The 112,263-nt window shown below is 58.9% G+C and carries 114 protein-coding genes, 2 tRNA genes and 1 pseudogene (2 of these 117 only partly in view); 75 read left to right on the top strand and 42 right to left on the bottom strand.

The window, feature by feature from the left end; genetic code table 11:
- From QM694_RS10460 to QM694_RS10445, 4 genes are all read left to right on the top strand, one after another.
- Positions 1-419, top strand: partial view of a peptidylprolyl isomerase gene (locus tag QM694_RS10460; RefSeq protein WP_415006876.1) — the final stretch only. Its footprint begins 577 nt before the window's first position; 419 of the gene's 996 nt are visible here — the last part of the coding sequence; its start codon lies beyond the left edge, outside the window; its stop codon occupies positions 417-419.
- 30 nt (positions 420-449) lie between these two features.
- Positions 450-1,688, top strand: a complete 1,239-nt coding sequence (argJ, locus tag QM694_RS10455; protein ID WP_415006875.1) for a bifunctional glutamate N-acetyltransferase/amino-acid acetyltransferase ArgJ — start codon at positions 450-452, stop codon at positions 1,686-1,688.
- Positions 1,688-2,086, top strand: coding sequence for a (deoxy)nucleoside triphosphate pyrophosphohydrolase (locus QM694_RS10450; RefSeq protein ID WP_415006874.1), 399 nt, complete (start codon positions 1,688-1,690; stop codon positions 2,084-2,086). The genes argJ and QM694_RS10450 overlap by 1 nt, the downstream gene beginning before the upstream one ends.
- 246 nt (positions 2,087-2,332) lie before the next feature.
- Positions 2,333-2,722 (top strand): hypothetical protein, encoded by a 390-nt coding sequence (locus tag QM694_RS10445; protein WP_415006873.1) that lies wholly within the window; start codon positions 2,333-2,335, stop codon positions 2,720-2,722.
- 276 nt (positions 2,723-2,998) lie between these two features.
- Here QM694_RS10445 and QM694_RS10440 read toward each other — a convergent pair whose 3' ends face one another.
- The 4 genes from QM694_RS10440 to QM694_RS10425 all read right to left on the bottom strand — a co-directional run bounded on the left by QM694_RS10440 (position 2,999) and on the right by QM694_RS10425 (position 5,675).
- Entirely contained in the window at positions 2,999-3,490 is a 492-nt protein-coding gene (locus QM694_RS10440) for an SRPBCC family protein (protein ID WP_415006872.1), read from the bottom strand.
- The gene (locus QM694_RS10435; RefSeq protein ID WP_415006871.1) at positions 3,474-3,833 is read right to left on the bottom strand and encodes an ArsR/SmtB family transcription factor; all 360 of its coding nucleotides are present in this window, start codon (positions 3,831-3,833) and stop codon (positions 3,474-3,476) included. Before QM694_RS10435 ends, QM694_RS10440 begins: the two co-directional genes overlap by 17 nt.
- A 181-nt stretch (positions 3,834-4,014) precedes the next feature.
- Positions 4,015-4,854 carry a methyltransferase domain-containing protein gene (locus tag QM694_RS10430; protein ID WP_415006870.1) on the bottom strand — a complete coding sequence of 280 codons (840 nt, stop codon included), beginning with the start codon at positions 4,852-4,854 and terminating at the stop codon, positions 4,015-4,017.
- On the bottom strand, positions 4,851-5,675 hold the full coding sequence (locus QM694_RS10425) for an inositol monophosphatase family protein (protein ID WP_415006869.1): 825 nt from the start codon (positions 5,673-5,675) through the stop codon (positions 4,851-4,853). Before QM694_RS10425 ends, QM694_RS10430 begins: the two co-directional genes overlap by 4 nt.
- A gap of 58 nt (positions 5,676-5,733) precedes the next feature.
- Here QM694_RS10425 and QM694_RS10420 point away from each other — a divergent pair, with 58 nt between their 5' ends.
- The 4 genes from QM694_RS10420 to QM694_RS10405 are packed head-to-tail and all read left to right on the top strand — an operon-like array spanning position 5,734 to position 8,035.
- Entirely contained in the window at positions 5,734-6,492 is a 759-nt protein-coding gene (locus tag QM694_RS10420) for a ComF family protein (protein ID WP_415008608.1), read from the top strand.
- A gap of 3 nt (positions 6,493-6,495) precedes the next feature.
- A complete protein-coding gene (grxC, locus tag QM694_RS10415; RefSeq protein WP_415008607.1) occupies positions 6,496-6,756 on the top strand; it encodes a glutaredoxin 3 in 261 nt (86 codons plus the stop codon).
- Complete coding sequence (locus tag QM694_RS10410) at positions 6,753-7,601, top strand: carbon-nitrogen hydrolase family protein (RefSeq protein WP_415006868.1); 849 nt, start codon at positions 6,753-6,755, stop codon at positions 7,599-7,601. The genes grxC and QM694_RS10410 overlap by 4 nt, the downstream gene beginning before the upstream one ends.
- Positions 7,598-8,035 carry a DUF1178 family protein gene (locus QM694_RS10405; RefSeq protein ID WP_415006867.1) on the top strand — a complete coding sequence of 146 codons (438 nt, stop codon included), beginning with the start codon at positions 7,598-7,600 and terminating at the stop codon, positions 8,033-8,035. The genes QM694_RS10410 and QM694_RS10405 overlap by 4 nt, the downstream gene beginning before the upstream one ends.
- A 6-nt stretch (positions 8,036-8,041) precedes the next feature.
- Here the strand turns inward: QM694_RS10405 and QM694_RS10400 are convergent, their stop codons facing one another.
- The 6 genes from QM694_RS10400 to QM694_RS10375 are packed head-to-tail and all read right to left on the bottom strand — an operon-like array spanning position 8,042 to position 13,301.
- A complete protein-coding gene (locus tag QM694_RS10400; protein ID WP_415006866.1) occupies positions 8,042-8,782 on the bottom strand; it encodes an SDR family oxidoreductase in 741 nt (246 codons plus the stop codon).
- Positions 8,779-9,414 carry a 2-dehydro-3-deoxy-6-phosphogalactonate aldolase gene (locus QM694_RS10395; protein WP_415006865.1) on the bottom strand — a complete coding sequence of 212 codons (636 nt, stop codon included), beginning with the start codon at positions 9,412-9,414 and terminating at the stop codon, positions 8,779-8,781. Before QM694_RS10395 ends, QM694_RS10400 begins: the two co-directional genes overlap by 4 nt.
- The gene (locus QM694_RS10390) at positions 9,414-10,307 is read right to left on the bottom strand and encodes a 2-dehydro-3-deoxygalactonokinase (protein ID WP_415006864.1); all 894 of its coding nucleotides are present in this window, start codon (positions 10,305-10,307) and stop codon (positions 9,414-9,416) included. Before QM694_RS10390 ends, QM694_RS10395 begins: the two co-directional genes overlap by 1 nt.
- Positions 10,304-11,299 (bottom strand): AraD1 family protein, encoded by a 996-nt coding sequence (gene araD1 / locus QM694_RS10385; protein WP_415006863.1) that lies wholly within the window; start codon positions 11,297-11,299, stop codon positions 10,304-10,306. The genes QM694_RS10390 and araD1 overlap by 4 nt, the downstream gene beginning before the upstream one ends.
- Before the next feature lie 59 nt (positions 11,300-11,358).
- Positions 11,359-12,270, bottom strand: coding sequence for an SMP-30/gluconolactonase/LRE family protein (locus tag QM694_RS10380; protein WP_415006862.1), 912 nt, complete (start codon positions 12,268-12,270; stop codon positions 11,359-11,361).
- Positions 12,267-13,301, bottom strand: a complete 1,035-nt coding sequence (locus QM694_RS10375) for a trans-3-hydroxy-L-proline dehydratase (protein WP_415006861.1) — start codon at positions 13,299-13,301, stop codon at positions 12,267-12,269. Before QM694_RS10375 ends, QM694_RS10380 begins: the two co-directional genes overlap by 4 nt.
- Positions 13,302-13,403: 102 nt before the next feature.
- Here QM694_RS10375 and QM694_RS10370 point away from each other — a divergent pair, with 102 nt between their 5' ends.
- Positions 13,404-13,922, top strand: a complete 519-nt coding sequence (locus QM694_RS10370; RefSeq protein WP_415006860.1) for a TIGR00645 family protein — start codon at positions 13,404-13,406, stop codon at positions 13,920-13,922.
- Here QM694_RS10370 and QM694_RS10365 read toward each other — a convergent pair.
- Positions 13,919-14,941, bottom strand: a complete 1,023-nt coding sequence (locus tag QM694_RS10365; protein WP_415006859.1) for a LacI family DNA-binding transcriptional regulator — start codon at positions 14,939-14,941, stop codon at positions 13,919-13,921. The genes QM694_RS10370 and QM694_RS10365 overlap by 4 nt on opposite strands.
- A 220-nt stretch (positions 14,942-15,161) precedes the next feature.
- On the opposite strand from QM694_RS10365, the gene QM694_RS10360 reads away from it, so the two are divergent.
- The 6 genes from QM694_RS10360 to QM694_RS10335 all read left to right on the top strand — a co-directional run bounded on the left by QM694_RS10360 (position 15,162) and on the right by QM694_RS10335 (position 22,508).
- Positions 15,162-16,244 (top strand): sugar ABC transporter substrate-binding protein, encoded by a 1,083-nt coding sequence (locus tag QM694_RS10360; protein ID WP_415008606.1) that lies wholly within the window; start codon positions 15,162-15,164, stop codon positions 16,242-16,244.
- Between the two features lie 74 nt (positions 16,245-16,318).
- Complete coding sequence (locus QM694_RS10355; protein WP_415008605.1) at positions 16,319-17,842, top strand: sugar ABC transporter ATP-binding protein; 1,524 nt, start codon at positions 16,319-16,321, stop codon at positions 17,840-17,842.
- The gene (locus tag QM694_RS10350) at positions 17,839-18,816 is read left to right on the top strand and encodes an ABC transporter permease (RefSeq protein ID WP_415006858.1); all 978 of its coding nucleotides are present in this window, start codon (positions 17,839-17,841) and stop codon (positions 18,814-18,816) included. The genes QM694_RS10355 and QM694_RS10350 overlap by 4 nt, the downstream gene beginning before the upstream one ends.
- On the top strand, positions 18,816-19,796 hold the full coding sequence (locus QM694_RS10345) for an ABC transporter permease (protein WP_415006857.1): 981 nt from the start codon (positions 18,816-18,818) through the stop codon (positions 19,794-19,796). The genes QM694_RS10350 and QM694_RS10345 overlap by 1 nt, the downstream gene beginning before the upstream one ends.
- A 100-nt stretch (positions 19,797-19,896) precedes the next feature.
- Positions 19,897-21,471: a glucan biosynthesis protein gene (locus QM694_RS10340; RefSeq protein ID WP_415006856.1), complete on the top strand. Its 1,575-nt coding sequence runs from the start codon at positions 19,897-19,899 to the stop codon at positions 21,469-21,471.
- 110 nt (positions 21,472-21,581) lie between these two features.
- A complete protein-coding gene (locus QM694_RS10335) occupies positions 21,582-22,508 on the top strand; it encodes a DMT family transporter (RefSeq protein WP_415006855.1) in 927 nt (308 codons plus the stop codon).
- A 54-nt stretch (positions 22,509-22,562) separates the two neighbouring features.
- Here the strand turns inward: QM694_RS10335 and QM694_RS10330 are convergent, their stop codons facing one another.
- Complete coding sequence (locus tag QM694_RS10330) at positions 22,563-23,774, bottom strand: NAD(P)/FAD-dependent oxidoreductase (RefSeq protein WP_415006854.1); 1,212 nt, start codon at positions 23,772-23,774, stop codon at positions 22,563-22,565.
- 141 nt (positions 23,775-23,915) lie between these two features.
- Between QM694_RS10330 and QM694_RS10325 the strand changes: the two genes are divergently transcribed.
- From QM694_RS10325 to QM694_RS10310, 4 genes are all read left to right on the top strand, one after another.
- Entirely contained in the window at positions 23,916-24,416 is a 501-nt protein-coding gene (locus tag QM694_RS10325) for a ferritin-like domain-containing protein (RefSeq protein WP_415006853.1), read from the top strand.
- 149 nt (positions 24,417-24,565) lie between these two features.
- Positions 24,566-25,438, top strand: coding sequence for an L-threonate dehydrogenase (ltnD, locus tag QM694_RS10320; RefSeq protein WP_415006852.1), 873 nt, complete (start codon positions 24,566-24,568; stop codon positions 25,436-25,438).
- Between the two features lie 701 nt (positions 25,439-26,139).
- Positions 26,140-27,090 (top strand): HD domain-containing protein, encoded by a 951-nt coding sequence (locus tag QM694_RS10315; RefSeq protein ID WP_415006851.1) that lies wholly within the window; start codon positions 26,140-26,142, stop codon positions 27,088-27,090.
- Between the two features lie 30 nt (positions 27,091-27,120).
- Entirely contained in the window at positions 27,121-28,134 is a 1,014-nt protein-coding gene (locus tag QM694_RS10310; protein WP_415006850.1) for a hypothetical protein, read from the top strand.
- A gap of 520 nt (positions 28,135-28,654) precedes the next feature.
- Here QM694_RS10310 and QM694_RS10305 read toward each other — a convergent pair.
- Complete coding sequence (locus QM694_RS10305) at positions 28,655-29,269, bottom strand: hypothetical protein (RefSeq protein WP_415006849.1); 615 nt, start codon at positions 29,267-29,269, stop codon at positions 28,655-28,657.
- Between the two features lie 948 nt (positions 29,270-30,217).
- Here QM694_RS10305 and QM694_RS10300 point away from each other — a divergent pair.
- Genes QM694_RS10300 through QM694_RS10290 form a run of 3 tightly spaced genes read left to right on the top strand, consistent with a single transcriptional unit; the run spans position 30,218 to position 33,647 of the window.
- Positions 30,218-31,828, top strand: a complete 1,611-nt coding sequence (locus tag QM694_RS10300) for a recombinase family protein (RefSeq protein WP_415006848.1) — start codon at positions 30,218-30,220, stop codon at positions 31,826-31,828.
- Complete coding sequence (locus QM694_RS10295; protein ID WP_415006847.1) at positions 31,825-32,721, top strand: plasmid partitioning protein RepB C-terminal domain-containing protein; 897 nt, start codon at positions 31,825-31,827, stop codon at positions 32,719-32,721. The genes QM694_RS10300 and QM694_RS10295 overlap by 4 nt, the downstream gene beginning before the upstream one ends.
- On the top strand, positions 32,718-33,647 hold the full coding sequence (locus QM694_RS10290; protein WP_415006846.1) for a plasmid partitioning protein RepB C-terminal domain-containing protein: 930 nt from the start codon (positions 32,718-32,720) through the stop codon (positions 33,645-33,647). The genes QM694_RS10295 and QM694_RS10290 overlap by 4 nt, the downstream gene beginning before the upstream one ends.
- Positions 33,648-33,794: 147 nt before the next feature.
- On the opposite strand, the gene QM694_RS10285 is transcribed toward QM694_RS10290, so the two are convergent.
- Both QM694_RS10285 and QM694_RS10280 read right to left on the bottom strand, forming a co-directional pair.
- Positions 33,795-34,400, bottom strand: coding sequence for a mobile mystery protein B (locus tag QM694_RS10285; RefSeq protein WP_415006845.1), 606 nt, complete (start codon positions 34,398-34,400; stop codon positions 33,795-33,797).
- Positions 34,397-34,861, bottom strand: coding sequence for a mobile mystery protein A (locus tag QM694_RS10280; protein WP_415006844.1), 465 nt, complete (start codon positions 34,859-34,861; stop codon positions 34,397-34,399). The genes QM694_RS10285 and QM694_RS10280 overlap by 4 nt, the downstream gene beginning before the upstream one ends.
- Before the next feature lie 641 nt (positions 34,862-35,502).
- Here QM694_RS10280 and QM694_RS10275 point away from each other — a divergent pair.
- From QM694_RS10275 to QM694_RS10260, 4 genes are all read left to right on the top strand, one after another.
- Entirely contained in the window at positions 35,503-36,351 is an 849-nt protein-coding gene (locus QM694_RS10275; RefSeq protein WP_415006843.1) for a hypothetical protein, read from the top strand.
- 52 nt (positions 36,352-36,403) lie between these two features.
- Positions 36,404-36,622 carry a helix-turn-helix domain-containing protein gene (locus QM694_RS10270; RefSeq protein ID WP_415006842.1) on the top strand — a complete coding sequence of 73 codons (219 nt, stop codon included), beginning with the start codon at positions 36,404-36,406 and terminating at the stop codon, positions 36,620-36,622.
- A 110-nt stretch (positions 36,623-36,732) separates the two neighbouring features.
- Positions 36,733-38,811 carry a VapE domain-containing protein gene (locus tag QM694_RS10265; protein ID WP_415006841.1) on the top strand — a complete coding sequence of 693 codons (2,079 nt, stop codon included), beginning with the start codon at positions 36,733-36,735 and terminating at the stop codon, positions 38,809-38,811.
- A 379-nt stretch (positions 38,812-39,190) separates the two neighbouring features.
- Complete coding sequence (locus tag QM694_RS10260; RefSeq protein ID WP_415006840.1) at positions 39,191-40,426, top strand: tyrosine-type recombinase/integrase; 1,236 nt, start codon at positions 39,191-39,193, stop codon at positions 40,424-40,426.
- A gap of 219 nt (positions 40,427-40,645) precedes the next feature.
- Here the strand turns inward: QM694_RS10260 and QM694_RS10255 are convergent, their stop codons facing one another.
- Positions 40,646-41,335 carry a hypothetical protein gene (locus QM694_RS10255; protein WP_415006839.1) on the bottom strand — a complete coding sequence of 230 codons (690 nt, stop codon included), beginning with the start codon at positions 41,333-41,335 and terminating at the stop codon, positions 40,646-40,648.
- 52 nt (positions 41,336-41,387) lie between these two features.
- Between QM694_RS10255 and QM694_RS10250 the strand changes: the two genes are divergently transcribed.
- The 8 genes from QM694_RS10250 to QM694_RS10215 all read left to right on the top strand — a co-directional run bounded on the left by QM694_RS10250 (position 41,388) and on the right by QM694_RS10215 (position 51,611).
- Positions 41,388-41,702, top strand: a complete 315-nt coding sequence (locus tag QM694_RS10250) for a helix-turn-helix domain-containing protein (RefSeq protein WP_415006838.1) — start codon at positions 41,388-41,390, stop codon at positions 41,700-41,702.
- Positions 41,703-42,395: 693 nt separating this feature from the next.
- Entirely contained in the window at positions 42,396-42,878 is a 483-nt protein-coding gene (locus tag QM694_RS10245) for a very short patch repair endonuclease (protein WP_415006837.1), read from the top strand.
- Complete coding sequence (locus QM694_RS10240) at positions 42,799-44,292, top strand: DNA cytosine methyltransferase (RefSeq protein ID WP_415006836.1); 1,494 nt, start codon at positions 42,799-42,801, stop codon at positions 44,290-44,292. The genes QM694_RS10245 and QM694_RS10240 overlap by 80 nt, the downstream gene beginning before the upstream one ends.
- Positions 44,293-44,296: 4 nt before the next feature.
- A complete protein-coding gene (locus QM694_RS10235; protein ID WP_415006835.1) occupies positions 44,297-45,784 on the top strand; it encodes an ATP-binding protein in 1,488 nt (495 codons plus the stop codon).
- Positions 45,781-46,170: a hypothetical protein gene (locus tag QM694_RS10230; protein WP_415006834.1), complete on the top strand. Its 390-nt coding sequence runs from the start codon at positions 45,781-45,783 to the stop codon at positions 46,168-46,170. The genes QM694_RS10235 and QM694_RS10230 overlap by 4 nt, the downstream gene beginning before the upstream one ends.
- Positions 46,163-48,556: a Z1 domain-containing protein gene (locus QM694_RS10225; RefSeq protein ID WP_415006833.1), complete on the top strand. Its 2,394-nt coding sequence runs from the start codon at positions 46,163-46,165 to the stop codon at positions 48,554-48,556. Before QM694_RS10230 ends, QM694_RS10225 begins: the two co-directional genes overlap by 8 nt.
- The gene (locus tag QM694_RS10220) at positions 48,553-49,530 is read left to right on the top strand and encodes a PD-(D/E)XK motif protein (protein ID WP_415006832.1); all 978 of its coding nucleotides are present in this window, start codon (positions 48,553-48,555) and stop codon (positions 49,528-49,530) included. Before QM694_RS10225 ends, QM694_RS10220 begins: the two co-directional genes overlap by 4 nt.
- A complete protein-coding gene (locus QM694_RS10215; RefSeq protein WP_415006831.1) occupies positions 49,527-51,611 on the top strand; it encodes an AIPR family protein in 2,085 nt (694 codons plus the stop codon). The genes QM694_RS10220 and QM694_RS10215 overlap by 4 nt, the downstream gene beginning before the upstream one ends.
- Here QM694_RS10215 and QM694_RS10210 read toward each other — a convergent pair.
- A complete protein-coding gene (locus QM694_RS10210) occupies positions 51,584-52,786 on the bottom strand; it encodes a restriction endonuclease (RefSeq protein ID WP_415006830.1) in 1,203 nt (400 codons plus the stop codon). The two genes, QM694_RS10215 and QM694_RS10210, sit on opposite strands and share 28 nt — an antisense overlap.
- 574 nt (positions 52,787-53,360) lie before the next feature.
- Here QM694_RS10210 and QM694_RS10205 point away from each other — a divergent pair.
- Positions 53,361-53,720 carry a hypothetical protein gene (locus tag QM694_RS10205; RefSeq protein WP_415006829.1) on the top strand — a complete coding sequence of 120 codons (360 nt, stop codon included), beginning with the start codon at positions 53,361-53,363 and terminating at the stop codon, positions 53,718-53,720.
- Positions 53,721-53,734: 14 nt separating this feature from the next.
- Here the strand turns inward: QM694_RS10205 and QM694_RS10200 are convergent, their stop codons facing one another.
- The 6 genes from QM694_RS10200 to hemC all read right to left on the bottom strand — a co-directional run bounded on the left by QM694_RS10200 (position 53,735) and on the right by hemC (position 59,074).
- Complete coding sequence (locus QM694_RS10200) at positions 53,735-54,412, bottom strand: helix-turn-helix domain-containing protein (protein ID WP_415006828.1); 678 nt, start codon at positions 54,410-54,412, stop codon at positions 53,735-53,737.
- Between the two features lie 109 nt (positions 54,413-54,521).
- Positions 54,522-54,598: transfer RNA gene (locus tag QM694_RS10195), tRNA-Thr, on the bottom strand.
- Between the two features lie 263 nt (positions 54,599-54,861).
- Entirely contained in the window at positions 54,862-56,328 is a 1,467-nt protein-coding gene (locus QM694_RS10190) for a heme biosynthesis protein HemY (protein ID WP_415006827.1), read from the bottom strand.
- Positions 56,325-57,446 carry a COG4223 family protein gene (locus tag QM694_RS10185; RefSeq protein WP_415006826.1) on the bottom strand — a complete coding sequence of 374 codons (1,122 nt, stop codon included), beginning with the start codon at positions 57,444-57,446 and terminating at the stop codon, positions 56,325-56,327. Before QM694_RS10185 ends, QM694_RS10190 begins: the two co-directional genes overlap by 4 nt.
- Positions 57,447-57,470: 24 nt before the next feature.
- Positions 57,471-58,154: a uroporphyrinogen-III synthase gene (locus QM694_RS10180; RefSeq protein WP_415006825.1), complete on the bottom strand. Its 684-nt coding sequence runs from the start codon at positions 58,152-58,154 to the stop codon at positions 57,471-57,473.
- Positions 58,154-59,074 (bottom strand): hydroxymethylbilane synthase, encoded by a 921-nt coding sequence (hemC, locus tag QM694_RS10175; RefSeq protein WP_415006824.1) that lies wholly within the window; start codon positions 59,072-59,074, stop codon positions 58,154-58,156. Before hemC ends, QM694_RS10180 begins: the two co-directional genes overlap by 1 nt.
- 66 nt (positions 59,075-59,140) lie before the next feature.
- On the opposite strand from hemC, the gene tsaD reads away from it, so the two are divergent.
- From tsaD to QM694_RS10150, 5 genes are read left to right on the top strand one after another with little or no spacing between them, the layout of a single operon-like run.
- Positions 59,141-60,235 (top strand): tRNA (adenosine(37)-N6)-threonylcarbamoyltransferase complex transferase subunit TsaD, encoded by a 1,095-nt coding sequence (gene tsaD / locus QM694_RS10170; RefSeq protein ID WP_415006823.1) that lies wholly within the window; start codon positions 59,141-59,143, stop codon positions 60,233-60,235.
- Positions 60,232-61,137 carry an NAD(P)H-dependent glycerol-3-phosphate dehydrogenase gene (locus tag QM694_RS10165; protein WP_415006822.1) on the top strand — a complete coding sequence of 302 codons (906 nt, stop codon included), beginning with the start codon at positions 60,232-60,234 and terminating at the stop codon, positions 61,135-61,137. The genes tsaD and QM694_RS10165 overlap by 4 nt, the downstream gene beginning before the upstream one ends.
- Before the next feature lie 2 nt (positions 61,138-61,139).
- On the top strand, positions 61,140-61,430 hold the full coding sequence (locus QM694_RS10160; RefSeq protein ID WP_415006821.1) for a YciI family protein: 291 nt from the start codon (positions 61,140-61,142) through the stop codon (positions 61,428-61,430).
- Complete coding sequence (locus tag QM694_RS10155; protein WP_415006820.1) at positions 61,430-61,849, top strand: EVE domain-containing protein; 420 nt, start codon at positions 61,430-61,432, stop codon at positions 61,847-61,849. Before QM694_RS10160 ends, QM694_RS10155 begins: the two co-directional genes overlap by 1 nt.
- Positions 61,810-62,496: a class I SAM-dependent methyltransferase gene (locus QM694_RS10150; RefSeq protein ID WP_415006819.1), complete on the top strand. Its 687-nt coding sequence runs from the start codon at positions 61,810-61,812 to the stop codon at positions 62,494-62,496. The genes QM694_RS10155 and QM694_RS10150 overlap by 40 nt, the downstream gene beginning before the upstream one ends.
- Here the strand turns inward: QM694_RS10150 and QM694_RS10145 are convergent.
- Positions 62,459-63,343, bottom strand: coding sequence for a DMT family transporter (locus QM694_RS10145; RefSeq protein WP_415006818.1), 885 nt, complete (start codon positions 63,341-63,343; stop codon positions 62,459-62,461). The genes QM694_RS10150 and QM694_RS10145 overlap by 38 nt on opposite strands.
- Before the next feature lie 91 nt (positions 63,344-63,434).
- On the opposite strand from QM694_RS10145, the gene acs reads away from it, so the two are divergent.
- Positions 63,435-65,378, top strand: a complete 1,944-nt coding sequence (acs, locus tag QM694_RS10140) for an acetate--CoA ligase (RefSeq protein WP_415006817.1) — start codon at positions 63,435-63,437, stop codon at positions 65,376-65,378.
- Between the two features lie 35 nt (positions 65,379-65,413).
- Here the strand turns inward: acs and QM694_RS10135 are convergent, their stop codons facing one another.
- A complete protein-coding gene (locus QM694_RS10135; RefSeq protein WP_415006816.1) occupies positions 65,414-65,680 on the bottom strand; it encodes an EF-hand domain-containing protein in 267 nt (88 codons plus the stop codon).
- Between the two features lie 129 nt (positions 65,681-65,809).
- Here QM694_RS10135 and QM694_RS10130 point away from each other — a divergent pair, with 129 nt between their 5' ends.
- The 8 genes from QM694_RS10130 to QM694_RS10095 all read left to right on the top strand — a co-directional run bounded on the left by QM694_RS10130 (position 65,810) and on the right by QM694_RS10095 (position 73,848).
- On the top strand, positions 65,810-66,292 hold the full coding sequence (locus tag QM694_RS10130; RefSeq protein WP_415006815.1) for a DUF2127 domain-containing protein: 483 nt from the start codon (positions 65,810-65,812) through the stop codon (positions 66,290-66,292).
- 119 nt (positions 66,293-66,411) lie between these two features.
- A complete protein-coding gene (sdhC, locus tag QM694_RS10125; protein ID WP_415006814.1) occupies positions 66,412-66,810 on the top strand; it encodes a succinate dehydrogenase, cytochrome b556 subunit in 399 nt (132 codons plus the stop codon).
- A 20-nt stretch (positions 66,811-66,830) separates the two neighbouring features.
- A complete protein-coding gene (sdhD, locus tag QM694_RS10120; protein WP_415006813.1) occupies positions 66,831-67,205 on the top strand; it encodes a succinate dehydrogenase, hydrophobic membrane anchor protein in 375 nt (124 codons plus the stop codon).
- Positions 67,205-69,046, top strand: coding sequence for a succinate dehydrogenase flavoprotein subunit (sdhA, locus tag QM694_RS10115; protein WP_415006812.1), 1,842 nt, complete (start codon positions 67,205-67,207; stop codon positions 69,044-69,046). The genes sdhD and sdhA overlap by 1 nt, the downstream gene beginning before the upstream one ends.
- 11 nt (positions 69,047-69,057) lie before the next feature.
- A complete protein-coding gene (locus QM694_RS10110; RefSeq protein WP_415006811.1) occupies positions 69,058-69,834 on the top strand; it encodes a succinate dehydrogenase iron-sulfur subunit in 777 nt (258 codons plus the stop codon).
- Positions 69,835-69,898: 64 nt separating this feature from the next.
- The gene (locus QM694_RS10105; protein ID WP_415006810.1) at positions 69,899-70,231 is read left to right on the top strand and encodes a hypothetical protein; all 333 of its coding nucleotides are present in this window, start codon (positions 69,899-69,901) and stop codon (positions 70,229-70,231) included.
- Between the two features lie 81 nt (positions 70,232-70,312).
- Positions 70,313-73,018, top strand: a complete 2,706-nt coding sequence (gene acnA, locus QM694_RS10100; protein ID WP_415006809.1) for an aconitate hydratase AcnA — start codon at positions 70,313-70,315, stop codon at positions 73,016-73,018.
- Positions 73,019-73,170: 152 nt separating this feature from the next.
- Positions 73,171-73,848, top strand: coding sequence for a DUF1223 domain-containing protein (locus QM694_RS10095; RefSeq protein WP_415006808.1), 678 nt, complete (start codon positions 73,171-73,173; stop codon positions 73,846-73,848).
- Here QM694_RS10095 and QM694_RS10090 read toward each other — a convergent pair.
- Entirely contained in the window at positions 73,845-74,819 is a 975-nt protein-coding gene (locus tag QM694_RS10090) for a M23 family metallopeptidase (RefSeq protein ID WP_415006807.1), read from the bottom strand. The genes QM694_RS10095 and QM694_RS10090 overlap by 4 nt on opposite strands.
- Positions 74,820-74,843: 24 nt before the next feature.
- Entirely contained in the window at positions 74,844-75,881 is a 1,038-nt protein-coding gene (locus QM694_RS10085) for an aspartate-semialdehyde dehydrogenase (RefSeq protein WP_415006806.1), read from the bottom strand.
- A gap of 345 nt (positions 75,882-76,226) precedes the next feature.
- On the opposite strand from QM694_RS10085, the gene QM694_RS10080 reads away from it, so the two are divergent.
- Positions 76,227-76,316, top strand: a tRNA-Ser gene (locus QM694_RS10080).
- A gap of 409 nt (positions 76,317-76,725) precedes the next feature.
- On the opposite strand, the gene QM694_RS10075 is transcribed toward QM694_RS10080, so the two are convergent.
- The 7 genes and pseudogenes from QM694_RS10075 to QM694_RS10045 all read right to left on the bottom strand — a co-directional run bounded on the left by QM694_RS10075 (position 76,726) and on the right by QM694_RS10045 (position 81,872).
- The gene (locus tag QM694_RS10075; RefSeq protein ID WP_415006805.1) at positions 76,726-77,361 is read right to left on the bottom strand and encodes a hypothetical protein; all 636 of its coding nucleotides are present in this window, start codon (positions 77,359-77,361) and stop codon (positions 76,726-76,728) included.
- Between the two features lie 33 nt (positions 77,362-77,394).
- Positions 77,395-78,441 (bottom strand): recombinase family protein, encoded by a 1,047-nt coding sequence (locus QM694_RS10070; RefSeq protein ID WP_415006804.1) that lies wholly within the window; start codon positions 78,439-78,441, stop codon positions 77,395-77,397.
- Between the two features lie 64 nt (positions 78,442-78,505).
- Positions 78,506-79,012, bottom strand: coding sequence for a DUF2924 domain-containing protein (locus QM694_RS10065; protein ID WP_415006803.1), 507 nt, complete (start codon positions 79,010-79,012; stop codon positions 78,506-78,508).
- A gap of 97 nt (positions 79,013-79,109) precedes the next feature.
- Positions 79,110-79,250, bottom strand: a pseudogene (locus QM694_RS10060) (DUF3489 domain-containing protein); the annotation flags it as partial.
- Positions 79,251-80,047: 797 nt separating this feature from the next.
- Positions 80,048-81,082, bottom strand: a complete 1,035-nt coding sequence (locus QM694_RS10055) for a CBASS cGAMP-activated phospholipase (protein WP_415006802.1) — start codon at positions 81,080-81,082, stop codon at positions 80,048-80,050.
- On the bottom strand, positions 81,079-81,531 hold the full coding sequence (locus tag QM694_RS10050) for a hypothetical protein (RefSeq protein ID WP_415006801.1): 453 nt from the start codon (positions 81,529-81,531) through the stop codon (positions 81,079-81,081). Before QM694_RS10050 ends, QM694_RS10055 begins: the two co-directional genes overlap by 4 nt.
- Positions 81,531-81,872: a hypothetical protein gene (locus tag QM694_RS10045; RefSeq protein ID WP_415006800.1), complete on the bottom strand. Its 342-nt coding sequence runs from the start codon at positions 81,870-81,872 to the stop codon at positions 81,531-81,533. The genes QM694_RS10050 and QM694_RS10045 overlap by 1 nt, the downstream gene beginning before the upstream one ends.
- On the opposite strand from QM694_RS10045, the gene QM694_RS10040 reads away from it, so the two are divergent.
- Positions 81,859-82,479, top strand: coding sequence for a hypothetical protein (locus QM694_RS10040; RefSeq protein ID WP_415006799.1), 621 nt, complete (start codon positions 81,859-81,861; stop codon positions 82,477-82,479). The two genes, QM694_RS10045 and QM694_RS10040, sit on opposite strands and share 14 nt — an antisense overlap.
- A 122-nt stretch (positions 82,480-82,601) precedes the next feature.
- Here the strand turns inward: QM694_RS10040 and QM694_RS10035 are convergent, their stop codons facing one another.
- From QM694_RS10035 to QM694_RS10015, 5 genes are read right to left on the bottom strand one after another with little or no spacing between them, the layout of a single operon-like run.
- Positions 82,602-83,702, bottom strand: a complete 1,101-nt coding sequence (locus QM694_RS10035; RefSeq protein WP_415006798.1) for a zinc-binding dehydrogenase — start codon at positions 83,700-83,702, stop codon at positions 82,602-82,604.
- 13 nt (positions 83,703-83,715) lie between these two features.
- The gene (locus QM694_RS10030) at positions 83,716-84,486 is read right to left on the bottom strand and encodes an SDR family NAD(P)-dependent oxidoreductase (protein WP_415006797.1); all 771 of its coding nucleotides are present in this window, start codon (positions 84,484-84,486) and stop codon (positions 83,716-83,718) included.
- Positions 84,487-84,506: 20 nt separating this feature from the next.
- Positions 84,507-84,989 (bottom strand): FadR/GntR family transcriptional regulator, encoded by a 483-nt coding sequence (locus QM694_RS10025; RefSeq protein WP_415006796.1) that lies wholly within the window; start codon positions 84,987-84,989, stop codon positions 84,507-84,509.
- On the bottom strand, positions 84,931-85,242 hold the full coding sequence (locus tag QM694_RS10020; protein ID WP_415006795.1) for a FadR/GntR family transcriptional regulator: 312 nt from the start codon (positions 85,240-85,242) through the stop codon (positions 84,931-84,933). Before QM694_RS10020 ends, QM694_RS10025 begins: the two co-directional genes overlap by 59 nt.
- A complete protein-coding gene (locus QM694_RS10015; protein WP_415006794.1) occupies positions 85,232-86,683 on the bottom strand; it encodes an FAD-binding oxidoreductase in 1,452 nt (483 codons plus the stop codon). The genes QM694_RS10020 and QM694_RS10015 overlap by 11 nt, the downstream gene beginning before the upstream one ends.
- 145 nt (positions 86,684-86,828) lie before the next feature.
- Here QM694_RS10015 and QM694_RS10010 point away from each other — a divergent pair, with 145 nt between their 5' ends.
- The 9 genes from QM694_RS10010 to QM694_RS09970 all read left to right on the top strand — a co-directional run bounded on the left by QM694_RS10010 (position 86,829) and on the right by QM694_RS09970 (position 94,869).
- Positions 86,829-87,830 carry an amidohydrolase family protein gene (locus QM694_RS10010; RefSeq protein WP_415006793.1) on the top strand — a complete coding sequence of 334 codons (1,002 nt, stop codon included), beginning with the start codon at positions 86,829-86,831 and terminating at the stop codon, positions 87,828-87,830.
- 1 nt (position 87,831) lies between these two features.
- Positions 87,832-88,611, top strand: a complete 780-nt coding sequence (locus QM694_RS10005) for an iron-sulfur cluster assembly protein (RefSeq protein ID WP_415006792.1) — start codon at positions 87,832-87,834, stop codon at positions 88,609-88,611.
- On the top strand, positions 88,604-89,020 hold the full coding sequence (gene gloA, locus QM694_RS10000; protein WP_415006791.1) for a lactoylglutathione lyase: 417 nt from the start codon (positions 88,604-88,606) through the stop codon (positions 89,018-89,020). The genes QM694_RS10005 and gloA overlap by 8 nt, the downstream gene beginning before the upstream one ends.
- Positions 89,021-89,138: 118 nt before the next feature.
- Positions 89,139-90,662, top strand: coding sequence for an ABC transporter substrate-binding protein (locus QM694_RS09995; protein WP_415006790.1), 1,524 nt, complete (start codon positions 89,139-89,141; stop codon positions 90,660-90,662).
- A 68-nt stretch (positions 90,663-90,730) separates the two neighbouring features.
- Positions 90,731-91,150 carry a hypothetical protein gene (locus tag QM694_RS09990; RefSeq protein ID WP_415006789.1) on the top strand — a complete coding sequence of 140 codons (420 nt, stop codon included), beginning with the start codon at positions 90,731-90,733 and terminating at the stop codon, positions 91,148-91,150.
- On the top strand, positions 91,038-91,640 hold the full coding sequence (locus QM694_RS09985) for a carbohydrate ABC transporter permease (RefSeq protein WP_415008604.1): 603 nt from the start codon (positions 91,038-91,040) through the stop codon (positions 91,638-91,640). Before QM694_RS09990 ends, QM694_RS09985 begins: the two co-directional genes overlap by 113 nt.
- A 2-nt stretch (positions 91,641-91,642) precedes the next feature.
- On the top strand, positions 91,643-92,476 hold the full coding sequence (locus tag QM694_RS09980) for a carbohydrate ABC transporter permease (RefSeq protein ID WP_415006788.1): 834 nt from the start codon (positions 91,643-91,645) through the stop codon (positions 92,474-92,476).
- A 9-nt stretch (positions 92,477-92,485) separates the two neighbouring features.
- Positions 92,486-93,535: an ABC transporter ATP-binding protein gene (locus tag QM694_RS09975; protein WP_415006787.1), complete on the top strand. Its 1,050-nt coding sequence runs from the start codon at positions 92,486-92,488 to the stop codon at positions 93,533-93,535.
- A gap of 222 nt (positions 93,536-93,757) precedes the next feature.
- Positions 93,758-94,869, top strand: a protein-coding gene (locus QM694_RS09970; RefSeq protein ID WP_415006786.1) for an IS3 family transposase whose coding sequence is annotated in 2 segments (ribosomal slippage) — positions 93,758-94,010 and positions 94,010-94,869 — 1,113 coding nt in all. Because the reading frame shifts where the segments join, the coding sequence is not laid out codon by codon here.
- Positions 94,870-94,986: 117 nt separating this feature from the next.
- On the opposite strand, the gene QM694_RS09965 is transcribed toward QM694_RS09970, so the two are convergent.
- The 3 genes from QM694_RS09965 to QM694_RS09955 are packed head-to-tail and all read right to left on the bottom strand — an operon-like array spanning position 94,987 to position 97,516.
- On the bottom strand, positions 94,987-95,784 hold the full coding sequence (locus tag QM694_RS09965) for an ATP-binding cassette domain-containing protein (RefSeq protein ID WP_415006785.1): 798 nt from the start codon (positions 95,782-95,784) through the stop codon (positions 94,987-94,989).
- Positions 95,751-96,560: an ABC transporter permease subunit gene (locus QM694_RS09960; protein WP_415006784.1), complete on the bottom strand. Its 810-nt coding sequence runs from the start codon at positions 96,558-96,560 to the stop codon at positions 95,751-95,753. Before QM694_RS09960 ends, QM694_RS09965 begins: the two co-directional genes overlap by 34 nt.
- A gap of 8 nt (positions 96,561-96,568) precedes the next feature.
- Positions 96,569-97,516 (bottom strand): aliphatic sulfonate ABC transporter substrate-binding protein, encoded by a 948-nt coding sequence (locus tag QM694_RS09955; RefSeq protein WP_415006783.1) that lies wholly within the window; start codon positions 97,514-97,516, stop codon positions 96,569-96,571.
- A gap of 195 nt (positions 97,517-97,711) precedes the next feature.
- Between QM694_RS09955 and QM694_RS09950 the strand changes: the two genes are divergently transcribed.
- The 15 genes from QM694_RS09950 to kdpB all read left to right on the top strand — a co-directional run.
- Positions 97,712-98,764 carry an isopenicillin N synthase family dioxygenase gene (locus QM694_RS09950; RefSeq protein WP_415006782.1) on the top strand — a complete coding sequence of 351 codons (1,053 nt, stop codon included), beginning with the start codon at positions 97,712-97,714 and terminating at the stop codon, positions 98,762-98,764.
- 27 nt (positions 98,765-98,791) lie between these two features.
- Positions 98,792-100,120, top strand: a complete 1,329-nt coding sequence (locus QM694_RS09945; protein ID WP_415006781.1) for an O-acetylhomoserine aminocarboxypropyltransferase/cysteine synthase family protein — start codon at positions 98,792-98,794, stop codon at positions 100,118-100,120.
- A gap of 29 nt (positions 100,121-100,149) precedes the next feature.
- Positions 100,150-101,172, top strand: a complete 1,023-nt coding sequence (locus QM694_RS09940; RefSeq protein ID WP_415006780.1) for an ABC transporter substrate-binding protein — start codon at positions 100,150-100,152, stop codon at positions 101,170-101,172.
- A gap of 19 nt (positions 101,173-101,191) precedes the next feature.
- Entirely contained in the window at positions 101,192-102,193 is a 1,002-nt protein-coding gene (locus tag QM694_RS09935) for an ABC transporter permease (RefSeq protein WP_415006779.1), read from the top strand.
- A complete protein-coding gene (locus QM694_RS09930; RefSeq protein ID WP_415006778.1) occupies positions 102,190-102,975 on the top strand; it encodes an ABC transporter ATP-binding protein in 786 nt (261 codons plus the stop codon). Before QM694_RS09935 ends, QM694_RS09930 begins: the two co-directional genes overlap by 4 nt.
- The gene (locus QM694_RS09925; RefSeq protein ID WP_415006777.1) at positions 102,972-103,301 is read left to right on the top strand and encodes a hypothetical protein; all 330 of its coding nucleotides are present in this window, start codon (positions 102,972-102,974) and stop codon (positions 103,299-103,301) included. Before QM694_RS09930 ends, QM694_RS09925 begins: the two co-directional genes overlap by 4 nt.
- Before the next feature lie 159 nt (positions 103,302-103,460).
- On the top strand, positions 103,461-104,057 hold the full coding sequence (locus tag QM694_RS09920) for a thioredoxin family protein (protein WP_415006776.1): 597 nt from the start codon (positions 103,461-103,463) through the stop codon (positions 104,055-104,057).
- A 29-nt stretch (positions 104,058-104,086) separates the two neighbouring features.
- Positions 104,087-105,667 (top strand): FAD-dependent oxidoreductase, encoded by a 1,581-nt coding sequence (locus tag QM694_RS09915; RefSeq protein ID WP_415006775.1) that lies wholly within the window; start codon positions 104,087-104,089, stop codon positions 105,665-105,667.
- Positions 105,664-106,035 (top strand): 4Fe-4S dicluster domain-containing protein, encoded by a 372-nt coding sequence (locus QM694_RS09910; RefSeq protein ID WP_415006774.1) that lies wholly within the window; start codon positions 105,664-105,666, stop codon positions 106,033-106,035. The genes QM694_RS09915 and QM694_RS09910 overlap by 4 nt, the downstream gene beginning before the upstream one ends.
- Positions 106,028-106,870 carry an ABC transporter ATP-binding protein gene (locus QM694_RS09905; protein ID WP_415006773.1) on the top strand — a complete coding sequence of 281 codons (843 nt, stop codon included), beginning with the start codon at positions 106,028-106,030 and terminating at the stop codon, positions 106,868-106,870. The genes QM694_RS09910 and QM694_RS09905 overlap by 8 nt, the downstream gene beginning before the upstream one ends.
- A 9-nt stretch (positions 106,871-106,879) precedes the next feature.
- The gene (locus QM694_RS09900) at positions 106,880-107,743 is read left to right on the top strand and encodes an ABC transporter permease (protein WP_415006772.1); all 864 of its coding nucleotides are present in this window, start codon (positions 106,880-106,882) and stop codon (positions 107,741-107,743) included.
- A 40-nt stretch (positions 107,744-107,783) separates the two neighbouring features.
- Positions 107,784-108,803: an aliphatic sulfonate ABC transporter substrate-binding protein gene (locus QM694_RS09895; RefSeq protein WP_415006771.1), complete on the top strand. Its 1,020-nt coding sequence runs from the start codon at positions 107,784-107,786 to the stop codon at positions 108,801-108,803.
- A gap of 731 nt (positions 108,804-109,534) precedes the next feature.
- A complete protein-coding gene (gene kdpF / locus QM694_RS09890; RefSeq protein WP_415006770.1) occupies positions 109,535-109,654 on the top strand; it encodes a K(+)-transporting ATPase subunit F in 120 nt (39 codons plus the stop codon).
- Between the two features lie 18 nt (positions 109,655-109,672).
- Entirely contained in the window at positions 109,673-111,382 is a 1,710-nt protein-coding gene (gene kdpA / locus QM694_RS09885) for a potassium-transporting ATPase subunit KdpA (RefSeq protein WP_415006769.1), read from the top strand.
- Positions 111,383-111,394: 12 nt separating this feature from the next.
- Positions 111,395-112,263, top strand: the beginning of a protein-coding gene (kdpB, locus tag QM694_RS09880; protein WP_415006768.1) for a potassium-transporting ATPase subunit KdpB. 1,186 nt of this gene lie beyond the right edge of the window; 869 of the gene's 2,055 nt are visible here — the first part of the coding sequence; its start codon is at positions 111,395-111,397; its stop codon lies off the right edge, out of view.

Here is a 112,263-nt window from a genome sequence, read left to right as displayed (position 1 = left end):
ATCTCGGCTATTTCACAGCGCCCGAAATGGTGCCGGCCTTCTCCAAGGCCGCTTTCGCGCTCAAGGTCGGCGAGATTTCGGAGCCCATCAAGACCGACTTCGGCTGGCACATCATCAAGCTGGAAGACCGCAAGATGGGCGCCGCCCAGCCTTACGACCAGGTGAAGGGTGCCATCCGCAACGTGCTGCTGCGCCAGAAGGTGCAGGATGTCATGGACAAGCTGCGTGCCTCCTCGAAGATCGAAATCCTCGATGAGGATCTCAAGAAATACGCCGAGGAAGCCGCCAAGGCCGCCAAGAATTTCAAGGACAACCAGGGCAACCAGGTGGTGACGCCGCCATCCGCCACCGACGGCAGCGACCCGCTGTCGGGCGATGATTCGGCCGGCAAGGGCGACCTGCAGATTCCGCAGCAATAACCAGCCACAGAAACCGGGGGGCTTCTCACCATGGCGCATGCTGTTTCACCGCTGGCACCGGCGGGCTTTCCCGCCATGCCGGAAATCGGCGGCGTCCGGCTTGCCGCCGCCGCCACCGGCATCCGCTACAAGGGGCGGCCGGATGTGCTGCTCGCCGTCATGGATCAGGGCGCCACGGTGGCGGGCTGCCTCACGCGCTCCAAATCACGCTCGGCCCCTGTTGACTGGTGCGCCGAGGCGCTGAAAGGCGGCAGCGCGCGCGCCTGCGTCATCAATGCCGGCAATGCCAATGCCTTCACCGGCAAGGCGGGCGTCGCCACGGTGAAAGCCGTCGCCGCCGCCGCAGCGAAACTTCTCAATTGCAAGCCGCATGAGATTTTCCAGGCCTCGACGGGGGTGATCGGCGAACCGCTCAATCCCGCGCCCATCACAGGTGCGCTCGAAAGCCTGAACGCCGATGCAAAGCCTGGCGCGTGGGATGAGGCGGCGCGCGCCATCATGACCACCGACACCTTCGCCAAGGCGGCCACCGCCACGGTGAAGCTCGGCGGTAAGTCGGTCAGGATCAACGGCATCGCCAAGGGGTCCGGCATGATCGCCCCCGACATGGCGACGATGCTCGTTTTTATTTTCACCGATGCGGCGCTGCCCAGCAAACTTTTGCAGAAGCTTCTCTCGAAGGCGGTGGACAAGAGCTTCAACTGCATCACCGTCGATGGCGATACCTCCACCTCCGACACGGTGCTGCTCTTCGCCACCGGTACGGCGGGCAATTCCACCAAGGGCCTCAAGTCAGCCGATGACGCGGCGCTCAAAGGCTTTGCGAAAGCGCTCGATGGCCTGTGCCTCGATCTCGCCCAGCAGGTGGCGCGCGATGGCGAGGGGGCCGAAAAGCTCATCGAGATTTCGATCACCGGGGCCGAAAATGACAAGGCGGCGCACCGCATCGCCATGTCGGTCGCCAATTCACCGCTCGTCAAGACGGCGATTGCCGGTGAAGACGCAAACTGGGGCCGCATCGTCATGGCCATCGGCAAGGCTGGCGAGAAGGCCATCCGCGACAAGCTGCGCATCCGCATCGGCGGCGTGCAGGTGGCGAAGTCCGGCATGCGCGATCCCGCCTACAAGGAAGAAGAGATCATGCCGCACATGAAAGGCCGTTCGATCCTGATCGAGGCCGATGTGGGCGTGGGCAAGGGCCGCGCCACGGTGTGGACCTGCGATCTTACCCACCGCTACATTGACATCAACGGCTCCTACCGCAGCTGATGCGCATCGTCCTCGTGGCCGCCGTGGCGCTTGTCGATAAAGACGGGCGGGTGCTGCTGTCCAAGCGCCCGGAGGGTAAGCAGCTCGGGGGTTTATGGGAATTTCCCGGCGGCAAGGTGGAACAGGGTGAGCGCCCCGAAGCCGCATTGATCCGTGAACTGAAGGAAGAGCTCGCCATCGACGTGGCGGAGTCGTGTCTCGCGCCGCTCACCTTCGCCAGCCATCCTTACGAGGACTTCCATCTCCTCATGCCCCTCTACATCTGCCGCCGCTGGAAAGGCTTGGCGCGCGGCGCCGAGGGACAGGAGCTCAAATGGGTCTACCCCAAACAGCTCCGCGATTACCCCATGCCGCCAGCGGACGTGCCCTTGATCCCGCATCTCTTAGATTTGTTGTAAGCTGTGTTATGTCTTCGCCCCGCGAAAGCGGGGAGAAGAAGGGGACCCATCGCTCTTGCGATGGGGGAGATGAGGGGCACCCGGACTTTGCAAAAACATCCGTTTGCCCCTCTCCTATCCCACCGCTTGCGCGGCGGGCCCCGTCCCGGCCGCTGCGCGGCGCTCGCAAGGGCTCGCCCTCTCCCCGCTCACGCGGTGCGAGGGCGTTCATCGCGTATTCCGCCGCAAACCAGAGATGGATTTACGATGTGTAACGTCAAAATGTTCAGGAAATCCTATCCGGCACTATCAGTCGTAGTTGCTGCTGCGCTTTGTGTTTCATGGGGCAATTGTTCCACCGCTGCTGAACTTGAAAATCCTGTTGTAGGTGTACTCGAAAGGCCGCTGCAGATTGGCGCTGAACAAGCCCGCGCCATCGAGCTGGCCTTAAACGCCGCAAGGCAGAGCGGGAAAAGGATCGATCAATATTCTGTTCTTCAACTGCGGCAGGATAAGCAGCGGGTCTCGATCACGTTCATTCCAAAGATGTCAGGAAATCTTGAGCAAGACAAAAATATATTGATTGGCCCATTTGTTGTCACCATCGACACCAAAGCCATGAAAGTCATTTCCGTTCGAGACGTGGGCCTCGATTGAACGGGCCGGATATTTTCCATACGGCGAGAAAGACGTAAACGCATCATGTCTTCGCCCCGCGCAAGCGGGGAGAAGAAGGGGACCCATCGCGCAAGCGATGGGGGAGATGAGGGGCACCCGGATATTGCAAAAACATCCGTTGGCCCCTCTCCTATCCCATCGCGTTGCGATGGGCCCCGTCCCGGCCGCTGCGCGGCGCTCGCAAGGGCTCGCCCTCTCCCCTCTGCCGAGGGGCGAGGACATTTTATTCATGTCAAATAAAAAATATTCTCCCGCCTACTCCAACTTCCCGCCCAATGCCTCCAGCAGCTCATCCAGCTGCGCGAATTGTTCGGGCATGCCGCCTTCCATGCCTTCGATGGAGAGGTCGAGCGCTTCCTTCGAGGGGTAGGCCTCGCGCAGCACCAGAAGCGTTTGGCCGTCCTGTTCGGTGAAGGTCACCGTCGTCACGGCGCCTTCCGCGCTTTCCTCATTCGTCCACACGATGCGGGCGGGCGGCGTCACCTCGATGTAGCGGCCGAAGAAGGCCATGGACTGCGCGGCATCGCGGCCGAACACGAGGCGGTAGCTGCCGCCCGTGCGCACATCCATCTCGCAGGAGAGAAGCGGCACGCCCGACGATCTGGGCGCCCACCAGCGCTGGAACAATTCCGGCCTTGACCATGCCGCGAAGACGATCCGCGCCGGCGCGTTGAAGCGCCGCGTCACCGTCATCTCGCGGTCCGAGGTGCGTTCCACTTTGGTCGTGTCATCAGCGCGTCCGGCCATCGGCGGTCTCCTCTGCTTTCAACTCTTCGACGATCTGGTCCAGTTCCGCGAAACGGGCGCTCCACAGCTGGCGCTGCGTTTCGATCCAAGCCGCCTCGTCCGCGAGTCCGCTCCGGCCCAGCCTGCAGGTGCGCACGCGCCCCGCCTTCTCGGTGGTGACGAGGCCCGCCTGTTCCAGCACGCCCACATGCTTCTTCATGCCGGTGAGCGTCATGTGGAATTTGCTGGCGAGTTCGGAGATCGAGGCGTTGCCGAGCGTCAGCTGTTCCAGCACGCCGCGCCGGGTCTGGTCCGAGAGAGCGGCGAAGGAGGCATCGAGGCGGGCGTGCTGATACTGAACCATTTGGTTCAGTATCTAATTCAAGTCATCGCGGCTGGCAAGGGGCGGCTTCTTGCGGAAATTGACAGAGTCAATCTGGCAGGCCCCATTTTGGCATCCCAAACGCATCAAAAATGCATCAAAAATGCATTGTGCAGCAACAATTCTGGCGCGCAAATGCATCCAACCGCATGCCCAAGAGCGGTCAGAGCTTCTGCTCCGGCACCTTCAGCGCATCGGCGAGGCGGGCCTTGGCGCTGCCGGGTTTCAAGGGCTGCTGCTGGCTTTCATGCGGGGCCCAGCCGGTGGCCCAGGCCAGTTCCAGCGTCGCGCGGACGCGGCCATCGTCGTCGGCGAAATGCTGGTGGTAGTAATTCACCACGGCCCCCAGGAGCCGCTTGTTCACCGGCTTTTTCTCCCGCCCGATCAAGGCGTTGGAGAGGCCCAGCTCGCCGATCTCATGGATGAGGGAGAGCGCGTCGGCATAGCGCACGATGGTGCGGTCCATATCCGCCACCGGCAGCGCAAAGCCGGCCCGCTGCAGCAGCGCCCCCAGTTCGCGCACGCCGATCATCGGCGCCACGCGGGGCGTCGCACCGCCTGAGATCTCCGCTTCCGCCGCCAGCCAGGATTGCCGAAGCTCCGTCAGCGTCTCGCCTGCGAACAGGCAGGCGAGGAACAGCCCATCGGGTTTGAGTGCCCGGCGGATCTGCGCCAGCGTGCCCGGCACATCGTTCACGGCGTGAAGATCGAGAATATGGAACACCGCATCATATTGATCAGACAAGAGATTCAGGTTCTCTTCGACGGCAGGCGTGCGCATCTCAAGGGCCGCCACCTTGCCGGAAAGGCGCAGCATGTCGGCAATGGGCTCAGGGTCGGGCGCGATCAAAAGGGCGCGGGCAAAATTCCGCGTCACCAGCGACAGCCGCTCGTCAAGCTCCGCCGCCGCGGTGCGGGCCAGAATGTCCGGCCCATGCTGGCGCGCATGGGCGATGCGCCTTACATAGAGCGCGCGGTCGAAGAGGGCCGGGGCCTCGCTCACGTCAGCAGCGCCTGCTGCAACACATGCCACGAGTCCTTGTCGGGGGCCGAGAGCAGTCCGCCCTTGTGGCGCGTGGCATCATAGGGCGTGCCGTCGTGACAGGCGGAATAGCCGCCAGCCTCCGCGTGGATCAGCACGCCCGCCGCATGGTCCCACGGCATCAGCTTGTAATGTAAGGCAAAATGCACCACGCCATCAGCGATGATGCGGTATTCATAAGCCGCACAGCGATAGGCGAAAGAGGCATGCACCTTGGCCAGATTGGCGGCGGTGCGGCTCCGCTGTGGTTCGGGCATCAGGTACCACGAGCCGGTGCCGGTCATCTCTGAAAGGGCCGCAGGCTTCGCCACCTTCAGATCCCAGCTCTTGCCATCCACCGTCTCGCCCCAGGCGCCTTCGCCTTTCAAGGCCTTTCGCCAGTCGCGGCAGACGGGATCAAAGATCAGACCGCCGATGGCCTCGCCCTTGCGGGTCACGGCGGCCAGCACGCCAAACAGCGGCAGGCCCCAGGCATAATTGCTGGTGCCGTCCACGGGGTCGATGATGATAGCGAGGTCGGCATCGGCGATCTTCGCCATCAGCGCCGGATCGCGCTCGACCGATTCTTCCCCGACAAACAAGGCCTTGGGAAAGGCTCTCGCGCAGGCGTCGCGGATTTTCCATTCCGCCGCCTCATCGGCATCGGTCACCAGATCAAGGGCCGAGGTCTTCTCCCGGATTCCGCCCGCAGGCAGGCTGCGGAAGCGCGGCATGATTTCGGTCGCCGCCGCATCGGCGAGAATGGCGGCAAGACGGTCCAGATCGGTGCGTTTGAAGCTCATCAAAATCTCCTTTGGCTGCCGTTAGACCAGATTGCCGGGGGATGCTAGCGTGACTGGCATGCAAACGGGTCAGGCCTTGGCGGAGCGCCTCTGGCGCGGTTTTGTGGATGTGGTCACGCCACCGCGCTGCCTCGCGTGCCACACGCTGGTGCGAGAGCCCTCAAGCCTGTGCGCTATCTGCTGGCCCGCTCTCAAGCAGATCGATGAGCCCGTCTGCGCCGTGCTGGGTACGCCCTTTGCCTATGATGAGGGCGAAGGCACCGTCAGCCCCGCGGCCATCGCCAATCCTCCTGCGTGGGACCGTTCGCGCTCCGCTGTCGTGTTCGATGACGCATCGCGGAAGCTGGTGCATGGCCTCAAATATCACGACACGCAGGAGGCAGGCATCCTGATGGCCCGCATGATGGCGCGGGCCGGCCGGAAGCTGCTGGAGGAGACGGAACTGATCCTGCCGGTGCCGCTGCACCGGTTCCGCCTCTGGCAGCGGCGCTTCAACCAGTCCGCCTATCTGGCGCAGCGGCTTTCGCTGTCATCAGGAAAGCCATGGAAAGGCGACATGCTTCTGCGCAGCAAGGCCACCAAGGCGCAGGTCGGGCTCGATGGCGCTGAACGGCGCAAGAACCTCAAAGGCGCTTTCAGCGTGCCGCTCGAAAAACAGCCGGGCATCGCCGGGCGGCATATCTTGCTGGTCGATGACGTTCTGACGACCGGCGCCACCGCCTCCGCCTGTGCCAAGGTGTTGAAAACCCACGGCGCGCGGCAGGTTGACGTGCTGACCTTCGCCCTTGTGCTGATGCCTGCCCAGCTTCATATTTAGACGATCATGCCTGTCACCATCTACACGACGCCCTGGTGCCCCTATTGCCATGCCGCCAAGGCGCTTTTGACCCGCAAGGGCGTTTCCTTCGAGGAAATCGATGTCAGCGGCGATCCGGCGCTCCGTGAGGCGATGACGACGCGCGCTCATGGCCGCCGCACGGTGCCGCAGATTTTCATTGGTGATCAGCATGTTGGCGGTTCGGACGATCTCCATGCGCTGGAGCGGCAGGGCAGGCTCGATCCCCTTCTGGCGGCGCTGTGATCCTGAAGACCGCTCTCATCCAGATGCGGAGCGGGCGCGACATGGCCCGCAATGTGGCCGAGGCGTCCGCCATGATCCGGCAGGCGGCGGGAGCGGGCGCCAGCTTCGTCACCACGCCCGAAATGACCAACATCCTCGAACCCGACCGTCCGCGCCTGCGCAGCCTCGCGCGCCCGGAAAATGAGGACGAATCCGTCAAGGCCTTCGCCGAACTGGCCCGCCAACTCGGCATCTGGCTCAATATCGGCTCTCTGGCGCTCAAGGGGGATGGTGAGAAGCTACTGAACCGCTCCTTGCTGTTCGCGCCCGATGGCGCAATCGCGGCGCGCTATGACAAGATTCACCTCTTCGACGTCGACCTGCCAACCGGTGAGCGCCTGCGCGAGTCCGATGCCTATGCGGCGGGAAATACGGCAGTTATTGCATCTATGGGTGATGCGCTGCTGGGCATGACGATCTGCTATGATCTGCGGTTTCCGGCGCTTTACCGCGAACTGGCATTAGCAGGGGCGCAGATCCTCAACATCCCCTCCGCCTTCACCGTGCCGACAGGCGAGGCGCATTGGCATGTGCTGCTGCGGGCGCGGGCGATCGAGACGGGTTCTTTCGTGCTGGCCGCAGCACAGGGCGGCGCGCATGAGAGCGGGCGCAAGACTTATGGCCACAGCCTCGCCGTGAACCCATGGGGGAAGATCATCGCGGAAGGCGGCATCGAACCCGGAATTATCCCATGCGATCTTGATCTTGCGGAGGTGGCCGAGGCCCGAGGGCGCATCCCGGCACTCAACCATGCGCGGCCCTTTGTCTTGAATCGCGCCGCGCCCGTTGCTACCTCACGCCCATGATCCGCTATGACCTCATCTGCGAGCAGGGCCATGCCTTCGATGGCTGGTTTCGCGACAGTGCTGCTTTCGATACGCAGGCGGCGGAAGGTCTTGTGGTGTGCGCCGCCTGCGGTTCGGCAAAGGTCGGGAAGCAGTTGATGGCGCCCGGCATCCCCGCCAAGTCCAACCGCAAGGCCGAGGTGAAGGTAGCAGGCGGTGGGCTTGATCCGCGCGCCCAGCAGCTCATGCAGATGATGCGCGAAATGCGCCGGCATGTGGAGCAGAATTCCGAATATGTCGGCACGAATTTCGCCGAGGAAGCCCGCAAGATTCACTATGATGAGGCCGAGAAGCGCGGCATCTATGGCGAGGCGACCTCGGATGATGCCAAGGCCCTGATGGAGGAGGGGATCGACGTCCATCCCCTGCCGCGCCTGCCCGAAGACGGAAACTGAACCCGCTCAGCCGCGCCCGATATAGGGCATCTTGGTGGCCATCACCGTGACGAACTGCACATTCGCATCCAAGGGAAGCGAGGCCATGTAGGATACGGTGCGGGCGACGTTCTCCACATCCATGGTCGGCTCGGGCGCGGTGGTGCCATTGGCCTGCGGCATGCCGGATTTCATCTTTTCAGTCATATCTGTCCCGGCGTTGCCGATATCGATCTGCCCCACGGCGATATCGTATTTGCGGCCATCGAGGGAGGCGGATTTGGTGAGGCCGGTGACCGCGTGCTTGGTGGACGTGTAGGGCGCTGAATTGGGCCGCGGTGCGTGGGCGGAAATCGAGCCATTGTTGATGATGCGCCCACCGCGCGGTGTTTGCGCCTTCATCACCCGGAAGGCCTCCTGGATGCAGTAAAAAACGCCGGAAAGATTGGTATCAACCACCGATTTCCACTGCGCGATGGTGAGGTCTTCCAGATTGATGGTGCCCGGCGCGCCGGTTCCGGCATTGTTGAACACAACGTCGACACGGCCGAATTTTTTGACAGCTGCCGCGAACAATGCCGAGACAGATGCCGGGTCTGTGACATCCGTGGGCATCGGCAGCGTGTCCGGCTTCATGCCTTTTGCCGTTTCGGCCAGCGCATCGGCGCGGCGGCCGGCCAGCACGACACTGTAGCCGTCTTTATCGAGCGCGCGCGCCACGGCGCGGCCAATGCCTGACCCAGCACCCGTTACGATTGCGACCTTCATGCTCCCATCCCTTTCAAATTCTTCCAGCCCGCCATGAAGGCTTTGGCTGATTTTTCAACATCATCGGCGGTCATGCCGGGTTTGTAAATATTGGAGCCAATCCCGAAACCGGCGCAGCCCGCGTCAATCCAGCCCTGCATGTTGGCGGGGGTGATGCCGCCCACCGCAAAGACCTGCACGTGCTTCGGCAGCACCGCGCGCCATGCCTTGACTGTCACGGGGCTTGCGGCCTCGGCTGGAAACAGTTTCAGGTTTCTCGCTCCGGCGCGAATGGCTGAAAAGGCTTCGGTTGGCGTGAATACGCCGGGCAGGGCCTCAAGACCAGCATTCACGGCGCGGGCGATCACCAGGGGATTACAGTCCGGAGACACACAGATTTCGCCGCCTGCATCTTTCACGCGCTGCACATCGTCACGGTCAAGCACGGTGCCCGCACCGCAGATCATGCGGCCGGAAAAAGCCTTGGCAATCCGGGAGATCGAGATGAAAGGGTCCGGCGAATTCAGCGGTACTTCGACGATCCGCAGGCCCGCCTGGTAGAGCGCTTCAGTAACTGCGATCACCTCGTCTGGCGTGATGCGGCGCAAGATGGCGACAAGCCCGCAGGCTTTCGCGGCGTTATCGAATGTCATCAGATCACTCCCGCATGCTGGCCAATGTTGCGCAAGCCCTTGACGATGGACAATGGGTCGCCATAGCGCGCGCTCAACCCGGCAATCTCCATCGCCTTCATGTAGCGGCTGCCGATGCCCTGCGAAGCCAGCACCACATATTGAGCGGCTTTGGAACGTGAGGCCATGGCGTGGGCCACTTCCGTCCCCACGACCTGACCCGACAGGAAAGACGCGAGATGCTCGGCAGGCATTTCGTGAAACAGCCCCAGCGTGCGGGTGGCGAAAATGCGATGCAGGAAGCCTGCAGGGTCATCGAGCGCTGCGCGTACGCCTTTTTCAAAGGCATCCTCGCTCGCCGGGCCTTCCGTCATCAGGCGGCCAAGGATGGTGTGGTCCTTGAGAGCGGAGAACACTTCGCCCGTGACATAGGTCGTATAATTTGTGATGCGCCCACCGCTGGTGTCGATCCACTTGGAATGGGTGCCGGGCGTCACGAAATGGCTGGCCGTGCCATCAAGGCTGCCAAACACCTGCGTTTCCTCGCTCCGCATCACCTCCGGCATGCCATTTTCATGGCGATAGGAGAGGCCGGTGGCGAATGCGATACGGCGCCCGCGCCGGCTGGCGTGATGATGTAGCGCCGCCGCAAGATCAGCCGGGCCGGCGGGGCAGGGAACATAGGGAAGCTCGATCCACCCCTGCCTGCTGGTGATCATGCCGGAAGCGAGGACGGGCAGCGCCACGTCCCACGCGCCAATGTGTTTTTCCAGCGCAGCGTCGAAATCGCCATCACTGACCGAGAGAATGCCTTCAGGGGCGGAAACCGTATCGGTCACAGCCCCCTGTGCATCAATCTGATAGGCGCGGAAAGAGGTGGTTCCCCAATCCAGCGCGATGAAGGGCTTCGTCACAGGGCCTTCACCGCGCCCGGCTTGTAGCGTTCCTTCACGGCCTTGAGCCTGTTGCGCAGCGCCATGCCGAAGGGGGCCGCCTCCACCTCAAATTCGTCGCCATCCTTCGTCTCCACGCCATCGGCAATGGAAAGCGTGCCGGTGCCGAAGAAGTGCACGTGAAGATCGCCGGGGCGCCGGAAATGATCGTATTTGAAGTGATGGAATTCAAGATTGGCGAGCGTATGGGACATATTGCCTTCACCGGTGAGGAATGGCTTTTCCCAGATGATCTGGCCGTTCCGGCGGATGCGGCTCATGCCTTCGATGTGATCGGGAATTTTGCCCGCCACCAGTTCAGGGCCGAAGGAACATTGCCGGAGCTTGGAATGAGCAAGATAGAGATAGTTCTGCCGCTCCATGATGTGGTCGGAATATTCATTGCCAAGCGCGAAGCCCAGGCGATGCGGCTTGCCTGTCGGGCCGATCAGATAAATGGCGGCCATTTCCGGCTCCTCGCCGCCGTCAAGCGCGAAGGCGGGGCGCTCCAGCGGCTGGCCGGGTGCAACGAGCCATGAGCCGTCGCCCTTGTAGAACCATTCCGGCTGGACGCCCGCCTTGCCTTTTTCCGGCTTGCCACCCTCAAGACCCATCTTGAACATCTTGAGGCTGTCGGTGAGCTGCTCGGCTTCTCCTGCCAGTTTCTGGTGCATCTTGTCACGTGCTGAGGCTGACCCAAGGTGCGTAAGCCCCGTGCCAGTGACGAGGCAATGCGCGGGATCAGGATGATCGACGGGGACGTGAACGCGGCGGTCCTTCAGCGCCTTCGCATAGCTTTCTGTGCCGCCGCCGCTGAGCGACTTTGCCGCCACCCCCAGCTTGTTGCCACCCTTTATGGCGAGCGCGGCCAGATCAATGGTGCGGGAGACTTTCTTCAAAAGGGCGATGTCGTTTCCTTCGACCACGCCGACGCGGCGCTTGCCTTTCTGGTCGGTGATCTGGACGATGTGCATGGTTTCTGCTCCGGTTGCCGATGCGGCGTTATATTGTGTGACAAATGAAACGGGAAGGGTCAGCCGGCAAAGCCGGGTTTTTCAAATCCCCTTACGTGCGGATTGAAACAAAAGACGCCGCCCTGCAGAGGGTTTCGAGCCAATTCCTCCTCCGGCACATGGAGGCGCGCCGAGGTGACGTAGAGCGTATCGAGCCGCGCACCGCCGAAACAGACATTGGTGGGCCGCTTTGCGGGGATTGGCACCACGCGGTCGATGCGGCCCTTGGGATCGATGCGCAGTACGCAGGAACCTTCCCATCGCGCGCTCCATATACAGCCATCGGCATCGATGGTGGCGCCGTCGGGATAGCCGTAGTCCTTGCTGTCATTGAGGATTCGCCTGTTTGACAGCGCTCCCGCTTCCAGATCGAAATCATAGGCCCAGATAGCCTGGGCGCGACTGTCGCTGAAATAGAATATCCTGTTGTCGGGTGACCAGCAGGGGCCGTTGGATACACCAATGCCGGAGGCCACTTCCGTGGCCGCGCCGTGGGCGTCAATCCGGAAGAGCGCGCCGGTGGCATCGGTGATCGGAAGGTCAGCGCCGCTTTCACCGACATTGTTCATCATGGTGCCGAACCAGAAACGGCCCTTCGCATCGCACGCGCCATCATTGCCTCGATTGAAGGGACGATGCGGTTCGAGCGTTGTCCAATGGGTCATGGCGCCGGTCGTGGGATCAAAGATATTCAACCCCCGATGCGCGCCCACCAACAGCGTGCCGTCACGCCGTTTCGCCATGGCGCCAATCATTTCATTGAAATGCCAGGTGCGGAGCGCGCCCGTCTCGACATGCAAGCGGTGAATACGGGAGGGGACGATGATATCGAGCCACCAGAGAAATCCGCCCATGGCATCCCACAGGCAGCCTTCTCCCAACTTGTCGCGCGTATCGGCAATGCAGGTGACGGGAATGTTGTAGATGGTCATGCGGGCTCCACGGGCCATGTATCGGAAATGCGATAGCCATTGGGGTAAGGATCATCGGGATCGAGCAGAAGGGTGGAATTGCCGGTGATCCAGGCGCGGCCGGTGATCAGGGGGACGATGGCAGGTTTGCCACCAACAGTGGTTTCGGCCTCGATCTGCCCGAAGAAGCGGCTTTCGATGACGGAGCGGCCTATGAAGCGGTCACCTGTTTTCATCAATCCTTTCGCGTGCAGCACCGCCATCAGCGCCGAACAGCCCGTGCCGGTGGGAGACCGGTCCAGCTTGCCCGGCCTGATCACGCAGGCATTGCGGCTGGATAGCAGGCCATCCACAGTTTCAAGCGGGCCGGTGATGAAGGCAAAGGAATAATGGCTCCAGTCAGGGAGGGTGGGGTGGCTGAAGCCCAACTGCTCGTTTCCGGCCTTCACCAACCGGCGGCCCATGAGTGCTATGTCGCGCGCCTCGTCCGGCGTCATGGCGAAGCCGAGCGATTTTCCATCGGCCATCACAAAGCTGTCACCGCCGAATGCCGTATCCACCGTGACGGTGCCCATACCTTCAACCTCAAGTGGCACCTGAAGCCGGTCCGCGAAGGCGGGCACATTGCGCAGCGTGATTGACTGCGCCTTGCCGTTTTCACAACGCGCGGTGATTTCGACGAGGCCCGCGGGCGCTTCAAGAACTATTTGGGTCTCAGGCTCCTGCATGGGAATGATGCCGCTATCGAGCAAAACGGTTGCCACGCAGATGGTGTTGGAGCCGGACATGGGCGGCGTGTCCTCCGGCTCCATGATGATGAACGCCATCTGAGCTTTCGGATTCTTCGGCGGCACAAGAAGATTGACATGCCGAAACACGCCGCCACGCGGCTCATTCAGCACGAAGGCACGCAACGTTCCGTCTCGCGCGATGAAGCGCGACTGCTCCCAGATTGTATCTCCAGGAGGCGGTGTCACGCCGCCGATGATCACGTCACCCACCTCACCTTCGGCATGACAACCGACAATCTGAATTGCTTTGCTGCTGCGCATTTGACCCCCTCAAGCGTGGTCACTTTTGCCGTGCCGAACCGAGGCCCGCAAGGGGTGCCAGACTGTTGCGCTGCCTCGTGTCATTGCATATTCTTGATTGCCATGAAAAAGCTCGAACAATTTATCGAATCAATCATTCTCGCCTCGCGCTGGCTTCTCGTGGTGTTTTATCTGGGCCTCGCTGTGGCGCTGGCGCTCTATGCCGTATCGTTCGTGAAGAAGCTCTACCTGTTCATGAATGATCTTTTCGCGCTGGAAGATACAGACACCATTCTCCGCATGCTGGCGCTGATCGACGCGGGTCTCGTGGCGTCGCTCGTCGTCATGGTCATCATTTCAGGCTATGAAAATTTTGTCAGCCGCTTCGACAATGCCGAGAATGAACTGTCATGGCTCGGCAAGATCGATGCGTCGTCGCTCAAGATCAAGGTTGCCTCGACAATCGTGGCGATATCATCGATCCATCTTCTGCAGGTGTTTCTCAACGTGGCGCAATACACCACGCAGCAGCTGATGTGGCTGACGCTAATGCATCTGACCTTCGTGGTTTCTGCCCTGTTCCTTGCCTACATCGATAGGATCATGGCGCAGACGAAAAAAGACAAGGGCGACGAGCACTAGGCAGGCGTACTCTCGCGCGTGACGATGCGATAGCCAACATTAATCACGTCAGGATTGCCGCGTTTGTTCGATGCGATGAGCCCGAGCGCAACTTCCGCCGCGCGTTTCCCCATTTCATAGCGGTTGGTGTAAACCGTGGAAAGGGATGGGGACGCATAGGCAGCGAATTCCAGATCGTGAAAGCCAAGAATGGAAATGTCATCCGGCACCCGCATGCCGACGCGCCGGCATTCCTGCATGGCGCCCAGCGCCAGATTGTCATCGATGCAAAACACAGCCTCTGGCGGCTTTCCGATGGCAAGAAATGATGACATGATGCGCGCGCCCAGCGTGATGGAACTTGTTTGCGGAATGGACATCACAAGGCCATCGGCTGGCAAATCCGCATCCGACATTGCTTCGCGATAGCCGGCAAGTCTTTCTACGGCGCGCATGTCGTGCTGGCCCAACAGGAAGCCCACGCGGCGAAACCCGCAAGCGATCAGGCAATGGGTGGCATCTGCGCCGGCACGCCTGTGATCGAGTCCAATGTTGATGCCGATAGGATCGGGGCTGATCTGGAATGTCTCGATGACAGGAACGTGCGATTGTTGCAGGAGTCTGCGGGCGAGGGGCGAGTGATCGACGCCAACGACGATTACGGCTTCCACACGCTGGCCGAGAAGCGCGCGTACGGCATTTTCTTCTTCTTCCGTTGAATAGCGGCTGTTGACGACGATCACCTGAAATCCGGCCGGGAGAAAAATTTCGTGCAGCGCCTGCAGGTACTCGGCGAAAATGACATTGTAGAGCGTCGGCACGATCACGCCGATTGAATGCGAACGATTTGACGCAAGACGGCTCGCCGCGGCATTCGGCACATAGCCGAGTTTCATCACCGCGCCATCAATGCGTTTTCGCAATCCGTCTGATACGGATTCGGGGGTGCGGAGCGCGCGCGATACCGTGATGGGGCTGACTTTCGCCAGTCTCGCCACATCTTCAAGCGTGATGCGTCTTGCCGGTGCTTTTCTTGCCATTGCGACTGCCAATTTCTTGCCGCGCCGCAACATGTTAAGTGAAACCGGGGCTGATTGACAGCGCAATCATTTCTGATAACGTTCCGCTGCTCGCGTCAATAACCGGAGAAACCGGGAGCGCGGCTTTCTGCCTGGAATGATCCGGCAGACACTGGGAGGAATTTCGATGAAATCTATGCGCCGGATGACCTATGCCCTGTCCGCAGGGATCGCCCTTTCCATGTATGCCGGGCTATCGACAACCGCTTCGGCGGTGGATGTCGTTGCCGGACCTGCCACGGACGCCACCTGCATGGTGCCGTGGTCCGCTGACACCAAATTCCTGCAATATCCGAAAAAGGAAGGCCCTTACCGGATCGCACTCGCCAATGGCTATATCGCCAACACCTGGCGCATTCAGATGATCCAGACGGCGAAAGCCTATGCCGCGCAGCCGGATGTTGCCGCCAAGCTGAAGGAATTCAAGGTCGTTTCGACTGGCGAAGACGTCCCGGCGCAGATTTCCGCCATCAACAATTTCATCGACGCGGGCTATGACGCGATTGTTGTGAACGCCCAGAACCCGACGGCATTCGGCCCCGTCATCAAGCGCGCCAAGGAAGCGGGTGTGGTTCTGGTGGCTTTCGACAATATTCTCGATTCGACGGATGCCATCAACGTGAACGTGGACCAGAAGGGCCTCGGCGTGTTGTGGGGCAACTGGCTGGTGAGCCATCTGCCGAACGGCGGCAAGGTTTTGGAAGTGCGCGGCGTGGCCGGCACCTCGGTAGATACCGACCGCCACAACGGCATCCATGAAACGCTTGATGCGTCCGGCAAAAAGTTCGAAGTGACGGAAGTTGTGGGCAAGTGGGATGACGGCGTGGCGCAGAAGGTGACGGCCGATGCCATCGCCACAAATGGCCCGTTTGACGGCTTCACCGCGCAGGGCGGCGACACTGGCGTGGTACAGGCGATGATCGACGCCAAGCATCCTTTCGCGCCATTTGGCGGTGAAACAGAAAACGGCTTCCGGAAATTCTGCGCAGCCCATGCGGCGGAAGGCTTAAAGTGCTCGTCCGCGGGCACCGGCCCTGCCCAGGTTGCCGTGGCCATCAAGGTCGCCATCGCGGCACTGGAAGGCAATGTGGTGCCGCAGGCGGTGAAACTGCCGACGGCGATCGTCGAGGATCCCAACTTCAAGGCGGGACAGGATTACTATCCCGATCAGTCCGACAACTTCTTCGTGGGCAATTCCTTCCCCACCTGCGGCATCAATTTCACGGCGCAGGAAATCATGGGGCAGAACAAGGATAACCAGTAACCGTCGGTCCTCTGGCGTACCGCGGGCACATCCTGCCCGCGGTACGTTTGTCTGAACGCCCATACAAGGGGATGATGGTGCAAGGCCAGCCGATCCTGACAATGAAGGGTATCTCGAAGCGCTATGGCGGTGTGCTGGCGCTGAAAGATGCCGATCTGGAGATCATGCCCGGCAGCATTCATGCCGTGCTGGGAGAAAATGGTGCTGGCAAATCCACGCTCATCAAGGTCATGTCCGGCGTCGTGACGCCGGATGAGGGCACGATCACGCTGGATGGCAGGCAGGTTTCATTCGCCACGCCGGCTGCCGCCAATGCGGCGGGGATCGTCTGCGTGTTTCAGGAGTTATCCCTTATTCCCGATCTGCCAGTAGCGGACAATATCGGGATCTCCGATCCGCCAAAGCGGTTTGGCCTGATTGACCGCACGGCACAGCGCAAACTTGCTGAACATGCTCTTGCTGATGCCGGTGCCTCCGATATTCATCCATTGGCACTGGTGAAGGACCTTTCTCTCTCTCGCCGCCAGATGGTGGAAATTGCCAAGGCCTTGGCGCGGAAGCCGCGCGTGCTCATTTTTGACGAGGCGACATCGGCTTTGACGGCGGCTGATGTCGAAAAGGTCTTTTCGGTAATCAAGCGCCTTCGTGATAACGGAACGGCGCTCATTTATATCTCCCACCGCATGCATGAAATCGCCGAACTGGCTGATCATTGCACGGTGTTCCGCAACGGCCGCAAGATCGCCACCTACAAGGCAGGCACCAAGACCGATACGGAAGTCGTGGAACTGATGATCGGGCGGGAATACCGCAATGTGTTTCCGCCCAAGCCGCAAGCAGCCCCCGGCGGAACGCCGGCGCTTGCCTGCAAGAATTTGTCATGGGCCGGAACGCTCAATGACATTTCGCTTGCACTCCATCCCGGAGAGGTGATCGGGCTTGGCGGCCTGGACGGGCAGGGGCAGCGCGAATTGCTGCTGGCGCTGTTTGGCGTCTTGCGGGGGGTGACGGGCAGCGTCGAAATCAACGGCAAGCCGGAGACCCTGCGCGATCCTTCGAAAGCCAAGCAGGCAGGGATCGGCATGGCTCTGATCCCCGAGGATCGCAAGACGGAAGGGCTGATGCTGCCGATGAGCATTGGCGAGAACCTCTGTTTCTCGGCGCTTGGCACCGTGTCGTCGCGCGGCATCATCGACCGGCAGCGCGAGAGTGCGCGCATCAAGGAAATGATTGATCTGCTGTCGATCAAGGTGGCAAGCCCCGATCTTCCTGTGTCCTCTCTCTCGGGCGGCAATCAGCAGAAGGTGGTGATCGCCAAGTGGCTTATGAACGGTCCGCGCATCGTGCTGCTGAACGATCCAACGCGCGGCATCGATGTCGGCACCAAGCAGGAGATTTACACGCTGCTGCGCAGGCTGGCCGATTCAGGTGTCGCCATTCTTTTCTATTCCACCGACTATGATGAACTGATCGGCTGCTGCGATCGTGTCCTCGTCATGTATGACGGCTCCATCGTGCGGGAGCTCGAAGGCAGCGCCATCACGGAGCATGCGCTGATTTCGAGCGCGCTCAACATCGGCGAAGGAGCGCATGCATGAAGGACTGGCGCTTCTGGCTGGCGGAGAACAAGAGTACGCTGATGGCGGCCGCCACTTTTGTGTTCATGTTCATCATCTATGTGAGCAACCATCCCGCCGGTTTCACAGCCAATGTCGTGCAAACAGCCGCAAACAAGGCGACGCTGTTGGCCTTTGTGGCGATGGCGCAATCGCTCGTCATCATCACGGCGGGTATTGATCTTTCCGTCGGCATGATCCTCACGCTATGCAATTGCCTGGCGTCATGGATCGTTCTCGGAACAGGCCTTGAGACAACGCTGGGCATCGTCGGCGTGCTGCTTGCGGGGTCTGCCTGCGGCGCCTTGAATGGCCTCATCGTGATTTTCGGCCGGCTGCAACCCATCGTCACCACCATTGCCACGGGTGCCATGTTCTTCGGGATCGCGCTGTTTCTCCGGCCGTTCCCGGGCGGGTCGGTGAATGAAACACTGGCTGATTTCATGACCGGCAAGGCGTTTGGCGTCATTCCCATCAGTTTTATCACCTTGCTGGCGGTGATCCTGATCGTTTGGATTCCCTACAGCCGTTCGGTAATCGGGCGCGCGGCCTATGCGGCGGGTTCGTCTGAAAATGCCGCCTATATGTCCGGCATGCCGGTCAAGATGGCGAAGTTCACGGCCTATGTGCTGTCGGGCCTGCTCTCGGCAATCGGCGGCCTTTACCTCACCTTCTTCTCCTATACGGGCGAAGCGGCCTATGCGAGCGGCAACACCTATACGCTATTCTCGATCGCCGCTGTCGTTTTGGGCGGGGTGTCGCTGATGGGAGGACGCGGCAGCGCCATTGGCGCTGTGTTTGGCGCGCTGGCCTTCCGCACCATCGGTGATCTTCTGTTCGTGTTCGATTTTGACCCGCTGTGGCAACCGCTGTTCCAGGGTGTGGTGCTGATGTTTGCGGTGTCGATCGGGGCGTTTGGCCTGCTGCGGGTGCGCAACAAACTGGATTGGTTCTGATGAGCAGCGAAACATCGGTGATTGAGCGTGTGCTGCCAAAACGCCTGCAGAAGATCGATCCGGCGGTGCTGATTGCTTTTGGCTGCATCATTTTGCTGCTCTTGGTGGGCGCTCTTTATTCACGGAACTTCCTGTCGCCTGCCTATCTTCTGCAGCAGTTGAAGGTGGCGTCGTTCCTGGCCGTGATCGCCACCGGCATGATGCTGGTGATCCTGCTCGGGCAGATCGACCTTTCGGTTCCCTGGGTGGTGACGGCCGGGGCGATGATGGCCTGTGCCGCCGCGAGCCATGGCATGACCGGTGCCATCCTCGCCATCCCATTTGGAATTTTGTGCGGTGGCTTGATCGGTCTGGTGAACGGTTTTGCCACGGCCTATTTGCGAATACCGTCAATGATCATCACGCTTGCCACCAATGCGGTGACGCAAGGGCTTATGGTGGTCTACACGGGCGGCTTCTCGCCGCAGGATACGGCATCGCCTGCCATGCGCTATCTGGCGACGGGCTCTCTCATTCCTGGCATTCCCAATGGCGTGTTGATGTGGGTGATTGTCGGCGCGGGTGCGGTGTTCCTGCTCACCCGCACGACCTTCGGACGGGCTGTCTATGGCATTGGCAACCGGGAGCGTGCGGCGTTTCTCTCCGGCATCAATACGCGTCGGGTGGTGATGATCGCTTTTGTGATGTCGGGCGCGCTCAGCGCCTTTGGCGGCGTGTTGCTGGCGGGTTATGCGTCGAAGGCCGCGCAGTCGATGGGCGACGCCTATCTGCTGCCTGCTATCGCTGCCGTGGTGCTGGGCGGCACGCATGTGCTCGGTGGGCGCGGTTCCTATCTCGGCACTGTCGCCGGTGCCATCCTTATCACCCTGCTGCAATCGATTCTTTCGGTGATGCAGATCGAGGAGGCGGGGCGGCAGTTGATCTATGGTGCCGTGATCGTGGCGATGCTGCTGCTTTACGGACGGCAAAAGGCGGCGTGACGCTGGTTCCAGTGTCGAATTACCGGGGACGTCTTAGGGTTGCCCGCGGCTCCAAGCTGGTCTATCGGAGGCGCTTCCCGCCAATAGCTGTGATGCTGCCATGACGACGACCTTCTCCCGCCGCCACCTCCTGCTGTCTGCCCTTGCTGGCGGACTTTCGGCAGGCATTTCCGGGAGCGCGATTGCTACCACACCGCCTGGACTTAAGCTCGGTGAGGCACAGGCTTTCTCATTTGACACGTTGGTCGCACAGGCGAAAGACCTCGCCGCAAAGCCATTCGTGCAAGCTCCAGTGCGGGCTGCCGATAGGCTGCAGGACATCGATTTCGATGCCTATCAGCAGATCGCCTACAAGCCGGAAGATACACTCTGGGAAGGCGAAGCCTATCCTGTTCGGTTGTTTCACCTGGGGCGCTATTTCAAGCAGCCGGTGCGCATCTATATGGTCGAAGGCGGCCAGGCGCGCGAAGTCATTTATGATCCCGATCTCTTCACCTATGGGCCCAAAGCCAAACCCATTGCCAGCAAGCTCCCGCCTGATCTTGGATTCGCCGGCTTTCGGGTGATGAACCGGCAGGGGCCGATCGACTGGCTGGCGTTTCTGGGCGCCAGCTATTTCCGTTCATCCGGGGAACTGGCGCAATACGGCATGTCGGTGCGCGGCATCGCTATTGATACCGCCATGCCGGTGGCGGAGGAATTTCCCCGCTTCACCACCTTCCATCTCGAAGAGCAGGAAAACAGCCTCGTCATCCATGCGCTGCTGGAGGGCCCCAGCATTACCGGCGCGTTCCGCATCGATGCGTCCAATCCGAAGCAGGTGCTGATGGACGTGCAATGCCGTCTCTTCGCGCGCACCGACATTGCGCGGCTGGGCGTGGCGCCGCTCACCAGCATGTTCTGGTATTCGGAGGTGAACCAGCGCAACGGCTCGGACTGGCGGCCGCAGATCCACGATTCAGAAGGTCTGGCGCTGTGGACGGGCGTCGGCGAGCGCATCTGGCGGCCGCTGAACGATCCGCCGCGCGTGATGACCAATTCGTTCCTTGATACCAACCCCAAAGGCTTCGGCCTTTTGCAGCGCGACCGCGATTTCACGCATTATCAGGATGACGGCGTGTTCTACGACCGCCGCCCCAGTGTGTGGGTGGAACCCAAAGGCACCTGGGGCGAGGGCGAGGTGCAACTCGTTGAAATTCCAACCGATGACGAAGTGCAGGACAACATCGCCGTCTACTGGGTGCCGCGCAATCCTGTGCGGGCGGGCGACTCATTTGCGTTCGACTACCGGTTGCATTGGACGGCGCTGGAGCCGTTCCCGGTTCGGGCCGGGCATGTTGTGGCGACGCGGCGCGGCCGCGGCGGCCTGCCCGGCGTGCGTGACGAGCGTGAAAAAAATGCCAAATATGTGATCGATTTCGATGGCGGCGACCTCGCATCGCGTACCCAGACGAAAAATCCCGCTGTTCCCGCCATTACCGCATCGCGCGGGGAGATTATCAACCCTTATGCCCTGCCGATTGTCGGCACCACCATGTGGCGGATGTTCTTCGACCTCAAGGCGGATGGTGATGCTCCGGTCGATCTCCGCGCCTTCCTGCGCAGCAAGGATGGCGAGGCACTTACGGAAACATGGCTGTGGCAGCATTTTCCGGAACAGATGCAGAAATCATAACAAAGTCTCCGGTCTGCCATGCTCTCCGCACTGGGGCACTTCAAAGCGGTTGTCTGGTTTGCACACATATTCCGGGGTAGCCTTGTTCTTCCCCGTTGAAACGAGTCTCCATGTCTATTTCCGCAAAGACAAAGAGTGAGATTGCAACCGTCTCGCCGATGCTGCCGGTTCTCGTATGTGCGCTGGCGATTTTGGTATTGTCCGCAATGGATGCGGCGATGAAGACGCTGGTGCTTGGGGTCGGCGTTTATAATACCGTGCTGTGGCGAAGCTTTCTTGCGACTGCGGTTTCCGCTGTGGGTTGGGGCGTGGGGCCGCGGGTATGGCCTGCCATGCCAGTGCTGAAGCTGCATATTCTGCGCGCCGTGATCGTGGGCGCCGTGCTGCTGACATTTTTCTGGGGGCTTGCCAGGCTTCCGCTGGCTGAGGCCATTGGCCTGAGCTTTATCGCCCCGCTTGCGGCACTGTTTTTGGCGGCGCTCCTGCTCGGTGAAAAAATCCGGCGGCAAGCCATCTGGGCTTCACTCGCTGGCCTCGTGGGCGTGGTGATCATCACCGCCGGGCAATTCGGCGAGGCGCATTTCTCATCTGAAACGCTGTGGGGAACCGCCTCGATCCTTATCTCCACCCTGTTCTATGCCTATAACCTCATTCTGGCGCGCAAGCAGGCCCTGCTCGCCAAGCCAGCGGAAATCATGTTCTTTCAGAATCTGGCGCTTTCGTTTTTCTTTATCCTCCCGGCACCCTGGCTCGCGGCTGCGCTGCCGGTTCATCAATGGCTTCCACTTGTGGCGGTAACGGCGCTTTCACTTGGCGGGCAATATCTCATGAGTTGGGCTTACGCGCGAGCCGAGGCGCAATATCTGATCCCGACGGAGTATTCGGCCTTCGTCTGGGCGATGGCGCTGGGCTGGTATTTCTTTGGCGAAAGTGTCGAATGGCTGACGATTCTCGGCGCCGCCCTTATCATTGCTGGATGCCTCATCGCCGCGCGTTCCAATCCGAAGCTGGCAGAACCGATCGAAGCTACGGTTTGAGATTGAAACCTGTTCAATCTGCCCCGGGGTGAATGACTGAGGCTGCTGACCAGATCAACTCAAAGCGAACAGTTCGGCGTCGGGGTCTTTCAATCCCTGTATATGACGCGACACCAGTTGCGCAGCCAGCATGCTGAAGGTGATGCCGTTTCCGCCAAAGCCCAAAACTGCATAGCAGCGCGTCATTCCCGGCACGAGACCAATCGCCGGCAGGCTGGTGGGGCTCTCTCCGAAACATCCGCTCCATTGAAATTCAGGCGTAAAATCGGCGGTGGGCCATAATTTTCTTGCCTTTGCCGCGATGGTTTTGATCTTCCGGGCAGTCAAGGCATTGCGTTTTTCCTCGTCCGCAAAGGATTCATCTTCTCCACCCGCAATGATCCGGCCGTCTGCCGTCGTACGCAGGTAGAGATAAGGGTCCGCTGCCTCCCAGATGAGGCTGCGCGTTGGCCACAGTTTGCGGCTTTGCTGTTTGGTCGCCAGAACCCAGGTGGAAATAACCTTGTACCCCCTCGGCTGTATGCCCTTGAGCACTTCATATCCCGTGCAAAACACCGCATATTTGGCATGGATACGCTGGCCCTTAGCCGTCATCAACCTGACCGCTGATCTGGACTCATCCATGCGGACAATCTCATTGTTCTGCACAAGCCTGCCTCCCCGGCGAAGGAACGAGCGCCATAGCCCTGACACCAGCTTTGCCGGGTCTGCCTCAGCATTCCCGGCGCTTACGATTGCGCCGCGCTTGTGAAATCCGTATATGCGGGCGAGTTCCTTTGCCCCGATATACTGCGATCTCAACCCGATTGCGGCCCGGGCGGCGCATTCGGCTTCAAGCCCCTCCGAATCGAGAATGTTTCCCGGCAAATAGAGCGTTGTCCGCCGCCGATATTCGCATGCAATGCCGAGGTCTTCTATGCGCGCCTCGAGACCTTTTACTGCCTCCGCAGACCGCCACCACACCCGGGCTGCAGTTGATTTTCCCAAACGCCGCTGCAGTTCAGTCAAAGGCTTGTCCAGTTCGGACTGTAGCAGAGCCGTGCTGGCGGGCGTGGACCCGCTCATGATGGCGCGCCGGTCCACGGCTGTCACCGTGTAGCCGGCCTGCAACAATGCATCTCCCATCAATGCACCAGATACGCCAGTGCCAATGATGACGACATCGGTTTTGGGGACCATGGCGGTGGCTTGTAGCAGCGGCTTCTGCCGCGTGGCGAGCCATAATGGCGTGCCTTGTTTCAAAGTGTGTTTTTTTGTGAGCGCCATGGGTGGACAAAACGTAACAAAGAGTTCGTGGTTCCATCGGAAATAACCGGAACCAGTTGGCGACACAGGGGTTTGACACGCCAAGCCGTGTTCGCGCGGCCCCAATCTTGAAATTTTACCCCATAACCCGGGAGGGATGTGATGCCGGCCAAGGAAAAGACGCTGAAAACATTGTTTCACGACACGTTGAAGGACGTGTATTTCGCGGAGAAGAAGATCCTCGCGACGCTTCCGAAAATGGCAAAAGCGGCGACGGATGATCAGCTCAAGACGGCCTTCGAGGAACATCACGCGCAGACGGAGCAGCATGTTGCGCGGCTGGAAGAAGTGTTTTCCATTATCGGTGCAAAACCGCAGGCAAAAACCTGCGACGCCATTATGGGAATCGTCAAGGAAGGCGCGGGCCTGATTGAAGAGTACAAGGGAAATCCTGCACTCGACGCCGCCTTGCTGGCCGTCGCTCAAGCCGTAGAGCACTATGAAATTTCGCGTTATGGCACTCTGAAGTGCTGGGCCGAGGAACTCGGCATCAATGATGCTGTCTCGGTGCTTGATGAAACGCTTCAGGAGGAAAAGCATACCAACGATAATCTCACGAAGCTTGCTGTTTCGATTGTCAATATCGAAGCGCAGGCTGCCTGAACATGTTTCTGAGCCTGCGTCTGTTCATCAGGCGCAGGCTAATCTCGCTGCATTGAGAGGGAACCGCCTTCTGATATAGTCCCGCCGGTCGAGGGGGATTTGAGATGGCGGATAAGAGGGTTGACGTCGGCGTGATCGGGCTCGGCTCGATGGGGCTTGGCATGGCGTGCGCGCTACTAAGAGCCGGCCGCACTGTCTATGGTTTTGACGTCAATCCCGCCGCCCTCAACGCTTTCCGTGCGGCGGGTGGCCTCGTGTGCAAGACGCTGCAAGATGTGGGAAGCCATCCCGGAGTTGTCGTCGTCGTGGTGGTGAATGCAGTTCAAACGGAGTCTGTCCTGTTCGGTGTGGATGGCGCCGCCGCTGCGATGGCACCGGGAACGGTCATCATATCCTGTGCAACGGTAGGACCGGCTGAAGCAAAAGATTTTGCCCGCCGCGCAGAAGAAAAAGGCCTGCTCTACGTGGATGGGCCGATCAGTGGCGGCGCTGTTCGTGCCGCCAAAGGCGAGTTGACATTCATGGCGTCGGGTTCGGCGGCCGCCTTTGCCGCCGCACGCTCTGTCATGAATGACATGGCGGCTACAATCTATGAACTCGGTGACCAGGCGGGCATTGGCTCTTCATTCAAGATCGTTAACCAGCTCTTGGCGGGCGTGCACATTGCCGCTGCGTGCGAGGCGATCACATTTGCCAAGAGTCTTGATCTTGATATTTCCCGCGTCTTCGATGTGATTACCAAGTCAGCCGGCAACAGCTGGATGTTTGAAAACCGTATTCCCCACGTGCTGGACGGCGACTATGCGCCGAAAAGCGCCGTTTCAATTTTTACCAAGGATCTGGGAATCGTATCCGACATCGGGCGCAAACAGAAGTTTCCGCTGCCGATCGCCAGCGCCGCGCTTCAACTGTTTATCATGACCGAAGCGGCTGGCATGGGACGTGACGATGACAGTTCCGTGGCGCGGCTTCTGGCCAAACTCACAGGATTGACGCTGCCGGGCATGGAGCAAGCGGACTGACCATCCGGCACTCGCTATTGTGATTATCTGAAAAGCTGGTGCCGCTTGCGTGACTCGAACACGCGACCCCATCATTACGAAGCGAAAAATATTTTAAATCAAATACTTCGCTTGACATCCGTTCGCCGTCATCGGACCTCAATTGAAACGTGACGGCGAAGACTGTTTTGATGCCATGATTATTTCGAATGGTTGCCAGCCAAGACGCCTCGTTTCAAATTGTGGCACAAGGAACATGCAGCCCGCGTGCAGCCATGACCTGCTCCCCTGTAAAGTCACCGTATTGCGGCGAAAACGCCAGAAGAACTCCTGACTGCCGCCGCCTAGATTGGCGGCATGAACACCTATGCTTTGCCAGCCCTGCTAGAGAAGCGCGCCAAGCTCGCCGTACAAGCGTTTTCGTTCCAGCGGCGGCTTGCCTGCCACAGACGGAAAATGGGGATTTGGACACCACTGTTCAGTTCGGCTGTTCAATCCCCCTTGCCGTTGCAAAATTCAAGGTGAAGGACGATAACTCGCTTCAAAAGAGATGTAGTACCACCATATTATGGTTGATTTGCCAAGAGAATATGGCTTCTTGTCGACTTGAGTGCTATATTGGATGATATGGACGGTTTGAGCCGTGTTCTTAAAGAGAGGTCGAAGTTGTCGCTCCTATGACGTCAAGAGACAGGCAAATTGCAGTCCCGGATTTTTTAGCTATGGCGCTGCCTGTCGTCCAGTCGGCGGCCTTCAAGCGTCTGAGACACGCGACTTTTCTTGGCATTCTGTCGCCTGCCTTTGCGATCGTTGAGAAGCATCCGCTCGCTCGAGCAAATACTGGCAAAGACCAGAGCCGGGCCCACCACAGTTTCAAGGTAGCGCTCCTGGCGGCGCGAATGACAACCGCGATGGGACTTCCTGACCAGGTCGTGAAATATGCGATGGCGTGGGGATTGTTGCACGATATAGCAACATGGCCCCTTTCGCACACGGGCGAAGCGGCCTTCTCGGAGTCGACCGGAGTGTCGGCGAGCGATCTACGCAAATTCATGATTTTTGGTGATAGTCGTCTCGACGACGTCTGGTCCGTTTATCTTCCTATCAAGTCTCTGAGGCTTGACCACGGACGGCTCCTGGAACTGTTCCGCAAATCGCCGGGCGGTCTCGATAGCGAACTCGCGGTGCTGCATAAGCTGCTGCATTCGCCGCTTACGCCCGACACGCTTGAAGGGATGCATCGAACAGGACGCGTGGTGGGGATAGATGTTCCTCGCCCGGATACGTTCGCCGATGCGATGGAGCAGGATCTCGTATCCGGTGTTCGCTTGAAAGAAGCATACTCCAGAGATGCGCTGTCGTTCTGGCGCAGCAAGAGTGCGATCTATAGCCGCTTCATCAACCGTGCCGAGACCATCGAATTCGAGTCAAACTGGTCTCGGTCCGTGTGCGACCTCTTCGTTGGGCTGTCGCTATCTGAAACCTTGGCTCTTTCCGAAAAGGAGATAGTCGGCAAGGTGCTTGATCGAGGACTCCGAAAGGCAAATGGAATTATTCGATACAAATCACCGCTCAAGTATTCAATCTCAGAACCCTATCGAAAGAAGCGGATTCTAAAGAAAGGAATCCCTGTGGACGAGTTGTCAGGCGTCCTTGTAAAGAGCAGTAGTTAGTCACGGCTGCGAGGGGAAATGGAAAGCGGCATGAAGGCCTGCCTCAAGGGTCGACACCTGGACATTTTTGAACGTGCCAAAACACACTCGGACAACCTCGTCGCTCGCGTTAAAGATGTCGTGAGTGACTTTCTCAGCGAGAAGGGCATCGACGAGAAAGGACTGTGCTTCGTCTTGATCGGCTCGGTTGGCAGGCGAGAGGCACTTCAGGCCTCTGATATCGACTTTGTGCCGATCGCCGCAGACGAAGCACGGCTTCTTCAGTATGCGCCGTTTGATCAGGATCTTCGCGCACGCATCAAAAATGTTCTCGCGACGAAGGTGTCGAAGGGCGAGGAACTGACGAAACCGACGACTATCGGTGATTTGATTGCCCCAGAGAGCATCGGCGGAGATTCCGACTCAAGCGCCCAGTTGACAAAGCGTGTGCTTTTGCTGACCGAAAGTGTTCAAGCGGGCGGCGGACTCAGCCTGCGAGACATCAGGTCCAAGTTGCTAGACGCCTATGCAGATCAGGAACGCACCAGCGGGCGTCACGTGCTGTCGCTTTGCAACGATATCTCCCGATACTACAAGACGTTATGCATCGAGTATAAGTCGAAGATTGACGAGAAGCAGCTCGACTGGTGCACCCGAAATGTAAAGCTTCGGCATAGCCGAAAAGTCTGGTTTTTCTCCAACATCATGGCGGTGAGCTCGCTGGCGGAACAGCATCCACAAGGCGACGATGAGTTTCGAAATGCACTCCTCGACACGTTCGAGAAGCCCCCGGTAGAGCGACTTGCGCAGTCAATCAACGGGCAGCGCCTCGCGTTAGGGCGGTTGCTCGAAAGCTATGCGTACTTCCTCGATTTCATGTCGCGGGAAGAAAATCGAAAGGCACTTTCCAAAGTCGATCACGAAAAGCGCTACGAGATGGTACTGTCCAACCCGTTCCTTTCCATGAAATTCAACTCCGATCTCATCCACGCCGAAATCATGGCCATTATGGAGGAGTTGGGGGTTAGCATGCGTTCTCGCATCATGGGTTGGTTCATGTTGTAGGCTGCCGACAGTTTCGATGATCGTGTCCGGACGCGTTCCGGACTTGCTGAGAGCGGAATTGCTGCCCATGGGTTGCACTCTATCTCTTTCGACCATGGGGTCAATTGGCCTAGGAAACTCGACAAGGCGTTCCACTATGCACAGGAAGCGGCGTAGCGCGAGGACAACTAGCGAGCGCCCAATGGTGATCGAATTCGGCGCGCGGCGGCGCTGGCTATGAACCGCAAGCCGTCAGTCGATTTTAGCGGACATTGGCAGAAGCGAAAGTCAATAGCTTGACCTTCCCAAATTCCAAGTTATCAATTACTCGATCATTTTGGCATTCTTTGACAGGAGCAATTAATGTCTAAAGATAGGGACGGTAGGCGTCACCTGACTGAGTCATTCAAACCGAAGGCGGTAAAGGTAGAGACCCACACCGTTCAAAAGAGCGCTACCCCAAAGACCGGTAGCGTTACCCCTAAGACGTCCAGCCCGACAAATCAGAGCAGGCCTCCTTCCCCGAAAGGGCGTTAGCTCTCTAGCGGCGCGCTTTTAATCTGAATGCAATCCTCTGAATCTGATCGGCAGGGACGTATGTGATGCAATCGCCCCAATCTGGACTCCTCACGTCTATCGCTTCAGTGTCATCCATGCCAGGTGACTGTTCATGAGTGAGATACATGGCGATGTCGCCATTAGTGCCGATAGTAAATGGGCCATGTGGTGAAGTCACAAATTTTTCTGCCTCATTGCACTGAAGCCATGTTCCATTTTTCATCTCAACTGATACTTGGGTAAAATTGAACTTGGTGCTGGACGTTATGGTGTCAAGCGATGTCGGATCATCGTTTGCCCAAGACACGTTGCAAGAGCGCAATACAGATTGAAGCGCGCTTCGCCCCCATTTTCTCCACAGCGCTCCACAAAGAATAGTTACAAGAAATGTGATGCCAATAGACCAGATAGCATGCACGTTTTCTGGAAAAATTGCATAGACCAAGGTGGCAATCAAACTAAAAACCAATGTTATAAAGGTCGTGTCTATGTTTTTGTGATGTTTTCTGATGCCGATATAAGCGAGACAATAGGCAGCGTATCCGCTGGCAAGAGCGAGTTGGATCGCCGCTGGCAGAGTCAAAAGGTCTGTTGGCATATAAACTCATCCTATCTGGTTGCCGTCTATTTAACATCTTCCCCCGAATTTCCGAATAGAGGTCTTCATAACATCCTAGACACTGCTCGGATTGTACGACCGCCTTGAGGCTAAGTAGCATTCTGGGGCGACCTCGTGGCTTTCCTGCGGTGCATCGAATTGCTGGACGAGATTCCCCACGATGTGGTTACGAAGCAAATAATTCTGTGGCAGCACTATAGAAATCCACTCAGTCAATAGATCCGCCAGATCACCCCATCCAAGCCAGATTACCGATATCGCGATTCTGGCCAATTATAATTAAACTTTGGCGCTTCCGCGTCGATTTCACTCGAATCAGAGGCGCGCAGATCGTGGTGCCCCGCTCTGCGGGGGCGAAAGTAATGTTGCTTGCCACAGCCTCAACCTGAATGAAGAAGGTGTGCCAGCCGCGATTGCCGCTGGCGAGTTTGATGCAATGTTCCTTTCGAATGGTTGGCAGCCAAATTGCCCCACTCCAATACCGCAGCAGACCCTCTACTCGGCGTCCTCGAAGCAGGCGAGCGCAGCGAGCAAGTACTCCTTCGCTTCGGCACGCCGCAGGTCTTTGATAATTCGCTGGCGGCCCGCTAGCTTTAGAAACACCATCAACACCTCATCAGAATGTTTTGCCAAACGGGCTAAATGTTCTCCGCTTGGCCCGTGAGTGCCTGCTAGCCAATGCTTCGCGCTTCGCTCGCAAGCGCCCGTCCACCGCATCATTGTCTTCACCGCCTGGTGAGTTGTTCCCAGGTTCGATTGAAGCGCGGTCGCTATTGCTCGGGGAAAGTCTACGTCGGCACTTTCGCTTTGTCCCGACCAGTGCAACTTGTTACCCTTTTTCGGAAACATTTTTCCTCCGCTTGCCGCTACAGTAGGTTGCAAGATTTGGAAGGCTGGACGGCCCTCCGTCCCTAAATCGAGTTTATCGTGCGTCTGCTGGCGCGGACCAAGAGACAGGACGCGTTAGTGGAGCGAGAGCCGCAACAGACCCGCCATCCTGAGTTTCCGGCGAAAACCCTTGTGCGGGCGGCGATGTATGTCCGCATGTCGACAGAACATCAAAAATATTCGACCGAAAATCAGGGTGATGCGATTCACTTCTACGCGAAGGACCGTGGTTTTGAGATCGTCAAAACCTACGCAGATGAAGGAAAGAGCGGGCTTCGTCTCTCCGGCCGCGACGCCTTGAAACTATTGTTTGACGATGTACAGGGTGGCAAGGCGGACTATGCCGCCATCCTCGTGTATGACGTCAGCCGCTGGGGACGCTTTCAAGATGCGGATGAGAGCGCCTATTATGAATACATCTGCCGAAAAGCGGGGATAGCCGTTCATTACTGCGCAGAGCAGTTCGAAAACGATGGGAGCCCGGTTGCCACGATTGTCAAAGGCGTCAAGCGTGCGATGGCTGGAGAATATAGCCGGGAGCTTTCCACGAAGGTGTTCGCAGGCCAGTGCCGCCTAATCGAACTCGGCTACCGGCAGGGTGGCCCAGCAGGCTTTGGCCTTCGCCGTGCGCTCATTGACCAGTCGGGCACAAGGAAGGCCGAACTTGAAAGAGGCCAGCAGAAGAGCATCCAGACAGATCGAGTCATTCTGGCGCCAGGGCCGGGATCAGAAATTGATATCGTCCGAAGCATATATCGTGCGTTCGTCACCGAACGACGTTCGGAGAAGGAAATCGCGCGCGACCTGAATTCCAGAGGAATCCTGACCGACCTGGGCCGTCCATGGACACGGGGCACTGTCCATCAAATTCTCATCAACGAGAAGTACATCGGCAACAACGTCTGGAACCGCGTGTCTTTTAAGCTCAAGAAATTGCGCATAAGAAACAGCCCGCCAACGTGGATTTGTGCAGACGGCGTTTTCGAGGGCATCGTCGATCGATCCCTGTTTGAAGCAGCACAAACAATCATCGCCGCAAGGTCCTTTAAGCTGTCAGACGACCAAATGCTGCAAGCCCTGCAGGCTCTGTTCGAACACCATGGCGCATTGTCGGGGCTGATCATCGACGAGAACGAGGGATTGCCATCCAGCAGTGCCTATCGTTCCCGGTTCGGAAGTCTCCTGAGGGCTTATAGTCTTGTGGGATATTCGCCGCGCCGCGACTACCGCTATATCGCTATCAACAAGACCTTGCGCCGACTTCATCCGGAAGTGGTCCAACACATTCTTCATGGATTTGAGAAAGTAGGAGCTAAAGCGGAGATACAGCCGTCGACGGAACTCATTGAGGTTGATGGTGAATTCTCACTCTCCATCGTAGTTGCCAGATGCCGTCGATCACAAGCTGGCTCGTACCGGTGGCGATTCAGATTTGAAACCAGCCTGTTGCCCGACATCACGGTCGTGGTCCGCATGGATGCGGAAAACGCCAATCCGGTTGACTATTATCTGTTTCCCCGCATCGACATTGCAGGCAGGCGCCTCAGTCTCGCTGAGGAGAACCACTTTCAACTCGATGGCTATAGATTCGACAATCTTGAAACTCTTTTCGATCTTGCCCGTCCCGTACACATCATGGAGGCCGCATGAGCGTTCCATCACGTACCCAGCGCGTAGAAATAATTCCGTTGGCCAAGATAAACGTTCTCAATCCCCGGGCGCGCAACAAGCGGCACCATCGGGAGATTGTGGAGAATATCGATGCTATCGGATTAAAGCGCCCCATTACAGTCAGTCAGAGAGTGCTCGACGGGGATGTTCGCTATGATTTGATCTGTGGCGAGGGGCGCCTGCAGGCGTTCAAGATGCTTGGGCAGTCTGAAATTCCGGCCGTCATCGTCGATGCGCCGGAAAATGACTGCCTTGTCATGAGCCTTGTCGAGAATATTGCCAGAAGGCAGCACCGTCCAATTGACATCATGCAGGAGATCGGAAGCCTTCACAGCCGTGGGTACACGGATATTCAAATAGCGGAGAAGGTTGGATGCACGGCAAGCTGGGTCAATATGATTGTTTCCCTGCTGTCGCGCGGTGAGGAAAGACTGTTAACAGCGGTTGAAACTGGTCTTATGCCGCTCAGCCTTGCCGTCGCCATTTCCCGCGCCGAGACCGACGAAGCACAGAATATTCTGATGGATGCCTATACGGCCGGAAAACTTAAGGGCAAGAAATTGTCAGCCATTCGCAAGCTGCTTGACCAGCGTCTGACGCGAAACAAGGCCATTCGTACTTCCGCGATTGGCCGCAAGGCGCCCTCTCGAAAGATTACGGCAAATGATCTTATGCGAGTTTACGAGCGCGAAGCAGAGAAGCAGCGCCTTCTCGCTAAGAAGTCCGATTTTGCGCAAGCGAAGCTGTTGTTCATCGTGGAGGCATTGAAAGACCTTTTCAGCAATGACAATTTCCGTACGCTTTTGCGGGCGGAAAAGCTTGAGGCCATGCCCCAGGCTCTGGCCGCGCGGGTCGTTGGGGAGACGGCATGATGACCGAAGAACAGAAGAGGCGGGATCGGGTTAAGCTGTCCTTCGAACGGGAGTCGGTTACGCTGCCGCTTACCCAGATCGTCCCGCTGAAAATGCAGCGGCCTGGAACGAAGGAAAGCAAGAAATACTCACAAATTCTCGGGTCGGTGCGCGCTATTGGGTTGGTCGAAGCACCTGTTGTGACGCCGGACAAGAAAAATGCCGGGCGATATTTTCTGCTCGACGGCCATCTTCGGATTGAAGCGCTCAAGGACCTCGAGGTTCAAACGGTTGAATGCCTCATTTCCATTGATGATGAAGCGTATACATATAACAAGCGCATCAACAGATTGTCGGCCGTCCAAGAACACCTCATGATTAAGAAGGCCATGGAACGTGGTGTTCCTGAGGAGCGGATTGCCGAAGCGCTTGGAATGGAAGTCACTTCGATACGGCGGCGCCATCGTATGTTGAACGGGATATGTCCAGACGCCGCCGAGATTTTGAAAGATACTGAATGCCCACTGAGTGTGTTCGATATACTTCGTCAAATGGCGCCGTTTCGGCAAATCGAGGCTGCTGAATTGATGACAGGGCAGAACAATTTCACCGGCATTTTCGCAAAGGCGCTTCTTGCCGCCACGCCTGAGAAACATTTGATAGAGAGCCGAAAGGAAAAAGTGGACCCGAAAAATTCCGTAACCTCCGAGCACATCGCTCGTATGGAAAGAGAGCTGGCGAGTTTACAGACGCAGGTCAAATCTTTTGAGGAGACCTATGGGATCGATAATCTGCATTTGACAGTCGCCCGTGGCTACATTCGCAAGCTCATTGCCAACAATCGCGTTCTCCGCTGGCTTTCCCAGAATTGGCAGGAATATCTGATTGAGTTTCAGTCGATTGCAGAGTTTGAAACACTGGGCGCAAACAAGATCGCGGCTGAGTGAAGTCGATGGAGTACCGAGTCTTGGACACTGAATCATAAGTTTTCGGACATGGCCGAATAGGCCTGATGTGATCGCCCGAAGTTGGGCAGTTGATCTTGTACCGAAATGCGGAGGCCGAATTTGGCTCCGGTAAATTTGTAGCCTGGTTTATCGGAGTGCCACCCCGGCGAACGCAAGCAGTGGGCCGAAATCGTGAGAGTCCGCTGCGCGCAGCGCGGCGATATAGGCGATGCGCCGGTCATTCATTTTCTGGAGGTCGTGGCCGCCTGCCCAATCAACAGGACGGTCATTGTATATGCGCTCCAGTATCAAGTCTGCCGCGATCCGCGCATGCCGCCCGTTGCCGTTTGGAAATGGATGAATCTGAACCATTCTATGATGCAGGCGGAGCGCTGCTTCGGCAGGCATGTATGTCTGATGGTCTTTCCAGAAGCGCGCGGTGTCCATCAATGTGCGGAGCTCGATTCCGATTTGGAGAGGATCAATGCCGATGTTCTTCTCAGTGCGGCGGAACGTTCCGGCCCATGCCCAAACCTCGCCGAATAACCGTTTGTGGAGGGCAATAACAAATTCATCTGTCAGAATATCGCGGCGGCGAAGCCTTGACAGCCATCGTAGGCCGGTTTCGATGTTTGCCTGTTCGAGCTCATCAAGCTGGCCCCGTGTTGTAATGTGGGGAAAGCGCAAGCCTTCCATTTCGTCGGGATCGAGGGGAGTTGCGCCGACAGGGTAGTCAGATAGGGGATCTGTCATTTGCCGTTCCAGAAGTCGGGCGGCATTTCATGGAGAATGTCACGCGCCACGCTGTCTATTTCCTGGGCGATTTTGTCGGCAGGTAGAACCTGGCTTTCCAATGCCATGTGTTGGCTTGCCGTCCCGACGAGCGCTTGCGCTTTTTTCTGGGCTTGAGCTTCCAATACATCGTTGACCTTGGTGGCCGGAACGATGGCATAGACGAACCGGCAACCCATCGCCTCTGCGGCGGCTTGCATGGACTTTATGGTGATTCCGCCATCGCGTTCTGCCTGCTCGGCATTGGTGACGCGAGCCCGTGTAACCTGCATGCGCCGCGCAAGCTGCGCCCCGGACATTCCGAGAGCTTTACGGGTTGTCCGCAGCCAACCCTCTACCGGAATGCCTAAAGTTCCCATTTGAACAGCAGCTTGGTCGACAATCGCCTGATATTGCCTTCGCACGGCTTGCTTTACGGTCATTTGTACACCTTAGAGAATACGAGTATAATAAAGTGTATATTCGAAAATATACAACAACTCGTTATTTGTCAATGTATATGTATACAACCGTGCGGGAATGCCGGAATGCAGCGCCTCTTGCCGACTCTACTTCCCGGCCGAAGAAAATCATACTCTTCGGTTATCAGGCCCGCGTCATCCGGGTGACAATGTCACGGATCGTGACATACCTGCGCCCGTTGAACAGCCGATAAGACGGAAGAATGCCTGCCCTTACTGCCCGCTGAATTGCGAAATAGGGAAGTTCCATGATGCGTGCCGCGTCCTTCATGGTACGCGGCAGGTCAAGCGGGTCAATAGGACTTGGTGTGACGCCACTCGAAATCTCTGGCCGCGTCGTTGGCTTCCGGCTCACCGAACCAGTGGCGTCCTGTGGAACTTTTGAAGTTCGCCTTGTCATGTGTCCAAGCCTCCGCGTTATGGGACGGCCCAAGAAAAACACGCCGGATATTCATGCAAAATTATCCAATGCGACGAACCCTATGTGAAAATCTCTCGGCGTATTGATCTTCCCCGAGAAGCCACATGACAACGGCCAAGGTGTAACAGTGACTCAGCCCTTACGTCACAAGAACCGGCAAACAGCGTGCGAGAAACAAGCCATGGAAGCGCAAGACTATTGGGACACAATCAGCGAAAAATTTGCGGAGATATCCGCCTCGCTTAAGTATATTCCTATTCCTACGCAAAACGAAATTGATGCCTATAAGATATCGCAGAACTACCCTTCCCTATTTACAAGCGTGCTCCGAGAAAAGCGAAAAGCTGGACACCCATTGTTTCCTCCGGCCGCGAAGTTCTTTCGTGGCGAAAATAGAAAAGACAGCGTTGGAATCATGGAAGCCATATCGCGCGCGAAAGGCGATTTGCCAGACAACGATGCTCTTGCCTTCATCTGGAAGGAGCATGGTCGGGAAATGTCGATTATCAAAGACGCAATAGACAAGCGTATTGCCAGCGCCGAATTCGCCTGGGCATGGGGAGAATTGTGCCGGGGGTGGAGCGTTTACCACTTTATCGTTGCGACCCAAGACGAAATGGAGCGGCAGTTCGAGACTGGCATGAAGGGCACAAAGTCAGACAAGACATTGCAAAAGTATTGGTATGCCCATTTCATGAGGAGCAGGGGCGTACTGAAAAGAACAAAAATAGACCGATCATCCGACGCAAAGGATCTCGCCTATGTCTGCGAGATGATCGCAAATGGGCAATTCCTTGTCCCTCGCAATCCGGAAATATACACGCGCGAGTGGTTTGAGGTGATGATTAAGCCTGCCAAGGACCCCAAGGAGGGGAAAATATTGCTTAAGACATACACGGACATCTCCAATGAGGAGATTGCGCGAATGACCGCCAACCCGGAAATCGTAAAAGGGATGTTGCCTCCGCTCAACGACGAAGAATTTCCCCTCGTCATACCCCCCCTTAGGGTGCGGAGTGGCAGTTCGTAGAGAGAGTAATGATGCTCCAGACCCTGCTATTGGGGGAAACATGGAGTATCAAATGGCCTACGAAAAACAGCCCGCATATCCGGGCGACATTGACCCGTGCTTGACGCTTCCGCAGGCCGCGAAGCTTTTCAATATTCCTGCTCGCGCCCTGCGTCTCGAAATTGCCGCCGGAAACCTCAAGGTGGTCCGCATTGGGACAAAGCGCTGGCGCCTGATCGCGTCGGACGTAGTGGAATTGATTGCGCGCAAGCGCAATGCCGCCAATTCCTGAACGTGGAGTGACGCTCAATGGCAACTCAACGGTCAAGCCCTCCTCTGATCCTCATCCCCAATACGGACGAGGCAATCTCGTTCTTGAAACACATGCATGGAAATAGGCGCATGCATCTCGTGTCGATTTCCAACAATGGAAAAGTGACCGCAAAGACCTTTGACAATGCAAACGATCCGGCCGTGCGCGAGTGGATCGACCAGCGCCAGGGCAAGGAGAACATATATTTTCATATAAATTCCCTTTATCAGGCGCTCAGAAACATCAAGGCAAAAAAGAAGGATATTGAAAGAGCCGAATTTCTTCATGTCGATATAGATGACGCTAACGCGCTTAGAGACCTAAAGGAATTTCTGCCTAAGCCGACAGCGGGTGTTGCTTCAGGCGGTGGATATAATGCTTATTGGCGTTTGGCCGAATCCACCAATCAGCTAGACTTAATTGAGCGTATCAACAGAGGACTCGCCCAGCGGTTGGGTGGTGACCATTGCCATAACGCCGACCGAATCATGCGCGTGCCCGGCACGATAAACATTCCGAATCAGAAAAAGCGAAACGCTGGCCGCGTTGAAGTCGTTGCCCATATTCTAGAAGAAGTCACCGATTGGAGCCGTTCCTATAAACTGGAAGAGTTTGGACAGCCCGCAAAGCCTTCGGATTCAGCGGAAACCGATGTAGCGCCCGAGCACATCAAAACTGTTGATCTCGATGACTTGGGGCTTCAATTGCCCGATCTCACCAAGGCTCTGATTCTGGCGGGCGATGATGTGAGGCATCCTATCGGAACCCAGAATTCGCGCTATCCGTCGCGCAGCGAAGCTGTATTTCGTGTAAGTTGCGATCTGGTGCGGCTTGGCTTGAGCATACAAAAGGCGGCGGGTATATTGATCAACCCGCGCTATGGCATCTCTGCTTCGATCCGCGAAAAACGTGACGCTCGTGCATATGCCATTCGTCAAATTAAATCGGCACAAGAAGCCATTTCAGAGGGTTGGCCGGACGTATTCAGGGGTGGAGATCCGCGCCCTACGCTTAACAATACCCTGCTTGCCATCAAGCGTCTTGGCCTGCATGCGGAATATGACGAATTCCACAAACGTAAGCGGCTTGGTGGCCGTGATTTGCAGCAATTTGCCAACGAGCTCACGGACGATGCCTGCGCCGTATTGCGGCACCTTATCCTAAAGAATTATGGGTTTGACCCCGGCAAAGATCATATACGCGAAGCCGCCAACATCCTTTGTTTGGAAAACTCTTTTCACCCGATCCGGGACTATCTCGACAACTTGGTTTGGGATGGCGTGGAACGGATCGGCAGTTGGCTTACCACCTACCTCGGGGCGCCGAATGCCGAGTTTGTTCGTGCTGTCGGAAAGATCATGCTTGTTGCGGCAGTGCGACGCGTCAGGCGGCCTGGCATCAAGTTCGATACAATTATTGTTCTGGAAGGCACCCAAGGCTCCGGCAAGTCGACGGCGCTTCGTCTTTTAGCGGGTGACGAAAATTTCTCCGATCAGGATATTCTGACCCTCGATGCCAAGGCTCAGGTTGAAGCCATGGCTGGTGTCTGGATTTATGAGTTGTGTGAACTTGAGGGTTTGCACCGCGCCGAAAGCAACAAGGTAAAGGCCTTCGCATCCCGCGCGGTGGATCGAGCTAGGCCTTCCTATGGACGCTATCGGGAGGATAGCCCCCGGCAAAATATTTTCGTCGGCACGACCAATGACGACAAATATCTTCGCGACCTCACCGGCAATCGGCGCTTTTGGCCGGTTAAGGCGGGCAACATCGATCTTGGTGCTATAGCGCGTGATCGCGATCAGCTTTGGGCGGAGGCGGCATATTTGGAGGCCAAAGGCGAATCTATCAATTTACCTGAGGGATTGTGGCCTGAAGCAACCAAGGAGCAGGATGCCCGCCTTGAAGATGATCCTTGGTTCGATCAACTGTCCGATCTGCACGGAGAAGTGTTCGAGGGAGATGAACGGAAATCCACGGCTGATATCTTGGAACATTGTTTGAAGTTAACGCCTGCGACGCAACAAGCCTATCATACGAAGCGGCTAGCCCAAATCATGCGCAAATTGGGTTGGGAGGGGCCGAAGCTTTTAAAATTTTCTAAGGGGGCGGTTGCTCGCGGCTATCGGAGACCGGCGGGCTCGGGTGGCCCACCAAACACTGACTATTAGCTGGTAACACCGGTAACACATGTTGATGTATTTTTATGGAGGCGGAATGCTTTGGGCATTTTACAGAGGGAGAAGTGTGGGGAACATGGGAATTGGTTTCTCTACGTGTAACCACGCGTTACCGCTTCATCCTCTGCTTGTCGTGTCGTCCATGTTGCCAGCTCTAAGCAAATTCTTTGGTGGCGTGACCCACTGTTTATTTGCCGCCAATTGGAAATTCGTCCGAGCCCGGTGGAAAAAATTCTAGAAGCCGGTGGTTGCAGCGGCGATTGCAGGCGGCGGCGCGAGGTGACTTTCATTGCGGCGCGGCGTCACAGTTATGGCGCGCCCTGGCCGGTGGTTTTTTGTTGCGCAGTAGTTCGTGGTCATGGAGTAAGTTATGTCATTTCGGGTTTCTATTACCAAGCAGGTGCGGCGGCGGGTGCTCAAGGACGGCAGGGCCGTCCACCAGACGCGCTTCTTCGTGAACTACCGCGAACCGCGCACGGGCGAACGGAAGCTTCCTTCATTTCCGAACCGGAGGGAGGCCGAGGAATTCCGAAACACGCTGGTGGTTGAAGTTGACGCGGGCACCTATAGTCCCGACCGCCAGTCGGTGACGGTTGCCAAGGCGGTTGCTCACTGGCTTGAGCTCAAGCGGTCCAGGGTCCGGCCGCGCACCATGAATGGCTATGAGCATGCCTGCGCTCATATCACTGGGCCGCTGCTTGTTGGCAACAGCCAGGAGCGGTTTCACCATACCATCACCGGCAAGAAGCCTGAAGGCGCCCGCGAGCTTGCCCTGCTCGGCAGGCTGAAGATTGCCGAACTGACCACGGCTGCCATTCGGGCGTGGCACCAGGAGGTGGCCGGGGCGATCAGCATCTATGCCGCCAACCGGGCCAAGATGGTGTTGGGCGCAGTGCTCGCGCTGGCCGAGGAGGAATTCGCCGTCCGTACGCCCAAGATGCCCACGCAGCTCAGCCGTGGACATGCCAGGCCTAAGAAGGCGATCCTGTCCATGGAGCAGGTCAAGCTGCTCATCCAGGCTGCCCGGAATGACAGGCAGTATGGTGCCTATTATGCCTTCCCGTTTCTGGCGGGTACCCGCATCTCCGAGCAATTCGCCCTGCTGTGGGACGACATCGATTTCGAGCGCAATGTCATCCACATCCGCCGCAGCCAGGAAATGGATGGTACCATCGTCGAGTTCACCAAGACCAAGGCGGGTGTCCGGGAAGTGCCCATGGCGCCGGTGCTTCGGGCCATGCTGCTGGAATGGCGGGTTGCATGCCCGAGGAACGCCGATGGCGAGTTGTACCGGGTATTCCCGGCCCCGCGCAGTTCGCACCGCTGGCTTGCCCAGCAAACGCCGGGCGGCGGTCCTCTTTGGTATGCCAACTTCCGCAAGCGCATTTGGGTCCCGGCGTTGCAGCGCCTGGGGCTTCCTTTGGTCACCACCCATTCGGCCCGGCACCTGTTTATTTCCACGCTTCAGGCACAAGGGGTCGAGGTCGGGCTTGTCGCCAAGCTGGCGGGCCATGCCAATCCCTCGATCACCCTCAGCCACTATACCCAGGCGGTGCGGGGCGGGGAGGGAGCCATCGCCAAGCTGGAGCAGGCCTTCGGCGCATAGGAGGGTAGTTTCCGCAGAGGAAATTCCCCGCTCCCCGCGCGTACGCGTGAGCGCGAATGGTATAGTGCTTCCGGACACGGAAAGGCTGTTCCGAGGGCGAGGTTCTCAGGGAGTTATCCATATGGCTTCCCCCCGCACAGTGGGGCTTCCTAGGGCTTGGCGAGGCGCGGGAGATATATCCGCCGATCGGCATATGGGCCCCTCGGCCCAGCGGATGGGCTACAGCCGCTCCGCCCGCATTCCAAACCTGGCCGGGAGATTTTCCGCGCAGGCGCTGATCTGGGGCATCGAGGTGGCGAGGAGGAAGAGGACATGCGGGCTGTGAATCCCCCAGATGTCCGACGCCCTCGTTACGTCGCGAAGGCGTTCCCCGAGCCGTTGGGCGAACCCCTGCCGCGCCTCTCGCGTGAAATGCTGATAGATCAGTAATGATCGCCCTGGCCGGTCGGCCTTGGCAACCTCGTCCCAGTAGAGGAATTTGGAGGATTGCAATCGCCCTTTGGGCTTCGAGGAAATTTCCAGGCCGTTGTCGGGGTCAAAGAACAGGAAATCGGCCTCGGCCAACGCGGAAAGCGCCCGACGCATATAGCTTGCCCGTGCCCCTTCGGGATCAGGGACGATCTGATCGTAATATAAAGCGCCAGGTATCAGGCCGCTGTCTTCCACCATGCGCAGCTGGCGGCCTACATCCCCATGGACAATGGCTTTCAGCCCGTCGAACAGTTCTGGGTCATGCTCACGCCACTCCGATGGCTGGTCAAGGTAGGCGAGCTTCCGGCCGTCCCGCCCGCCATCATCCGGCGTAAGCATCCAGCACATACCCACCTTGGCACCACCGGCAATCGCGAAATGCCGGAGCAGGCAGAACTTCCGGTAGTCGTTCACGTCGCCCAGGTATTGCTGCTTCACTTCGAATCTCCCAGAAGCCCATGCGCCGCGAGAGATAGCGGAATATCCTGAGTTGGGATATCCGAAATTCGGTTTCATTGAATTGCTGAATTCAATTTCGGCGATTCCATTGGCGTCTCTATTTCCAGAAGAATATCGCTCGCTGGTCAGTGCTTTGATCGAGGCACGGGCGCACGCTGGAAAGACGCAAACCGATTTGGCGAAAATGCTGAAGCGCCCTCAGTCCTTTGTGTCGAAGGTGGAATCCGGCGAACGTCGCTTGGATGCTGCCGAATTCATTATGATCATGGGAATGCTGGGTGCAGATATCGCTTCTGCCCTGTCGATAATTCTAAGAAAACCGACCGAAAAAGGAAAAAGGCGCTAGCTGACTGCACACTTTGCTGCACCTGCTTCTGTCAGAGCGTGGCCTGAAATATACATAAACGTCTTAGTAACCGCCATGAGCGCTCGAAAATTGTGCGCATGATTTTGGAGTGTTTTCGTTCTTCCATCGATTGGAGGACGAAATGCTGTGCTATCTTGTCATTCATATCACCACTAGCTCATCGAGCATAATCCAAACATTGGAAGAGGTAGCTGCAATTGTTCAACTCGACCCCAGTGACATCGAATGGGCATTAGAGGAGCAGGGAATTTGTGAAACGGATACTTATACGATAGTCGAAATTGTTTCAGGAAAAAACTTCTAAGGTTTTTCCGTTTTCTATTAGTTGAAATGGGCTATGCAGCATGCGGCGCCACTCACTGGTTCTGGAAACATTTTCCTCGCGCTGTAACTCATCGGAACCTCAAGCCGACCATAACCTTCCTATCCAAGCAACACATATTCGAAATGCGGTCGTGCATCAAGGAACGTTCAGCAATGCGAAAGAAGCAGATGCCGCTATCGCTGATGCTTCAGCGGTTCACGATTGCGAAAGACAGCGTCGATTTCACGAATTTGGTGCGGGCGCGGCGTTCCAAACATTCGGGGGCACCAAGCTGCCCTGGACCACACTACGTAGTCACGGAACCAGGAAATCGCTTGCAATGCCTGTCCGTCGGGCGACACTGAACCATGGACATTCTGACCCCTACCAGCCGATCCCGGATAATGAGCCGCACCCGTGGCAAGGACACGAAGCCGGAAATCGCCGTGCGCAAGGCTGCCACGAGCCTCGGCTACCGCTACCGGCTTCACAGGCGCGACCTGCCTGGATCGCCTGATCTGGTGTTTCCGCGGCTCAAGACAGTGGTCTTTGTCCACGGATGCTTCTGGCATCGCCATCCGGGTTGCAAGTATTCTTACAACCCGAAGTCTAACGTTGAATTCTGGTCCAGAAAGTTTCAGAATAACATCGCGCGCGATGAGCGTGTGAAGGGGAATCTTGAGCGCCTGGGTTGGCAAGTTGTCGTGATCTGGGAATGTCAAACTACAGATTTTAATAGCCTCAAAAGGACGCTCCAAGCATACTTGGAAAATGAAATCGGACCACAAGCAACTGATTCGGCAGCGAAAGCTAGCCCGTCTGGGGACTGGAGCGCGCGCCCGTCTGCTTGAGATATGTTCCGGTGCGGGCGGCCTCTCCCTGGGGATGAAGGCTGCCGGATTTGAGCTGTCAGCCCACATCGAACTCGATCCGGAGGCAGCCGAGAGCTACGCCATGAATTTCGGTGGCGGCCGGGCAGTTGATGATCCCTGGGCGAGGCCGCGGGACATGGAGCGGTGTTCGGCGGGCCGACTCGTCCGGGACCTCCGCCTGTCAGGCTCTCCGGAGGGATGCTTCGATGTCTTGGCGGCTGGGCTCCCCTGCCAGGCCTTTGCCCGCATTGGGCGATCGAAACTTCGCTCGGTCAAAGGAACCGAAGACGCGTTTCAGAGGGACCCGCGCGCAGTACTCTACAGGCGTTTTCTCGACTTCGTGGACGACACCCAGCCGTTGGCGATCGTCATCGAGAACGTACCGGACATTCTGAATTTCGGCGGCCACAACGTGCCCGAGGAAATCTGCGAGACGCTGGAAGATGCCGGCTATCGTACTGGCTATACGATCCTCAATGCCGCTTACTTCGGTGTTCCACAGGTCCGTGAGCGGCTGTTCATCGTGGCGCTGGCCGATGTGATGAAGGAAGAACCCGCCTTTCCGTATCCGACCCATTTTCTCAATCTGCCCCGAGGATATGAAGGGTCAAGACGCGTCGCGCTGAAATACGTTGATCGTGAAAGCGGACGATTCCATGAGATTGTTACGCCCTCCCACGAGCTTCCACCGGCAGTCAGCACCGCTGAAGCACTGAGCGACCTGCCACGTATCAGAGAGCATGTCACAGACCCTCGCGCGATCCGTCGACGCAAGCTGTCCGACATTTTGCCGTATAGAGAGCCGAAGGAAGGCCTTTCGGCCTATGCAAAGATGATGCACGCTTGGTCTGGCTTCCGTACCGATGATGGGACGACTGGCCACCTAGTCAGATTGACCCCACGCGACTTTCCTATCTTCGCTGCCATGAAGCCGGGCGCCGACTACCCGGAGGCAAGGCGCCTGGCCGAAGGCATGTTTCTCGACGCTCTCGCCGAGCAGGGTCTTACGCGCCGGTCGCGCGGATCGGCCGCGTATGAGAATCTTCGCGCCGCGATTGTACCCCCGTACGATCCAGAGAAGTTCCCAAACAAGTGGTGGAAGCTGGATCGCGACAAACCCTCTCGTACGTTGACTGCCCACATCGGCAAGGACACCTATTCGCATATCCATTTCGATGGCAGACAGGCACGGACAATTTCGGTCCGGGAGGCGGCACGACTTCAATCTTTCCCTGATGGCTTCGTCTTTGCTGGCGCGATGAATGCCGCGTTCCGGCAGATCGGCAACGCCGTCCCCCCACTTCTGGGACTGGCAGTGGCTCGCGTTCTGCGCAGACAACTTAGAAGAGCAGCGAACGGTACGGCAGGGATCAACAGACGACGGGCGGCGTGACCTCATGCCCCCGAGGACCGTTCCGATCCATCCGCCCGCATCAGCTCTGGTCGATTCCCTGAGAGGGCTCGGCTATTCGCCTGAAACGGCTCTAGCCGACCTTGTTGATAACTCGATCGCTGCTTCGGCCCGCCAGATTGAATTGGATGTTCAATGGAACGACGGCAATCCTGTTGCTGCGGTGTTCGATGATGGGCGTGGCATGGATCACGAAACTCTGGTTTCGGCCATACAACTGGGAGGCAAGGGACCGTCCGCGGAGCGTCAGGACGACGACCTTGGTCGCTTCGGCCTCGGCTTGAAAACCGCATCGCTTTCCCAGGGTCAGCGGCTGACGGTGGTGACGCGCCGGGAAGGCATTACCTCGACGCTCGTTCTTGATGTCGATGTCGTCAAGGACAATGGCTGGGTAGCGGAGATACCCGATCAGCTTCCCGCCCATCCCTACGTGGATCGCGTCGTGGCAGCGGAAGGCGGGACCGTCGTTCTGATCGACAGAATGGATTCCATGAGTGGCCTGACAGGCCTTCCAAAGGAATCCTTCTTCCTTCGACTCGAGGAGCTTCGTGCTCATCTCGGAATGGTCTTTCATCGATTCCTGAACGGCGACGCGACACGCCTTGCGATCAGCCTCAATGGGCGGCCTGTCAAAGGCTGGGAGCCATTCCAGACGGCACATCCCGCCACGCGGGAAATGCCTTCAGAGCGCCTCCGGCACGCCAGTGCTTCTTTCACTGTTAAGCCTTACGTCCTGCCGCATCGCGATCGCTTCGCCAATGAAGCCGAATATGAGACGGCAGGCGGACCCGGCGGCTGGGGAGCAAGGCAGGGCTTCTATGTGTACCGCGGAAAACGCCTTCTTGTTGCAGGCAGCTGGCTCGGCCTCGGCGGGGTTCGTACCTGGACGCGTGACGAAGCAAGCCGGTTAGCGCGCATCATGGTGGATCTGCCGACAGGATTAGACCGCGACTGGCGCATTGACGTGCGCAAGTCACAGGCCCGCCCGCCAGGTGCGCTCCGAGCGCGGCTGACCGACATAGCGGGCCGCTGCCGACAGGAGGCGCGCGAGGTCTTCGCGTTTCGGGATCAGGGACCTCGATTGCGTGGCGCGCCGAATACTGCTCCCGCGGTCTGGCTGGCGACCCAGGGTGCTAAAGGCATTCAGTACAGAATAAACCGGGATCATCCGGTGATCGTTGCATGCCGCGAAACGGGCGGCCAGCGCTCATTGAACGCTGTCCTCTCCATCATCGAGCGGAGCGTTCCTGTCGAACGCATCTGGCTTGATGTATCAGAATCCGAAGGCGCCGAAGTCCCCGAGCTCGAAACCGATGAAATCGCTCAGCTGAGTGATCAGCTCTGTGAGCTTGGAAAGGCTCTTCCGGACAACATGACTCTTGATCAGCGCGCCGACTCTCTTCTCCTCAATCTTCCAGGAGATCTGACCAAGCTGCGAACTGCGCTTTTGCGAAAACTCGGCGGGCAAAAATGACAGACGTCGTAGATGCGCTCGCCCTGCGGGCAAGAAAAATTCTGCAGATGCAAAAGGACGCTGGCGAACAGATCACGCCTGAGGCCATTGCAAAGATCGTGGAACTTGATGCGCCGATACTCGGTCTCGCAACAAAGCAGACCATAAGCGCTGACCAGATCAAAGCCGCTACGCGCATGCTCTGGACCATCTTCGTGACCGAGCATGGTGAAGCGCTGGCGCTTCAGGACAAGGAGCGGCCTGCGCCCTGGTATGTCGGAGAACGCCGTCAGCCCGGCGCTTTCATGCAGCGCTACCTCTATAAGCTGGAGGAGGACGGATGGCCCTCAGAGATCCATCCGCCAGCTTCAGGACAGCACCGCGAGAATCCTGGAGGTCATGGATGATCCCGAGCGACCGGGCCGCTGGGATTGGCGTGGCCTTGTTGTGGGCGATGTCCAGTCAGGAAAGACCGCAAGCTATGCCGGTGTCGTGAACCGTGCTGCGGATGCGGGCTACCGCATCATCATCGTTCTGGCTGGCATGCACAAGATATTGCGCCTCCAGACGCAGAAACGCTTCGACCAGGATTTTCTTGGCTATGACACGAACCCGAAGACGCGTCAGCCCAATCAACCACTTCGCATCATAGGTGTAGGTAACTTCAATCCGCAGCTAGTCGTGGACAGCCTCACGATGGCCGACCCGAATGGCGACTTCAGCCAGAAGGTCGCGGACCAAGCAAACTTCCATCCTATCAGCCAGCCCTGCGTATTTGTCATCAAGAAGAACGCGAAAGTTCTGGAGAACCTGAATAACTGGATCGCCCGCCTACCTGCTCCGGCAAAGGCAGCGCCTGTTCTGGTCGTTGATGATGAGTCCGATCAGGCATCCGTTGATACGGGCGATCAGCCCCTTCTTGAGGATGGTACGTTTGAAGAGGACTATGATCCAAAGCGAGTGAATGGCGAGATCAGGCGCCTGCTCATGTCATTCGATCGCCGCGTCTATGTCGGCTACACCGCGACGCCTTTCGCGAACATTTTCATTCATGACGAGAGGAAAGCGAAAGAGTACGGACCTGACCTCTTTCCATCGACCTTCATCGTCTCGCTGACTCCACCAGACGACTACTTCGGTCCGGCAGCTGTCTTTGGCACGAACGATGATGCCGACAATTCTGGCCTGCCGCTTGTCCGACCGCTCGACCAGATCGGCGAGGACTGGATTCCGGAGAAGCACAACAAATACCTGAGACCTCGCTGCCAAGGGCAGGATGTCGTCCCGGCTAGCCTTGAAAGGGCCATCGATGCGTTTCTGCTGACCTGTGCCGCCCGGGCGGCGAGGGGACAGAGCCCCGCGCACAATTCCATGCTCGTACATGTCTCGCGCTTCGTGGATGTTCATATCGAGGTTCATCGGCAGGTAGAGAAATACCTGAATGAAACGCGCGCGATGATTTCCAATGGCGATCGGGAGACGACAGATCGCCTGAGAAAGCTTTGGGAATCCGACTATGTGCCGACAACCGACACCGTAGCCAATACGGTGTTCGGCCGGAATACGGTCGGCGTGACCTGGGACCAGGTTGCGGCCAGCCTTCCTGAAAGCTCCGACAAGATTCAGGTGATCACAGCGAATGGAAAGAACAAGACGGATATCGAGTATGATCCCTACAAGGAGACCGGCCTTTCCCTGATCGCCGTAGGCGGCGACAAGCTGTCTCGTGGCCTTACCCTTGAAGGGCTTTCCGTCAGCTACTTCCTCCGGTTGTCGCGTCAGTACGACAGCCTCCTGCAGATGGGACGCTGGTTCGGCTATCGCCGCGGGTTTGCCGATCTTTGCCGCCTCTACACGACGCCCGACATGGAAGACTGGTTCCGCTACGTTGCAACCGCGCAGAAGGAACTGCGCGCGCAGTTCTTCGAGATGAGCCTGACCAATGCCACGCCCAAGGAATTCGGGCTGAAGGTTGCCGTTCATGACATTTTGGAGGTAACCGCCAGGAACAAGCAGCGCCATGCTGAGCTCCGCCAGAGCAGCTATGCTGGGGAAGGCAAGGTGCAGACGGTCATGTTCCGGGATCGTCAGACCATCGAGCGCAATGCTGATGTGACAGATGATTTTCTGCGCGGGCTTGGCGCAGGTACAGACCGCCCCGAGCGGCCGGGGTCGGGCGGCAAGAATGCTGATGGCACCATCTGGTCAAACGTGCCAGGTACGAGAGTCTCTGAATATCTGAAGAACCTGACGTTCCCCGCCGAGAGCGTGCAAGTCGATGGCAGCAAGCTCGCTGCCTACATCAACGATCAGCTCGCCATGAATCCGGCGGAGCTGACGCACTGGACGGTGTTCCTCGCCACTGGTGACAGAAAAGAGGTCGATATTGCTGGCCGGAAGCGAAAGTGCGTTATGCGCAAACCGAGAGAGCCCCGCAATGGCCGAGCCCTTCCGGAAGACAGATTTATCATTGGCACCACGCTCAGTCCTCTGGACCAAGCCATCGATCTCACTGACGACGAATTCTCTGACGCCGTGGCTCGGACGAACAGGGAAAGAGCGGCTCGAAGTAAAGGGCCAACGGACGTGCCGTCCGGCGAGTTCGTCCGAAAAGCCCGCGGCTCGCGGCCTCAGAACGGCCTTTTGATCGTCTATCCGATTGATCCGGATGAAGCCAAAGTAGAGGAGACGGCTCGTCCCGTTATCAGCGTCGTTGTCAGCTTCCCTGATAGCGACGCCGCTGACAAGCGCGTGTTCCTGATCAACAGCGTTCAGCAGCGCGAGGAGTCATGACCCTCTGGCTGGATGCTCTCAATGACGCCTGGAATGAACTCGCGCAGACCGAGCCGGTCGCGCGACAGTACCGCACAAGACTCATTTCCACGAAAGTTTCCCTCGACATCCTGGCAGGCATGCGAGCAACCGACGCCGCTCCCTGCCTAATGCTCCGCACTACTCCCGCGCCGGAAGCTCTATTCGAGCTTGGTGGCATGCGATTGAGCACTGTAGCGGATCAGGCAGGCACGTTTCTCGTCCTGTCGCTGGAGGACAGCGGGCGACGCGACCTCTTTGGTACTATCTGCGCGGATGTCATGTCGGCAGCAGCTTCGGCCCGCAGAGCGGAGGCACTCAATCATTTTCTTGCACGCCTGGATGCCTGGAGACAGTTTCTGCGCGATCGGCGCAGTGGGCTGTCACGCTCGGATACCGTTGGCCTCATCGGCGAACTGCTTGTCCTTGAACGCGTGCTGGCAGCCAATGCCACCCGCCTCGATTCATGGAACTCCCCAAATGACGGGTTGCATGACTTCGTCATTGGCGGCCACGCTCTGGAGATCAAGACTGGTGTTGGCCCGGCCGCTGCTATTACCATTTCCAGACTGGACCAGCTGGACACAACCGGCCTTAACCGGCTCGATCTTCTGCATGTCAGGTTGATTGAAGCGCCTGATGGTAGGTCTCTGCAGGATGTTGTGGCCGATGTCACAAGGCTGTTGCAGGACGAAGCGGCTCGCCGCGCCTTCGAGAATGCGCTTCTTCGCCGTGGCCTCATGCCCGATGATGAGGCAGCGCGTTCCACGCCGCGAGTCCAGGAACGAATGCTGGATGCCTATGCAATCTCCGAGGGCTTTCCTCGCTTGGTCCGCGCAGAACTTCCGGTCGCCATCATTGAGTTGAGCTATACACTTGATATACGGGCATTAGCCTCGTTCAGCGAACAATCGAGCTCAGTCATTGCAGCGTTTGTTCAAGGGGGCGCTGCATGATGGAAGAAGCTATAGCCGCCTTTTCCCAGGAAATGGTCGCAGAAGTAGAGGAGGGCATTTCCTCGGATGCACCCTTCTCACAAGAGGTGTTCACCCGCCTGATCCTGGAGCGCCTAGAGGAGGCGGGGCACTTCGACACGACGTTTCCATTATATCAGGAGGGCCGCGTACGAAACGCTGCCTACCGTATCGACGGTTACGCGTTTGACGAGGAACGCTCGCGTCTTGATCTGTTCACCACGATCTATTCCGGCGATCTGCCTGCCAGCAAGATTCCTGGACCCGACGCGACAAAGGCGCTGGAACGTGCTCTGCGTTTCGCCAGCGCCTGCGTTGATGGACTTGCGTCCCAGCTGGAACCTGCAAACACCGATGCAAGCGACCTCGCTCGGTTGATTGAGACCAATGCAGGCGAACTTGCCGCCATCCGCATTGTTCTCCTAACGGACGGGATCGTCGGCAACATCAATCCGCCCACCGAATGGCGCGGAAAGCCTGTCGAATTCGAGATGTATGATGTTGTCAGGCTTTTCCGGATACTCGGCGAAGGCGAAACGAGATCCGATATCTCTGTCGATCTCGTTGCCCTGATCGGCAAGGGGCTTGCGTGCCTCCATGTCCCCGCGCAAGACGACGATTATGATGCATACCTGACCGTGCTTCCGGGCGCCGCGCTCGCCCAAGTCTACGAGCGCTATGGCGTTCGTCTTCTCGAATTGAATGTTCGGGCATTTCTCGGTCTCCAAGGCCGCAAGAGCGTCAATGCGGAGCTGCGGCGGACGATCGCAGAACGGCCGTCGATGTTCCTGGCCTTCAACAACGGCATTGTCGCTACCGTCGACGAACTCGACGTTGAAGAGAACGCGGCGGGCAGCCTAGAGATACGCTCCTTGAAGGGATTGCAAATCGTCAATGGGGGGCAAACAACCGCCTCTTTGCACCGCGCCAGACGCAAGGACGCCCTGAGCCTTGATCATGTTGCTGTGCCGGTAAAGATCATCAAGGTCGGTGGTGCGGACCTCAGCGAGATGGTGTCCTCCATCTCGCGTGCTGCAAACCGGCAAAATCCTGTCCAGTTGGCTGATTTTTCTGCTAACGATCCGTTTCATCAGCAGATCGAAACGCTCGCCAACACTACGTGGCTGGACACCGGCAAAGGGCGCTGGTTCTACGAGAGGGCACGAGGATCATATCTCGCAGCCGAGCATAAGGCCGCCTATCGGAAGACCGACGAAAAGACCTTCCGCCAGCAGACTCCCAAACAGCGGCGTCTAAGCAAGCTGGATGTCGCACGGTACCTCAGTGCTTGGTCCGGTCTGCCGGACAAGGTATGCCTGGGTGGTCAGAAAAACTTTCAGAGCTTCATGCAGCGGCTGAAGGACGAACCGCCAGTACCGCCTGATCAGATATGGTTCAAGCGCCTGATCGCCATCGCGCTCTTCTACCGAGCTGCCGAGAAGAAGATCAAAAGCATGAAGTTCCCTGCTTATGGTGCGCAGATCACGGCGTATGTGGTTGCCGCCATATCACACAGAACGGGCGGCCGGATAGATTTCGACCAGTTATGGGCGAAGCAGGCGATCAGTCCGCAACTTGAGGAACTGATTGCGGACTGGGCTCCGAAACTCGACAGGCTGCTTCGCGAATCTGCTGGGCAGCTCAATCCGAGCGAATGGTTCAAGAAGGCCGACTGCTGGAAGGACATCCAGGGGCGGTTGCCTGAATTGAGCGATCCCCTGCCACCGGAATTCTCATACTCCATGGCGCAGGGCGACGGTCCCATGATGCCAGTGGGAGGCGGCGGTCACTCTGTTGCCGACTATGAACGCATTGCACGGTGCATGCAGATATCGGGCGCGGTCTGGCTGGAGATAGCTGAACGCGGCAAGAAGACGAACACGATTCATTGGAAGGTGGCTGGCATCTGCAGCACGCTTGCCGGGTACGCCGTCGGAGGGTGGGAAAGAAAGCCCTCGGTGAAACAGGCGAAGCATGCGCTGGAGGCTGCTCTTGCGGTCGAACGAGCGGGCCTTGTCAATGCCGGTTTGGGTGCTCACTCGACCGGAGACGACTCGGCCTGATCGCCAACGGGAAACTCTTCGGTTAGCCACTTCTGAACGGTTTCCAGACTGCCGGGACCATTCCGGCGCAGAAGCTCCACGATATCCTGCGCAGCGATAACAAGTATGGGGTGCTGATCCTCCTTGATTTCCTTGTACGCCTGAAGATCGACACAGGACGTTGTGACGATCACTCCGAATTGTCGGTGCCGAAGGCGGGAAATCAGACGAGACATGTCCTTGACGCCAACCGCGGTCGGAGGAGTGTAACACTTCGCTTCCAGAGCAAAGTCCACGAGGATGCTGCTCGGGCCGGAGCCGACCCGGAGGAGTCCAACAGCGTCACGTCCGCCATCGCGTGAGGGGCGGGTAACATCCATTCCCGCGATATCCGGGATCATCAGACGCGCCAGTCCTGCCGCACAATGCTCGAAGGCATGCGGGCGTCCTTTGAAGTGCGTCCTGATAGCCTCGATCATTGCCTGCCCTTCGAGGTCTTTCGGCAGCTGTTCCGCGCGACTGCGATATTCAAGAGTTCGCGCGGCTCTCAGCGGTTTGCGTCGGCCGGTCCTTCGCCAGTTCTTCCACGCCTCGGGTGCAAGAGAATGATCGGGCGCGCCTGCTATGATGCTGTCGATCCAGCTACGTGACATCCGCGCCTCATCGAGGACGGTAAAGCGCGCGCGGTAGTTCTGAAACCTTTGGCCTTTTACCGTGCGCCATATCGCTACCAGTTCCTCAGATGCGTCGAGATCACTCGCGCCGGGCACCGCAAGGCCGAGAAATCTCACATCGCGAGCGACGCCGACGCTCGAAAAGAGGAAGACAGGAGGGACGTTGCGTCTACCCTCGGCTCCGGACCTCGAATCTTCGAAGATCGTCTTAAGGATTAGGTTGCCGTCTCGACCGGTATCATGAAGGTCTCGACCTGGCTTCTTGTTGTCGCCGTAGTAGGTGAAAATCCCGGTCTCAGGGTCTAGTGCGTCAGGCCAGTCCGAATCGTTCATGCTAGTCGTCAGGACGAGTATCTCCAGTTTGCCCCTGACCTTGCCTCGGTAGCGAAATCCGCCCTGGCTGTCGACGCGCATCAGCTTCGGCAACGGATCATCCCCCGCATTACCGAAGCGTCGTCCTTGGTAGCAGGCATCGACGTGAAGGTCGGCTGTCTGTAACTGATCTACGCGTATGATCTTCAAGGCGCCTCCTCTGCATGCCTGCTGCAGGGACCATCCTACATAAATCCTTGAGTCATAGCGACAAATTCCGCCCCTGCTTGGCATGCGGTGTTCCTCGCTGGGGGCAGTCGGTCCCGCGTCCCGCTCTATGGGCGGCGCTATTCTAACGCTCCTGCGACTGCTGCTTTTAACCGGTCTCGTCTACGGTCGGTCCCACGTCGCAGCCCTGAAGGCCAACGCAATTGCTGACGCTCCGCCGTCACTGCTTCGTGCGCGCAGCGTCATGACGCGACGCGATATGCGACGGCACGGCGCTGGTGGGCGGCGTCGTTCTGCTTGCCGCCAACATGTACATGGCGATCACCGTCACGCCGTCATGGCCGACATCGGCGGTCTCGATTTCTACGCATGGGCGACGACGCTCTTCGTCGTCGCGTCCATTCTGGCCGCCGCCGAAGGCAAAACTCCTGAAGGCTCTCGGGCCGAAAGGAGCTTATGCGGTCGCCGCGCTTATGCAGGACGAAGACTTGCCAGCATAGCGTGTCATCACCACATATCTTCCCGTGAAGGGAAATCAAACAGCGGAGGAAGCTAAGTGGATTTGAAAATCAACAACATCAGCGGACACGGTGATGCCAGCGAGGAATACGTCTACCTGACAGTCGAAAACGACTGCGATGTCGGAAAATATATGCTCGCCGACAGCACCTATACTCAAGACGATAAAATCTCCAACAAGTTGCGGCACGTATACTGGTTTCCGGACAAGAAGGTTAAGAAAGGCGATGCCGTCGTCCTGCGTACCGGTAAGGGCAAGAACGCAAGTGAACCTCTCGACGGCGGGGGTACGAAGCATCGGTTCTACTGGAACCTCGACTCGGCCATCTGGAACGACGACGGCGATGCCGCCGTGCTGCTGCACGTCGATGATTGGACCCAGAAAAAGGCCAAATAACTCGGTCTTCTCCGTCATTGGACCATGAACCGGGCAATGTCCTGCGGGGCAAGCTGCCCCCGCAGACTGGCACGGAGTGCATCCGTGCCGAACTGTCGGAGATCCTCGTTGAAGTATCCGAGCGTGGGCGAGAGCACGATCGCATCGATGCCGACGGCGTTCGCCCGTTCGATCAGGCTGTCCCGTGTGCCGTCGACTGCCGTGTCGTTGCCGCGGATGATGCAAAGCCGCCGCAGTGTATCAGGGAAGAGGATGGCGGCGAGGGGGGCTGCCGACAATGCTGCCGCCATCGCCATGCCGGGGAGGGCTTGGCGAACTGTTCCAACCGCCTTGTTCTTTCGGCCCTTGCGGTGCTTCACCAGACCCCTTCGGTCAAGAACGGCATGGATGGTCGAGATCGCTGGCCGATGTACATCAGGATACCGTCTCGCCAAAGGCTCCGCGATCTTCGGCGCACCCCATGTCGGCTTCTCCTGCTTCAGCCTCACAATCAGCGTGCCGATCTGGAGGGGCAACTGGTTGGCGTGGCGATACGGCCTGCAGCTCCGGTCCGTCAGTCCCTGAAAGCCGGTCTCCTCATAACGATCAATGATCTTGTAAGCTGTCTTGCGCGAGGCGCTGAATTCATCAGCCAGCCTCGCAACCTTATCGCCCTCCAGAAAACGGGCGATGAACTTCACGCGTTCGTCCATAATGTTACACTCCTTCCAAGGCATGGCGGCCTCCCGAAAGGCAAAAAAGTGTAACCTATGTCTCCGGTATAAAATGTAACCTATCTGCCCGGTATGGACCGGAGATTTCTGGTGCCGCCTGCGTGACTTCGAACACGCGACCCCCGCATTACGAATGCGGTGCTCTACCGACTGAGCTAAGGCGGCCCAAGGCAAATGCCCTTGTTTCAGACTTGCAGCCGGTTTGCAACCGGCGGCGCGAAAGCCTTATCGCCGAGGCCTCAAAAACTTAACTTCCGGCTCGGGTCCCAGACCCCAAAGACTCAAGCCGGGCGGGCTTTTGCCCGCATTTTCGTACCTTTTGGTCCGCTCATCACAAAGATAAGCGATCTACTGCTTACGAATGATGTGCTCTACCAACTGAGCTAAAGCGGCGACGGGACAGGCGATAGACGGTTTCGCGTCCGATTTCAATCGTCTGTCGCGAGGCTGCGGCGGGCGGCGGATTCGGGCGTGCCGTCGCCGTCGGGAAGGCCCGGATCGTCGGGCGGGCGGGTGAGCGCGATGGGGCGTACCGGCGTTGTGATGGGCTTTGTTGATGCGGTGCCCGGCACTGTGACGGCAGGAACCGCGGCTACGCTCGTGTGCTCCTCTGGCAGCATCTCGAAAGGTTGTTTCCAAAGGCAGGGCACGATTTCCCCGGAGACCGGAGATACGGGCGTCCAGCGCGGGCTCGCCACGCCGTCCGATACCCAGATGGGATCGCGTGGGGCGGAGATCGCGCGGGCCAGCCATTCGCGGGCCCGGCCCTTGTCGCCCGACGCCTCTTCGATATCAGCCATCAGGGCGCAGATGCGGGCCTGCGGCCGATCCGCCATATAGGGTTCAAGCGCCTTGCGCGCCACATCCCAGCGCTGGGCCGGCACGGCGGCGCGGGCCAAAGCCACAGCGCCTTCAATGCCGCCATCACTTTCCTGCACCAGATCGCGCACGCGTTCAAAACGGGCCTCCGGCCCGTCGCCGGGTTTGAGGCGCGCCAGAACCGCAGCGAGATCGGGATGAGGCGAAAGCGCCCAGGTTTCGCGCAGCACGCGCTGTGCCTTGCGGGGCGAGCCCTGGGCGATATGGACGCGCGCTGCCACGAGGCTGGCGGGGACGAGCGCCGGATCAAGCTTGTGGGCCTTGACTGCACGGTCCAGAGCTTTCGCGGGGTCGGTGTCTTCCGCGCCCAGAGCGTCGGCTGCGAGCATTGCCGCGTGCTTGCGGTTTGCCTCTTCGCCAGTGGCGGTTCCTGATTTGATTTGCTGCGCGAGTGTCGCGGCTGCGCCTGGCCAGTCGCGCGCCATGGATTGCAAATGCAGGATGGCGCCCGAGGCCCATGCGAGGCGCGGGTTGAGCGCCAGGGCACGTTCGGCATAGCCGCGCGCGGCAGGAATATCTCCGGCCTGCCGGGCTTCCGCGAAAAGGCCGCGCAGGCCCAGCACTTCGGTGTCAGGCGATTTGGTCATCGCCTCGAAAATGCGTTTTACACCCGTGCGGTCGCCTTTCAACTGGGCGGCCTGCGCTGCCAGCACATTGACCAGCGGTTCATCGGCCAGCGCGTTGCCCGCATAAGCTGCGTGTTTTGCCGCTGAAGAGGCATCGCCCGCGCCCGCCGCAATGATGCCGCGTGACAGCGACTCATAGCCTTTGCGATTCTTGCGGTAGCGCAGATAGTCGCCCATGCTGCGCGGGCTGCGCCACAGGCGGCGCAGGAGATTCCACAGAAAGAGCAGGATGATCATCGCCCCGGCGGCAAGGCCCACGGCAGCAGCCAGCGAGGTTCTGATCTCCTTGCCCTTCCAGACGATGGTGACGGAGCCGGGATGATCGGCAAGCCATGCAAAACCTGCGGCAAGGGCCGCAATCACGGCGAAGCGGAAGATGAGGCGGATCATTGGCCGCCGCCTTTGGCAGCAATCACCAGCCCTACTGCCTTGGCCATCGCCACAGCCGAAGCTTCAAGCTTGATCCGCGATGCAGCGCGGGTGCGCCACGCCGCAATCGGCTGTGGAAGCGAACCTTCGGCCGCATCGATGATGGAAATGGCCGGCGTCAGATTTCCCTGTTCTGCTTCTTGCGCCACTTGCCCTGCGACGGTCGGCCAATCGGTTTCACCGACATCGCGCACCGTCACGATCATCGACAAGGCATTCCAGAAGCCGTCAAACCAGCCATCACTTTCCGGCGTGGGCTTGTCGGGCTGTGGGAGAGTTGGAATGGCCTTGCGCAATTCCTCTGCGAGGCCTTTGGCATTCGGCAGGCCCTGATCGGCATTGGCCATCAGCACCTCATCGGCGCCAACCGACGGCACAACACGAAGGATCGCATCGAGTTCGCTGCGATACGGCGCTCCGGCGGCGATCTTGGCCTGAATATCGGAGAGTGACTGGCGCAGGTTGCTGACGTCGGCAGCGGTTGCAGGCGTTACGCCGCCAGTCTTGAAATCGTTGACCTGTTTTTCCAGCGCATCGAGGCGCTGTGAAAGAGCGGCGAGTGCCGCAGGATCGCCACCGCCGCCTGTTCCGGCGGCGGCAATGGTTTTTTTCAAACCGTCAACATCGCCTTTGAGCGCTGTCAGGCGCTGGTCAATCCCGGCCAATGCCGATTGCGCCGCAGCGGATTGTGAGGCCGCATCCTTCACCGCCGCATCGAGGGATGAGGCGGTGGCTTTTGCTTCATCCGTGGCGCTGCTCACGGCGGCCAGCTGGTTGCCCTGCGTCTTGGAAGTGGCCTCCAGCGTCGAGACACGATCGGAAAGTGCGGTCATTTCGCTGGAGGGAAAATAGGATGAGAGGAACGTGCGGAACAGCCAGGCTCCCAGGATCAAGCCCAGCACGAGGGCGGCGATGATCCAGCGGCTGCTGCCCGATGCGGCGCGCTTTTTCGGCGGCGGCGGAGGAGGGGGCGGTGCGCTTTCCTCTTTCGGCGCGATGTCCGGCGTCACATCAGTTGCATCCAGGTCGATCACCTGGGGTTTCACCGGATCGTTGCTGTCATTGGTTTCAGTGGTCATGCGCAAGGGCTACCGGGTTCGGGATCAGGGTTCAAGCAGCGCCAGCATAGCGTCTTCCGTGGGCGTTGCGGCAATTCTCTTTGCCCAGTGCTGTGGCAAGACGGCGGCAACATTTGACGAGAGGCAGAGATGCATCACCTTTGCCGGATTATGAGGTTGTGCCAGTGACGCCCAGATGCGCGCGGTGCGGGGTGAATAAAGCATCACTGCAAGATCATGCAGACTGGATAGCACCTGCGCGGCGGCGCCCAGGCTTGTTGCCGGGACCGCGTCGTAGAGAATGACGCGCGTGCAATCGAAGCCACCCGCGTGCAGGCGGCCTTCGAGATCGCCCGAGGTTTCCGCGCCCGAGAGATAGAGAACAGGGCCAGCTTCAGAACTCATTGTGGCGCGGATATGCGCCGCAAGGCCCGAGACATCGCCGCCGTGGGCCGAGGTTGATTCAAATCCCGCAGCCTTCGCTGCGGCTTCCGATTGCGGGCCGACTGTGAGAATAGGGATATGTGCCAGCGATCCCGCTTCTCCCAGCGCGCGGATGGCGTTGGCGCTGGTGGCGGCGATGGCTTGCCAGGGGCGCGGCGGAATCGGAACATTCCTGAGCGGCATAATGGTCATCAGAGGGCTCAGGATGGGGGTGTGGCCAAGGGCCGTCAGTTTCGCCGCAAGCCGCGCGCCATCATCGCCGGGCCTTGTGACGATCACGCGCATTAGAAGGCGATGGCCGCGCCGCCGTCGCGCTTCACTTCCTCGCCCGCCTCGCGCCCCATGCGGGCGGCATCTGCGGGCGCACCTTCGCGCGTTGTCTCGAAACACTGGCGGCCATCGGCGGTGAGGGCGTGGCCGCGAAAGTACAACATGCCCTGCACCAGCCTCGCATGGCCGGCCAACGGCGTCCGGCAGGAGCCATCGAGGGCCGCGAGAAACGCACGTTCGCACGCAATGGCGATTTCGGTTTCGTGATGGGTGATGGCGGCCAGCAGCGCGCGGGTTGCCGCGTCATCGCTTCTGATCTCGATGCCGATGGCGCCCTGCGCCACGGCGGGCAGCATTTCGTCCTCATCCATGAGAGCGGTGATCTTGCCGCTGTGCCCCAGCCGGTTAAGACCAGCGGCGGCAAGAAACGTCGCATCCGCTACACCTTCCGCCAGCTTGCGAAGGCGCGTTTCGACATTGCCCCGAAACTGCACCACTTTCAGGTCTGGCCGGAGCCTCAGCGCCTGTGCGGAGCGCCGGACCGAGGATGAACCGATCACCGCGCCTTCCGGCAAGTCTTTCAGGCTCATGGCCCTCGGGCTCAAAAAGGCATCACGCGCATCTTCGCGGGGTAAAAGAGCGGCAATCTCAAGTCCGTCTGGCAAGGCTGCCGGCATATCCTTCATAGAATGCACGGCCATGTGGATTTCGCCCGACAGCAGCGCTTCTTCGATCTCCTTCGTAAACAGCCCCTTGCCGCCGATCTCGGCCAATGGCCTATCGCGGATGCGGTCGCCCGTCGTGGTAATCGGAACCACGGCGATCTCGTCTTCTCCAAATCCATGCGCGGCGATAAGGCTGCGGCGGGTTTCCTCCGCCTGCCAGAGGGCGAGGGGGGAGCCGCGGGTGCCGATTTTCAGGCGGGGTGTTTGCAAGGCATGTCCGTCAAATGGTAGAGCGTGCCCCTCCTTAGACCGGTTGCGAGGCAACGTCACCTTCCGATGGCAAGCACGGCCACCCATATTCTCGGCATCGAAACCTCCTGCGACGAAACGGCAGCGGCGGTGGTGCGGCGGAATGCCGATGGCAGCGGCACGATGCTGTCCAATGTGGTCCGCTCGCAGTTGAAGGAGCATGCCCCCTATGGCGGCGTGGTGCCGGAAATCGCGGCGCGGGCGCATGTCACGGTGCTAGACAGGCTTATCGCGCAGGCGATGGCAGAGGCAGGCCTCGCCTTCAAGGATCTGGATGGCATTGCCGCGACAGCGGGGCCGGGCCTTCTTGGAGGTGTCATCGTCGGCCTGACGACGGCCAAGGCCATTGCGCTGGCGGAGGGAAAGCCCCTGCTGGCCGTCAATCATCTCGAAGGCCACGCGCTGACGCCACGCCTTCTGGAGCCTTGCGCTTTTCCCTATCTGCTTCTGCTCATTTCCGGTGGGCATACGCAGTTTCAGGTGGTGGAAGGTGTCGGGCGCTATCGCCGGCTCGGCAGCACCATCGATGATGCGCTGGGTGAAGCGTTCGACAAGGTGGCGAAGCTGGTGGGCCTTGGCTATCCGGGCGGGCCGCAAGTCGAGATCGCGGCGCGCAACGGCAATCCCGTCCGGTTCGATTTTCCGCGTCCCCTCAAAGGCCGAAGGGATTGCAATTTTTCCTTCTCTGGACTCAAGACGGCCGTGCGCGAGGCGGTGATAGGCCTTCACACGCTCACGCCGCGGGATGTGGCTGACGTGTGCGCGAGCTTCGAGGCCGCGGTGGCCGATACGATGCGCGACCGGCTGGCCCGCGCCATGGAGGCGTTTCGGGAGATGCATCCCGATGCCGTTTCGCCCGCTCTCATCGTGGCGGGTGGTGTGGCGGCCAATGCCACGCTCAAATCGGTATTCGCGCAATCGGCGGCCGATCATGGTTTTCGCCTGATCGTTCCGCCTGCCGCACTGTGCACGGACAATGGTGCCATGATCGCCTGGGCGGGGGCAGAGCGGCTGGCGCTCGGCCTTGTCGATGATTTGAGCGTTGCGGCGCGGGCGCGCTGGCCGCTTGATGCCACGCAAGCGCCTGTTTATGGGGCGGGCAAGCTTGGAGCCAAGGCGTGATCGGCATTGCGGGTGCTGGAGCATGGGGCAAGGCGCTGGGCTTTGTGGCCGAGAATGCCGGTCACGCGGTGCGCTTCTGGGCGCGCGGGGAAAGTCCGTCTGCCCTTAGCGGCTGCGGCGCGGTGATCCTTGCCGTTCCGGCACAAGCCGTGCGTGAGGTGTTGCAGATTATCACGCCGGGCCTTTCGCCTTCCGTGCCGCTCATCATCAGCGCCAAGGGCATCGAGCAGACGTCAGGCCTGTTCATGAACGAGGTGGTGGAAGACGTTTCGCCCGGAGCCAGGGCGATGGTCCTGTCCGGCCCCAGTTTTGCTGCCGATGTGCTGAAGGGCCTGCCGACAGCCGTGGTTTTGGCGGGGTCTCAGGCCGAAGAAACGCACCAATGGGCGCAGAGCCTCAGCCTTGCCTCCTTCCGCATTTACAGCAGCGATGACGTAAAAGGTGTCGAGATCGGCGGGGCGCTCAAGAATGTGCTGGCCATTGCCTGCGGAATTTCCGATGGCCGAAAGCTTGGCGACAGCGCGCGCGCCGCCCTGACCACGCGGGGGTTTGCGGAACTGACGCGATTTGGGCGGCGGCTGGGCGCCAGACCTGAAACGCTTACAGGCCTTTCAGGTTTGGGCGATCTCCTGCTCACCTGCTCCAGCCCGCAATCGCGCAACTACGCATTTGGCCGGGCGCTGGGCGAAGGCGCAAGCGTTGCAGATGCGCTGGCGCGCTCGCGCGGGGTGGTCGAGGGCGCTGCCACGGTGAAGGTCGCACACCGCCTGGCATTGACGCATGGCGTGGACATGCCGATTGTTGTGGCCGTTCATGCCATTGTTGACGGCGGCGCCAAACCCGAGGATGAAATCGCCCAGCTTCTGGCAAGGCCCGCGGGGGCCGAACATCGAAAGGACTAACCATGCTCTTTGCCTTCATCTGCACCGACAAGCCCAACAGTGTCGACCTCCGCATGAAGGTGCGCCCCGATCACCTCAAGCATCTTGAAGAATTGGGCCCCAAGCTCAAACTCGCGGGGCCTTTCACAAATGATGAGGGTTCGCCGATTGGCAGCCTCGTCGTTGTTGATGCTGAAAGCCGCGCCGCGGCGGAAAAGATCGCTGCCGCCGATCCTTATACGAAAGAAGGCCTGTTCGCATCCGTCGAGGTGCGCGCATGGAAATGGACCTTCGGAAATCCGGAGACAAAGTAATGGCGCACTGGCTGTTCAAATCCGAGCCCGACGCCTGGTCTTGGGATCAGCAGAAGAAGGCTGGGGCAAAGGGCACGGAGTGGACAGGCGTGCGCAACTACCAAGCGCGGAATTTCATGCGGGCCATGAAAATCGGCGACACGGGGTTCTTCTATCATTCCAATGAAGGCAAGGCCGTCGTCGGCATCGTTGCGGTGATCAAGACGGCGCACAGGGATTCGACCGCCGATGCCGATACGTGGGAATGCGTGGATATCCGCGCGGTTGAGGATGTGCCCAATCCTGTCAGCCTTGATACGATCAAGGCCGACAAGCGGCTGGCGGATATGGTGCTGGTCAAGAACTCGCGCCTTTCCGTGCAGCCGGTGACGGACGCCGAATGGAAAACGGTGCGCGCGCTGGGCGGCGTCAAGGGGTGATTGATCACGCGGCGTTCATCCGCGCCAACACCTCTCTCCTCGCGCCGCCGCTGGTGCCGGAAATCATGCTGCACCTCGCGCATGAATCGGTGCCGCTCTGGCAAAAGACCGAAGAGGAACTGGGCGAGATCGGATTGCCGCCGCCGTTCTGGGCCTTTGCCTGGGCGGGCGGGCAAGCACTGGCGCGCTATGTCCTCGATCATCCGGAGTTTGTGCGGGGAAAGCGCGTTCTCGACCTTGCATCGGGCTCGGGCCTCGTTGGTATCGCGGCGATGAAGGCAGGCGCACGGTCTGTCGTCGCCGCGGATATCGACGCCTTCGCCGTGAAGGCGATTGAACTCAACGCCGCGCACAATTCGGTTGTGGTTCAAGCCACAGGCGGCGATCTCCTGAAACAGCCGCTCTTGGGCTTTGATGTCATTCTTGTTGGCGATCTGTTTTACGAGCAATCGCTTGCCGGACGGGTGTTCGCGTGGCTGAACGAGGCCCAGCAGCGCGGCGTCGGTGCCTTGATCGGCGACCCCGGCCGCAGCTATCTACCGCGTGAGAAGCTGGAAAAGATTGCCGAATACAACGTGCCGGTGACGCGCGATCTCGAAGACGCGGAAATCAAGCGGTCCGCGGTTTGGTCGATCCGGAATTGTTGAGATAGAGCGCGCCCATCAGGATGGCCAGCGACACCCAGATCCAGCCGTCGCTGCCGCCGCCGTAGAAGATCGCGGCAAAAATCACCGCCGCCGGCGTTGCCAGATAAACGGCCTGAACGGTGTAAACGGCGCCCTTGTCGCGGATCAGCGTGAAATAGGCGATGCGTTCGACGATCCACATTACAGTGGCCACCAACACGCTCCAGTAGGCGAGGAGATGCGGCACGTCCGGCCCCCAGGGCGGCTGCACGAACAGCAGAAAGGGAATCATCAGCACGGCAGCCCAGATCGATTCCCATGCGCCGATTGACAGCGTATCGGCGCCGCGCGGCCAGAAGCGGGCGGAGAATGTGTTGTAGGCGCAATAGAGTATGGGGCTTGAGAAGGCCGCCACCATCCACCAGGACAGATGGCCGGTAAGGGTGCCCTGGCGCGTCACGATCAGCAGCGCACTGGCAAGGAAGCCCAGCGCAACGGCCAGAAGCCGCCGCGGTGCGGCATCCTCGCGGCCAGTGATCAGCGCAACCGCATAGTTGAAAAAGGGCGCTGTGGACATGATCAGCGCCAGTTCGGTGGTCGGCACATGGCGGGCGTAGATCAGGCCGAGGCCAAAGGGAACATTCATCAGAACGGAGCAGCCGAGCCCATAGAGAATCATTTGCCGGCTGGTGTCGACGCGCCCGCCGCTGAGCAGCCCGACAGCCACCAGAGCCAGCCCCACGCCGGTGCCCGAATAGGCAATGACATGGGTGATCGGCACATGTTCCTCGCCCATCGCCCGGTAGAGCGAGGGCGACAGGCCCCAGAACAATCCCAGGGCGATAAAATAGAGGAGGTGGCGCGGCATGATGGCCTCTTAGACAGAACCCGTGTCTGAGGCTATAGAATTGACGCCAAAGTCACCCGTCATAACCGGCACATTTGGGAGGAAGCAGTCCATGTCCGAGAAAATCTATCCCGTTCCCGCGGCCTGGAAAAAGAAAGCCTATGTCGATGATGCAGGCTACCGGAAGATGTATGCCGAGTCGGTGAAGGACCCGGAGAAGTTCTGGGGCAAGCAGGCCAAGCGGCTGGACTGGTTCAAAACCCCGAAAAAAATCAAGAATGCCAGCTTCGCTTACCCCAAAGTGTCAATCAAATGGTACGAGGACGGGATTCTCAACGTCTCCTACAACTGCATCGACCGGCATCTGAAGAAGCGCGGCGATCAGGTGGCGATCATCTGGGAAGGCGATGATCCCTATTACGACAAGAAAATCACCTACAACGAGCTTTATGAAAATGTCTGCCGCTTCGCCAATGTGCTGAAGAAGAACGGCGTCAAGAAAGGCGATTGCGTCACCATCTATCTGCCGATGATCCCCGAGGCGGCCTATGCCATGCTGGCGTGCACGCGGATCGGTGCGGTTCACTCGATCGTTTTCGGCGGCTTCTCGCCCGACTCACTGGCAGGCCGCATCAATGATGCAAATTCAAAGCTCATCATAACTGCCGATGAAGGCTTGCGCGGAGGCAGGAAAATACCGCTCAAGGCGAATACGGACGAGGCGCTGAAGCGTTGCGCGGGCAACGAGAAAGTCGTCGTTGTGCGGCGCACCGGTGGAGCCGTGATGATGGCTCCCGGCCGTGACGTCTGGTATCACGACGAAGCGAAATCGGTGCCCGCCACCTGCAAGCCCGAGAAGATGAAGGCGGAAGACCCGCTGTTCATTCTTTATACGTCAGGCTCCACGGGCAAGCCGAAGGGCGTGCTTCATACCACGGGCGGCTATCTGGTTTATGCGTCGATGACGCATCAATATGTCTTCGATTATCACGATGGGGATGTTTACTGGTGCACGGCGGATGTGGGCTGGGTCACCGGCCACAGCTATATCGTCTATGGCCCGCTCGCCAATGGCGCCACGACCTTGATGTTCGAGGGCGTTCCCAACTATCCCAGCAACTCGCGGTTCTGGGAGGTGATCGACAAGCACAAGGTCAACATCTTCTACACCGCTCCCACGGCCATCCGTGCACTGATGGGCGCAGGTGAGGAACCGGTGAACAAGACGTCCCGCGCCTCGCTGAAGCTGCTGGGTTCAGTGGGCGAACCGATCAACCCGGAAGCGTGGGAATGGTATCACCGCGTTGTCGGTGACAACCGCTGCCCGATCGTTGACACGTGGTGGCAGACGGAGACGGGTGGCATTTTGATTTCCCCGCTGCCCGGCGCCACCAAGCTCAAGCCCGGTTCGGCAACGCGGCCATTCTTTGGCTGCCAGCCGGCGCTTGTCGATGACAAGGGTGAGTTCCTGGAGGGGGAAGCGACTGGCAATCTGGTGATTCTCGATTCCTGGCCGGGCCAGATGCGCACCGTCTATGGCGATCATGACCGCTTCGTGCAGACTTATTTTTCTGCTTACAAGGGCATGTATTTTACCGGCGATGGATGCCGCCGGGACAAGGACGGCTATTACTGGATCACCGGGCGCGTGGATGACGTGCTGAATGTGTCCGGGCATCGCCTCGGCACGGCGGAAGTCGAATCGGCGCTGGTGTCACATCCGCATGTCTCCGAAGCAGCGGTGGTCGGCTATCCGCATGATATCAAGGGGCAGGGCATTTATTGCTATGTTTCGTTGATGGCGGGCGAACAGGGGAGCGAAGAACTCCGGAAAGACCTGGTCGCGCATGTGCGGAAGGAAATTGGCCCGCTGGCGACACCGGATAAAATCCAGTTTGCGCCGGGATTGCCGAAGACACGCTCGGGCAAAATCATGCGGCGCATTCTGCGCAAGATCGCGGAAGATGATTTTGGTTCGCTAGGAGACACGTCGACGCTGAATGATCCTACCGTAGTGGATGATCTCATCGCCAATCGGCAGAACAAGCGGAGTTGAAGAAAAGGCCACCGGCAGAGCCGGTGGCCTTTTGCTTACATATTGTCGAACATGCCCTTGGTGCAGGAGTCCATGAATTCATCCATGGAAACCGTCTGTGCGTCCTTGGTCTTCACGCTGTTCTTGGTCATCATCTCTTCGTATTTTCCGCCTTCAGCCTTGCTGAGCTTTCCGTCGCCGTCCGCATCGGCTTTCTTGAAGGCATCAGTGCACTGGTCTGCCGTCATGGCGGCATAGGCGGAACTTGCGGGCACTGTGATCAACGCAGCCGCGACAACGGCCCACTTCATGGAATTGAGCATTGTGGTCTCCAGGTATTTGGGTTGAAGGCGAGGACAGTGATCAGTCCCCATGTATTACCAATCGGGTCTCTGGTGATAAGTTCCGCTGGTTTTCAACTTTGGGGATATGATGAGACGGGGCGTACACTTTTGAACAGAAACATCCTGCATCGCGCATTCGAGGTTGGCGTTGGGCTCAAAGCCGTGAACGCGGCTCTGGAATGTGCGGGCGGTTTCGCGCTTTATTTTGTATCGACGCAGCGGATCGCCGATATCGTGCGGCTTCTTACGCAGTCGGAACTCAGCGCCAACCCGCATGACAGAGTGGCGCAGCATCTGATGGCGATGGCGGATGGGCTATCGCTCGGCACAAAAAACTTTTACGCCTTTTATCTTCTTGTGCATGGTCTGGTGAAGCTGGCTCTGGCGGCAGGCCTTCTTGCCGGCAAATTATGGGCCTATCCCGCGTCCATTGCGGCCTTCGCCCTGTTCATCGCCTATCAGCTCTATCGCTATTCCTATACCCATTCTGCGGGGCTTCTGGTGCTGACCGTGCTTGATGTTGTTCTGCTCTGGCTGGTCTGGCAGGAATGGCAAACCGTCCAGAGACATCGTCAGGGCTCAGTCAAATAGCCGAGCGGGGCACTCGGATATGCGGTTCCTGCGAGTGGCAAATCGCCCCCATGCCCTTGGCGCATTTGCGATATTGCAACGCACGCGCTAAAGCTGATCACGCTTGAGGGACGTGAACCATGGCTGAGACGAAACCGGTGGACAGGCCGCTGTCGCCGCATCTCCAGATTTACAAGCCAATGCTGACGATGATGATGTCGATCGTGCATCGCGCGACGGGCATGGCGCTTTACGCCGGCATGATCCTTCTCGTCTGGTGGCTGTGCGCTGCCGCTGCCTCGGATGATGCCTTTGCAACGGCGCAATGGATTTTCAGCAGCTGGCTCGGATTGCTTGTCCTGCTCGGTTTCACCTGGGCGCTCATTCACCATGCGCTCGGCGGCTTGCGGTATCTTTATTGGGATACGGGCCGCGGTTTTGAACTGAGCCGGGTAGAACTGATGGCCAAGGCCAATCTCGCGGGTTCGATCATTCTCACGATCCTCGTCTGGATTATCGCATACATGGTGCATGCATGAGTGCCCCGGCTGACAAAAGCATGCGCACGCCGCTTGGCAAGGTGCGGGGCCTCGGCGCCGCCAAGACAGGCACCGAGCACTGGTGGCTACAACGCGTGACTGCCATCGCCAACCTGCCGCTCATCCTCTTCACGATGATCTTCATCATCTGCCATCTCGGCGATCCGCGGCCTGAGATCATCGCCAGCCTGCACAATCCGATTGTGGCGATCCTCCTTGCACTGACGATGATTTCGGTGCTTTGGCACATGCGCCTTGGGCTTCAGGTCGTGATCGAGGATTATGTCCATGGCCACACTGCGAAGTTCGCGCTGCTGCTGGCCAACACATTCTACACCGTGGCGCTGGGCGCGGCGGCGCTCTATGCAATTCTCAAAATGAGCTTCGGACTCTGATGGCGTCTCCCGATACGAAACAGAAAGCTCCAAAGACCGTCACCATCGGCGGAAGAGCCTACCCGATCACCGATCACTCATTCGATGTGGTGGTGGTGGGCGCAGGCGGTGCGGGGCTTCGCGCCACGCTCGGCTCCTCGCAAGCCGGATTGCGCACGGCGTGCATTTCCAAGGTGTTTCCCACGCGCTCACATACTGTCGCCGCACAGGGCGGCATCGCGGCGTCACTCGGCAACATGGGGCCGGATGACTGGCGCTGGCACATGTATGACACGGTGAAGGGCGCGGATTGGCTGGGCGATCAGGACGCGATTGAATATCTCTGCCGGAGTGCTCCCACCGCCGTCTACGAGCTTGAGCATTTCGGCATGCCATTCTCGCGCACGGAGGAAGGCAAAATCTATCAACGCCCCTTTGGCGGCATGATGATGAATTTCGGCGAAGGGCCGCCCGCCCAGCGCACCTGTGCTGCCGCTGATCGCACCGGCCATGCCATGCTGCACACGCTCTATGGGCAGTCGCTGCGTTATGCGGCCGAGTTCTTCATCGAGTATTTCGCGCTCGATCTCATCATGGAAAATGGTGCGTGCCGGGGCGTCATGGCGCTTTGCCTCGAAGACGGCACCGTGCACCGGTTCCGCGCCCATCAGACGGTGCTGGCGACGGGCGGTTATGGCCGCGCCTATTTCTCCGCCACCTCCGCACACACCTGCACGGGCGATGGTAATGCCATGGTGCTGCGCGCCGGGCTCCCCTGCCAGGACATGGAGTTCGTGCAGTTTCATCCTACAGGCATCTATGGCGCGGGCTGCCTCATCACCGAGGGCGCGCGCGGCGAAGGCGGCTATCTCACCAATTCGCAAGGCGAACGCTTCATGGAGCGCTATGCGCCTTCAGCGAAAGACCTCGCCTCGCGCGATGTGGTGTCGCGCTCCTGCACGATCGAAATCCGCGATGGCCGCGGCGTGGGCGATCTCAAGGATCACATCCATCTGCACCTCGAACATCTCGATCCGAAAGTGCTGCATGAACGCCTGCCTGGCATCTCGGAATCAGCCAAGATTTTTGCCGGTGTCGACGTCACGCGCGAGCCGATCCCGATCCTTCCCACCGTGCATTACAACATGGGCGGCATCCCGACGAATTATCACGGCGAGGTCCTGGCTGGTGACGCCAAGGACCATGAAAAAACCGTGCCGGGTCTGTTCGCCATTGGCGAGGCAGCGTGTGTCTCCGTGCATGGCGCCAATCGCCTTGGCTCCAATTCGCTGATCGACCTCGTGGTGTTCGGCCGCGCCACCGGCCTTCGCTGCGCGGAACTCACCAAGCCCGGCACGCCGCATGCCGATCTTCCCGGCGATGCGGGCGAATATGCCATTGCGCGCCTTGATCACTATCGTAATGCCTCTGGTTCAACCCCGACGGCCGATCTTCGCCTTCGCATGCAGAAGACGATGCAGGAGGACGCCGCCGTGTTCCGCACCGGCGAAACTCTGGCAAAGGGCGTCAAGCGCCTGTCCGAGGTATGGAAGGGCATTGATGATATCCGCGTCTCCGACCGTTCGCTGATCTGGAACAGCGATCTCGTTGAAACGCTGGAGTTTGAAAATCTCATCCTGCAGGCGGCGGTGACGATCCAGGGCGCGGAAGCCCGCAAGGAAAGCCGCGGCGCTCATGCGCGCGAAGATTTTCCCAACCGCGATGACAAGACCTGGATGAAGCACACGCTGTCGTGGGCGGATCGCGACAAGAAGAAGGTGAAACTCGCCTACCGCCCGGTGCACACCTACACGATGACCGACGACATCGCCTACATCAAACCGAAGGCGCGGGTTTACTAGCGGATATCAAGATGGCTGAATTTGCGCTTCCCAAGAATTCCAAGATCCAGCAGGGCAAGGTTTGGCCGAAGCCTGAGGGCAAGCGGCTGCGGGATTTCCGCATCTACCGCTGGAACCCGGATGACGGAAAAAACCCGCAGGTCGACACCTACACGCTCGACATGGACAAATGCGGGCCGATGGTGCTCGACGCGCTGATCAAGATCAAGAACGAGCAGGACCCGACACTCACCTTCCGTCGCTCCTGCCGGGAAGGCATCTGCGGCTCCTGCGCCATGAATATCGATGGCACCAACACGCTGGCCTGCCTCAAATCCTGCGAGGATGTGAAGGGCGATGTGCGCATCTATCCGCTGCCGCACATGCCTGTCGTGAAGGATCTGGTGCCCGATCTCACGCGCTTCTATGCCCAGCACCGCTCGATCGAACCCTGGCTGAAAACCACGACAGCCGAACCGCCTGCCGAATGGAAACAGTCGCGCGAGGACAGGGCCAAACTCGATGGGCTTTATGAGTGCATCCTTTGCGCCTGCTGCTCAACGTCCTGTCCCTCTTATTGGTGGAATGGCGACCGCTATCTGGGGCCGGCCGTTCTGCTTCAGGCCTATCGCTGGCTGATCGACAGCCGCGACGAGGCGACGGGCGAGCGTCTGGACAATCTGGAAGACCCTTTCCGGCTCTATCGCTGCCACACCATCATGAATTGCGCCAAGGCCTGCCCCAAGGGTCTGTCGCCCGCCAAGGCCATTGCCGAAATCAAGAAACTGATGGTCGAACGCCGGATCTGACCCCCGGCCCCTCTTTTGCATCTTCTGAAACAGGCGTTAACGTCCTGTATCAAAGAGGCACAGAATGGGCCGCATTGCTGCGTTTTTGGGTGTTCTGCTCCTGAGTGTGGGTCCGGCCTATGCCGGGCAGGCCGGCGCCAATTTTAATGTGGGCATGAGGATTGTCAGCGGCAGCGCGGTGGCCGCCCGTGCCGCAGCACCCAAGGCGGTGGCTCCGGTGAAGCGGTATACCTGGGGAGCTGCAGGGGTTTCCGTCCGCAAGGCGGGGTTTGGCATTCTGGTGCCCACGGAACGGGCAGATGCCCTTTACTGGTTCACGGCGGAGCGGAATGGAAGCCGCTATCGCGTCGCGGTCGAGATCGCCACGGGGCGGATTGTGAAAGTCATTCCTGCATAGCAGGACAGATGGCCGCGCCGTCTGGTGTTGCGCTGCAAAAAGTTCTATAGGCTGCGGCACATCACACACAGCAAAGAGGCCATGCGCGCGATGTCTCTCGACAGCTTCAAATCCCGGAAAACCCTCAAGGTTGGCAGCAAGAGCTACACCTATTTCAGCCTGAAGGCGGCTGAGAAAAACGGCCTCGCCGGGATTTCGAAACTTCCATATTCGCTGAAGGTCCTGCTGGAGAATTTGCTCCGCTACGAAGATGGCCGCTCGGTCACCAAGGCCGATATCGAGGGCGTGGCGCAATGGCTCGTCAACCGCGGCAAGGAAGAGAAGGAAATCGCCTTCCGCCCAGCGCGCGTGCTGATGCAGGATTTCACCGGGGTTCCAGCGGTGGTCGATCTTGCCGCCATGCGCGATGCTATGAAGGCGCTTGGCAAGGACCCGACCAAGATCAATCCGCTGGCGCCCGTCGATCTCGTCATCGATCATTCGGTGATGGTCGATTATTTCGGCACGCTCTCAGCCTTCAAGCAGAACGTCAATCTCGAATATGACCGCAATGGCGAGCGCTATACCTTTCTCAAATGGGGGCAGGGGGCGTTCAACAATTTCCGCGTCGTGCCGCCCGGCACCGGCATCTGTCACCAGGTGAATCTCGAATATCTCGCCAAGACGGTGTGGACGCGCGAAGACAAGGTGAAGGGCAAGAAAGTTACCTACGCCTATCCCGACACGCTGGTGGGCACCGACTCGCATACGACGATGGTGAACGGCCTTGCCGTTCTGGGCTGGGGTGTGGGCGGCATCGAGGCGGAAGCGGCGATGCTGGGCCAGCCGATCTCCATGCTCATTCCAGAAGTGATCGGCTTCCGTTTGTGGGGCAAACTGCCAGAAGGAACCACGGCCACCGACCTCGTTCTCACCGTCACGCAGATGCTGCGCAAAAAGGGCGTGGTGGGCAAGTTTGTGGAATTCTACGGGCCCGGCCTCGGCTCGCTGGCTCTGGAGGACATGGCAACCATCGCCAACATGGCGCCCGAATATGGCGCGACCTGCGGCTTCTTCCCCGTGAATGCCGAAACTATCGGCTATCTGAAAGGCACCGCACGCCCGGCCGCGCAGGTGGCGCTGGTCGAGAAATATGCCAAGGCGCAGGAGATGTTCTGGACGCCAAAATCGGCCGAGCCCGACTTCACCGACACACTGTCGCTCGATCTTTCAACCGTCGTTCCCTCGATCGCCGGTCCCAAGCGCCCGCAGGACCGCGTTGTGTTGGCCGATGCCTCTTCCGGTTTCGCCAGGGTGATGGCGGAGGAGTTCAAGAAGGCGGAAGAACTGGGCAAGCGCTTTTCAGTCGAGAATGCCAATTTCGATGTGGGCCATGGCGATGTGGTGATTGCCGCCATCACCTCCTGCACAAACACGTCCAACCCCTCGGTAATGATCGGCGCCGGATTACTTGCGCGCAATGCCGTGAAGAAGGGGCTTACCTCCAAGCCGTGGGTCAAGACCTCGCTGGCGCCGGGGTCGCAGGTCGTCACCGAATATCTGAAATCCTCCGGCCTCCAGAAGGATCTCGACAAGATCGGTTTTGACCTCGTGGGCTATGGCTGCACCACCTGCATCGGCAATTCCGGACCGCTGCCGGACAATATTTCCAAATCAATCCGCGACAATGATCTGGTGGCCGCCGCCGTGCTTTCGGGCAATCGCAATTTCGAGGGCCGTGTGAACCCCGATGTGCGTGCAAACTACCTTGCCTCGCCGCCGCTGGTCGTCGCCTATGCGCTCGCGGGATCTCTCAATGTCAACCTGGCCACCGATCCTCTGGGCACGGATAAAAAGGGCAATCCCGTCTATCTCAGCGACATCTGGCCGTCGGCCAAGGATGTTGCCGATTTTGTGCGCAAGAACGTCACGCGCAAGGCCTTTGCCAAGCGCTACAAGGATGTCTTCAAGGGTGATGCGCAGTGGCGCAAGATCAAAGTCACCAAGGGCATGAACTATGCCTGGGACCCGGCCTCGACTTATGTTGCCAACCCGCCCTATTTCGAAGGCCTGACCATGACGCCCGCGCCGGTGCAGGATGTGCGTAGCGCGCGCATCCTCGGGCTGTTCCTTGACTCGATCACAACCGATCACATTTCTCCCGCCGGTGACATCAAGGCTTCCTCGCCGGCCGGCGCCTATTTGCAGGCGCATGGCGTCGAGAAGGTGGATTTCAACTCCTATGGCGCGCGGCGCGGCAATCATGAGGTGATGATGCGTGGCACCTTCGCCAATATCCGCATCAAGAACCAGATGGTGCCGGGCGTCGAAGGCGGCGTGACGAAACATTATCCCGATGGCACGCAGATGCCGATTTATGACGCTGCAATGAAGTATCAATCCGAAGGAACATCGCTCGTCATATTTGCAGGCAAAGAATATGGCACCGGGTCTTCGCGTGACTGGGCGGCCAAGGGCACCAAGCTCCTCGGCGTGCGCGCGGTGATCGCCCAGAGCTTCGAGCGCATTCACCGCTCGAACCTGATCGGCATGGGCGTGGTGCCCCTGCAGTTCAGGGATGGCGAAAGCTGGCAGACGCTGGGCCTTACTGGCAACGAAACCGTCACCATCACTGGCATCGCCGAGGGGCTGAAGCCGCGCGCCATGCTGACGGTGGAGATCACCCGCGCCGATGGCTCTACGGCATCCGCCGCTGTGCAGTGCCGCATCGATACGCTGGATGAGCTCGATTACTTCAAAAACGGCGGCATCATGCCTTATGTGTTGCGGAATCTGGCCGCCGCCTGAACATCCCAACGGCTTTGTGATTGACCGTCGATGGCTCGTGAGTGGCAATATCCGATGAGATCGCTGATATTGCCCTCATGAATTTCCGTTTTCCCATATCACGGCGATGCCTGCTTCAGGCAGGCGCTGCCGTTGCAGCGGGAGTTGGCGGTATGCGCCCGTCTCTTGCAGCGGCAGAAAATTCCGTGGTGGTCGAGCTCTTTACAAGTCAGGGCTGCAGTTCTTGCCCGCCCGCCGATGCCTTTCTGGGCGAACTGGCCAAGCAGCCGCATGTGGTGGCGCTGAGTTATCACGTCGACTACTGGGATTATCTCGGCTGGAAGGATACGCTGGGGAAACCCGAATTTTCGCAGCGGCAATATGATTATGCCCATGCGCGGGGCGACATGGACGTCTACACACCGCAGATGATCGTCAATGGATCGGATCATCTCGTGGGCTCGGACCGCGCGAAGGCCGCAGGCGCCATCGAGAGCGCGGCGAAGTCCGGCCACATCATGCCGCTGACCCTGTCTGAAAAGGACATGGAGCTCATTGTCGATATCGGCGCCGGAAGCTCCAAAGGAGAGACGACGCTCTGGGTGCTTCCCGTCGTGGCGGAAGAGACGGTGAAGATTCTCAAAGGTGAGATCGCCGGGCAGGACATAAGTTATGTCAATATCGTCCGCGCGGCGATCCCCGCCGGCATGTGGAACGGCGAAGCAAAGACGGTGGCGCTGCCTAAGGAAAGCGTCATGGTGGATGGTTCAACCGGCTGCGTTGCCCTGTTGCAGCAGGGCAAGGTTGGGCCCATCGTGGGGCTTGGCCAATGGGGCCATATCGCCGGTTAGTTGACCACGCCGATCCAGCTTCTTTCCAGATAGGTCTGTCCGCTGCGGATGATTCTAAAAGAGGCTCTATAGGTTCCGGGCATGGGTTTCGGCACGCCGGCGAACAGCAGATATTGCGCCTTGCTGCGCGGCAGCACATCGCGGTTTTCCGCGTGGGAGCCGGAAGGCCCCTCCAGTGCCACTATGACCTCATCGCCTTGTTCAAGGTTTATGACCCACACATAGGCAACAAGCGCGGGCCAGCCAGGCTTTGGCGCTCCCGTGTCACTGATCTCTCCCGCCACAAGGCTGTCGAGCGTCAACGGGCCAGGTGCGAAACCCAGGCGCAGCACGTTTCCGCGTACATAAGCGAACGCCGCCGCGGTCTCCGGCGCCCACAGCTCCGGGCCGCCAATGCCGCAATCACGCTCCGCAGACGGATGAAACGGATCGACAGACTTGCCGTCTTTGCGCACCGTCAGATGCACATGCGGAAAGGCTGCGAGGCCTGAATAGCCAATGGCCCCTAGTTTCTCGCCTCTCCTTACCTGGTCACCGGGCCGGACCACAACCGATCCGCGTTTCAAATGACAATATTGCGTCTGCCATCCCGCGCCATGGTCGATCAGCACACCATTGCCACATTCGATATTTGCAACCGCCCTGCGGTCTTCATCTGTAACAGCGAGATGGTCGGGAACGCCGTCGCGGACCGCTTTCACAATACCGGGCGCACTGGCTATGACGGGTGCGGTGTGCAGGGTATCGAGCACGCGGAAATCCGTGCCATCGTGTCCGTCATAGGTTTCGTTCCCGCAGGCATAATCGCGCGCGCCGGGCCCTCCGTCATGGTCGGCATATTGTTGAATCCAGCAGGTCTTGCCGATGTCACATGAGACGGGGCTGCCCAGCGAAAGATCGCTTGCTTCCGCTGGAACCACGATGAAGAGCAACGCCAAAAATAAAAAGCCCGTATGGCTGGGTGATACCATGCGGGCTTCCGGTCCCCAAATATCTCAGGCGGCCTTTTTGAGCAGCCCGCGGTTGATCAGGCTTTCGGCGATCTGCACCGTGTTCAGCGCCGCGCCTTTCCGCAGATTGTCCGAAACGACCCAGAAGTTCAGGCCATTTTCGATGGTGGCATCCTCGCGGATGCGGCTGATGAAGGTGGCGTAATCGCCCACGCATTCGACCGGCGTCACGTAGCCGCCAGGTTCCCGCTTGTCGACCACCATGCAGCCCGGCGCTTCGCGCAGGGCCTCGCGCGCCTCGTCGGCGGTGATCGGCTGCTCAAATTCCACGTTCACCGCTTCAGAATGGCCCACAAAAACAGGCACGCGCACGCAGGTGGCGGTGAGCTTGATCTTGGGATCGAGAATCTTCTTCGTCTCGACGACCATCTTCCATTCTTCCTTGGTGTCGCCCGAATCCATGAAAACATCGATGTGCGGGATCACGTTGAAAGCGATCTGCTTGGTGAATTTCTTGGGCGTCGGTGCGTCGGTGACGAAGATGCCCTTGGTCTGGTTCCACAGCTCGTCCATCGCGTCCTTGCCGGCGCCCGAGACGGACTGATAGGTGGCCACCACCACGCGCCTGATCTTCGCCATGTCATGCAGCGGCTTCAGCGCCACAACAAGCTGCGCCGTCGAGCAGTTGGGATTGGCGATGATGTTGCGGCGGCTGGGCCGCTTCATATATTCTTCCAGCGCGTGGGCATTCACCTCCGGCACGATCAGCGGCACTTCCGGATCGTAGCGCCAGCAGGAGGAGTTATCGATGACGATGCAGCCCGTGGCGCCGATCTTCGGCGACCATTCCTTGGATACGGCAGATCCCGCCGACATCAGACAGAAATCAGCTTTCGAGAAATCGAACTGTTCAAGGTCGAGGCACTTGAGCGTGCGGTCGCCGAAAGAAACTTCGGTGCCCAGCGAGCGCCGGGAAGCGATGGCGAACACCTCGTCCACCGGAAACTCGCGCTCGGCGAGAATGTTCAACATTTCGCGGCCCACATTGCCCGTGGCGCCGACAACCGCAACCTTGTAACCCATTTGAAAGCTCCTTAACCTTTCGTTCCGCCCCCCGAGGGCATTCCCGCCCTGTATCCGGTTTGAAGTGGCTGGCCTCTCATCCCCCGCGGGGAGAGGACCGGGGGAGAAGGCTCACGCCGTTTTGGCGGTTTTGCTGATTGCCGCGGGCAGCAACAGCATCGGCCGCACCGCTACGGCGGAACGGGAAAATGCTGGGATGGCGAAAGAACGGGCCATGAACTGCCTCGAGGTTGACCGGGCGGCTTTAAGCGGGTCCCGCGCGGCTGTCAACGCCCACGCAGAAAGGGGTTGGCAGGGAGTGAATGCTTCGCTATTCAGCGCCCCAGCGATCCATGTTCTGTTTGCGGAGAGGTGGCAGAGTGGTCGATCGCGCCGCACTCGAAATGCGGAGTACGGGCAACCGTACCGGGGGTTCGAATCCCTCCCTCTCCGCCATTAATTTCTAGTATATCCGTAAACTCCTGATATGTCTCGCTGATCGCGCAAAGTGGCCGCGAAATGGGCCATTTTGCGCCGGCTAGTATCGAGATATTCGATCCGCACCAGAGACAACTCGGACTTCTGCGATAATCTTGCCCGGAATTCTCAGTTCGGCGTTATGGCAGTCAAGATCTCCGATGCAAACCGTCACGAAGTGATGCAGTTGGGGCGAGTCATGTGCATCGGGTTCCAAAGTGCTTGTCGGACAACTGCCTGGCAATTTACCGAAAGCGATAAGCTGGTATACTCCGGGGGTTCACAAACTCGGCGCACCTCGGTCCAATCCAAATAGTCAGACCGGAACGCACGAAGGCAGCTTCCCTGTACGAAAGCTGCCTCTGCATTGCCCGGACGGTCCTGCCACTTATCCTGCAGAGGCAAACCCCAGGATCTGCCGCTGACTGGGCCAATCGAGCGGAAGATCGTGAAGCGCCTGCAATCGGTTGGCAGTCAGTTCTGCAGGGGCGGTGCCATCCAGAATGGCCGTGATGATGTCTGGCGCCAGGAACCTGAGCGTGACGATGCGGCTCACATAGCTGTCGGTGAGCTTCTCGCGCTTGGCGACGTCGAGCATTGAGTTCACCTCACCAGTAGCAATCTGGTACCGCCAAGAATAACCCCGCGCAATCATCGTGACGAGCGACTGGTCGACAGGCCGCTGCGGAGTTTGGCCGCTCTGGAGGATAATGCGGGTTTCGCGACCGCGCCGTCCGACACGGATCGGCATCGAGATGGTGACAAGGTCCTCCGCTGCGCTTGAGATTGGGATGAGTTCACCATGAGACTTTCGTCCGGGCTCGCAACGAACAACGGTTTCCAAGGCACATCGCTTCAGTGACAGTACAATCTGCTGCGCGCCAATGACAATCCGGACCAATGTGGGCTTGAGGCCGACCAGCTGCTCGTAGGGCGGCTTCCTGGCAATGCTGTCGACGAACGTCTTGGCTCGGCCAATAAGCTCTTCAATCTCGGATGGTGATGGATCGGGCGCTGCGATCATCGATGCCACCTGCTGGGGATCGTGCAGGGCGCCCTAGATCATCTGGCAGACCGCTGCTTCGATCTCGGGTGCCGACAGCCAGATGCCGCTGGTGTTGCCCGGTTCGCGCACCAAGACATTGGAGATGTAATACCTGTATCGCCGGCCACCCTTGACCGCATGGCTGGGGGTGAGCCGTTCGCCCTGTTCATCGAAGATGAGGCCGGCGAGGGGGCTCGATACCGCAGCATTGGGCTGATCCCGCTCCCGGGCATTATTGGCTTGAAGCATCTCCTGAACTCTCTGGCTGACCTTCGCTTCGATGATCGCCTCGTGCTGGCCGTCGCTCAAGATGCCCTTGTGCGAGATCTTGTCCATGTAGATGAGGTTGGTCAGGATGCGGTAGATGTGACCACGACCGAGAAGGCTGCCAGAGGTCTTGGAAGTGGGGCGGCTCGTGATGCCTAGTGCGTCGACCGCATCCTTGACGGCCCGGACCGAGCCAAGCTCGAGGTACTTCTCGTAGAGCATCCGGACATGCTGGGCCTCCGGCTCGTCGATGACAAGTTCCCGCTTCTCCACGCGGTAGCCGAAGGGAACGCAGCCTCCCATCCACATGCCCTTCTTCTTGGAGGCTGCGATCTTGTCCCGGATGCGTTCACCGGTGACTTCGCGCTCGAACTGGGCGAAGGAGAGCAGGACGTTGAGCGTCAGGCGTCCCATGGACGTTGTGGTGTTGAACTTTTGGGTAACCGAGACGAACGATACGCCTCCGGCATCGAAGATCTCGACGATCTTCGAGAAGTCGAACAAGGATCTAGTGAGCCGGTCGATCTTGTAGACGACGACAACATCGATCCTTTTCTGCCGGATATCACCGAGAAGAGCATCCAGGGCGGGGCGCTCCAGTGTGCCGCCGGAATAGCCGCCGTCGTCATACTTGTGAGGGACGGCTTCCCAGCCCTCATGCTTCTGGCTCTTGATATAGGCTTCGCAGGCCTCGCGCTGGGCATCGAGCGAGTTGAAGTCCTGTTCAAGCCCCTCCTCAGAAGACTTCCGGGTGTAAATGGCACAACGGATGGTCTTGGGTGGATTAGCCATAAGACACTCCCCTATCGATACCAACAGAATGATCGCTGGTGCCCGCTTTCACTGCGGACGCGCTTTACACCCTTCCGATGCCAGTCTTCGACTTCTTCAGGCCGAAGAACACCGGACCGGACCACGGCGTGCCAGTAATCTCCCGTGCGATCACGGATAGGCTGCGCCAATTACGGTCCTGCCAGAGGAAGCCATCCTCCGTTACTAGCACATGGTGGGTGACGCCTTTCCAAACCCGGATCAGCCTCACGCCGGGTCGAAAAGCGGACGAAGCTGGCTGTGACACCTCTGGCTTCTCTTCTCCTGCACCACGACCAGTCTGCACGAGTTGACGATGGATGGCGGGCTTCAGCTTGCCGAAGGTCTTCACCTGTTGCTCCCAAGCGATGGTCTGCGTCAGGAAGCTCCGCTTCGCATGTCGCGGCGGGTCCGAACCGATCAACTCCATCCACTGTGACTTTAGCTCGGCAATACTCATGTCCTGCAGCATACGGATCTGTAGCAGCAGCTGGCGCCCGACCTCTGTGTCGGGCGCGGCCTTGCCAAGGCCATGTTGCTTCTGTCGAGCCATTACTCGGCTCCCGCGATGCGATAACGGCGGTCCTTGCCATCCTCCCGTGTGCTGGTGACATCCAGGCCCATCTTCTTCCTGACCGTCCCGCCAGGAACCCGCGCGCGCTGTGCGCCTGCCATTCGGTGGCTTTGATCAGCTCAGGGATCGATGCTCCATTTGGGCGCTGCAGCATTCCGAGGATTTGCTTGGTCTTGTTCGTGGGCTGCTTTTTGGACTTGATTGCCTTCTTTGTCATGGTGGTACTCCTGGGAGAGCCAGCCGATCTGGCCCTCGCACCACCTGAAGCCCGCGAGTACGGGCGCCTTCTTTTCGCGGCGCCTAAGGCTGGGCGCCCGATGGCCAACAGCAATGCTTTCTTTGCAAGCGAAGTCCACAAGAAATTGGTGACTCGCAACGTTCCATCGAGAGCCCCGCTGCCTGCTGGAAAGCGCTTCCGCTTTTTAATGTTGCGTTGAACAGTGGTAATTTATCAGATTGTCGGCGAATTAGTTTCAATCATTGGCCATTCACTTCGAAAGGTCGAAAAACTAATACCATAAAGAAGGATTGTTGATTCGCTGGAGTTCATAGTGGCGCAATTCGACCTCGATCAAATCTGGAGACAGGGCAAGATCCCGGTAGTTCTACGCCGAACGGGCCGCGGCCAGCGGATAAGGGCGAGGGTACCCTACGACGACGACAACCGACTTTGGCTTCAGAACGGTCGACGAACGGCGCCTGAATGGATCGGCGGGAAGGACTCTTATCGGGAGCTACCCAAGTCTTGGTTCAACGACTTCGTTGATCGAGCTCTGCAGCGCTATGGCAAGGTCTACATCATCCAGCCATATCGCGAGCAGGAGATCTGCGCGCGAGCGTGCCAAGAGGCATGAGGACACGAATGTCAGTGTTCCTGCATGGGCGCCAACCATGGCTTCGGCAATGACGGCAGCTGGTTCGAGGTCTCGGACACCTTCTCGACCCGCTGGGGCGAGCGCGAGCTCGCCTGTCGCCTGCTGACAGTCCGGTAGGAGCGAGTGCCTGTTGAGACGCCTACATCATCGGGTAACGGATGAATTGCTCGACTGCGCCATCGAGAAACACCCGCTCGATGTGATGCCCTGCGCCTTCAACGAGACTCCGCGCTACCATAGGCAGCTCCCGGATGGAGCGCTGAACGTCATCCATCGCGATCGGCACGTCGCTTTCCGGCACGTCGATCCGTGTGACGTTGTTCTTGCCGACCAGCAGATAGGCTTGGCCGAGGGCATTGCGGGATTGCGCCCGGGCGGCCGCATTGAAGGAGCGCATGAACGCCCAATCCCTGATACCGCCGTTGCGCGCCCGCTCATCGACAGTGAAGGTGGACTCACCAGTTCCCAGGCTCAAGATACGCACGTCCTCGCGCGCAATGTCGAAGCAGGCGAGGGCGTCGACCAGGGCATTCATGACCGGATTGTTGGCCCATATGCCGCCATCGATCATGATGTAGCCGTCGTCCTCGACACCGGGATAATAGGACGGGGCCGCCGTCGTGTGGAGCGTTACATGCGCGAACTTCTTGTGGCGGTCTTTCTGGTAGTACGGGTGGTGCGGCGTCTTATAGAGAAACGGCTCGCCGTGGCGCCCTTCGAAGCTCGGGATTACTAAGCGGGTAACGGCGTCGTTGAGCACCTTGTCGCCAAAGATCCGCAGCAGCTCTTCCTTGAGGGTGCCCTGGTCGTGCTTCGGCTTGAAAAGCCAGCGCAGCACCCTTGAAACCTTGCCGAGCCCAGCCGCCGGCGGAAAGATGCGATCGCCGCGCTCGAGATAGATGTTTAAGGCCTCTCGGACCGTCATCCCGTGGGCAAGGGCGAGCGCGATGATGCCGCCCGTTGAGGTGCCGGCAATCATGTCAAAGTGATTGATGATGGAGGCGCCGCCCAAAAAGCGACTTTCGAGTTCGGTCAGGACGGCCGCAGGAAACACGCCGCGAATGCCACCACCGTCGATCGACAGGATGCGGAACGGGCGGCCTTGCGGCCATGGCTGCTTTAGGCGAGCATGTTGGATCGCGCCGTCGGAGCGGCGCGGCGGAATATAGTTCATTGCATGGTCTCCGTTGCTTCGGCGGATTCCGACCCGGCGTGCCGCCCACCGCCGGTCCAGCGCTCGGTCATCAACCAAAGTTCGTAGCAGACGAGCCAGTCGAGCGACCAAGGGACGGTCGTGCTGGCGATGGTCATCGCTGGTGACCATTCCCTCTCACGAGGATCAAACAGGCAAAGGGTCGGATCCTCGGCCGGCGGATAGACATGTGGCAGTTGCCCCTCAGAATTACCGGGCAATCGGATCAGCTCCGGTGAGAGCACCCGCACCTCGGGGAACGACCCAAGTCCGTAGCGGATCTCCAGCAAGTAGCTCACATATCGCGGCCTCACGCTCCCCACCCACCGCGCAGATTGCGCGCGGCGGTTAATCCGGCGCGCCGCGAACAGCGGCCAGGTCGCCTTCATCGCGGCAACCTGCTTGTCGATGGAGAGGATCGCCGTCACCATCAGATATAGCACCCGAAGAAGGTGTGAGGCCGCGCCGCCAAAACCGCCGGATTGACGATCGGCGCCGCGACCGCGGCGGCGGAGGGCAACAGCATGCCGCCGCGCCGCGTGTAGAGCTGACGGGATTGCTGGATGCCGCCGCCGATCTCGGTGGCGATCTGGTCCGCGGCACGGGTCACGACGCGGTCGCCGAAGTCGTCGCGCAATGTGTCCATCATCGTGTTGGGGAACATCTCGCCCTTGCGCATCGCCTCGAGCGAACGGACGAGGTCGTGCAGGTGTTCGGCGAACTCACACTGTTGAGCGACGGATTCCGGCCAGCGGTCAGTGAAGACATCCATCGTGCATACCGGATTGGCGACATGCGTCGCCGCCGACGCTGCCCTTGAAGCCGGCCCCACTGATGACGGTGTCAGGCTCATTCTGGTGAAACAGCTTCTGGTGTCCTGCGCGAATGTCACCGATCTCGAACTGATCTGTCGTACGTTCTACAAGGACCATCCCGCCATTTCGGAGATCATAGCGCCGCATCGGCGCAACTTCGAATTCGCCAAGTGCATCCGGCACATCGCGGTTGGTCATGTCAACCCTGCGCTCAGCCAGAAGACCCTTGAATGGCGGCCGGAGCTCAACGCCGTCCTGATGAAACCTGGTGCGCCAGCAGAGGCCTTTCTTGGCTACTCGGTGTTAGAGACCGCGATCAACACCTTCGTGGATGGCGAACGGCACCGCATCTTTGAGAGCGACACCGACTTGTCTTACCCGCCGGATCTGACCCGCTTCCTTAATTTCTTGGGGGCGACCGTGCATGCCGGGATCGCCTACTGCGCTGCGGTGGCCGCCGCCGCGCTCGAGCACGCCAACCTACCCGACTTCAACGAGAACTGGCTGGAGCTGTCGGCGAAAGCGGGCGCCACGGACTTCGCCTTCATTACGCGCAAAGGGTAAATCGCATATGTCAGCCTCTACTACCGCGTTCGCATAACGGGGGTTATAGAAGTACTTTTGTGTCTCGCAAATAAGAATCAACTGTTGTGTTATTTGATAGGAAACATCAGTCTTAGAAAAGGTTACTTGATTTCGAAAACGACTTTCACCGATGAAGCTCCTGATTTGACCAATGCAATGGCATCATCGCAGGCCGAGAGGGGAAACCGGTGAGTGAGAATCCGGTCCATCGGGAGCAGGCCTCTTTCCAGCATGCGCATGGCGGTGGGATAGCAGTGGGGGCTCAGGTGTGACCCCCGGATTGTCAGTTCCTTGCGGTCGCCGATGATTGTCCAGTCTACTGATGCAGGTTTGGTAAAAACACTGAATTCGACAAAGGTCCCCATCTTGCGGACCGCGTCCAAGCCTTGCGCCACGCCGTCGGGGCTACCCGTCGCCTCAATATACACATCGCAGCCGTATCCGCCGGTGAGCTTGCGAATTTCGGCGGCGGCGTCACTCTTTTTCGGATTGAGGCCGACATCGGCCCCAACTTCACGTGCCGCGGCAAGCCGTTCGTCGACAAGGTCCACGGCGATGATCTGGGCCGCCCCTTTCATCTTCGCGGCGGCAATCATGCCGAGACCGAGCGGTCCGCACCCAGCAATTACAACTGTGTCGTTAAGCTGAATATTGCCCTGATTTACAGCGTGAATGGCACAGGCCAAGGGTTCGATGAAGACGGCGTGATGAAGCGGGATCGTCTTGGGGACGCGATGATTGATCGCCTTCGGCGGAAACAGCATATATTCCGCCCAAGCGCCCGGTGTGGCCTGCCGAAATCCATAGACATCATTGATTTCGCACATCCAGTAATAGCCATCGCGGCAATAGCGGCAGCTGCGGCAGGGAACGATCTGTTCCGAGATCACGCGGTCTCCGATTTGCAAATTGTCACGCTCGCCTGTTCCATCGCCAAGCGCGGCTACTTCCGCAATGAATTCATGCCCGGCGATGACGGGCGGCTGGCAATAGCCGCCGGGCGCCCCAGCTGTGCCCCAGAACATTGGTGCTCCGAGCCAGCACTTGAGATCGCTAGCACAGACGCCCGCATAGCGGATCTTCGCAAGAACTTCGCCCGGGCCCGGCTGCGGCACCGGAACCGTCTCAAAGCGATAATCCATGGGGCCATGACAAACAATCGCTTGCATGGAGTCCGGAATGTTGGGCAGAGCGCGATCCATCGAACTGTGTCTCCTACCAGCAAGTGTACCCTGCATCCGCGCTCAAAATGGTTCCAGTCAGAAGACTGGCGGCATCGGAAGCAAGAAAGAGAACGGCAGATGCAATTTCGTCCGGCCTGCCAAGGCGGCCCATCGGCGTGAGATCAAGCCATTCGGCGAACATGGGATCTGCTTTTGCAAACGTCAGCAAAGGGGTGTCAATGTAGGTTGGGGCAACGGCGTTGACCCTGACGCCGCGCTTCGCCCATTCTGCCGCCATGGACCGGGTCAGATGATGAACGCCTGCCTTCGCGGTATTGTAATGGCTTTGCGCTTGTGGGCGATTTACAATTTGCCCGGACATTGATCCGATATTGATGATCGACCCCTGTCCTTTCTGCAGCATGAGTTTTCCAAACGCCCGGCAGCATCGGAAAACACCAGTAAGGTTGATGTCTATCATGCGTGCCCAGTCCGCGTCGGGCATTTCCTCAGCACCTATCCCTGCCTGGGCGATGCCTGCGTTGCAGACAAGAATGTCGGGCGTCAGCCCTGCCTCGGCTAGCCGGCCTGCAAGGCGATCAATGCCGTCTGTGTCCGTGACATCAAGAACATATGAGCGTGCAGAGAATCCTTTTGCCGCCAAGGCTTTTGCGCCGGCCGCCGTGCGGCTTTCGTTTTGGTCGGTGACGATGACATTCGCGCCTGCCTCCGCCAATGCTTCCACGCAGGCAAGCCCGATCCCTTGCCCGGCGCCTGTCACGAGCGCGATTTGGCCGTTGAGCTGAAATTTCTCGAGATACATAGAATGCCTATCTCTCATGTTCATTTGGAGGCGCGTTCACCCGTGCGGGCCAGGCTGATGCCTATCCGGTTGGCGGCATTGGTCAGATGGCGTGTCATTGCCTGGCGGGCGGCCGCCTTGTCGCGCGCCCGGATCGCTTCCAGAATCGCCCGGTGCTCAGCGATCGTCACCTGGTTGACATTGGCTTCCGTGCTGTTTGTCCGTGTAAGTTCGATGCTCTCCCGAAGATGCTCGGCGATGAACGTCACGGTTTCGAGAATGAAGACGTTACCAGAACCCGCCGCCACCGCGCGGTGAAAGGCGATGTCATACTCGACGCCGCTTTTGCCCCAATCCATGGTGCGCACCATTTCGTCGAAAGCCTCTTCGATGGCTTGCATCTCGTCATCGCTTCTGAGATCGGCTGCGAGTTCCGCCGATTTGACCTCAAGCGTTTCGCGCAGTTCAAAGAGCGCGCGATGCCGGTCGTTGACAGTGAGACTCTCGGGGTGGTCGAGGCGCAAGACCGGCCGCGGGCGTTGCGAGACAAAGGCTCCAATTCCTTGCCGCGATTTCGATGATGCCTTCATTCCTCAGGCGGGCGATCGCCTCGCGCACGACGTTGCGGCTGACGCCGTAGGTTTCGGCCAGCGAGACTTCGGTGGGCAGCCGGGATCCCGGCACAAGGCCACCCGCCGCGATTTCTTGCTTTATGAGCCCGGATATCCGGTCGGGGAGATAGGGACTTCGGGTAAGTTGTTCCGGCTTAAATGACATTCTTGCACCATGTTTCCGGCAGAATGCGGCCCGGATTGAGCAGGTTGTCCGGATCAAGCATCTGCTTGAGCCCTGTCATAAGTCGGCGCGCGACCGGGTCCAAGCGGCTTTCGAAGGCATGCCGCTTGGCGATGCCGATACCGTGTTCGGCGCTGATGCTGCCATTTAGTTCGTCCACCAGCAGAAAGAGGGCTTCTTCAATCTCGGAGATCAGAGGTAAAAATGCGTCGATTGGCAGGGTTTCCGAGCGCATCACATTGAAATGCAAATTGCCGTCACCGACATGGCCATAGGCAAGCGGCAGGGCTCCGGGAGAGATCTTTTCAACAAGTTGGGTCGCGCGACGAATAAATTCTGCGACTGCGGAAACGGGCGTGGAAATGTCGGTCCGGAGATAAGGGCCGAGGCGAGCCTGGCTTTCAACGATACGTTCGCGCAACGCCCATATGTTGGCGGTTTGGTCGGCGCCATGCGCGATGGCACCATCGAGAATGATGCCATCTTCGATCATGTGGGCCAATGCTGATTTAAGCCAGGGCCTAAGTGGCGGGCCGCCGGCGGAAGACAATTCCACGATGGCGTAACTGGGATAGCTCGACTCAAGCGGATTGCGAACGCCTGCTTCCGTTTCGCACACGCGATCTACAGCACTTCCCATCATCAGCTCGAAAGCCGTAATCAGATCTCCTGCTTCAGCCCGAAATCGCCGAAATAGTTCTACAGTCGATTCGATAGAGGACGTGGAGACAAAAAGCGTCTCGAGCTGTGTGATTTTGGGCAACAGACGGACAGCTGCTGCCGTGACGATTCCGAGAGTTCCTTCAGAGCCGATGAAGAGCTGTTTGAGATCGTATCCTGTGTTGTCTTTCTGAAGGCCGCGAAGATGTTTGAAAACACTTCCGTCGGGAAGCACGGCTTCAATGCCCAGAATTTGGTTGCGGGCCATGCCATAGCGTACGACGTTGATGCCGCCGGCATTGGTCGCGATGGTTCCGCCGATCTGACAGCTGCCTTCTGACCCGATCGACAATGGGAAAAATGCGCCTTCCGCTTCGACGGAGGCTTTGAAATCAGCAAGAACACACCCCGCCTCGACGATGGCTACGCCATTGAGCGTGTCGATTTTGCGAATGGCTTTCATTCGTTCGAGGCTAAGTACAAGCTCGTTGCCAGCTCCAGACGGAATTGCGGCACCGACCAGCCCGGTGTTACCCCCCTGCGGAACAATGGGAACCTTTCTGGCTCCGCACCAGCGGACGACGGAGGAAACCTCTTCCGTGGTGCGCGGCCTCACAACTGCAAGCGGCGTTCCGTGATAGTCCCCCGTGAAGTCGCCGCTATACCGCGGCAACGCCTCGGCGGGCACAGCCAAATCGTTGCCGAATTCGGAAATCAGGGCATCCACCAGCGCGGACGAACCTGGCGAAGCCGTGTTCGTCATGCTGTTTCTCCTCCCATAGCCGTTGACACAGGTAAATGGTTATGTGTATGTTGAGTTGTCCAACATTAGGATGACCAGACATTTTTGGCAAGCCTGAAAGAGATTGGACCCGGCACGGAGGGCTGGAAAACAGAGGAGAAACGCCATGTTCGTCACTTCCAATGGCGAAAAGGTCTTTGTGATTGATGCCCATTGCCACGTGTGGGACGCGCGTCCGTCTAACATTCGGAACCGTAATGGGCAGATGTTCATCAACACGTTTTTTGGTGCCCACAATGCGCTGACGCCGCCCGAGGATCGCTGGACGGCGGAACGCTTCAGTTACCAGGGTGCGGAAAGGGCGGCGAAAGATCTCTTCGAGGATGGGCATGTCGACATGGCGGTCATGCTGCCGGTCTATCTTTATGATTTCTTCAACGATGGCTTCAACACAACGACGCAATGCGGATCGTTAAAGGATCTCTATCCCGAACGCGTCATTCTCAATGGCCGCATCGATCCGCGCGACGGCGGCCGGGGACTCGACAGGCTTGAACGCGATTTTGAAAAATGGCGCTTCACCGGCGTGAAACTCTATACCGCCGAATGGAACGGCGCCTCTCGCGGCTATTCCATGAAGGATCCCTTCGTTGTTCCCTATCTTGAAAAGTGCCGTGAACTTGGTATCCGCAACATTCACTTGCACAAGGGCCCGACGACATACCCCCTCGACTACGATGCATTTGACGTGCGGGATGTCGACTATATCGCCACCAACTATCCCGACCTCAACTTTATTATTGATCACTGCGGCATGCCGCGCATCGACGACTTTTGCTTTATCGCCGGGCAGGAGCCCAATGTGTACGGTGGGCTTGCCCTGATACCGTCCTATATTCACGCACGGCCCAAATTCTTCGCCAAGATGCTGTCCGATCTTCTGTTCTGGGTTGGTCCCGACAGGCTTCTGTTCGGCTCGGACTATGCGATCACCAGCCCCGGCTGGATCATCGAGAAGTTCATGGATTTCCAGTTCGACGACGACACGGCGCAGGAGGCCGGAACCCAGCTTACGCTTGACGTAAAACGGAAAATTCTGGGGTTGAATGCCGCCAAGTTATATGGCGTAAGCGTTCCCTCGGAATTCGCCTTGCCCAAGGCCGCTTGACGTGGAAGGCGTTCCACCAGTTGAGCTTCAACAGCGCGAGCGCGAAGTTCGCGGCGCCATCGCCGCGGTTCGTGACCCCGAGATTGATGAGGCGGTCGCAGATCTCGACTTCGTGGTTGGTGTTAAAGTCGCTGCGGGCGACGTAACCGTTTCGCTGCGGCTGCCCACGTTCTGGTGTCCCGTCAACTTCGTCTACCTCATGGCGGAAGAAATGCGAGCCGCAGTGATGAATCTCCCTTGGGTATCCGCCTTTCATCTAAATCTTATGGATCATTTCGCGAGCGCGGAGATCAACGCCGGCGTGAACGGCAGCCGCGCATTTGATGCGGCCTTTCCCCGCCATGCGTCCGGGACGCTCGACACCTTGCGCCGCGACTTCGCCGTGAAGGGCATGTTGATGCGCCAGGGGCGCCTCGTCAATGCCTTGCGGCGCCAAGGATTGCAGGACCCCACGTTTGCAAGCGCTACGATCGGGGAGTTGGAACAGATCGCCGCCACTCATCGGATAGAAGATCTCTTTTCTGACTATATCGAAAAGCGCCGAGAGGCGGGGCTTCCGGTCCTCGCGAAGGAACCTGGCATCTGCGATACGAAGGGCGCCGCTGTGTCCGATCTTGCCGTTCACATGCGCGAGATCCGGCGCGTCTCGACAAATGCAGCGGCAAACGGCGAAATGTGCCGGATGCTCGTCGCGGCGCGCCGCCAAGGCGTAGTCTGCAGTGGCTCGCATGCGTTGCCTTTCAGCGCTTCTCAATCCCCCAGGAGACGATTTGATGAGTGAAGCCAAATTCCGCCTGCTGCACACGATGCTGCGGGTCAAGGACCTCGACAAGTCAATTGATTTTTATACACGGCTGCTTGGCATGAAGCTGTTGAGGCGCAATGAATTCCCAGAAGGGAAATTCACGCTTGCCTTCGTCGGCTATGGGCCTGAGCAATCCAATGCCGTGATCGAGCTGACGTATAACTGGGACAAACCCGAGGGCTATGAGCTTGGCACCGCCTATGGGCACATCGCGCTAGGCGTCCGCGACATTTATGGCATCTGCAAGGAGCTCGAGGCAAATGGCGCGAAGATCCCGCGTAAGCCCGGCCCCATGATGCATGGCACGACACACATCGCTTTCATTGAAGATCCTGATGGCTACAAGGTTGAACTGATCGATCTTGATACGATGACCTGGAGCTGACCCGGAGGTACCCGGCCTTCCCGGAGCGAAGTTCCGATCTAGTGCTGAAGTATAAGACCCTGCGGTGACGCAACGTCGCGGGCTGGAAGAAGACGTCCATTTTTCAAGGGAGGAAAACATGAAAAAGGACACTATCGACATGATGAATGCCTTCGGAAGGGCAGTTGCCAGCCGGCAATCCTTCCTAAGGGACACAGCCGTCAGCCGCCGTGAGTTCTTGCGCAACTCTTCGCTTCTTGCAGCGGGCTTTGCTGCGGCAGGCACCGGGACTGTCATTCGCCCGCGTGTCGCACACGCCGCGGACTGGTCTCTGGCAGAGGCGGCCAAGCCTTATGCCGGAACGACAGTGCGCATATCCAATCTCGCAGGCTATCCACATAATGACTTCATGCGCCAGTTCGTGCCCGACTTCGAAAAGGAAACAGGAATCAAAGTCACAATCGACACCGTGCAGTATGGCGAGGCGGTTGGCAAGCACATGCAGCTGCTTGCGACAGGTTCTGACGAATACGACCTCTACAACATCGATTCGATCTGGTTCCCTGGCTATGCCCCTTATATGGAGCCATTGACATCCTTCATGGCGGATTCAAACCTTTCGGACCCGAACTTCAACTACAACGACCTCTCTGCGGAATGCCAGAAGACGAACAGCTATCTGGATGAAGTCTACATGTTCTCGAACATGTTCACTTTCCCAATTCTGGCTTACCGCAAGGATTGGTATGCTGAGGCTGGCCTTAAAGCCCCCGTGACTTGGAAGGAACTCTACGATCAGGCAGCGCAGTTCACCAAGGGTGATCACTATGGATACGTGATCCATGGCCTCCGCACGGCGATGATGGAAATGGTGACCATTCCCTTCCTGTCGATGGGTGGCACGGTGTTTGATGACTACCTCCATCCGACATTCTCACAGCCGCCTGAGAACTTCGAGAATGCAAAGCACGCGATGCAGATCATCCGTGACATCTACCAGAACAAGATCACTCCGCCGGGTTCACTTGACTTCGAGCTTGGCGAAGCTTCGGCGGCGTATTCGCAGGGCAACATCGCCATGAATCTCAACTGGGCCATCATCTTTGCGGTGCAGGAAGATCCAAAGCAATCAAAGGTCGCCGGCAAGAACGCCTATGCATGGCCGCCCACCGGGTTTGACACGCCTGCTCCGAACGGCGAAGTGACAGGCGGCTATACCCGGCTTGCCAGCTTTGGTCTGGCGATTGCAAAATCGTCTGCCAATAAGGAAGCTGCCTTCCTGTTCTCGCAGTGGCTGTCTTCTCCCGCCATTCAGGAAAAAATCCTTCAAGCAGGTGATGCGGCGCCGTCGCGAGTTTCGCTCCTTGAGAAATACAAAGACAAATATGGGCACTTCCCGATTCTTCTTGAGTCAACGAAGCTCGTCGGCAAGAAACTCTGGGACGCCCCGAAGATTGCCAACGAGCGGCAATGGGAAGACACGGTGGCTATTGCTTTCCAGGACTGCATGATCGGCAAGACGAACGTAGAAGACGCGATCGTCACCGCTGACAAGGAAGTCGGAAAGCTCATGAAGCAATATGGCTTCTACCAGGGCGACAAGGAATATCCCAAGACGGTTACATCGAACTACAAGGGTACTCCGAAGGTCGAACTTCTCTAACCTCCCACAACTTCCAGGCGGCGGACTTCAATGTTGCCGCCTGGCCTTTTGAGGCAACGGATGCGTTCATGGCCGACACTGTGAAAAATACGCCCTATCGCGCGCCATTGCTGCGCCGGCTGCGTCCGCTATTTTTTCTTAGTCCGACGCTTATCATTCTTCTGTCGATCACTTTGTTTCCTCTGCTTTATTCCCTGTATCTTGCCAGCCACACAGTCATCCTCACGAACCCGATGCTATCCGGCTGGTCGCTTGGCGACAATCTGAAGGAAGTCTTCGAGTTCGGGCGACTATTGGCAGTCGCTGCTCACAACGCTATTTCTCGTGGTGGCGGTGGTGACAGTCGAATTTGTGCTTGGTCTTCTGCTGGCTTCGATTTTCTTTCACAGCTTCCGTGGGCGCGATTTTCTGTTTCCGCTCTTTCTCATGCCGATGATGCTGACACCCGTGGTCGTGGGAACGATCTGGCGTTTTCTTTTCAACGGTGAATTCGGCCTCATCGCCGGCATACTCAAGGCGATGGGCGTGCAAAACTACTCAATACTCAATAACCCAGACACAGCACTGTTTGGAATCATTGTCGCGGACGTATGGCAATGGACACCGTTCATGCTCTTGCTCCTGCTTGCCGGCATGCGTGCGCTGCCGCAGTCACCCTTTGAGGCTGCGGAAGTTGATGGCGCCAGCCGCTTTCGCGTTTTCGTCGACATCATGCTGCCGATGATGCGGCCCATCATTGCCATTGCGCTTCTCATCCGCACGATTGACGCCTTCAACCGTATGTTTGACACGATCTACATCATGACCAACGGCGGTCCTGGGCGCGTGACAGAAATTCTCCCCGTCATGGCTTTCAGATCGTCCTTCGAATATTTTTTTATGCACCAGGGAGCAATCATCGCGCTGTCGATGCTGGTCATCATTACCGCTATGACGAAACTGCTGAACCGGTTCATGACCGGGGGGAAGGGGGCCTGAACATGCGCGCGCCCAAAAGCAGATCATACTGGATCGCTGTTGCCGTCATTCTCGTCGTCTATGGAGTCTTCTCGCTTCTACCCATCGCCTACCTGATCGTGTCTTCCTTCAAGACGCAGCAGCAGATTTATGCTGGAATTGGTTCGACGTTCTGGTTTTCACCGACACTCGACTCCTACCGGTTTATCTTCGAAACCAAGCCGATGCTGCACATGCTGACCAACACACTCATCGTTTCGGTGGGCAGCACCGTCTTTTCGCTGGTTTTCGGCACACTCGCCGCTTACGGGCTGGCGCGCTTCTCGTTTCGCGGGCGGGATGATCTTGCCTTCTACATTCTGTCAGTCCGCATGTTTCCGCCGATCGTTGCGGCATTGCCGATTTTCATGATCTTCAAGACGATGGCGCTTCTCGATACAAAGCTTGGGCTTATCATCGCCTACACTTCCTTCAACCTTCCTTTCGTGGTGTGGATGATGACGGGGTTCATCAAAGCGGTGCCGGTGCAACTGGAGGAGGCCGCGATGATCGACGGGCAGACCCAGCTCGGCGCGATCCGTGACATTCTGCTGCCTGTGCTGCGGCCCAGCATCATTGCCGTGGCTATTTTCTGTATCATCTTCTCGTGGAACGAGTTTCTTTTCGCGCTGATCCTGACGAAGGCAAAGGCGAAGACGCTGCCGGTTGCCATACCGGAGTTCATTACGTGGACGGAGGTCGGGTGGAACTACGTTGCGGCAGCCGGAATGGTCCTCGTAATGCCGGTGCTCCTCTTCTCGATTCTCGCGCAAAAATACATGGTTCGCGGCATGTCGATGGGCGCGATCAAGGATTAGGAGAAACCAGTGGCGAATATTGAAATCCGCGATCTCAGGAAAAAATTCGGGTCCCTAGAGGTGATCCCCGGCTTTTCGCTGGACGTGAAAGACCGCGAGTTCATCAGTCTTCTCGGGCCCTCGGGGTGCGGCAAGTCAACGATTCTCCGCATCACTGCAGGTCTTGAGGAGTTGACGAGTGGACATGTGCTCATAGGCGGGCGCGATGTCACTTCACTCGAACCGCGTGATCGCGATATCGCGATGGTTTTCCAGAACTATGCTCTGTATCCCCAGAAAACGGTCTTTGAGAACCTGGCCTATGGACTCCGGATCCGCAAGACGCCAGACGCCCGTGTAAAGCAGCGCGTAAGGGAAGTCGCCGCAGTCCTTCAAATCGAGCAGCTTCTGGAGCGCAAGCCCTCCCAGTTATCTGGTGGCCAGCAGCAGCGCGTGGCCATGGGCAGGGCGATCATGCGGGAGCCGCAAGCGTTTCTCTTCGATGAGCCGCTGTCCAACCTTGATGCGAAGCTGCGGAATCATATGCGTGTTGAGATCCGTGAGTTGCAGCAGCGGCTTGGCGTTACCACGCTCTACGTCACCCACGATCAGGTCGAAGCCATGACGATGTCGGACCGCATCGTCGTGTTGAACGGTGGGAAGGTCGAGCAAATCGGAAAACCGATTGAAATCTATGAAAGGCCGGCAAGTTTGTTCGTGGCAAATTTTATCGGCTCCCCAGCTATGAACATGCTGGATGTACAGTCGGATGGCCAACTTGTCCGGGTAGCGTCGGGAGAAACCCTTCCGGCGCCTGGTGCACCGGTTGGGTCGTTTGTCATGGGCATCCGCCCTGAGCGGTTACGGTTTGGAACTAAGGCGCTGGAAACTGCATTACCATTCAGCATTTCTCTGGTGGAGGAACTGGGTTCGCAAAAAGTAATTCATGGAACAGCAGGCGGGAACTCCATTTCTGTTACCTTTCCGGAAGATGCGGCGCTGCCGGGCGGAACCGCCTATGTAGAGTTTCCGAAGCAGCACATGCATTTTTTTAGAAGCGACACTGGACTTCGTATGTGAGGCTTGTTTCGAAACCGCGTTCTCTGAACATGAGCGGGACTGACTTTCACGCGCAGTGCGCGCCAGCCGGTTCGGGAATCAGTGATTTATGTTAAATGTCTTTTAGAGTGCTTTAATCTTAGACGTCACCATATCCCGCATTTGTGAAGTAGTTTCTGTGACCTGCTCCCCTGAAATGTCCCCGGTTTGCGGTTAGTCTGTTCTCTGGAAAGGAGACGGACGATGAAGAAGAGCAGGTTCACCGAGGAACGGATCATTTCGATCCTGAAGGAGCATCGCGCTGGCTTGTCGGCGGCGGATCTGTGCCGGAAGCACGGGATCAGCGATGCGACGTTCTACAAGTGGCGTTCGCAATATGGCGGCATGGAAGTGTCCCAGGCCCGGAAGCTGAAGGTTCTGGAAGAAGAGAACGCCAAGCTGAAGAAGCTGCTGGCGGAGTCGATGATGGATGCATCGACACTCCGCGAGATGTTGTCAAAAAACTTCTGACGCCCAGTTCGAGGAGGAATGCCGTGGATTGGGCGATGAAGGAGAAGGCGTATAGCCAGCGCCATGCCTGTGCCCTGGTGGGGATCGATCCGAAGGTCTACCGCTACCAGTCACAGCGCCCTGACGATGCTGGCTTGCGGCGGCGGCTGAAGGAGCTTGCCAGCCAGCGGCGGCGGTTCGGCTACCGGCGGCTTCACATCCTGTTGGAGCGTGAAGGCGTCCATGTGAACTGGAAGAAGCTGTATCGGCTCTATCGCGAGGAGCGTCTTACGGTCCGCAAGCGTGGCGGCCGGAAGCGGGCTCTTGGCACCAGGTCGCCCATGAACATCCCGCAGGAGCCGAACCAGCGCTGGAGCCTGGATTTCGTGTCCGACGCCCTGACCGATGGCCGACGGTTCCGGGTGTTCTGTGTCATCGACGACTTCAGCCGGGAATGCCTCGCCGCCGTCGCCGACAACTCGATCTCCGGCCACCGAGTTGCGAGGGAGCTGGACCGCATCGTCGAAAGCCGTGGCTGTCCCCTGATGGTGATGAGTGACAACGGCACGAAGCTCACCTCGAATGCCATCCTGCAGTGGCAAGAGGAACACGCCGTCGAATGGCACTACATCGCCCCCGGCAAACCCATGCAGAACGGCTTCGTCGAAAGCTTCAACGGCCGACTGCGCGACGAGTGTCTCAACGCGCACTTGTTCGTAAGTTACCGGCAGGCGCAGAACATCATCGAAGAATGGAGGACCGACTACAACCAGAACCGCCCACACACGAGCCTGAACGGGCTCACCCCAGTCGAGTTTGCAAACCGGTCCAACATGGACCAAAACCTGAACAGGACCAACCTATAAGCGAGGGCATTCAGGGGAGCAGGTCAACCGCAAGGCCACAGCCTATCTGGCCTTCGCAAAAATCGCCGCTGTGCGTCTCTGGCTCAGGTTTTATGAGTCCGAAGCCCAGGGTTGTTTTTATAACGCGGCAGCCTCGCTGCTTGCTGCATTGAAGAGCTGGCCGAGAATCGTCTGTTCAAATGACGCAATCTCGGCGGCCCCCCGCCGCCGGGGGCGCGGCAGATCGATTGCCAGGTCGAGAGCAATTTTCCCTGCGTCCAGAACGACCACGCGATCGGCAAGCACGACGGCCTCACTCACATCATGCGTCACGAGCACGGCGGTAAAGCGCTTTTCCAGCCATACCCTTTCCAGCAACTGCTGCATTTCGATGCGTGTCAGCGCATCCAGCGCACCAAGCGGTTCATCCAGCGCCAGAAGCGAAGGCGCGCCGATCAGCGCGCGCGCCAGGGCCACGCGCTGGCGCTGGCCGCCCGAAAGTGTCGACGGCCAATCCCCGCCGCGCGCACCAAGCCCGACCTCTTCGAGAATGGCGGCGGTGCGTGATTCGCCTTCGGCGCGCAGCGGCAGGCCCGTCAGGCCGACGGCGACATTGGCTGAAACCCTTGCCCATGGCAGAAGCCGCGGCTCCTGAAACATGATGCGGGTTCCGGCCCGTTCCTGAACAGCTGCATTCCGAAGGATATTGCCGCTTGTCGGTTTGTCCAAACCAGCCAGCAGGCGGAGGAGGGTGGATTTTCCACAGCCGCTTTTGCCAATGACGGCAAGGAACTGCCCTTGCGGGACCACGAGGTCGATGCCGCGCAGGACATGCACAGGGCCAAAATGCCGTGTCACGCCCTGGATTGCGAAGGACGTCCCAGGCGTCATGTCAAAGGCCATCATCCGCCCTTCGTCTGAAAGGCGGGATGCCATTGCAGCGCCATGCGCTCCAGCGCGCGGGCGAGAACATCAGCCAGTTTTCCCAGAAGCGCGTAGATGAGAATTGAAAGCACGACTACATCGATCATCAGGAACTCGCGCGCCTGCATCGCCATGTAGCCAAGGCCGGATTGCGCGGCGATGGTTTCCGCCACGATCAGCGTCAGCCACATGATGCCGAGTCCGTAGCGGAGGCCGGTGAAGATCGCCGGCAGCGCGCCCGGCAGGATCACTTTGCGGAACAGATCCCAGCGGCCCATGCCATAGGTCTTCCCCATCTCGATCAACTGCGGGTCAACGCTCTGCACGCCCAGCAGCGTGTTCACATAGATCGGAAAGAAGACGCCGAGCACCACGAGAAAAATCTTCGCAGTCTCGCCGATGCCGAACCACAGGATGACGAGCGGGATCAGCGCGAGGTGCGGTACATTGCGGATCATCTGCAGCGTGGTGTCGCTTATATCGCGCGACTTGCGCGAGAGGCCATTGGCAAGCCCCAGCGCAAAGCCGAAGCTGCCGCCGATCGCCAGGCCAAGCAGCGCGCGGCCTGTGCTGACCAGCATATTATGCGGCAGCTCACCCGACAGCGTGAGCCGCCATCCCGCTTCGAGAATGGCGGATGGAGAGGGAAGCACATTGGGTGCAAGGAATCCCAAGCGCGACAGGGCTTCCCATATGATGACCAGCACCGCCGGCAGCAGCCAGCCGATCCAGCCCTGCTCCCAGATGGACCCAGCCTCACGCGCATCGGAAGCGGATATGGCGGCCATCGGCCGGTTCAGGCCTTTGCCCACACGGCATCGGCGATCTTGATTTCCTTGGGGATGAGGCCAAGCTTGAAGAAGCGGTCGGCGGTGGCCTGCTGGCCCGCGATGATCTCGGGCGTCAGGGGGAAGATTCCGAACTGCGCCCGCTCCGCCGCCAGTGTCTGCGCCTCCAGGGGAACGCCCGTCACTTCATGAAGCGCTTCCGCCACCTTGCCGCGGTTGGCATCGGCCCAGGCGGCCGCCGTCTTGAGCGCCGCAAGCGTCGCGTCGATGGTACCGCCATTGTCCTTGGCAAAATCCGGGTTGGCGAGAAAATAGGTGTTGACCTTCAGCACATCGGGCGATCGCACCAGCACCGTGGGCTTGTAGTTGACTTCCGCCACCGCGAGGAAGGGATCCCAGATCGACCATGCATCGACCTGATCGGCCGCAAAAGCCGCCGACGCGTCCGGCGGCGGCAGATAGTGAACCTCGATGTCGTTCAGGCTCAGGCCCTTTGACTCCAGCGCGGCGACAAGCAGATTGTGAGCGCTGGTTCCCTTGCCGACCGCCACCTTCTTGCCCTTGAGGCCTTCGATGGTGGTGATGCCGGAAGACGGCTTGGCAATCACTGCCTCACCCTTGCCATTCGACGGCAGGGCGGCGACGTACACGATCTTGGCGCCCGCCGCCTGCCCGAAGATCGGCGGCGCATCGCCCGTCCAGCCGACATTGATGGCGCCCGCGTTCAGGGCCTCGATGATCGGCGGCCCGGCATTGAACTCCACCCATTCCACGTTGACGGATTTATCCTTGAGCGCGTCCTCCACCACATGCTGCTGCTTGGCGATCACCGGCAGGTTGGTCTTCTGGTAGCCAATCCTGATGGTGCCGGACGTCGCGGCGCGGACCGGAACCGCAAGCGTAGCCGCAGCGGCAAATGCGCCTAATCCCAATTGGCGGCGGGTGATGGTCGGCATGTCAAACTCCTTCGGGTAACCAATGGGGGTTATAAGACGATTTTATACGTAGAATATATAGAGGTATATCGTGCGAGACATCGCTTTGACGATATAGAAATTCTCAGCAATCAGATTAAATTTTCCTCAGTTGTCCGGTTCTCTGCATCTTAATACACTGCTAAAACAGTAGTGATTAGACAAGCAGGTGCCATTGTGCTGCTTTCCCCCCGGTCCCTTCCAACTCTCGATTTTTCTCGGCTCTCTGGGAAGAACAAAAACAGACAGGCCTTTCTCGCCGAACTGCGGGACACCGCGCGGAGCCTTGGTTTCTTCTATCTGACCGGTCACGGTATCGATGCCGCCTTGGTGGATGAGGTGCTGGCGCTCTCGCGGAAATTTTTCAGCCTGCCGGAGGATGACAAGCTGGAAATCCAGATGGTCAAGTCGCCGCAGTTCCGCGGCTATAACCGCGCGGGCCTCGAGCATACGCGGGGCAAGCCGGACTGGCGCGAGCAGGTGGACATCGGGCCGGAACAGCCAGCCCGCCCAATCGACCGGTCCGCGCCTGCCTGGACGAGACTGATCGGACCGAACCAGTGGCCATCCGCCCTTCCGGAATTGAAGTCCACCCTGTTGCGCTACCAAGACGACGTGACGGCGCTCGGCATCCGCATCACCGAGGCGCTGGCGGAATCCTTGGGACAGGATCCGAAAGTCTTCGCGCCTATCTATACGCCAGCACCGAACCAGCTTCTGAAGATCATCCGCTATCCCGGCCGCAAGCGCGAGGACGGTGATCAGGGCGTTGGCGCGCACAAGGATTCAGGCTTCGTCACCGTGCTGCTGCAGGACAGGGTGGGCGGGCTTCAGGTCGAAGGGCCGGATGGCTGGATCGAAGCGCCGCCGGTGCCAGGCACCTTCATTGTCAATATCGGTGAATTGCTTGAGATGGCCTCAGGCGGCTATCTGCGCGCCAATGTGCACCGCGTGGTGTCGCCGCCCGAGGGTGGCGACCGCCTTTCGGTGGCCTTCTTCCTTGGCGCGCGGCTGGACTCAACCGTGCCTGTTCTCGATCTGCCTATCGATCTTGCCGCCCATGTGCGCGGCGTAACGCAGGACGCCCAGAACCCGCTCTTCCGCGAAGTGGCGAAGAACTATCTCAAGAGCAGGCTGCGTTCGCACCCCGACGTGGCGCGCGCCCACCACGCCGATCTTCTCGACCCTGCCGAACGCAACAAACCGCTCGCTGCCGCATCAGCCTATTGATCCCGTCACTTCAACACGAGGCCTCCCATGACCACATCATCCAACAAGCCTGAAACGCTGGCGCTGCATGGCGGAACCTATCGCGCCGATCCCGCGACGGGCGCGGTGGCGGTGCCGATTTACCAGACCAGCTCCTATCAGTTCCAGGATACGGCGCATGCGGCGCGGCTGTTCGCGCTTGAAGAACTCGGCAACATCTATACCCGCGTGCAGAACCCGACGCAGGATGCCTTTGAACAGAGGATTGCTGCAGTTGAGGGCGGCGTTGCGGCTCTTGCCGTCGCATCGGGCCAAACGGCATCGGCCTATTCCGTGCTCAACCTGGCACAGGCGGGCGACAACATTGTCTCCTCCACCGATCTTTATGGCGGCACCGTCACGCTGCTGTCGCAGACGCTGAAATCCTTCGGCATCGAAGTGCGCTTCGTCGATCCTTCCGATCCTGAAAATTTCCGCAAGGCCACCGATGCGCGCACCAAGGCCTACTACGCCGAGACGCTGCCCAATCCGAAGCTGCATGTATTCCCGATCGCTGAAGTTGCCGCCATTGGCCGCAAGCTTGGCGTGCCGCTGATCGTCGACAATACGGCAGCGCCCCTGATCGCCAGGCCGTTTGAATATGGCGCCGCCGTGGTGGTGCATTCGGCGACGAAATATATTGGCGGCCACGGCAACAGCATCGGCGGCGTCATCATCGATGGCGGCAACTTCCCGTGGGAAGATCATGCCGAGCGCTTTCCCCAGCTCACCAAGCCGGATGACGCCTATCACGGCGCCATCTGGACGGAAGCCGCGAAGCCGCTTGGCCCCATCGCCTATATTCTCCGCATCCGCGTCAAGCTGTTGCGCGATCTCGGCGCCGCCATCTCTCCCTTCAATGCGTGGAATTTCATTCAAGGGCTTGAAACGCTGCCGCTGCGCGTGCGCCAGCAGAACGAGAATGCGGTGAAGGTGGCGGACTATCTGGCGAAGAATCGCCAGATTGACAATGTCATCTTCCCCGGCCTGCAGAAAGGCAAGCTGAAGGAGCGCGCCGATAAATATCTGAAAGGCGGATATGGCGCGCTGGTGGGCTTTGAACTGAAGGGCGGCATTGAGGCTGGCCAGGTCTTCATCAATGCGCTGAAGCTTCTCTATCACGTCGCCAATATCGGTGACTCCCGCTCGCTTGCCATTCATCCCGCCTCGACCACCCATCAGCAGCTTTCCTCTGCCGAGCAATTGGCTGCGGGCGTGACGCCCGGCTACGTGCGCCTGTCAATCGGCATCGAACATGCCGACGATATCATCGCGGACATCGCGCAGGCGCTGGAAGCTGCCGCGGCAACGGGCGGCAACGCGGCGAAAGCCGCCTGATTTTTCTTTTAAAAAAGTCGAGGGCCATCATGAGCAAGATCAAAAAAGGCGTATCCCGCCGCAAGCTGCTTCAGGCTGCAGGCGCGGCGGGCATCGCCGCCAGCGCAGGCGCCGCCGGATCGCGGATTTTCTCGCCCGCCATTGCGGGGCCTGCGCCAAAGGTCAGGCTGGCCTGGACGGAAGTGGCGGCTTGCCATTCGCCGCTGGGCTTCGGTGTCGCCAAGGGCCTTTATCAGAAACACAATCTCGATGTTGAACTGTTCTATCAGGGCGCCAGCGGCCAGACGCTTATTCAGGCGCTGGCCACCGGCAAGGCCGATGCTGGAGCGGGGCTGATCGGCGATTGGCTGAAGCCGCTCGAGCAGGGCTTCGACGTGAAGCTGTTCGTGGGTTCGCATGGCGGCTGCCAGCGCCTCCTTGCGTCGAAGGCATCCGGTGTGAAGGACATTCAGGGCGTGAAAGGCAAGACCATCGCCACCTATGGCGTGGGCGCACCGCCGCAGGTGGCCTTTCAGGTGACGCTCGCCAAGGCCGGCATTGATCCCGAGAATGACGTGACATGGAAGGCCGTGCCCTTCGACCTCGTGGGCGACACGGTGGATCGTGGCGAGGCCGATCTTGCCGCTCATCTCGATCCCTGGGCCTATTCGATCGAAAACAAATTCGGCTTCACCAAGATCGCCGACACGCAGACCGGCGTTTATGAAAACCATACCTGCTGCGTGCTGGGCGCCAACGGCGTGTTCTATGAAGCCAACAAGGATGCCATCCGCAGGCTCGCCGAAGCCAATATCGAAGTGCACGAATATACCGCCAATCACCCCGAGGAAGTGGCGCAGTGGTATTTCGATAATCTCAAGCCCGCAGGCCTCAGCCTTGATGACCTCAAGGCGGTGATCGGCCATCTGGTGGCGCACAACCATCCGATCGGCCAGGAACTCGTGGACCAGATTCAACAGGCCTCGGAAGATCTGAAACTCGTGAAGGTGCTCGATCCGGCGACAGACCCGAAGGAATTCGCGCAGCGCATCACCGTCAATCTTTTGGCCTGAATTAGCGGGACGTGCCGCAATGACTGACGCCGTAAGCGCTCTTAATCGTGACATCGCCAAGCTGGCTGTTGGCATTCCTGTGCATGTCTGGCGCGCCGCCCTTGCCGCCGCCGTCTTCTGGCTCGCAACCGCCGTGGTCACCATCGCCTTGCCCGATGTCGTGCCATGGGGCAGCGGCCCGCTGTTCGCCGCCTTGACCGGCGGCGTGGCGGCGCTGCTTGTTATACTCGCCTTCACCGTGCAGCGGTTGGGCAAGGCGGGCGAACGGCTGATCCACTATGGCCCGTGGTTCGTGGCGCTGGGCGTGTGGCTCTTCCTGTGGGAACTGGCGACGGCCAAATTTGGCTGGCTGCCCAAGCCTTTCTTTTCGCCGCCGCATGGCCTGCTGAATGTCTATGTCTCGGATGGCCCGAGGCTTCTCATCTGCATTCTTTATTCGCTCCGGCTCTGGGCGCTGGGCTTTTTCTCCGGCATCGCGGTGGGCTATGTCATCGGCCTGGCGCTGGGCTGGTCACCGCGCTTTTCCTACTGGGGCATGCCGGTCCTCAAGCTGATTGGGCCGGTGCCTGCGTCCGCCTGGATTCCGGTCACCTTCTATTTCTTTCCAACAACCTTCGCCGCCAGCATCTTCATCGTGGCCTTGTCCTGCGGGATTCCGGTTGCCATTCTCACCGCCTCCGGCGTGGGCGCCATCAACAAGGCCTATTACGACGTGGCCAACACGCTTGGCGCCAAAAGCTGGTATCAGATCCGCCACATCGCCATTCCTGGCTCCCTGCCGCATGTCTTCGTCGGCCTCTTCATGGGCCTTTATTTTTCCTTCGCCATTCTCGTTGTGGCCGAGATGCTGGGCGCCAAATATGGGCTTGGCTGGTACATTCAGTTCCAGACCGCTTACTCGGGTTACGCCAATGTCTACGCGACACTCATCATCATGGCGTTGCTCTGCGCCGGGCTGGTGAAGCTGCTGTTCATCATCAGGGGGCGGCTGCTGCGCTGGCAGGCCGGGTTCATCACATGACGGAAGCATCGCAGGGCGAGACGCTCGTGGTCCGCAGCGTCTCTCATGCCTTCCATCTCGATGGAAAGCCGCTGGCCGTTCTCGAGGACGTGTCGCTTGATGTGAAGGCGGGCGAATTCGTGTCGCTGCTCGGTCCGTCCGGCTGCGGGAAGTCGACGCTCCTTCGCCTTGTCGCGGGTCTGGATCATGCCGCGCGGGGCGAGATTCTGGCGGGCGGGAATGTTGTGAAGGCTCCGGACCCTTCACGCATTCTCGCCTTCCAGGATGCGACGCTGTTTCCCTGGGCCACGGTGTGGAGCAATGTCGCCACCGGTCTTGCGGCGCGCAACGAACTGCGCGGCCGCCAGCATGTGATCCATGAGGCGCTTGAGCTTGTGGGCCTGGAAAAATTCGCCAGCGCCTATCCCTACCAGTTGTCGGGCGGCATGGCGCAGCGCGCCGCGCTGGCCAGGGCTTTGGTGAATGACCCCAAGATCCTGCTGCTGGATGAACCGTTCGGAAAGCTTGATGCGCTGACCCGCATGGGACTTCAGGACGAGTTGTTGGCCATCTGGAAACGCGCGGGCTTTACCGCCCTGATGGTGACCCATGACGTGGAGGAGGCGCTGCTACTCTCCAATCGCATTGTCGTGTTGAGCGACCGCCCGGCGCGCATTGTCGCGGAGGTAGAGGTGAAGCAGGACTTCCCGCGCCGCCGCGATGACCCGGCGATCGTGGCGCTGCGCGGCCGAATTCTTGCCGCACTCGGCCACGCACCCGCAGATGGGCGCGCCGCCGCATGATCGTGGTTCGTCCATCAACCCTGTCCCGTCTCGGGAGAGGGGCGGCTTCTGCGGGCGCCGTTGCGCTTGCGCTGGCGCTGGCATGGTGGGCCATCGTCTTCTGGCCGGTGATCTCCAACAATTATCTTTCACCAGCTGAATCGCTGTCCTGTACGATCGCGGGATCATCCATCTGCGATCTCGCGCAGTCCCTGTGCCGTAGCTCGCATTTTCTCGGCATCAAATGGTTTTCGCCGATAGCTACATGGATTTCTGTTGCCCTTTTGTCGGCGGGTATTGTGCTGACCCCCATCCCAGAAACGGACGTTCACAGCCAAACCGAATAAAGTGCTTACGGCTTGAATTTTCAAAGATAATCTTCCGCGCTGGGAAGGCTGGAGGTGACTCTCAACGCTCAACAAACTCTTTAGAAAAATTGTGGTTGCTGCAGTTCCGTGCCTGCCGCATATTGTCTACTAGAAAAGTAGACATTTGTGGGATTGGCCATGCCGGTTACATTTTCCAACCAGATCGCAATTGGCACACAAGCTCCCGATTTCAACCTTGGCGATGCGGAGGGCCGAATTTTCTCGTTGTCCGATGTCGCAGGCGCGAAGGCGGTGCTTGTGGCGTTCATCTCCAACCGGTGCCCCTATGTCCTGCACATCCAGGAGGCCTTTTCCGCCTACGCGCGGGATTACGCGGCAAAGGGTGTTCGCGTCATCGCAATCAATTCCAATGATGCCTCAAGCTATCCCGTCGAATCTCTGGCCGCGTCGGGCGAGCGGGCTCGCGAGTTTGGCTATGACTTCATCTATCTGAAGGACGAAAATCAGGATGTCGCCAAGGCCTATGGCGCAGCGTGCACGCCCGATCTCTATCTTTTTGATGGTGACCTCAAGCTTTTCTACCATGGTCAGTTCGACGGGAGCCGGCCGAAGAATGATGTGCCGGTAACGGGTGCCGACCTCCGCGCGGCAACGGATCTGCTTCTCACGGGCCAGTCTCCGCCAGCCGACCAGAAGAACGCCATTGGCTGCAACATCAAATGGATCGCGGGAAAAGAGCCGTCTTGGTTCGGAGCCCCCGCCGCTGCCGAATAAAGCCGTCATGCAACCCAAGGCACGCTGCGTTGACCGATAAGATCTCCATTGCGGCGGATGTCCTGGTGCTGGGCGGTGGTCCCGCGGCCTGCTGGGCGGCGCTAGCGGCACGCGAGTCTGGCCACGACGTGGCGATGGTCGACAAGGGCTATGTGGGAACCAGCGGAGCAACCGCGCCGTCAAACACCGGGACATGGTTTGCGACATCATTAGAAAGGCGCGCCAAGCTGATTGAGGAACGGCAGAAATCGGCAGAAGGCCTTGCCGACCTGCGGCAAATGCATCGCGTGATCGACACTGCCACGCAACATCTGCATGTGCTGGCGGAGCGGGGCTATCCATTTCCGCATGATGACGATGGAAAACTTTATATCGCCAATATGAGAGGCCCCGACTACATGCGTTTCATGCGCATGCTGGCGATACGCGCAGGGGTCAAAATCTTTGATCATCATCCGGCGCTCGAATTGCTGGTATCGGGCGACACGGTAGCAGGTGCTGCCGGCTATGCGCGTCAACTCGACAATCGATGGGAAGCAAAGGCCTCAGCGGTGGTGATCGCCACTGGAGGCTGCGCGTTCGGGTCGCGTATTCTTGGCACCACAGGATTGACGGGAGACGGCTATCTGATGGCAGCCGAACTCGGCGCCACCTTGTCAGGCATGGAATTTTCAAGTCAGTACGGCATCGTGCCGCTCGATAGCTCCGTCAACAAGGGGTTGCCCTATGGCTGGGCCAGTTTCTATCGTGCGGATGGTTCTGAGATTGACATTCCGCCGGGCGAGCGGTTTCTTCGGCTTGCGCAGGCCTCGCTCGAAGGAGGGATTTTTGCGCGGCTTGACAGGGCGACTGGCGTCCTGCCCGACGCGCTCCGGCGCGGGCAGCCCAACTGCTTCCTGCCCTTCGCGCGTGCGGGAATAAATCCTTTCGAAGAGATTTTTCCGATTTCATTGCGTTCCGAAGGCACAGTACGCGGCACTGGCGGGCTCAAGCGGACTGATGATGATTGCTCGGTCGGAATTCCCGGCCTCTATGCGGCAGGCGATGCGCTGGAGAGGCAGGATATCGCGGGCGCCGCCACGGGCGGGGGCGGCCCCAATGCATCTTGGGCAATCGCAACCGGGATATGGGCGGGCAAGGGCGCCTCCGCCTTTGCCTTTTCCATCGGGGCAAGGGGGGCCGGCCGCAAGGTGAGTCCCGCCGGTCAAGCCGGGCTGCGCCCGGCGGCCGGCGAAAAAGACACCGTTGACCCGGTCGAGGTGCTTTCCCTGGTACGCGAGGAGATGTTGCCGATTGATGGCAATTTCTTCCGCTCCGGCGCCAAGCTGGCAACTTCACTGGACCGGCTTGATGGTGTTTGGAGCAGCTTGAGGGATCATGCGCGTGGCAGCGGCCATGCGGCACTTCGCTTGCGCGAAGCGGCGAGCCTTGTTGCCACCAGCCGCTGGGCGAAACGATCAGCAGAGGCGCGCACCGAAACGCGTGGCATGCACAGGCGCACGGACAAACCCGCGAGCGACACGGCATTTCTGCGGCGCAATCTCATCACCGGCATTGATGCACCGGTGCTGACTTGGGACCGGCCGACTGCGCGGGCGCTTGCATCATGATCGAGATTGTTTCAGCGGCGCGCTGCACCGCCTGCAATGTTTGCGTGAAGGCGTGCCCGGCCAATGTTTTTCAGGCGGTCCCAGGCGGCATCCCCGTGATCGCTCGGCAGCAGGACTGCCAGACCTGCTTCCTTTGCGAAATCTATTGCCCGGCGGATGCTTTGTACGTCGCAATCAATCCCGAATCTCCGTCTGGTGTGTCGGAATCCGAGATCGAAGAGGCGGGCCTCTTCGGTAGCTATGCGCGCGCCCTTGGCTGGAAAAAGGGCCGCGAGGGTGGGACCGCCGCTGATCCCACCCATCGCATCCGCCTCGCGTCCCTCAGCCAGGTGCCGCCCCAGCCGCCACGGAAAACAGGCGATGACTGAAGTTTCCAATCGAATCACGATGAAAGATGTCCGCAAGGTTTTCAGATTGAAGCCGGGACAGACCATGATGGTCGATGGAAGGGCCAGCGACCGCATCACGGTGCTGTCCGGCGTTGACCTCGACATTCGGAAAGGTGAATTCCTTACGCTTGTCGGCCCGTCCGGCAGCGGCAAGTCGGTCTTGCTCGACATTGTCGCGGGGCTGACGGAGGCGACCTCCGGGTTTGCGTCCATTGATGGAAACCATGTTTCTAACCCCCATGCCGGCACAGCCTATGTGTTTCAACAATACGCGCTGTTTCCCTGGCGGACCGCGCTCGAAAATGTTGCTTACGCACTTGAGGTACGGGGTGTCGGGAAAGCGGAACGCCGCGAGACGGCGCAATATTTCCTGAGCCTGTTCGGCCTCAACGGCTTCGAGGACCGGTATCCCTCGCAGCTTTCGGGCGGCATGCAGCAGCGCGTCGCCATTGCCCGAGCGCTCGCCACCAATCCGCAAGTTCTCCTGATGGACGAGCCGTTTGCGGCACTCGATGCGCAGACGCGTGACATCCTGCAGATCGAACTTCTCCGCATCTGGGAGCAGATCAAGACCACGGTTGTCTTCGTCACCCACGCAATCGACGAAGCGATCTTCTTGGCTGACCGCGTGGCGGTGATGACGGCGCGGCCCGGCCGGGTGAAGGAAATCATCGAGATCAATCTGCCGCGCCCGCGCGACATCGAAATCCGCAATGGGCCGGACTTCAACGCCTATCGCGCGCGCGCGTGGAATGCGCTCCGCGACGAGGTGCAGAAAGCCCAGCGCGACTGGGCTCTTGCCCGGAGCGCCTAGGAGGAAGAGATGGTCCACGTCACACATGAGTCCGCCGTCGACACGCCGCCCAGGGGCTGGTGGAGCAGGCCCGTCTTCCTGCCGGCTGCCTCAACGCTGCAATCGCTTGGCAGTACCGTGCTGCTCGGGCTTCCGGCGCTGCTAGTCTTCGCGCTGCTTTGGGAAGTCGCCCCACGCGTGGGCTGGATCAATGCGATTTTCTTTCCCCCCCTGAGCGCGGTTGTCGAAGCGCTCTACAGCATGACGGTGAGCGGAGAACTCGGGAGGAATATCGGCATCAGCATCGGGCGGGCGGCGGCCGGCTTTATGCTCGCTTTGGCGGTTGCAATTCCGCTTGGCCTCCTGATGGGCCGTTACAGCCTGTTCGAAAAGCTGTCCGACTTCCTCGTTCAGGCACTCCGCAACACGTCGCAATTCGCACTGCTGCCGGTGTTCATTCTGGTGCTCGGCATCGGCGAGGGCTCAAAGATCGCCGTGACGTTCTATGCCGCCGTGTTTTTCATCCTCGTCAACACCATTGTCGGCGTCAAATCGGTGGATCCGCTGTTGATCAAGGCGGCGCGGGCAATGGGCACCTCGGACTGGAACCTGTTTCGCAAGGTTATCCTACCGTCGGCCGTTCCATCAATCGTCGCCGGCATGCGGCTTGGCGTGAAGAGCTCGCTGTTTTCCGTCATTGCCGCCGAGATGCTCGCTGCCCAATCCGGCATCGGCTACCTCATCCAAAACGCGTCGCTGATGCTGGACACGGATCGCATGTATGCCGGGATCCTTGCGCTTACGATCGTCGGTTTCCTGCTGAACTACGCCCTGGTGGCGGCCGAGAAACACGCCACACGCTGGCGGAGTTCGGAAGAGGAAGATTTCGCCTAGCTTTCTCAAGCTTAAATTCTCTCAACAGAAAGGTTCTCTCATGTTTGACTATCGCTCGCTCTCACGCCGTACCCTTGTAAAGGGCATTGCTGCCTCGGCCCTGATTCCCGTAGCGGGGTTTCGCGCCGCACGCGCTGCTGACAAGCCGGAGGCCATTCGCGTTGGATCAACGGCGCCCGGCCATCTCAAGTTCATTCTGTTCCGCAACAAGAAACTGCTCGAACAGGAATTTGAGAAGGACGGGATCAGGATCGAGCTCACGACATTCGATGGCGGAGGCCCGGCATCGGTCGCCCTTGGTTCGGGCGCTATCGATTTCACCTATATCGGCAACAACCCATCCCTGCGCCTTGCGGCGAAGGGGGTGGATGTCAAGGCAATCGGCCTGTCGAGTTGGGTCCCATCCAATGAAACACTGATCATCGTCCGTCCCGAGTCATCGATCCAGAAGCTTGAAGACCTGAAGGGCAAGAAGGTCGCCTACCTGCAAGGCACCGTGCGTCATTCGACTTTCGCGAAGGCGCTGAAATCCGTGGGCCTCTCGATCAAGGACGTCGAAAGCCTCAATATCGGCATCGACAGTTCGGGGCCCGCGCTGGCGCGCGGAGACATCGATGCCATCGTCGAAAGTACCGGCCCCGCCGCGAAACTCGTGGAACTCGGCCAGGCGCGGGTTCTTTTTGACGTATTCAAAAACGGAAAGCCGGAATGGTCTGTCCCCTTTATCATCAGCGTTAATGGCGGTTTCGCGCGCAAATATCCGGATATCGTCACGCGGCTGATGGAGGTCGACATCAGGACAGCCGCCTGGGCGGATCAGAATCCAGAGGAAACCATCCAGATCTTCGTCAAGGAAACCGGAAGCAGCGAGAGCGCGGTACGGTCCACATATCCGAACGGAAAATTCTACCAGAATCCGGACATAACACCGGAAGCGATTGACGCGCTGAAGGGCGAGGAGGCCTTCATGGCTGAAGCGGATTTGCTCAAGGGTAAAGTCGACTATGAGACGTGGATCGACCGCTCGTTCTATGAGGCGGCTGTCAAGAAGGGTTCGTGAACATACCTTCGATCCTTCAGAACGAGCGGAGAAGCGTGGGCAGGCGAGCTATGCCATCCGGGATGCCCCTGAAATAGTTGCCCAGCACTACGCCCGCTTCCTGCCGCAGGACAAGGTCGAGACCGCAGCAAGAATTCCAAACGAGGTTTGGGAGGCGGAAAAGGCCGAGGATGCCTGCAAATTTTTCTCCTAGACCGGGGTTCGGCCGCTCCGCGAGGACACCCGCCGCCGCTTCAGGACTTTTGCGAAACACCTACTAAAGCGTGCTTGCGTTCATCCCAAGAAGCTTGGCCGTATGTTCCGCGGAATAGTCCAACATCTTGCAAAGCTGCACGAACTTCTGGTGTGTTTCCGGGGGGACCGGCGTTGGTCGCCGGGTTCCCGTTTTGTGGGTTTTAGGTTTTCCATGGTGATGGCACTCAGTACAATGACGAAACCAGTCAGCAATCGAGGTTCTATTACTTTGCCTGTTCGGACTGCCGCTCGATGGAGTCCTCCAAAGTCCCTTTGAATTTTTTCGCGTCCGCAAGAGCCGCACGCAAGATGGCGATCCAGGTGGAATCTCCAGATCAAATTTTGATCTTTATGAAATCCTTATGCCGGGCCGCCGCAATCCATATCGAAGGCTTATGAAGAAGAGTGCATTTCGCAGAATGTAACTGCGAGGTGAACCATGCTGGATATCGTCTTCCTGGCGCTGGGGGCAGGGCTGTTTGCCTTGGCTGGCGCCTATGTGCGCTTCTGCGAGCGGCTGTGAGGCTGAGATGGCGGAAGCATTCATCGGCCTTCTCGTGGCGCTGGGCCTGGGCGCCTATCTCGTCCACGCGCTGCTTCATCCTGAAAAATATTGATCACAGAGTTTCATTGCCATGACATTTGCTGGCTGGTTTCAAATCATTGCCGTTCTCGCTGCGGTTACTCTCGCCGCCTGGGGTCTCGGTTCCTATATGGCAGCCGTGTTTTCGGGTCGCCGCACCTGGTTGACGCCTTGGCTTGGGCCGGTTGAGCGCGGGATGGCGGCGGCGAGCGGCTATGATTCTTCTGTTGAACAGGGTTGGAAAGCCTATTCCCTCGCGATGCTCGCCTTCAACGCGGCTGGCTTTCTGCTGCTCTATGGCTTGATGCGGCTGCAAGGCGTTTTGCCACTCGACCCGCAGGGCTTTGGAGCCGTGCCGCCCGATCTCTCGTTCAACACGGCGATCAGTTTCGTCACCAACACCAACTGGCAGTCCTATGCCGGTGAATCGACGATGAGCCATTTCGTGCAAATGGCAGGGTTCACCGTACAGAATTTCGTTTCGGCGGCCACCGGCATCGCGCTGGCCGTCGCGCTCACGCGCGCTTTTGCGCGGAGCAGCGCCAGCACCATCGGCAATTTCTGGGATGATCTGGTCAAAGCTACGCTTTATGTGCTGCTGCCACTCGCCATCATCATTGGGCTGGCATTTGTGCGGCTCGGCATGCCGCAGACGCTGCAGGGGCAGATTGCCGTCACCACGCTCGAAGGCGTGAAGCAGACGCTGGCCGTAGGGCCTATTGCCAGCCAAGAGGCCATCAAGCAACTCGGCACCAATGGCGGTGGTTTCCTCAATGCCAACTCGGCCCATCCGTTTGAGAACCCCTCCGCCTGGTCAAATTATCTGTCGATTTTCGCCATGCTGGTGGTCTCAGGCGCAATGCCCTTCATGTTTGGCCGCATGGTGGGCGACATGCGTCAGGGGCGTGCACTGTTCATCACCATGTTCCTGTTCATTCTGGTGGGCACGGGCATTGTCTATTGGGCCGAAGCCAAGGGCGTGCCTGCTCTTCAGGCGTTGGGCATTGATCCGGCGCAGGGAAACATGGAAGGCAAGGAAGTCCGCTTTGGCCTTGCCATGACGGCACTTTTCGCCGTGGCCACCACGGGCCTTTCCTGCGGTGCTGTCAACGCCATGCACTCTTCGCTCACGCCGCTTGGCGGTCTGGTGCCACTGTTCATGATCCAGTTGGGAGAAATCCTGCCCGGAGGCACGGGCTCTGGTCTCTATGGGCTTCTGGTTGTCGCCATTCTCACGGTGTTCATCGCCGGGCTGATGGTCGGCCGCACGCCGGATTATCTCGGCAAGAAGATCGAGTCGCGGGAAATGAAGCTCGTCATGCTGGCGCTTCTCATCCTGCCGCTGGCGATCCTGGGCTTCAGCGCCGTCGCGGCGATGATCCCGCAGGGCCTCTGGAGTCTCGCCAACGCAGGCCCCCATGGCTTGAGCGAAATCCTCTATGCCTATTCATCCGCGGCCGGCAACAACGGCTCGGCCTTCGCGGGGCTCAATGCCAACACGGCCTGGTATAACACGACGATGGGCATTGCGATGTTCCTCGGACGCTTTGCCTATATCGTGCCGATGATGGCAATTGCCGGCTCTCTTGCCGCCAAGACGCGCATTCCCGCCAGCGCCGGAAGTTTTCCCACCCATGGCGGCATGTTCATCGGCCTGCTGACCGGCGTCATTCTCATCTTGGGCGGCCTGCAATATTTCCCGGCCCTCGCGCTTGGCCCCATCGTCGAGCATTTCGAAATGCTCGCAGGCAAGTTCTTCTGATCGGAGGCATTCATGTCCAGCACATCCACGTCCCGCGCACTCTTTGACGGCGCCATTCTCTGGCAAGCCTCCAAGGATGCCCTCACGAAACTCGATCCGCGCGCCCTTGCCCGCAATCCGGTGATCTTCGTCACCGAAGCAGTGGCGGCACTTGTCACCGCACTCTGGCTGCGTGACATCCTGGCCCACAATGGCAATGGCTGGTTTTCCGGGCAGATCGCGGCCTGGCTGTGGTTCACCGTGCTGTTCGCCAATTTCGCCGAGGCAGTGGCTGAGGGGCGCGGCAAGGCGCAGGCCGACGCGCTGCGCCGCACCCGCACGGACACCATCGCCAAGCGGCTGGTGATCCCTGAAACCAATGACCGGGTATTCCAGAAGGTTTCGGCGCTGGCCCTCAATGCCGGGGATCTGGTGCTTGTCGAAGCGGGCGATCTCATTCCCGCCGATGGCGAAGTGGTTGAAGGCGTTGCGTCCGTCAATGAGGCGGCGATCACGGGTGAGTCCGCGCCCGTCATCCGCGAGTCGGGCGGAGACCGCTCGGCCGTCACGGGCGGAACCACGGTGCTCTCCGACTGGATCAAGGTGAAGATCACCTCAACGCCCGGCAACACCTTTATCGACCGCATGATCGCACTTGTGGAAGGCGCGGAGCGGAAGAAGACGCCCAATGAACTGGCGCTCTCCATTCTTCTGGCTGGAATGACGCTGATTTTTCTGATCGCCGTGGTGACGCTGTGGGGCCTTGCCGGATATTCTGGCACGATGCTGTCCGTCACTGTTCTGGTAGCCCTGCTGGTGACGCTCATCCCCACCACGATCGGCGGGCTTCTTTCGGCGATTGGCATTGCGGGGATGGACCGGCTCATCCGCTTCAACGTCAT

The organism is Aestuariivirga sp. (assembly GCF_047602625.1).
Classification (GTDB): Bacteria; Pseudomonadota; Alphaproteobacteria; order Rhizobiales; family Aestuariivirgaceae; genus Aestuariivirga.
This window is presented reverse-complemented; position numbering and strand designations above follow the sequence as displayed.

Bases quoted from the DNA above. Each gene is read 5' to 3' on its own strand.
- QM694_RS10335 (WP_415006855.1), top strand. From the start codon at position 21,582: ATGTCTATTTCCGCAAAGACAAAGAGTGAGATTGCAACCGTCTCGCCG.
- QM694_RS10450 (WP_415006874.1), top strand. From the start codon at position 1,688: ATGCGCATCGTCCTCGTGGCCGCCGTGGCGCTTGTCGATAAAGACGGG.
- QM694_RS10435 (WP_415006871.1), bottom strand. From the start codon at position 3,833: ATGGTTCAGTATCAGCACGCCCGCCTCGATGCCTCCTTCGCCGCTCTC.
- QM694_RS09910 (WP_415006774.1), top strand. From the start codon at position 105,664: ATGATCGAGATTGTTTCAGCGGCGCGCTGCACCGCCTGCAATGTTTGC.
- gloA (WP_415006791.1), top strand. From the start codon at position 88,604: ATGAGTGAAGCCAAATTCCGCCTGCTGCACACGATGCTGCGGGTCAAG.
- QM694_RS10240 (WP_415006836.1), top strand. From the start codon at position 42,799: ATGAAATCGGACCACAAGCAACTGATTCGGCAGCGAAAGCTAGCCCGT.
- QM694_RS09955 (WP_415006783.1), bottom strand. From the start codon at position 97,516: ATGCCGACCATCACCCGCCGCCAATTGGGATTAGGCGCATTTGCCGCT.
- QM694_RS10055 (WP_415006802.1), bottom strand. From the start codon at position 81,082: ATGAACTATATTCCGCCGCGCCGCTCCGACGGCGCGATCCAACATGCT.
- QM694_RS10090 (WP_415006807.1), bottom strand. From the start codon at position 74,819: ATGGTATCACCCAGCCATACGGGCTTTTTATTTTTGGCGTTGCTCTTC.
- QM694_RS09935 (WP_415006779.1), top strand. From the start codon at position 101,192: ATGACTGACGCCGTAAGCGCTCTTAATCGTGACATCGCCAAGCTGGCT.
- QM694_RS10085 (WP_415006806.1), bottom strand. From the start codon at position 75,881: ATGGGTTACAAGGTTGCGGTTGTCGGCGCCACGGGCAATGTGGGCCGC.
- QM694_RS09920 (WP_415006776.1), top strand. From the start codon at position 103,461: ATGCCGGTTACATTTTCCAACCAGATCGCAATTGGCACACAAGCTCCC.
- QM694_RS09990 (WP_415006789.1), top strand. From the start codon at position 90,731: ATGGCCGACACTGTGAAAAATACGCCCTATCGCGCGCCATTGCTGCGC.
- QM694_RS09905 (WP_415006773.1), top strand. From the start codon at position 106,028: ATGACTGAAGTTTCCAATCGAATCACGATGAAAGATGTCCGCAAGGTT.
- QM694_RS10075 (WP_415006805.1), bottom strand. From the start codon at position 77,361: ATGATCGCAGCGCCCGATCCATCACCATCCGAGATTGAAGAGCTTATT.
- sdhA (WP_415006812.1), top strand. From the start codon at position 67,205: ATGGCGTCTCCCGATACGAAACAGAAAGCTCCAAAGACCGTCACCATC.
- ltnD (WP_415006852.1), top strand. From the start codon at position 24,566: ATGGGGCTTGGCATGGCGTGCGCGCTACTAAGAGCCGGCCGCACTGTC.
- QM694_RS09980 (WP_415006788.1), top strand. From the start codon at position 91,643: ATGCGCGCGCCCAAAAGCAGATCATACTGGATCGCTGTTGCCGTCATT.
- QM694_RS10270 (WP_415006842.1), top strand. From the start codon at position 36,404: ATGGCCTACGAAAAACAGCCCGCATATCCGGGCGACATTGACCCGTGC.
- QM694_RS10405 (WP_415006867.1), top strand. From the start codon at position 7,598: ATGATCCGCTATGACCTCATCTGCGAGCAGGGCCATGCCTTCGATGGC.
- tsaD (WP_415006823.1), top strand. From the start codon at position 59,141: ATGGCAAGCACGGCCACCCATATTCTCGGCATCGAAACCTCCTGCGAC.
- QM694_RS10105 (WP_415006810.1), top strand. From the start codon at position 69,899: ATGGGCCGCATTGCTGCGTTTTTGGGTGTTCTGCTCCTGAGTGTGGGT.
- QM694_RS10110 (WP_415006811.1), top strand. From the start codon at position 69,058: ATGGCTGAATTTGCGCTTCCCAAGAATTCCAAGATCCAGCAGGGCAAG.
- QM694_RS10425 (WP_415006869.1), bottom strand. From the start codon at position 5,675: ATGAGCTTCAAACGCACCGATCTGGACCGTCTTGCCGCCATTCTCGCC.
- QM694_RS10365 (WP_415006859.1), bottom strand. From the start codon at position 14,941: ATGGCAAGAAAAGCACCGGCAAGACGCATCACGCTTGAAGATGTGGCG.
- QM694_RS10235 (WP_415006835.1), top strand. From the start codon at position 44,297: ATGCCCCCGAGGACCGTTCCGATCCATCCGCCCGCATCAGCTCTGGTC.
- QM694_RS10030 (WP_415006797.1), bottom strand. From the start codon at position 84,486: ATGTATCTCGAGAAATTTCAGCTCAACGGCCAAATCGCGCTCGTGACA.
- QM694_RS10200 (WP_415006828.1), bottom strand. From the start codon at position 54,412: ATGGACGAACGCGTGAAGTTCATCGCCCGTTTTCTGGAGGGCGATAAG.
- QM694_RS10315 (WP_415006851.1), top strand. From the start codon at position 26,140: ATGGCGCTGCCTGTCGTCCAGTCGGCGGCCTTCAAGCGTCTGAGACAC.
- QM694_RS09895 (WP_415006771.1), top strand. From the start codon at position 107,784: ATGTTTGACTATCGCTCGCTCTCACGCCGTACCCTTGTAAAGGGCATT.
- QM694_RS09945 (WP_415006781.1), top strand. From the start codon at position 98,792: ATGACCACATCATCCAACAAGCCTGAAACGCTGGCGCTGCATGGCGGA.
- QM694_RS10010 (WP_415006793.1), top strand. From the start codon at position 86,829: ATGTTCGTCACTTCCAATGGCGAAAAGGTCTTTGTGATTGATGCCCAT.
- sdhD (WP_415006813.1), top strand. From the start codon at position 66,831: ATGCGCACGCCGCTTGGCAAGGTGCGGGGCCTCGGCGCCGCCAAGACA.
- QM694_RS10395 (WP_415006865.1), bottom strand. From the start codon at position 9,414: ATGACATTCGATAACGCCGCGAAAGCCTGCGGGCTTGTCGCCATCTTG.
- QM694_RS10340 (WP_415006856.1), top strand. From the start codon at position 19,897: ATGACGACGACCTTCTCCCGCCGCCACCTCCTGCTGTCTGCCCTTGCT.
- QM694_RS10180 (WP_415006825.1), bottom strand. From the start codon at position 58,154: ATGCGCGTGATCGTCACAAGGCCCGGCGATGATGGCGCGCGGCTTGCG.
- kdpA (WP_415006769.1), top strand. From the start codon at position 109,673: ATGACATTTGCTGGCTGGTTTCAAATCATTGCCGTTCTCGCTGCGGTT.
- QM694_RS10440 (WP_415006872.1), bottom strand. From the start codon at position 3,490: ATGGCCGGACGCGCTGATGACACGACCAAAGTGGAACGCACCTCGGAC.
- QM694_RS10050 (WP_415006801.1), bottom strand. From the start codon at position 81,531: ATGGTGACGGCGATCCTCTCCATCGACAAGCAGGTTGCCGCGATGAAG.
- QM694_RS10295 (WP_415006847.1), top strand. From the start codon at position 31,825: ATGAGCGTTCCATCACGTACCCAGCGCGTAGAAATAATTCCGTTGGCC.
- QM694_RS10360 (WP_415008606.1), top strand. From the start codon at position 15,162: ATGTATGCCGGGCTATCGACAACCGCTTCGGCGGTGGATGTCGTTGCC.
- QM694_RS10345 (WP_415006857.1), top strand. From the start codon at position 18,816: ATGAGCAGCGAAACATCGGTGATTGAGCGTGTGCTGCCAAAACGCCTG.
- QM694_RS10185 (WP_415006826.1), bottom strand. From the start codon at position 57,446: ATGACCACTGAAACCAATGACAGCAACGATCCGGTGAAACCCCAGGTG.
- QM694_RS10020 (WP_415006795.1), bottom strand. From the start codon at position 85,242: ATGTCATTTAAGCCGGAACAACTTACCCGAAGTCCCTATCTCCCCGAC.
- QM694_RS10145 (WP_415006818.1), bottom strand. From the start codon at position 63,343: ATGCCGCGCCACCTCCTCTATTTTATCGCCCTGGGATTGTTCTGGGGC.
- argJ (WP_415006875.1), top strand. From the start codon at position 450: ATGGCGCATGCTGTTTCACCGCTGGCACCGGCGGGCTTTCCCGCCATG.
- QM694_RS10325 (WP_415006853.1), top strand. From the start codon at position 23,916: ATGCCGGCCAAGGAAAAGACGCTGAAAACATTGTTTCACGACACGTTG.
- acnA (WP_415006809.1), top strand. From the start codon at position 70,313: ATGCGCGCGATGTCTCTCGACAGCTTCAAATCCCGGAAAACCCTCAAG.
- QM694_RS10245 (WP_415006837.1), top strand. From the start codon at position 42,396: ATGGACATTCTGACCCCTACCAGCCGATCCCGGATAATGAGCCGCACC.
- QM694_RS10285 (WP_415006845.1), bottom strand. From the start codon at position 34,400: ATGACAGATCCCCTATCTGACTACCCTGTCGGCGCAACTCCCCTCGAT.
- QM694_RS10230 (WP_415006834.1), top strand. From the start codon at position 45,781: ATGACAGACGTCGTAGATGCGCTCGCCCTGCGGGCAAGAAAAATTCTG.
- QM694_RS10155 (WP_415006820.1), top strand. From the start codon at position 61,430: ATGGCGCACTGGCTGTTCAAATCCGAGCCCGACGCCTGGTCTTGGGAT.
- QM694_RS10420 (WP_415008608.1), top strand. From the start codon at position 5,734: ATGCAAACGGGTCAGGCCTTGGCGGAGCGCCTCTGGCGCGGTTTTGTG.
- QM694_RS10070 (WP_415006804.1), bottom strand. From the start codon at position 78,441: ATGGCTAATCCACCCAAGACCATCCGTTGTGCCATTTACACCCGGAAG.
- QM694_RS09900 (WP_415006772.1), top strand. From the start codon at position 106,880: ATGGTCCACGTCACACATGAGTCCGCCGTCGACACGCCGCCCAGGGGC.
- QM694_RS10305 (WP_415006849.1), bottom strand. From the start codon at position 29,269: ATGCCAACAGACCTTTTGACTCTGCCAGCGGCGATCCAACTCGCTCTT.
- QM694_RS10370 (WP_415006860.1), top strand. From the start codon at position 13,404: ATGAAAAAGCTCGAACAATTTATCGAATCAATCATTCTCGCCTCGCGC.
- QM694_RS10265 (WP_415006841.1), top strand. From the start codon at position 36,733: ATGCATCTCGTGTCGATTTCCAACAATGGAAAAGTGACCGCAAAGACC.
- QM694_RS09940 (WP_415006780.1), top strand. From the start codon at position 100,150: ATGAGCAAGATCAAAAAAGGCGTATCCCGCCGCAAGCTGCTTCAGGCT.
- QM694_RS09925 (WP_415006777.1), top strand. From the start codon at position 102,972: ATGATCGTGGTTCGTCCATCAACCCTGTCCCGTCTCGGGAGAGGGGCG.
- QM694_RS10135 (WP_415006816.1), bottom strand. From the start codon at position 65,680: ATGCTCAATTCCATGAAGTGGGCCGTTGTCGCGGCTGCGTTGATCACA.
- acs (WP_415006817.1), top strand. From the start codon at position 63,435: ATGTCCGAGAAAATCTATCCCGTTCCCGCGGCCTGGAAAAAGAAAGCC.
- QM694_RS10355 (WP_415008605.1), top strand. From the start codon at position 16,319: ATGGTGCAAGGCCAGCCGATCCTGACAATGAAGGGTATCTCGAAGCGC.
- QM694_RS10445 (WP_415006873.1), top strand. From the start codon at position 2,333: ATGTGTAACGTCAAAATGTTCAGGAAATCCTATCCGGCACTATCAGTC.
- QM694_RS10330 (WP_415006854.1), bottom strand. From the start codon at position 23,774: ATGGCGCTCACAAAAAAACACACTTTGAAACAAGGCACGCCATTATGG.
- QM694_RS10260 (WP_415006840.1), top strand. From the start codon at position 39,191: ATGTCATTTCGGGTTTCTATTACCAAGCAGGTGCGGCGGCGGGTGCTC.
- QM694_RS10310 (WP_415006850.1), top strand. From the start codon at position 27,121: ATGAAGGCCTGCCTCAAGGGTCGACACCTGGACATTTTTGAACGTGCC.
- QM694_RS10225 (WP_415006833.1), top strand. From the start codon at position 46,163: ATGGATGATCCCGAGCGACCGGGCCGCTGGGATTGGCGTGGCCTTGTT.
- QM694_RS09965 (WP_415006785.1), bottom strand. From the start codon at position 95,784: ATGGCATCCCGCCTTTCAGACGAAGGGCGGATGATGGCCTTTGACATG.
- QM694_RS09995 (WP_415006790.1), top strand. From the start codon at position 89,139: ATGAAAAAGGACACTATCGACATGATGAATGCCTTCGGAAGGGCAGTT.
- QM694_RS10065 (WP_415006803.1), bottom strand. From the start codon at position 79,012: ATGGCTCGACAGAAGCAACATGGCCTTGGCAAGGCCGCGCCCGACACA.
- QM694_RS10035 (WP_415006798.1), bottom strand. From the start codon at position 83,702: ATGGATCGCGCTCTGCCCAACATTCCGGACTCCATGCAAGCGATTGTT.
- QM694_RS10190 (WP_415006827.1), bottom strand. From the start codon at position 56,328: ATGATCCGCCTCATCTTCCGCTTCGCCGTGATTGCGGCCCTTGCCGCA.
- sdhC (WP_415006814.1), top strand. From the start codon at position 66,412: ATGGCTGAGACGAAACCGGTGGACAGGCCGCTGTCGCCGCATCTCCAG.
- QM694_RS10150 (WP_415006819.1), top strand. From the start codon at position 61,810: ATGGAAAACGGTGCGCGCGCTGGGCGGCGTCAAGGGGTGATTGATCAC.
- QM694_RS09960 (WP_415006784.1), bottom strand. From the start codon at position 96,560: ATGGCCGCCATATCCGCTTCCGATGCGCGTGAGGCTGGGTCCATCTGG.
- QM694_RS10220 (WP_415006832.1), top strand. From the start codon at position 48,553: ATGACCCTCTGGCTGGATGCTCTCAATGACGCCTGGAATGAACTCGCG.
- QM694_RS10280 (WP_415006844.1), bottom strand. From the start codon at position 34,861: ATGACCGTAAAGCAAGCCGTGCGAAGGCAATATCAGGCGATTGTCGAC.
- QM694_RS09930 (WP_415006778.1), top strand. From the start codon at position 102,190: ATGACGGAAGCATCGCAGGGCGAGACGCTCGTGGTCCGCAGCGTCTCT.
- QM694_RS10045 (WP_415006800.1), bottom strand. From the start codon at position 81,872: ATGGATGTCTTCACTGACCGCTGGCCGGAATCCGTCGCTCAACAGTGT.
- QM694_RS10095 (WP_415006808.1), top strand. From the start codon at position 73,171: ATGCGCCCGTCTCTTGCAGCGGCAGAAAATTCCGTGGTGGTCGAGCTC.
- QM694_RS10160 (WP_415006821.1), top strand. From the start codon at position 61,140: ATGCTCTTTGCCTTCATCTGCACCGACAAGCCCAACAGTGTCGACCTC.
- QM694_RS10290 (WP_415006846.1), top strand. From the start codon at position 32,718: ATGATGACCGAAGAACAGAAGAGGCGGGATCGGGTTAAGCTGTCCTTC.
- QM694_RS10350 (WP_415006858.1), top strand. From the start codon at position 17,839: ATGAAGGACTGGCGCTTCTGGCTGGCGGAGAACAAGAGTACGCTGATG.
- QM694_RS10375 (WP_415006861.1), bottom strand. From the start codon at position 13,301: ATGCGCAGCAGCAAAGCAATTCAGATTGTCGGTTGTCATGCCGAAGGT.
- QM694_RS10275 (WP_415006843.1), top strand. From the start codon at position 35,503: ATGGAAGCGCAAGACTATTGGGACACAATCAGCGAAAAATTTGCGGAG.
- kdpF (WP_415006770.1), top strand. From the start codon at position 109,535: ATGTGCGCTTCTGCGAGCGGCTGTGAGGCTGAGATGGCGGAAGCATTC.
- QM694_RS10015 (WP_415006794.1), bottom strand. From the start codon at position 86,683: ATGACGAACACGGCTTCGCCAGGTTCGTCCGCGCTGGTGGATGCCCTG.
- QM694_RS10380 (WP_415006862.1), bottom strand. From the start codon at position 12,270: ATGACCATCTACAACATTCCCGTCACCTGCATTGCCGATACGCGCGAC.
- araD1 (WP_415006863.1), bottom strand. From the start codon at position 11,299: ATGCACATCGTCCAGATCACCGACCAGAAAGGCAAGCGCCGCGTCGGC.
- QM694_RS10215 (WP_415006831.1), top strand. From the start codon at position 49,527: ATGATGGAAGAAGCTATAGCCGCCTTTTCCCAGGAAATGGTCGCAGAA.
- QM694_RS10400 (WP_415006866.1), bottom strand. From the start codon at position 8,782: ATGAAGGTCGCAATCGTAACGGGTGCTGGGTCAGGCATTGGCCGCGCC.